General features: G+C 61.0%; 84 protein-coding genes, 1 tRNA gene and 2 pseudogenes. 16 read left to right on the top strand and 71 right to left on the bottom strand.

Annotated elements, in window-relative coordinates; all coding sequences use genetic code 11:
* Window positions 1–407 (top strand): IS3 family transposase (locus HMPREF9463_RS01565; protein ID WP_148334151.1); only part of this gene is annotated, 407 nt, incomplete at its 5' end.
* Between the two features lie 58 nt (window positions 408–465).
* Here the strand turns inward: HMPREF9463_RS01565 and HMPREF9463_RS01560 are convergent.
* The 25 genes from HMPREF9463_RS01560 to HMPREF9463_RS01440 form a co-directional block, all read right to left on the bottom strand.
* Window positions 466–1,047 carry a GNAT family N-acetyltransferase gene (locus HMPREF9463_RS01560; RefSeq protein WP_035136775.1) on the bottom strand — a complete coding sequence of 194 codons (582 nt, stop codon included), beginning with the start codon at window positions 1,045–1,047 and terminating at the stop codon, window positions 466–468.
* Window positions 1,048–1,125: 78 nt separating this feature from the next.
* Entirely contained in the window at window positions 1,126–2,151 is a 1,026-nt protein-coding gene (locus HMPREF9463_RS01555; protein ID WP_035136773.1) for a threonine aldolase family protein, read from the bottom strand.
* A 45-nt stretch (window positions 2,152–2,196) separates the two neighbouring features.
* Window positions 2,197–3,060 (bottom strand): phosphatase PAP2 family protein, encoded by an 864-nt coding sequence (locus HMPREF9463_RS01550; RefSeq protein WP_035136771.1) that lies wholly within the window; start codon window positions 3,058–3,060, stop codon window positions 2,197–2,199.
* Between the two features lie 80 nt (window positions 3,061–3,140).
* On the bottom strand, window positions 3,141–6,773 hold the full coding sequence (gene mfd, locus HMPREF9463_RS01545) for a transcription-repair coupling factor (protein ID WP_035136769.1): 3,633 nt from the start codon (window positions 6,771–6,773) through the stop codon (window positions 3,141–3,143).
* Window positions 6,774–6,930: 157 nt separating this feature from the next.
* Window positions 6,931–7,596: an endonuclease III gene (nth, locus tag HMPREF9463_RS01540; protein WP_035136768.1), complete on the bottom strand. Its 666-nt coding sequence runs from the start codon at window positions 7,594–7,596 to the stop codon at window positions 6,931–6,933.
* A 63-nt stretch (window positions 7,597–7,659) separates the two neighbouring features.
* Window positions 7,660–9,462: an ABC transporter ATP-binding protein gene (locus HMPREF9463_RS01535; RefSeq protein ID WP_035136766.1), complete on the bottom strand. Its 1,803-nt coding sequence runs from the start codon at window positions 9,460–9,462 to the stop codon at window positions 7,660–7,662.
* A 127-nt stretch (window positions 9,463–9,589) separates the two neighbouring features.
* Window positions 9,590–10,945: a DNA recombination protein RmuC gene (locus HMPREF9463_RS01530; RefSeq protein WP_035136765.1), complete on the bottom strand. Its 1,356-nt coding sequence runs from the start codon at window positions 10,943–10,945 to the stop codon at window positions 9,590–9,592.
* A gap of 51 nt (window positions 10,946–10,996) precedes the next feature.
* Window positions 10,997–11,560 carry a hypothetical protein gene (locus HMPREF9463_RS01525; RefSeq protein WP_035136764.1) on the bottom strand — a complete coding sequence of 188 codons (564 nt, stop codon included), beginning with the start codon at window positions 11,558–11,560 and terminating at the stop codon, window positions 10,997–10,999.
* Window positions 11,557–12,087, bottom strand: a complete 531-nt coding sequence (locus tag HMPREF9463_RS01520; protein WP_052043995.1) for a DUF6036 family nucleotidyltransferase — start codon at window positions 12,085–12,087, stop codon at window positions 11,557–11,559. The genes HMPREF9463_RS01525 and HMPREF9463_RS01520 overlap by 4 nt, the downstream gene beginning before the upstream one ends.
* Window positions 12,088–12,210: 123 nt before the next feature.
* The gene (locus HMPREF9463_RS01515; RefSeq protein WP_035136763.1) at window positions 12,211–12,645 is read right to left on the bottom strand and encodes a hypothetical protein; all 435 of its coding nucleotides are present in this window, start codon (window positions 12,643–12,645) and stop codon (window positions 12,211–12,213) included.
* A 435-nt stretch (window positions 12,646–13,080) separates the two neighbouring features.
* A complete protein-coding gene (locus tag HMPREF9463_RS01510) occupies window positions 13,081–13,713 on the bottom strand; it encodes a hypothetical protein (protein WP_035136762.1) in 633 nt (210 codons plus the stop codon).
* Window positions 13,714–13,985: 272 nt separating this feature from the next.
* Window positions 13,986–14,525 (bottom strand): rubrerythrin, encoded by a 540-nt coding sequence (rbr, locus tag HMPREF9463_RS01505; protein ID WP_035136761.1) that lies wholly within the window; start codon window positions 14,523–14,525, stop codon window positions 13,986–13,988.
* A 114-nt stretch (window positions 14,526–14,639) separates the two neighbouring features.
* Complete coding sequence (locus tag HMPREF9463_RS01500; RefSeq protein WP_035136759.1) at window positions 14,640–15,545, bottom strand: HhH-GPD family protein; 906 nt, start codon at window positions 15,543–15,545, stop codon at window positions 14,640–14,642.
* A 21-nt stretch (window positions 15,546–15,566) separates the two neighbouring features.
* A complete protein-coding gene (locus HMPREF9463_RS01495) occupies window positions 15,567–16,052 on the bottom strand; it encodes an RrF2 family transcriptional regulator (RefSeq protein ID WP_035136758.1) in 486 nt (161 codons plus the stop codon).
* 359 nt (window positions 16,053–16,411) lie between these two features.
* Window positions 16,412–16,489, bottom strand: a tRNA-Asp gene (locus tag HMPREF9463_RS01490).
* A gap of 411 nt (window positions 16,490–16,900) precedes the next feature.
* Window positions 16,901–17,368 carry a YfcE family phosphodiesterase gene (locus tag HMPREF9463_RS01485; RefSeq protein ID WP_006235155.1) on the bottom strand — a complete coding sequence of 156 codons (468 nt, stop codon included), beginning with the start codon at window positions 17,366–17,368 and terminating at the stop codon, window positions 16,901–16,903.
* 96 nt (window positions 17,369–17,464) lie between these two features.
* Window positions 17,465–18,181 carry a LytR/AlgR family response regulator transcription factor gene (locus HMPREF9463_RS01480; RefSeq protein ID WP_006235156.1) on the bottom strand — a complete coding sequence of 239 codons (717 nt, stop codon included), beginning with the start codon at window positions 18,179–18,181 and terminating at the stop codon, window positions 17,465–17,467.
* Between the two features lie 72 nt (window positions 18,182–18,253).
* Window positions 18,254–19,597 (bottom strand): histidine kinase, encoded by a 1,344-nt coding sequence (locus HMPREF9463_RS01475; RefSeq protein ID WP_035136757.1) that lies wholly within the window; start codon window positions 19,595–19,597, stop codon window positions 18,254–18,256.
* A complete protein-coding gene (locus tag HMPREF9463_RS01470; protein ID WP_035136756.1) occupies window positions 19,594–20,781 on the bottom strand; it encodes a glycosyltransferase in 1,188 nt (395 codons plus the stop codon). The genes HMPREF9463_RS01475 and HMPREF9463_RS01470 overlap by 4 nt, the downstream gene beginning before the upstream one ends.
* 171 nt (window positions 20,782–20,952) lie before the next feature.
* Complete coding sequence (locus tag HMPREF9463_RS01465; protein WP_035136755.1) at window positions 20,953–22,212, bottom strand: MFS transporter; 1,260 nt, start codon at window positions 22,210–22,212, stop codon at window positions 20,953–20,955.
* A gap of 101 nt (window positions 22,213–22,313) precedes the next feature.
* Window positions 22,314–23,258 carry a zinc dependent phospholipase C family protein gene (locus HMPREF9463_RS01460; protein WP_035136754.1) on the bottom strand — a complete coding sequence of 315 codons (945 nt, stop codon included), beginning with the start codon at window positions 23,256–23,258 and terminating at the stop codon, window positions 22,314–22,316.
* 92 nt (window positions 23,259–23,350) lie between these two features.
* A complete protein-coding gene (locus HMPREF9463_RS01455; protein ID WP_035136752.1) occupies window positions 23,351–24,085 on the bottom strand; it encodes a LytR/AlgR family response regulator transcription factor in 735 nt (244 codons plus the stop codon).
* Window positions 24,086–24,123: 38 nt separating this feature from the next.
* Window positions 24,124–25,515 (bottom strand): sensor histidine kinase, encoded by a 1,392-nt coding sequence (locus tag HMPREF9463_RS01450; RefSeq protein WP_230308398.1) that lies wholly within the window; start codon window positions 25,513–25,515, stop codon window positions 24,124–24,126.
* Window positions 25,516–25,627: 112 nt separating this feature from the next.
* Window positions 25,628–26,905 carry a metal-dependent hydrolase family protein gene (locus tag HMPREF9463_RS01445; protein ID WP_035136749.1) on the bottom strand — a complete coding sequence of 426 codons (1,278 nt, stop codon included), beginning with the start codon at window positions 26,903–26,905 and terminating at the stop codon, window positions 25,628–25,630.
* A 131-nt stretch (window positions 26,906–27,036) separates the two neighbouring features.
* Window positions 27,037–28,488, bottom strand: a complete 1,452-nt coding sequence (locus HMPREF9463_RS01440) for an APC family permease (RefSeq protein ID WP_035136747.1) — start codon at window positions 28,486–28,488, stop codon at window positions 27,037–27,039.
* 354 nt (window positions 28,489–28,842) lie between these two features.
* Here HMPREF9463_RS01440 and HMPREF9463_RS11260 point away from each other — a divergent pair, with 354 nt between their 5' ends.
* Complete coding sequence (locus HMPREF9463_RS11260; RefSeq protein ID WP_232219720.1) at window positions 28,843–29,844, top strand: C39 family peptidase; 1,002 nt, start codon at window positions 28,843–28,845, stop codon at window positions 29,842–29,844.
* Between the two features lie 188 nt (window positions 29,845–30,032).
* Here the strand turns inward: HMPREF9463_RS11260 and arcC are convergent, their stop codons facing one another.
* The 3 genes from arcC to HMPREF9463_RS10325 form a co-directional block, all read right to left on the bottom strand.
* Window positions 30,033–30,995 (bottom strand): carbamate kinase, encoded by a 963-nt coding sequence (gene arcC, locus HMPREF9463_RS01430; RefSeq protein ID WP_006235166.1) that lies wholly within the window; start codon window positions 30,993–30,995, stop codon window positions 30,033–30,035.
* A 654-nt stretch (window positions 30,996–31,649) separates the two neighbouring features.
* A complete protein-coding gene (gene nifJ, locus HMPREF9463_RS01425; RefSeq protein WP_035136745.1) occupies window positions 31,650–35,189 on the bottom strand; it encodes a pyruvate:ferredoxin (flavodoxin) oxidoreductase in 3,540 nt (1,179 codons plus the stop codon).
* Window positions 35,190–35,668: 479 nt separating this feature from the next.
* On the bottom strand, window positions 35,669–36,142 hold the full coding sequence (locus tag HMPREF9463_RS10325) for an FHA domain-containing protein (RefSeq protein WP_052043994.1): 474 nt from the start codon (window positions 36,140–36,142) through the stop codon (window positions 35,669–35,671).
* Window positions 36,143–36,658: 516 nt separating this feature from the next.
* Between HMPREF9463_RS10325 and HMPREF9463_RS01415 the strand changes: the two genes are divergently transcribed.
* From HMPREF9463_RS01415 to HMPREF9463_RS10825, 3 genes are all read left to right on the top strand, one after another.
* On the top strand, window positions 36,659–38,017 hold the full coding sequence (locus HMPREF9463_RS01415) for a radical SAM/SPASM domain-containing protein (protein WP_084591731.1): 1,359 nt from the start codon (window positions 36,659–36,661) through the stop codon (window positions 38,015–38,017).
* Window positions 38,018–38,186: 169 nt separating this feature from the next.
* Window positions 38,187–38,390 carry a hypothetical protein gene (locus tag HMPREF9463_RS10830; RefSeq protein WP_124785779.1) on the top strand — a complete coding sequence of 68 codons (204 nt, stop codon included), beginning with the start codon at window positions 38,187–38,189 and terminating at the stop codon, window positions 38,388–38,390.
* 30 nt (window positions 38,391–38,420) lie between these two features.
* Window positions 38,421–38,600 (top strand): hypothetical protein, encoded by a 180-nt coding sequence (locus HMPREF9463_RS10825; RefSeq protein WP_147324165.1) that lies wholly within the window; start codon window positions 38,421–38,423, stop codon window positions 38,598–38,600.
* 886 nt (window positions 38,601–39,486) lie between these two features.
* Here the strand turns inward: HMPREF9463_RS10825 and HMPREF9463_RS01410 are convergent.
* The 7 genes and pseudogenes from HMPREF9463_RS01410 to HMPREF9463_RS01385 all read right to left on the bottom strand — a co-directional run bounded on the left by HMPREF9463_RS01410 (window position 39,487) and on the right by HMPREF9463_RS01385 (window position 47,269).
* Window positions 39,487–41,115, bottom strand: coding sequence for an ATP-binding cassette domain-containing protein (locus HMPREF9463_RS01410; RefSeq protein WP_198019888.1), 1,629 nt, complete (start codon window positions 41,113–41,115; stop codon window positions 39,487–39,489).
* Window positions 41,116–41,810: 695 nt separating this feature from the next.
* A pseudogene (locus HMPREF9463_RS11530) lies at window positions 41,811–42,077 on the bottom strand (methyltransferase); the annotation flags it as partial.
* Window positions 42,078–42,404: 327 nt separating this feature from the next.
* Window positions 42,405–43,343, bottom strand: coding sequence for an FHA domain-containing protein (locus tag HMPREF9463_RS01405; RefSeq protein WP_022094220.1), 939 nt, complete (start codon window positions 43,341–43,343; stop codon window positions 42,405–42,407).
* Between the two features lie 3 nt (window positions 43,344–43,346).
* Complete coding sequence (locus tag HMPREF9463_RS01400) at window positions 43,347–45,191, bottom strand: serine/threonine protein kinase (RefSeq protein WP_035136740.1); 1,845 nt, start codon at window positions 45,189–45,191, stop codon at window positions 43,347–43,349.
* Window positions 45,188–46,093: a hypothetical protein gene (locus HMPREF9463_RS01395; RefSeq protein WP_035136736.1), complete on the bottom strand. Its 906-nt coding sequence runs from the start codon at window positions 46,091–46,093 to the stop codon at window positions 45,188–45,190. The genes HMPREF9463_RS01400 and HMPREF9463_RS01395 overlap by 4 nt, the downstream gene beginning before the upstream one ends.
* Before the next feature lie 245 nt (window positions 46,094–46,338).
* On the bottom strand, window positions 46,339–46,935 hold the full coding sequence (recR, locus tag HMPREF9463_RS01390) for a recombination mediator RecR (protein ID WP_006235173.1): 597 nt from the start codon (window positions 46,933–46,935) through the stop codon (window positions 46,339–46,341).
* Between the two features lie 13 nt (window positions 46,936–46,948).
* Window positions 46,949–47,269 (bottom strand): YbaB/EbfC family nucleoid-associated protein, encoded by a 321-nt coding sequence (locus HMPREF9463_RS01385; RefSeq protein WP_006235174.1) that lies wholly within the window; start codon window positions 47,267–47,269, stop codon window positions 46,949–46,951.
* A gap of 340 nt (window positions 47,270–47,609) precedes the next feature.
* On the opposite strand from HMPREF9463_RS01385, the gene HMPREF9463_RS01380 reads away from it, so the two are divergent.
* Window positions 47,610–48,083: a hypothetical protein gene (locus tag HMPREF9463_RS01380; RefSeq protein WP_035136735.1), complete on the top strand. Its 474-nt coding sequence runs from the start codon at window positions 47,610–47,612 to the stop codon at window positions 48,081–48,083.
* 21 nt (window positions 48,084–48,104) lie between these two features.
* Here the strand turns inward: HMPREF9463_RS01380 and dnaX are convergent, their stop codons facing one another.
* Entirely contained in the window at window positions 48,105–50,573 is a 2,469-nt protein-coding gene (dnaX, locus tag HMPREF9463_RS01375) for a DNA polymerase III subunit gamma/tau (protein ID WP_035136734.1), read from the bottom strand.
* Window positions 50,574–50,689: 116 nt separating this feature from the next.
* Here dnaX and HMPREF9463_RS01370 point away from each other — a divergent pair, with 116 nt between their 5' ends.
* The 7 genes from HMPREF9463_RS01370 to pknB all read left to right on the top strand — a co-directional run bounded on the left by HMPREF9463_RS01370 (window position 50,690) and on the right by pknB (window position 61,599).
* Window positions 50,690–51,406: a hypothetical protein gene (locus HMPREF9463_RS01370; protein ID WP_035136733.1), complete on the top strand. Its 717-nt coding sequence runs from the start codon at window positions 50,690–50,692 to the stop codon at window positions 51,404–51,406.
* 144 nt (window positions 51,407–51,550) lie between these two features.
* Window positions 51,551–53,404 carry a serine/threonine-protein kinase gene (locus tag HMPREF9463_RS10320; protein WP_052043993.1) on the top strand — a complete coding sequence of 618 codons (1,854 nt, stop codon included), beginning with the start codon at window positions 51,551–51,553 and terminating at the stop codon, window positions 53,402–53,404.
* Window positions 53,401–54,414 carry an FhaA domain-containing protein gene (locus HMPREF9463_RS01360; RefSeq protein ID WP_035136732.1) on the top strand — a complete coding sequence of 338 codons (1,014 nt, stop codon included), beginning with the start codon at window positions 53,401–53,403 and terminating at the stop codon, window positions 54,412–54,414. The genes HMPREF9463_RS10320 and HMPREF9463_RS01360 overlap by 4 nt, the downstream gene beginning before the upstream one ends.
* A 6-nt stretch (window positions 54,415–54,420) precedes the next feature.
* A complete protein-coding gene (locus tag HMPREF9463_RS01355) occupies window positions 54,421–54,837 on the top strand; it encodes an FHA domain-containing protein (RefSeq protein WP_006235180.1) in 417 nt (138 codons plus the stop codon).
* Window positions 54,834–56,633, top strand: coding sequence for a Stp1/IreP family PP2C-type Ser/Thr phosphatase (locus tag HMPREF9463_RS01350; protein ID WP_035136731.1), 1,800 nt, complete (start codon window positions 54,834–54,836; stop codon window positions 56,631–56,633). Before HMPREF9463_RS01355 ends, HMPREF9463_RS01350 begins: the two co-directional genes overlap by 4 nt.
* 16 nt (window positions 56,634–56,649) lie before the next feature.
* A complete protein-coding gene (locus HMPREF9463_RS01345) occupies window positions 56,650–59,520 on the top strand; it encodes an FtsW/RodA/SpoVE family cell cycle protein (RefSeq protein WP_035136730.1) in 2,871 nt (956 codons plus the stop codon).
* 132 nt (window positions 59,521–59,652) lie between these two features.
* Window positions 59,653–61,599 carry a Stk1 family PASTA domain-containing Ser/Thr kinase gene (gene pknB / locus HMPREF9463_RS01340; RefSeq protein WP_035136729.1) on the top strand — a complete coding sequence of 649 codons (1,947 nt, stop codon included), beginning with the start codon at window positions 59,653–59,655 and terminating at the stop codon, window positions 61,597–61,599.
* Between the two features lie 361 nt (window positions 61,600–61,960).
* On the opposite strand, the gene HMPREF9463_RS01335 is transcribed toward pknB, so the two are convergent.
* The 15 genes and pseudogenes from HMPREF9463_RS01335 to HMPREF9463_RS01270 form a co-directional block, all read right to left on the bottom strand.
* A complete protein-coding gene (locus HMPREF9463_RS01335) occupies window positions 61,961–62,989 on the bottom strand; it encodes a GH25 family lysozyme (protein WP_035136728.1) in 1,029 nt (342 codons plus the stop codon).
* A 1-nt stretch (window position 62,990) separates the two neighbouring features.
* The gene (locus HMPREF9463_RS01330) at window positions 62,991–63,641 is read right to left on the bottom strand and encodes a C39 family peptidase (RefSeq protein ID WP_035136727.1); all 651 of its coding nucleotides are present in this window, start codon (window positions 63,639–63,641) and stop codon (window positions 62,991–62,993) included.
* 2 nt (window positions 63,642–63,643) lie between these two features.
* Complete coding sequence (locus HMPREF9463_RS01325; RefSeq protein WP_035136726.1) at window positions 63,644–63,952, bottom strand: hypothetical protein; 309 nt, start codon at window positions 63,950–63,952, stop codon at window positions 63,644–63,646.
* A 2-nt stretch (window positions 63,953–63,954) separates the two neighbouring features.
* The gene (locus HMPREF9463_RS01320; RefSeq protein ID WP_035136725.1) at window positions 63,955–64,368 is read right to left on the bottom strand and encodes a hypothetical protein; all 414 of its coding nucleotides are present in this window, start codon (window positions 64,366–64,368) and stop codon (window positions 63,955–63,957) included.
* Window positions 64,369–64,388: 20 nt separating this feature from the next.
* Entirely contained in the window at window positions 64,389–64,556 is a 168-nt protein-coding gene (locus HMPREF9463_RS01315) for an XkdX family protein (protein ID WP_035136724.1), read from the bottom strand.
* Window positions 64,556–64,882 carry a hypothetical protein gene (locus HMPREF9463_RS01310; protein WP_035136723.1) on the bottom strand — a complete coding sequence of 109 codons (327 nt, stop codon included), beginning with the start codon at window positions 64,880–64,882 and terminating at the stop codon, window positions 64,556–64,558. Before HMPREF9463_RS01310 ends, HMPREF9463_RS01315 begins: the two co-directional genes overlap by 1 nt.
* A 118-nt stretch (window positions 64,883–65,000) precedes the next feature.
* Window positions 65,001–66,233 carry an RNA-directed DNA polymerase gene (locus tag HMPREF9463_RS01305; RefSeq protein WP_232219719.1) on the bottom strand — a complete coding sequence of 411 codons (1,233 nt, stop codon included), beginning with the start codon at window positions 66,231–66,233 and terminating at the stop codon, window positions 65,001–65,003.
* 192 nt (window positions 66,234–66,425) lie between these two features.
* Window positions 66,426–66,563, bottom strand: a pseudogene (locus HMPREF9463_RS11525) (hypothetical protein); the annotation flags it as partial.
* Between the two features lie 34 nt (window positions 66,564–66,597).
* The gene (locus HMPREF9463_RS01300) at window positions 66,598–67,068 is read right to left on the bottom strand and encodes a hypothetical protein (RefSeq protein ID WP_035136722.1); all 471 of its coding nucleotides are present in this window, start codon (window positions 67,066–67,068) and stop codon (window positions 66,598–66,600) included.
* Window positions 67,069–67,172: 104 nt separating this feature from the next.
* Entirely contained in the window at window positions 67,173–68,090 is a 918-nt protein-coding gene (locus HMPREF9463_RS01295; protein WP_035136721.1) for a DUF6273 domain-containing protein, read from the bottom strand.
* A 12-nt stretch (window positions 68,091–68,102) separates the two neighbouring features.
* On the bottom strand, window positions 68,103–68,828 hold the full coding sequence (locus HMPREF9463_RS01290) for a hypothetical protein (protein ID WP_035136720.1): 726 nt from the start codon (window positions 68,826–68,828) through the stop codon (window positions 68,103–68,105).
* Between the two features lie 10 nt (window positions 68,829–68,838).
* Entirely contained in the window at window positions 68,839–69,093 is a 255-nt protein-coding gene (locus tag HMPREF9463_RS01285) for a hypothetical protein (RefSeq protein ID WP_035136719.1), read from the bottom strand.
* Window positions 69,083–70,165 (bottom strand): hypothetical protein, encoded by a 1,083-nt coding sequence (locus HMPREF9463_RS01280; protein WP_035136718.1) that lies wholly within the window; start codon window positions 70,163–70,165, stop codon window positions 69,083–69,085. The genes HMPREF9463_RS01285 and HMPREF9463_RS01280 overlap by 11 nt, the downstream gene beginning before the upstream one ends.
* Window positions 70,158–72,467 carry a fibronectin type III domain-containing protein gene (locus tag HMPREF9463_RS01275; RefSeq protein WP_035136717.1) on the bottom strand — a complete coding sequence of 770 codons (2,310 nt, stop codon included), beginning with the start codon at window positions 72,465–72,467 and terminating at the stop codon, window positions 70,158–70,160. The genes HMPREF9463_RS01280 and HMPREF9463_RS01275 overlap by 8 nt, the downstream gene beginning before the upstream one ends.
* Window positions 72,468–72,469: 2 nt before the next feature.
* On the bottom strand, window positions 72,470–75,067 hold the full coding sequence (locus HMPREF9463_RS01270) for a phage tail protein (RefSeq protein WP_035136716.1): 2,598 nt from the start codon (window positions 75,065–75,067) through the stop codon (window positions 72,470–72,472).
* A 46-nt stretch (window positions 75,068–75,113) separates the two neighbouring features.
* On the opposite strand from HMPREF9463_RS01270, the gene HMPREF9463_RS11025 reads away from it, so the two are divergent.
* Window positions 75,114–75,449 carry a hypothetical protein gene (locus HMPREF9463_RS11025; protein ID WP_198019887.1) on the top strand — a complete coding sequence of 112 codons (336 nt, stop codon included), beginning with the start codon at window positions 75,114–75,116 and terminating at the stop codon, window positions 75,447–75,449.
* Here HMPREF9463_RS11025 and HMPREF9463_RS01260 read toward each other — a convergent pair.
* The 20 genes from HMPREF9463_RS01260 to HMPREF9463_RS01165 all read right to left on the bottom strand — a co-directional run bounded on the left by HMPREF9463_RS01260 (window position 75,446) and on the right by HMPREF9463_RS01165 (window position 87,785).
* Window positions 75,446–75,907 (bottom strand): hypothetical protein, encoded by a 462-nt coding sequence (locus HMPREF9463_RS01260; protein WP_035136713.1) that lies wholly within the window; start codon window positions 75,905–75,907, stop codon window positions 75,446–75,448. The genes HMPREF9463_RS11025 and HMPREF9463_RS01260 overlap by 4 nt on opposite strands.
* An 11-nt stretch (window positions 75,908–75,918) precedes the next feature.
* Entirely contained in the window at window positions 75,919–76,458 is a 540-nt protein-coding gene (locus HMPREF9463_RS01255; protein WP_052043992.1) for a phage major tail protein, TP901-1 family, read from the bottom strand.
* Between the two features lie 16 nt (window positions 76,459–76,474).
* Window positions 76,475–76,894: a DUF5072 family protein gene (locus HMPREF9463_RS01250; RefSeq protein WP_052043991.1), complete on the bottom strand. Its 420-nt coding sequence runs from the start codon at window positions 76,892–76,894 to the stop codon at window positions 76,475–76,477.
* Between the two features lie 9 nt (window positions 76,895–76,903).
* Complete coding sequence (locus tag HMPREF9463_RS01245; protein ID WP_052043990.1) at window positions 76,904–77,269, bottom strand: hypothetical protein; 366 nt, start codon at window positions 77,267–77,269, stop codon at window positions 76,904–76,906.
* Window positions 77,257–77,571 carry a hypothetical protein gene (locus HMPREF9463_RS01240; RefSeq protein ID WP_035136711.1) on the bottom strand — a complete coding sequence of 105 codons (315 nt, stop codon included), beginning with the start codon at window positions 77,569–77,571 and terminating at the stop codon, window positions 77,257–77,259. Before HMPREF9463_RS01240 ends, HMPREF9463_RS01245 begins: the two co-directional genes overlap by 13 nt.
* On the bottom strand, window positions 77,568–77,912 hold the full coding sequence (locus HMPREF9463_RS01235; protein ID WP_052043989.1) for a hypothetical protein: 345 nt from the start codon (window positions 77,910–77,912) through the stop codon (window positions 77,568–77,570). Before HMPREF9463_RS01235 ends, HMPREF9463_RS01240 begins: the two co-directional genes overlap by 4 nt.
* Before the next feature lie 2 nt (window positions 77,913–77,914).
* Window positions 77,915–79,003 (bottom strand): major capsid protein, encoded by a 1,089-nt coding sequence (locus tag HMPREF9463_RS01230; RefSeq protein WP_052043988.1) that lies wholly within the window; start codon window positions 79,001–79,003, stop codon window positions 77,915–77,917.
* Window positions 79,004–79,019: 16 nt separating this feature from the next.
* Window positions 79,020–79,334 (bottom strand): hypothetical protein, encoded by a 315-nt coding sequence (locus HMPREF9463_RS01225; protein ID WP_035136710.1) that lies wholly within the window; start codon window positions 79,332–79,334, stop codon window positions 79,020–79,022.
* A complete protein-coding gene (locus HMPREF9463_RS10315) occupies window positions 79,321–80,022 on the bottom strand; it encodes a DUF4355 domain-containing protein (RefSeq protein WP_052043987.1) in 702 nt (233 codons plus the stop codon). The genes HMPREF9463_RS01225 and HMPREF9463_RS10315 overlap by 14 nt, the downstream gene beginning before the upstream one ends.
* 157 nt (window positions 80,023–80,179) lie before the next feature.
* Window positions 80,180–80,440: a thioredoxin domain-containing protein gene (locus HMPREF9463_RS01215; RefSeq protein ID WP_035136708.1), complete on the bottom strand. Its 261-nt coding sequence runs from the start codon at window positions 80,438–80,440 to the stop codon at window positions 80,180–80,182.
* 92 nt (window positions 80,441–80,532) lie between these two features.
* Window positions 80,533–80,742, bottom strand: a complete 210-nt coding sequence (locus tag HMPREF9463_RS01210; protein ID WP_035136707.1) for a hypothetical protein — start codon at window positions 80,740–80,742, stop codon at window positions 80,533–80,535.
* Window positions 80,739–82,262, bottom strand: coding sequence for a minor capsid protein (locus HMPREF9463_RS01205; RefSeq protein WP_035136706.1), 1,524 nt, complete (start codon window positions 82,260–82,262; stop codon window positions 80,739–80,741). The genes HMPREF9463_RS01210 and HMPREF9463_RS01205 overlap by 4 nt, the downstream gene beginning before the upstream one ends.
* Window positions 82,255–82,686 (bottom strand): hypothetical protein, encoded by a 432-nt coding sequence (locus HMPREF9463_RS01200; RefSeq protein WP_035136705.1) that lies wholly within the window; start codon window positions 82,684–82,686, stop codon window positions 82,255–82,257. Before HMPREF9463_RS01200 ends, HMPREF9463_RS01205 begins: the two co-directional genes overlap by 8 nt.
* Window positions 82,667–84,106, bottom strand: a complete 1,440-nt coding sequence (locus HMPREF9463_RS01195; RefSeq protein ID WP_052043986.1) for a phage portal protein — start codon at window positions 84,104–84,106, stop codon at window positions 82,667–82,669. Before HMPREF9463_RS01195 ends, HMPREF9463_RS01200 begins: the two co-directional genes overlap by 20 nt.
* Before the next feature lies 1 nt (window position 84,107).
* A complete protein-coding gene (locus HMPREF9463_RS01190; protein ID WP_035136704.1) occupies window positions 84,108–85,385 on the bottom strand; it encodes a hypothetical protein in 1,278 nt (425 codons plus the stop codon).
* Window positions 85,369–85,782, bottom strand: a complete 414-nt coding sequence (locus HMPREF9463_RS01185) for a hypothetical protein (protein WP_035136703.1) — start codon at window positions 85,780–85,782, stop codon at window positions 85,369–85,371. The genes HMPREF9463_RS01190 and HMPREF9463_RS01185 overlap by 17 nt, the downstream gene beginning before the upstream one ends.
* A gap of 5 nt (window positions 85,783–85,787) precedes the next feature.
* Window positions 85,788–86,027, bottom strand: a complete 240-nt coding sequence (locus tag HMPREF9463_RS01180) for a hypothetical protein (RefSeq protein WP_035136702.1) — start codon at window positions 86,025–86,027, stop codon at window positions 85,788–85,790.
* Between the two features lie 256 nt (window positions 86,028–86,283).
* Window positions 86,284–86,862, bottom strand: a complete 579-nt coding sequence (locus HMPREF9463_RS01175; protein ID WP_035136700.1) for a hypothetical protein — start codon at window positions 86,860–86,862, stop codon at window positions 86,284–86,286.
* Window positions 86,852–87,562 carry an adenine nucleotide alpha hydrolase family protein gene (locus tag HMPREF9463_RS01170; protein ID WP_148334132.1) on the bottom strand — a complete coding sequence of 237 codons (711 nt, stop codon included), beginning with the start codon at window positions 87,560–87,562 and terminating at the stop codon, window positions 86,852–86,854. The genes HMPREF9463_RS01175 and HMPREF9463_RS01170 overlap by 11 nt, the downstream gene beginning before the upstream one ends.
* The gene (locus HMPREF9463_RS01165) at window positions 87,519–87,785 is read right to left on the bottom strand and encodes a helix-turn-helix domain-containing protein (RefSeq protein ID WP_148334131.1); all 267 of its coding nucleotides are present in this window, start codon (window positions 87,783–87,785) and stop codon (window positions 87,519–87,521) included. The genes HMPREF9463_RS01170 and HMPREF9463_RS01165 overlap by 44 nt, the downstream gene beginning before the upstream one ends.
* A 222-nt stretch (window positions 87,786–88,007) precedes the next feature.
* Here HMPREF9463_RS01165 and HMPREF9463_RS01160 point away from each other — a divergent pair, with 222 nt between their 5' ends.
* Complete coding sequence (locus tag HMPREF9463_RS01160; RefSeq protein WP_035136697.1) at window positions 88,008–88,544, top strand: hypothetical protein; 537 nt, start codon at window positions 88,008–88,010, stop codon at window positions 88,542–88,544.
* 232 nt (window positions 88,545–88,776) lie between these two features.
* A partial coding sequence (locus HMPREF9463_RS01155; protein WP_035136696.1) for a helix-turn-helix domain-containing protein occupies window positions 88,777–89,364 on the top strand: 588 nt, incomplete at its 3' end.

Genomic DNA, 89,364 nt, shown 5'->3' with positions numbered 1-89,364 from the left:
CTGCACGAAGGAGAGTCGTGGCGAGCGACATATCGACCTCGCCGGACCTCGCCCAGCAGCACAGGATGCTCGACCGGCTCCTCGAGGCCCTGCCCGACGGGGCGGCGCCGACCATGCACTCGGACATGGGCTGGCAGTACCAGCACGAGTCCTACGCCTCCAGGCTGGAGGGGGCGGGCATCACCCAGAGCATGTCGCGCAAGGGGAACTGCATCGACAACGCCGCCACCGAGCAGCTCTTCGGCCACGTGAAGGACGAGTTCTACCGCGGCAGGGAGTGGGGCAGCTTCGGGGACTTCAAGCGCGACCTGGAGGAGTACATAGACCATTGGAACACGCGGCGCAGGCAGGTAAGATTGAAGGGCCTGACGCCGGAGGAGTTCCGGAACCGGGCCCTTGCGGCGTAGTCGCTATTTGTTCAGTCCAAGTTTCGGGGCGCAGTTCACAGGCACCTTCGTGGTGGTTTTAGGCGAGGAGGTCGGGGAACCAGGTTGGCTTGGGCTGGTTGGGCGTGCGCTCGGCTAGGACCAGCTCCATCCAACACATGTCGTACCAGCGGCCGAACTTTTGGGCGCAGCGGTCGAAGGCACCCACCAGGCGATATCCCATATGGGCATGGAAATCCTGGCTGTTGTGCGTCAGATACTCGTCGTCCTTGTCGTGCGGCACGGCGATGAGGGCGCACATGTTGGTGATACCCATCGCGATCAGGCATTGCTTAAGCGCGTCATGCAGCTTGCGGCCCAGCCCGCCATGGCGCACATCGCGTGCCAGGTAGATCGACGTCTCGACCGACCAGTCGTATGCCTCGCGGCTGTTGAGCGGGCTCACATAGGCATAGCCCACCGGACGCCCGTCCAGCTCCATCACCAAATACGGATAGCGCTTGAGCGTACGCTCGATGCGCCCGGCGAACTCCTCAACGCTCGGCACCTCGTATTCGCAGGTAATCGCCGTCTGGCGCACATACGGCTCATAGATGGCAAGCAACGCCGGCGCGTCATCGGGCGTCGCCAGGCGAATCGTCGGCTCGGACATCTCGGTCATACAATCCTTCTCCCCCAAAAGCAAAGGCCGCCCTGCGCCAAGCTCAGGCGCAGGGCGGCCCCTCGTCATTACATCAGGCTACAGGACAGCCGCCAACGCGTCGATATCCTCCTGCGTCGTGGCCCAGCTGGTGCAAAAACGCACCACCGTGTGGGTATCGTCGTACTTTTCCCAGTACTCGATCGCCGCATGCTCGCGAATGCGGGCCATGTCCTCGTTGGGCAGAATCACGAACTGCTGGTTGGTCGGCGTCTCCAAGAAGAACTGGTAGCCGCGCTCGTGCAGCACGCGACGAAGCGCCTGCGCGGTCTCGATCGCCTGGCGACCAATCTCAAAATACAGGCCGTCGGTAAAGAGCGCCTCAAACTGCACACCCGTCAGGCGGCCCTTGGCCAGCAACGCACCGTGCTGCTTAATGCGCGGAATGGGGTGCGCCGGGGCGTGCATGCCGCAGAACACCACGGCCTCGCCGCAGAGCGCGCCGCACTTGGTGCCGCCGATGTAGAACACGTCGCACAGCTGCGCCAGCTCGGGCAGGGTGATATCGCACTCATCGGCCGCCAGCGCATAGGCCAGGCGAGCACCGTCCACAAACAGCGGAATCTCGCGCTTCTGGCACACCGCGTGAATCGCCGCGAGCTCGGCCTTGGAGTACAGCGTGCCGTACTCAGTCGATAGGCTCACGTACACGGCGCCCGGGAACACCGTGTGCTCGTAGCTCTCGTTTTCATAGAACACCTGGATATAGTTCTCGAGGTCCTCGGCGTGCATCTTGCCCTCGTAACCGGGGATGGTGAGCACCTTGTGGCCGCCAAACTCGATGGCGCCTGCCTCGTGGCAGGCGACGTGGCCAGTCTCTGCAGCAACGACGCCCTCGTAGGGCGCGAGCAGCATGTCGATCACCGTCGCGTTGGCCTGCGTGCCGCCCACCAGAAAAAACACGTCGGCATCGGGGGCCTGACAGGCCTCGCGGATAAGCTGCTTGGCACGCTCGGTGTGCGTATCGGTACCATAGCCGGGCTGCGGCTCCATATTGGTGTCGACGAGCGCCTGCAGCACTGCCGGATGTGCGCCGTGGGAATAGTCGTTGTTAAACGCGAGCATGGCAATCCTCTCTAGCCGGGCACGGGCCCGATGATTCAAACGGAGCTATTGTACGCCGTTGGGATAGGCAATGCGTGCGGCAAGGCACTCAAGTGCCAGTACCAGGGCAAAACCGCAGCTCACGTCACTCAAAAAGTGCGCGCCGATCACGATGCGCCCAAAGGCGACGAACGCTGCAACAACAACCGCCGCCCAAAAGATCACGCGGCGACGCGAAGGTTTTTCCTTAAAGGCTGCCGCGGGAAGCCCGGCGAGCATAAGGCCGATCGCCGCATGCGCCGTGTGTCCGCTCGCAAACGACTTGAACCCGTCCTTGATCACGCCGGCGGCGATATAGGCCCACTTGTCGGGGTTGCCGATCACCCACCACGGCTGAAAATTGAGCCCCGGCGTGACCTCGATCACGCGCATGCGCGGGCGCGACCACAGTGGCTTGACGATCACGTTGAGGATGATGGCCTGAGCGATCCACACGGCAAGCACCATCAACGCCCAGCGCGTGAGTTCGTCGGGCTCGGTCGTGCGCGTGAGGCGATAGACGATAAGGTTGGCAGCGATGACCAGCACAAACGTCAGCACCAACTGAACGGCAATGAGTTTACCGCCAACCCGCAGGGACGAAACGATCTCGTAGCCGGCCAAGCCAACGTTGACGAGGATGCCGAGCCCGGCGAGCCATTTGCTCCCCCTGGAGTCGGGACGCATCGCGCGTACGAGCATAACGCCCGCGACGCTCGCCGTCAGCTCGAACGGCAGCTCGCCGGCGGCCTCGATAAAGCGGCCGTACATGCTGCCGACGTTGAACAGCGCGCTCGAGATCTGATAATCGAAGAAACTGCCCACGCCCAGACAAAGGCACAGGACAACCGCGATAATGGCAACATCTTTCTTATAGATGTATCCGAACATGCTTTCCTTTCGATGGGCCTGGAATCAACCTGCAACGTGGCGGGACAAAGATGACTTCGTCCCGCCACGTCCCCTACTCGTTAGTCATCATCACTAGCACCCAGCTGTTGCAGCAGCATGAGCGCCGCCGTCACCGGGCCGGTGCCGTCGTTGGCGTCGAGGCCGCGACCCAGGCCGCTGCCCGCGCCGGCGCCCGCCTTGTAGGGTACCGACAGCTTGCGGCTCTTGGGGAAGTTCACCGCGCCATAGCGGGTCTTTAGTTCAAAGGCCACCTTCTTGGGCACGTCGACGCCCAAAAACGTGATGCGGCCGCCGCTGAGCGTGACGCTCTCGAGCCCCAAGCGCTCGCCGCGGATACGAATACGCGCGCGATTGAACAGGTTGAGTCCCGCCAGCGGCAGCTCGCCATGCGCAGCCTCGGTCTCCTCCTGCACCTCATCGATGCTCTCTAGGTCCTCGGCCGCTGCGAGCTTACGGTACACGAGCACGCGCTGATCCACCGCCGGCAGGTACTCCTCGGACAAGAAGTAGTCGGCCGGCAGGTTAATACCCACGCTCGCCGCCTCCACGCCGGCGTCGTCATCGCCGCGCGCCTCAGCCACGGCCTGGCCCAGCATCTGCGTAAACAGGTCAAAGCCCACGCTCGACAGGTTGCCGTGCTGCTCGGCTCCCATAAGCGAGCCGGCGCCGCGAATCTCCAGGTCGCGCATGGCGATGCGCATGCCACTGCCCAGGTCCTGGAACTCGGAAAGTGCGGTCAGGCGCGCCGTCGCCTCCTCGGTGAGCGGCAGCTCGCCCGGGAACATAAAGTACGCGTAGGCCTGCGTGGCAGAGCGGCCCACACGGCCCTTGAGCTGGTAGAGCTGCGCCAGACCCAGGCGCTGCGAGTCCTCGATGATGAGCGTGTTGGCGGTCGCGTTGTCGATGCCGCTCTCCACGATGGTCGTGGCGATGAGCACGTCGATCTTTTTGGTCGCGAACTCGATCATCACGTCCTCGACCTCGCGCGGGCTCATCTTGCCGTGCGCCACACCCACGCGCGCCTCGGGCGCGGCCTCGTGCACGCGCGCCACGGCGTCGTCGATGGTCTTGACGCGGTTGGACACGTAGTACACCTGACCGCCGCGACCCACCTCCAGGCGAATCGCCGCACTCACCACGTCGGGGTCGTACTCCCCCACGTGCACGATCACGGGACGACGCCCGGTCGGCGGTGTGGTGATCAGGCTCATGTCGCGCACGCCGCTCGTGGCCATCTGCATGGTTCGCGGAATCGGCGTGGCCGAAAGCGTGAGCACGTCAATCTGCTCGCGCAGGTTCTTGAGCTGCTCCTTGTGCTGCACGCCAAAGCGCTGTTCCTCGTCGATGATCACCAGGCCCAAGTTCTTTGGGTTCACATCGGCCGAAAGCAAGCGGTGCGTGCCGATGAGCACATCGATCGTGCCCTCGGCAAACGCCTTGAGCGCGCGCTTCTGCTGCGCCGGCGTGCGGAAGCGGCTGAGCACCTCGACCTCGAGGCCAAACGGGGCAAAGCGCTCAAAGAAGGTCTCGTAGTGCTGCTGGGCCAGAATGGTCGTGGGACAGAGCACCATGACTTGGCGGCCGGAGTCCACGCACTTAAACGCCGCGCGCAGGGCAACCTCGGTCTTGCCAAAACCCACGTCGCCGCACAGCAGGCGGTCCATGGGCTTGGGCGCCTCCATATCGGCCTTAATGTCGGCGATGGCCTCCAGCTGGTCGCGCGTCTCGTCGTAGGGAAAGCTCTCCTCCATCTCGATCTGCTCGGGCGTGTCGGGCGGGCAGGCGATACCGGTAATCGACGAGCGGCGCGTATACAGATCGACCAGGTCAAACGCCAGCTTTTTGGCGTTTTTGCGCGCCTTGTTCGTGGCACGCGTCCAGTCGGCGGTGTTGAGCCTGGTCAGGCGCGGTTTGTCACCGTCGGGACCGACGTATCGCGTGATACGGTCGACCTGCTCGAGCGGCACGTAGAGCTTGTCGCCGTCGGCATATTCCAGCAAAAAGTAGTCGCGCTCCTTGCCGCCCACTTCTTGGCGCGCGATCTCGCTAAAGAGTGCGATGCCGTGAGTGGCGTGCACCACGTAGTCGCCCGGCTTAAACGGGAATGTGATCTGCGTAATGTCCACCTTGCGGCGGCTGCGCGCGCGGTTGGCGTCCATGCGGGCGTTGAGGTCGGCAATCGAGAACACGGCCAGGTTGGCATCGGGCACCACCACGCCCTGCGGCAGAGCGGCATCGACAAAGGTCACGCGTCCGCGCGAGATAGTAGGCACGGCGGCGCCGGCGGCTGCCTGGGCGGCACCTGCCTCGAGCGAGCGGGCGTTGAGCGCATCGGCCTTGCGCTCGCGAATTGCAGCATGGGCATCCTGACGGGCAGCACGGTCGGCAGAATCTGCCGCCGCCACGCGCACGCGCTCGCCAATGACGCCGGCGTTTTCGGGCGCCGCGGTCAGCGATTCCTCAAAGGTAATGCCCTCGTCGCCAAAGGTGAGCTCCATCGACTCGCGCGCACCGCGGTCGGGAATGGCAAACACGCAGGCGTAACGCTTGCCCACGACTTCCTGAATGCGCGTCATAAAGCGATTGTCCGAACCCGCGATGGCCGGCTGCTCAATCTTGAGCTCGGCCGTAACCGCACCGCCGGCACGGATGAGGCTTACGTAGTTCAGGCGCTGCTGAGCACCAAAATCGAGCTGCTGGGCACGTACATACAGGCCATCCAGTCGGTCGACCCCCGCCTCGCCGGCACGGGCCTCGATATCCTCGTAGGCACGCAGGCAATCGTCGAACAGCGAGCGCGGCTCGGACAGCACCACGAGCGCCTTGCCGCTCACGTGCGCCAGCGGGCTCACGGTCTGGCCGTACATCACCGGCAAAAAGCGGTCGAGCTCGGGCGTGACGATGCGCGCATCCACCATCTCGAGCAGCGCTGCCAGTTTGCTGTCGTCCTGGCTGGCGCGATAAAGCGCCACATGCATGTTGTGGACGGCCTCGTCGGTAAGCGCCAGCTCACGGCAGGGGAAGATCTCGATGCTGTCCTCGTTGCCGATGGTCTGCCCCGTTGAGCTCACCATGCGACGGATGCGATCGATCTCGTCGCCGAAGAACTCGATGCGCACGGGCGCTTTTTCCTGCGCGGGGAACACCTCGACGGTGTCGCCGTGCACGCGGAACAGACCAGGCGCGTCGGCGGCGCCGGCATTGGTGTAGCCCATGCCCACCAGGCGCTGCGGCACCTCGTCAAAAGGAATCTCCTCGCCCACCGCGAAGGTCGTGGACTCCCAGTAGCGGCTCTCGACTGGCGGCACGCAACGCAGCAACGCGCGGGCCGAGGCGACCATGATGCAGTTGTCACCGCGAACGATGCGTCCCAGGGCCTCGCAGCGCTGGGCAACCACAGCATCGTCGGGCGCCTGCTCGCGCCACGGATAGTCCTTGCGCTCGGGAAAACGGCACACGTGTGCCAGACCCACGTAGGCGGCAAGGCTGCGCGCGGCGCGATCGGCCGCATCCTCGCCGCTCACAATGTAGACCGTCGGGCGCGGACGGCGCGCAAACTGGGCGGCCGCCATAAGCGTGCGACCCGACTGCGACACGGCCAGCGTCACGTCCTCGCCGGCATCGAGTCCGACCTCGACGGTCTGCAGCGCCTCGGCAGTGTAGAGCTGCGCGGCTATACGGTGAATGAGCATGCTGTTCCTCCGGCATCGCAACGCCAAAAGCCCGCCGGGGCAAGCTCGGCGGGTCGTACGTCAAATACATTGCCTGTCATGGTAGCGCATGGAGAGGACTCCGGCTCAAGGGCAAACCCAGCCCCGCAAAAAACGCCAGACGAAGATGCGTTCCGCCCTACCCCGCTACGCGCACGCTGGGGCACAAATCTGCCAGCGGACACTCGTCACACTTGGGCTTGCGGGCATCGCAGATCTCGCGACCAAAGGTGATCCACTGATGGTTGACCGACTCCCAATACTCGTGCGGCAAAATCTTGAGCAGATCCTGCTCGGTCTTGAGCGGCTCCTTGGCATGCGTCTTGGGACTCAGCATCAGGCGGTGCGCAATGCGGTTGACGTGCGTGTCCACCGCAATGCCCTCCACGATGCCATACCCCACGTTGAGCACGATGTTCGCCGTCTTGCGTCCCACGCCCGGCAGCTTCACGAGCTCCTTCATGTCGGCCGGCACCTCGCCGCCATAGTCGGCGACGATCATCTGCGCGGCCTCGACGGCATGCTTGGCTTTGCTCTTGTAGAAGCCGAGTGACTTGATAGTGTCTGCCACGTCAGCCACGCTCGCCCCGGCCATGGCCTCGGGCGTGGGCCACTGGGCAAACAGCCGCGGCGTCACCTTGTTGACCTGTGCATCGGTCGTTTGCGCCGAAAGCAGCACCGCGATCAGCAGGCGGAAGGGATTCTCGTGGTCCAAAAAGCACTCGACCGGGCCATAGCGACGGTTGAGGCGCTCACACACCTCGATGGCGCGCTCGCGCTTGGCGGCATTGGTCTCGCGTGGCATAACGACTCCTCGGCTCAACGGCACAATAAACTTATGGGCACAATTGTCCCACGTCCGAGACGCTTACGCCTCCAAGAATGCGCCGGTCTGACGGCTCCACAGGCTCGCGTACTCGCCACCCGCCTCGACAAGCTGCGCATGCGTGCCGTCCTCGACGATCTCGCCATCGGCCAGCACCACAATGCGGTCGAGCGCCGCCACGGTAGACAGGCGGTGCGCCACCACAATGGAGGTACGTCCACGCATCAGGTTTTCGAGCGCCTCCTGCACCAGCGCCTCGGACTCGCTGTCGAGGGCAGAGGTCGCCTCGTCGAGCACCAGAATCGGCGCGTCGGTTAGGATGGCACGGGCGATGGCCACGCGCTGACGCTGGCCGCCCGAGAGCTTGACGCCGCGCTCGCCCACCATGGTGTCAAAGCCACGAGGCAAGCGGTCGATAAACTCCAGGGCGTTGGCCAGGCGCGCGGCCTCGCGAATCTGTTCATCAGTGGCGTCGGGACGACCGTAGGCAATGTTTTCGCGAATGGAGCGATGGAACAGCAGCGCCTCCTGCGGCACGTAGGCAACCTGGCGGCGCAGGCTCTGCTGCGTGCAGCGCGAGACATCCTGACCGTCCACGAGCACGCAGCCGCCCTGAACATCGTCCAGGCGCAGCAGCAGCTTGGTGAGCGTCGTCTTACCCGAGCCCGATTTGCCCACCAGGCCCACGCGCTGGCCCGCCGCCACATGAAGCGTCAGGTCATCGAACACGCTCTCGCCCGCCGCAGCGTCACGGTACGCAAAGCTCAGGTGCTCAAAATCAATCGCGCCCTCGGTCACTTTGAGCTCAGGGGCGTCCGGGTCGTCTGCCACCAGACGCGGCTCGTCCAGCACGCGCGTCATCTCGGCCGCATCGCCCAAAGCGCGGTTGATGCGCTGCATCATGGAACTCACGTAGTTCAGGCGCATGGTGAGGTTATAGGTATAGGTAAAGATCATGACGAGCGAGCCGGCCGAGATACCAAACCACGCGTTGCCGCCCGCCACGAATACGCTCACCACGGCCATGGTGATGACGATAAGGCCCGAGGTCGTAAAGTTGCGCTGCATCATGGCGTGCATCGAGACCGTCTCGGCATCGCGCGCGGCACGATCAGCGGCGTCGAACAGATCACGTTCAAAGTCCTCGCGCCCGCAGGTCTTGACGGCCAAGATGTTCGTGACCGCGTCGGAGAGCACGCCCGAGAGCTTGTTCTGCGCGGCGGACGTCGCGGCCGAAAGCGGCATGATGCGCTTGTACATAAGCCAGACAAACGCGATGTAGACGACCATGATGCACACCAGGATCATGGTAAACGTCGGCACCACCGGGGCGAGTGCGGCCACGGTACAGATGACCGAGGTGATGGTGGGGATGAGCGAATACACCGTCACGTCCACCAGTCCCGTATAGCCGCTCATAAAACGGCTCGTCTGGCTCACAAGCGATCCGCCAAAGCGGCTGGTATGGAATGTCATGGATTGGTTGGAGAGCGTGTCGAAGCATAGACGCGCCAGGTGATAGTTGCCTGCAATCTCGAGCTTGTAGACGGTGTAGTCCTGTAACTTGGAGAGGATCTGGCCCACCAGGTTAACGAGTACGAGCGCCAGGATATAGGGGCCGAAGACCTCAAACACCTGGTCACCCGCCACGGGACCGGCTTGAACGCGGTCGACAATGAGGGCCATCACATAGGTATTGGCAAACGTCAGCAAAAAGATGTAGCCCGCCGACGAGAATACCGAGAGAAAGACAATCAGCGGCTGCGTGCGCGTGACGCCCCAAAACCGCTGCAGCGTGCGGCGCACGGTGGAGCGACTGAGCGGGCTGGTGCTTCTCTGGGACATGGGCTTCCTTTCGCGTCTGATAGGGCGAAACGCCATTGTTGCACATTGGAGCACGCTTCAGACAAGTGCGATACGAAAAGCGGTGGGGCGCCCGCGTTTGTGCCGGTGCCCCACCGTCTTGTTGCAATTAGTCCTCGTCTTCTTGGTCCGCGAGAAGGCTCGCGGACGTGAGTCCCAAGATCTCATCGGCTTGGTCGGCGTCTTCCAGCGCGTCGATGTCCTTGAGCTTGCGCTCCATGACGTTGGTGCGCGTGGTGATGATGCCCTCGACCGTTTTGCCCGCGGTCTCGATCTGCTGCTGGGCGCGGCGCAGCGCCGCCTGATAGCGCGGCAGCTCGGCCTTGACGGCGGAGAGCACGCGCAGCACGTCGTCGGTACGTTTTTGCAGCCTAAACGTCTGATAGCTCATCTGCAAGCTGTTGAGGATGGCCGCCATGGTGCTGGGACCGGCAACGTTGACGTGATAGTCGCGGCCCAGGGTCTCGATAAGCCCGGGGCGGCTGACGACCTCGGCGTACAGTCCCTCAAACGGAACGAACATAATGCCAAAGTTGGTCGTTGCCGGCACACTCAGGTACTTTTCGCAGATGTCCTTGGCCTCGCGCTTGACCATGGTGTCGAGCGTCTTGCGCGCAGCCGCCACGGTCTCCGCATCGCCCGACTCCTGCGCGTCGAGCAAGTGCTCGTACGCGTCGCCCGGAAACTTGGAGTCAATCGGCAGCAGCACGGGGTCGCCCTCGTCCACCGGCAGCTTGACGGCAAACTCAACACGCTCCGAGGCTCCGGGCCTGGTGGCAACGTTTTCCAGATACTGGTCGGGTGTGAGGATGTCCGTCAGGATCGCACCCAGCTGCACCTCGCCCAAAATACCGCGCGCCTTCACATTGCCCAGCACGCGCTTAAGATCGCCCACGCCGGTGGCGATGGATTGCATGTCGCCCAGGCCCTTGTACACGGCCTCGAGCTGGTCGCTCACCTGCTTAAACGATGCCGACAGGCGATCGTTGAGCGTGCGGGAGAGCTTCTCGTCCACCGTTGCGCGCATCTGATCGAGTTGCACGTTGTTGTCTTTGCGGATAGCACCCAGCTGGGCATCGACCGTCTCGCGCACCTTGTCCAGGCGGTGCTCGATGCCCTCGCGGTTGGCACCGAGCTGTTGGGCCGTCTCGCGGCGCAGGTCATCCATCCGGTCACCAGCTTGCGAAAACTCACGTGCGATGGTCAGGTAACGTTGCTGCTCCACGGCCGCATCTGTCGTCTGCTGCTGCGCGATGGCATTGGCCGTGCGGTGAGTTTCGGCCAGCGCGACGTTCAGGGCATCGAGCGCGTTGTTGGCCTGCTCGAGTGCTGCCAGCGTTTCCGCGCTACTGTCGCCACGCTCCCGCAACTCGGCACGCAGGCTCTTGAGCTGGAGGGCGCAAGCCACAGCAACCCCCACCGCCACCAAGGCGATCGCAACAAGCACAATATCAATAGCAGACATAAACTCCGCCCAACAAACCCAATCGAGCACCAATCAAAACCGCGATCAATCTTACCCCGCCACACGCACCGGGCGCCCGGCGCCTTCTTGGGTGCTTCTCTCTTCCGCATATTCCATAATACGGCGCGCTGTCTTCCTGCTCACCTTTGAGTCATCACCGGCTAAGTATGCGTAAACGTTTCCCTTATTCAGGTGCAGAGCACGGCAGAGGCCATAGCGCGTTTCACCCGATTCCTCCAATGCTTCCAGCGTTTTATTTCTCATCAGGGCGTTCACCCTTCTGTCGACCGTCGGCTTTTCCTTCACCGCTCTATACGCACGCCAAACGTTGGCATAACGATTAGGAAGTTTGTCCTCGGCGCATAGAGATGCCAGGCTACCCGTTTGGGCGTACAAGGACAAAACGCCTCGGTAACCCTCTTCCATCCACAAACCCTCGGATAAGCCCAGAACGTATTCGGCTTTACCCTGTGCCAAAGCGAGCAAAAACAGGGGCTCCGCCACGCGCGGCGCAACCGTCGTCGCTTGCTTAACCAGTTTTCTAAAACTGAGCGACTGCTGTCCGGATAGCTCTCGGCAATAGCCTTTTAAGAATCCCTCAAAGGTCAGATTCAACCGAGCACCTCCTTTTTGTATTGGCTGTATGCGCAGACCATCTCTTGATAACTCCGCTCCGAAGGCGACGACGCCAGCGCCTCGCCCTCGTCGAATATAAGCCGTTCGAGCAGTCCCCAATCAAGTCGGTCGACGAATGCCTGGCTATGAAGATCGACGATGTCGTTCGGGCGGTAGGCATAGAGCTTCATTACCGCCAGGTCCTCCAAGGATGGCGTAAAGTATCTGATAAAACGCGCCCCAATATCCAAGGGGATCAAACGATCTTCGTAATTGAATGGCATCTGATTACAATATGCCACCGCCATACCATTCACCTCGGGGTATCGAGCTATGATCTCGCGGAGGCACCTGTCTGCCTCAAACACATCGATGTCATGTGTAACCGAACGATTCGTCACATCGTTTAGCATGAAGGCGCCTCCTCCCACCAATACAACGCTCGGCCTGTCGTCTCTTGGACCTATTTCCAGCTCTGCCTCTTCGTCAATGCCCAACAGAGTCTGTTCTAAATCCTGCTTATACATAACAAATCCTATTATTATTCATCTTCAATAATACTATTCAGTCGCACGACAGGACCAACAGGATGCAAGAATTCCGCTCGTGGCGATAATCCCTACACCCTAGAAGTCCTAATGTGACAAACGCTAACTCTCCCAGCCGGCGCGGATTGTTGTTATGACATCGCCTAGGCGCTGGCCGAGGGCTGACAGATGTTGGAGCACTTCGCCGGGCGAAGCACCGTTGAGGATGCAGGTGAGCGCATACGACGCCAGAAAGATGGCCGCAAGCCCTAACGGGATGAGCACGATCATCGCCAAGGTGCGCAGGCGCTGGCCCACGCGGCGACGACGCGCACGACGCTTGTCGAACGCGAGCTCCTGCGCATATGAATCTTGCTGTACGGAATAGGCCTCTGGTGCCGATTCGCACCCGGGCACAGCTGCAGGTACAGCAGCGGGCACGACATTTTGCGCAAAGGGCTGGGCTGCCGCCCCTTGCATTTGCATCTCCATGAGTCGTTGCTGCTGACGCAGCATGCGCTCAGCTTGTTGCTGCGGAGTCTCAAGAAACAGGTCCATGTTGGCCTCCAAAGTCGGAGCATTCGACGCTTACGACCAGCATCCCGCACCGCCATGACCGCGACAACGCAATCGCCGGCAATAGCCACAAAGTTTCTTTTGCTCAAAAGCTGTCGAAAAGCTCAACAACTCCCCTACCAGCACTTTCTCTGAGCTTTTTTCGCCAGCAATCTTTTGACCTTCCACCCTTACGCCAACTGACCAAAATCTAACCAAAAGCTTGACGAAAATTGTGGAGACCGGGACCCCTTACAAAAACGTGCCGCCCCAAAAGGGGCGGCACGCTAACTTCTTATCAGTTTTTCAGTAACGAGCATGCGACGACCCAACGCCGGGGCGCAGGGCGGGGAAACCTTTGCCTCGCGCGACCCTGCGAAGCCGTGAGCGAGAGGGAAAGGTTTCCCCGCCCTGCGCTCCGTGGTCGGTGAGGACCGACTACATGCCCGCGAGACCGCGGGCGGCGGTGGCGCACAGAAACGCCAAGGCTAGAATCACGAGCGAGCCCGCAATATCGGCCACCACGCCCGCAAAGCGACGCTCAAACAACCAGCTCTCAAAGTGCGGGGCGACGTTGCGCCAAACACGCCACAGCAAGATGCCCATACCGATGACGCCCGGGATATTGAGCAGTAGGATCTCGGAGCACAAAAGACCGATCAGGTTGCCGGCGACAAAACCAGCGTCGCCCTCGCAGTATTTGCGGTAGACCATATACAGCATGTACGCCACAAACGGCTGCAGGCACGCAGAGATAAACGTAACCACCATCGAGGGGTCCTGAGAAAAGACATCGGTGAGCTTTTCCACGCTCGTGGCATCCTTAGAGGCCAGGAACAGGCCAATGACCACCACAGGTACCACGCCCAAAATGACCTCGACCAGAGTAAACAACTTGGCAGTCAAATCCTCACTAGCCGAATTCAAATGGGGCGCCCACTCAGGATGAGCATGCGCCCCGACCTTCTTGTCCTTCTCAGCACGATCGGCCTTTTTACCCTCGGCAACCCGACGACCAGGATCCTTGCGAGTTCCCGCCGCAGCAACCCGAGCCCGAGACTTCTTACCCATAACCAACACCTCACAAGAGGAAACGAATAGCCAACGCTACCCAGTGTACCCTCTAAGCAACGTCACCGCCCCAACCGGCCCCCACAAAAACGTGCCGCCCCATAAGGGGCGGCACACAAACTTTTTTATCAGCTTTTCTGTAGCGAGCACGCGACGACCCAAAGCGGGCCGGGAGGGCCGGACTACCTTCCCTCAACGCGACCCTGCGAAGCCGTGAGCGAGGAGGGAAGGTAGTCCGGCCCTCCCGGCCCAGCTCACGCTAGCGCCAAGCGCTAGTAGTTCACCACCTGCTCCTCAAAGTACGCCTTCGGGTGGTTACACACCGGGCACACCTCAGGCGCCTCGGCACCAACGTGCAGGTGCCCGCAGTTCAGGCACTTCCACACCTTTACGCCCTCGCGCTCAAACACCTCGCCCGATTCAATGCGCTCAACGAGCTTGTTATAGCGCTCCTCATGGGCCTTCTCGACGGCGGCGACACCGCGGAACTTCTCGGCGATCTCGACAAAGCCCTCCTCCTCGGCGGTCTTGGCGAACTCGTCGTACATCGTGGTCCACTCGTAGTTCTCGCCCGCAGCGGCATCACGCAAGTTGTCCAGGGTGTCGGGAACGGCGCCGTCGTGCAGATACTTAAACCACAGCTTGGCGTGCTCGGACTCGTTGCCCGCCGTCTCGGCAAAGATATTCGAGATCTGAACGTAGCCGTCCTTTTTGGCCTTGGATGCATAGTAGCGATACTTGGTGTGTGCCTGGGACTCACCGGCAAAAGCAGTCTCGAGGTTCTTCTTGGTCTGAGAGTTCTCAAAATCCATAGGTGTACTTCCCTTCAACACGTGCCGCCCATAGGCTTTGAGCGACCTTGTTTTTAGGATGCCCTCAAGCCGCGAATTTAAACCTTACAATCCCGTTCTTCAGATTTGAGCGGGCTACACACTCAACCAGCAATCGCCCTCGGCTCGGCAAAAGCCCTCGCGCTCCAGGTCAGCTAGAATGCCCGCGATCAAGTCGCACTCGACCGGCCCGCGACCGGCTGCCGCTTCCATCTCGTTAACGCCCACCACGGCATCAGCAAGCGTAATCCCCGCCGGCTGCCCATCGCGCGCTGCCAACAACATACGCACGATATGCGCGCGCTTTTGGCGGCGCGAGCCCTCAAACTTGGACTGACGACTATAGCCCGCCGACCGCCTGGACGGATTGGGCAGTGTCTTTTTAAGATACGCGCCGTAATCCAGCAATGCGTAATACCACGCGCGCGGCGTGTCGGCATCGTCTTGAGGCGCGGCAAAGGGCGCGATCTCGTCCGCCGCCGCACCGGGGGCCGCCGGACAGGCAGCTTGGATCAGCGGCACCAGTTCGCGATCGGGAACGGCCGGCACATCGGGAAAGAAATGATGCAAAAAGACCGTGCGCACATTGGTCTCCAAATACACGCCCGGAAGATCGAATGCAAACGAACGGATGCCCTGCGCCGTTGCCGGGCCAATGCCGGGCAGAGCGACCAAGTCACGCGTCTCGCGCGGAAACTCCCCATCCCAGTCCTCTACAACGCACTGTGCAGCCCTGTGAAGCGCCAAGGCGCGGCGATTATAGCCCATCCCCTGCCACGCATCCAAGACATCGGAAGGGACAGCCTGAGCGAGCGCCTGAACAGTCGGAAAGCGATCGAGCCACGCCGGCATACGCGTCTCCACGCGCGGCACCTGCGTCTGCTGCAGCATGACCTCGGAGAGCCAAATGATGTACGGGTCGCGCGTTCGGCGCCACGGAAGGTCGCGATAACGCAAGACCCCTTCCGAACGAATCATCGAACGAAAGGGGTCCTGAATCATAGCTATACTCCTTATGCGGCGCTATTCCTCCCGGCAAGCGTACGCGCAGGCAGCGTACTCGGGAAACGCATCGCGATCGGCGAACTTGGGATCGACAGCCGGAAACTGGCGATGGGCGACGATATCGCCGAGCGAAACGGAATCGAGGTAGTCGCGCATCAACGCCTGGGCTCCGGCCCACAGGGGATGATAGCAGCACGCGCCCATGCGCGCACAGTCACCATCGGGGGCGGTGCAGTCGTTCATAACCATAGGGCCCTGAACGGCCTCGACGACCTGGCGGATAGTGACGTCGTCCGGACTGACCTTGAGACGCATGCCACCGTGGACGCCACGCAGGCTCTCCACAATACCGGCCTGGACCAAACCATGCTGAATCGAACGGGCAAACGAATACGGGACATTGACCTCTTCGGCAGCGGTGCGAACAGAAAGCAAACGCTCCGGATCCTCAGCAAGCATCGCCAGCATACGAAGGGCGTAATCAGTCTTCCTCGATATGTCCATTTTTCCCCTTTCAAGGAATGCGAACAGCTCGAACGAGCTCCGGGGCCGAGCTTGTGTCGAGACGCTAAATGACCGCCAGGACATCCAAATGGTAAATCGGATATCCACTGAGTGCCGCGCTTGGAGCGAAATGCATCAGATGCGGCACACAGTGCAATTTAGTATAACCTAACCCCCTGCCTCGTAGAACAGGTGTTGCGCAACAAAGCTGTTGTTCAGACAAATATACTTATTAGATTTTACTTGCGTTCCCGAAGGCGCGGGGATTCTGGGCGAAGATGCACCAGGGCGATCGTTCTATCGAAACAAAGTGCATCTAACGCAAAAAGCCACGTCCGAAGACGTGGCTTTAATTGCGTTGGCGGGAAGTACGGGGCTCGAACCCGCGACCTCCGACGTGACAGGCCGGCGCTCTAACCAAACTGAGCTAACTCCCCAGGCAGACGTTCGCGTTTGTTTCCGCTCGCGTGCGCTGCGGGGATTAGTATACACAGAAGTCTGTCCGCCGCGCAACAACTTTTTTGAAAAAATTTTTCGGTCCCTCCGGGAGGGTCTCCGGGGCCGGCTGGCGCGGGTTTAGTTTGCTGCTCTACAGTCCTGCGCAAGACGGAAAGCACATTAAGTGCTTTCCTTTGCGTGCGGAACTCGCGACAAACTTAACCCGCGCCAGCCGGCCCCGGAGACCCTCCCTGCCGTCACTTTGTTCGAGCCGTTGTTGTTGCTCGCCGCTTCGCGGCTCGGCGGCCCCGTTCTCCGCGGCGGGGTTGGTCTGATGGATCTTGTTGAAGCTCGGCCATTGGCTCAAATGGAAACGGGGGACGCATCTGCATCCCCCGTTTTTGTTGTGATTACTCTAGGTCAATAAACTTAGTGCTTAGGATCTTGCCGTCTTTTACTAGCATTCTGGCCATGGTGGGGCCTCGGGTGCCTCTGGGGTAGCTGGCGCTGCCCGGGTTGAGGACTAAGCAACGGCCCACTTGGGCTTCTTTGGTTACGTGGGTGTGGCCGTTGATGGCTACGTCTACGGATCCCACCGGAAGGTCTTCGCGGTAGTGGGCTACGGCGAATTTGAGGCCTTCGTAGGTAAAAAGCGCAAGACGGTCTACATCGGGGCCGTAGTCGCGGTAGTAATCGTTGTTACCCAGTACGGCCCGCACGGGGGCGATGGTGCATAGGTGCTCGTAGTCCATCTCTGACGTGAGGTCGCCGGCGTGGATGATCAGGTCTGCGCCCTCAAGCTCATCCAGGAGCGCAGGCGAAAGATAGCCGTGGGTGTCCGAGATGATGTCGATGCGCTTGGCGCTTGCACTGTTCATGGGATCCCTTCCGCAAAAAACGATTCGGCAGATACATACAAAAAAGGCCCCACGGCTCCGCAGACGATGGGTCTACAGGGCTGCGGGGCCAGTGTGCTAGAGACTCAGAGCCTTCTTGAGCGGCACGACGCGGCGACGCGAAACCGGAACGCGTTCGTCGACGCCCGTAATGCCCAGCTGGATGGCACCCGAGGGCACCGTCTCCACATCCGTGACGCACGCCAAGTTGACGATATAGCGGCGGTGAACACGGAAGAAGCCAAAGTCGCAGAGCTTGGCCTCAAACTGCGCCAGCGAGGTCGTCGACAAAAAGCGATCATCGACGGTATAGATGCAGGAGTAATCGTCCTTGGCCATGATAAAGCGAATATCGTCCACGGGAATGAGCACCTTGCGGCCGCCCTTTTCCACCGGGATACGCTCGATGGTCACCTTGCTGTCCGTAACCGGCTTGGCGCGTTGCATGACCTTCTCGATCGCGCGATCCAAGCGAGCTTCTTCGACCGGCTTCATCAGATAATCGACGGCATCCACGTCGAATGCCTCGACCGCATGGTCACTATACGCAGTCACAAACACGATCGCCGGCGGATTTTTGAGCTTATGCAGCGCCTCGGCAAGTTGCAGGCCCGAGGCACCGGGCATCGAGATATCGAGAAACACGACATCCACGCGACTTTCCATAAGCATCTCGATGGCGGAGCGGACGCTCGACGCCTCCGTGATCGTGCCGATCTTGCCCGTTTGCTCGAGCAGGAAGCGAAGCTCCGAGCGAGCCGGCGCCTCATCATCCACAATCATCGCACGCAGCATAGGGATAAAACCTTTCGTCAACTAACTACGCCGGGCATCCGTCGCATGACGTTGAACCCGTAGCCTTTTATTTTACTCTTGAATGTCAAAGATACTCTCTGACAAATCAAGATGAAGGAGCACTGTGGTGCCCTTGCCCGGCGCCGATTCGACACGCGTATAGGAGTGCGGCCCATAAAAGCGATGGATGCGCTCCGAAATATTGTGCATGGCCACACCGGCGCCGCCACCCTGGGGAGAGCTGGCATCGGGACGGGCAGAGCGCTCGTCAAACAGTCTGGCGGCGGTACCCTCATCCATGCCCACGCCATTATCGGCCACGGCAATCAAGATTGCATCCTCGCCGTCTTGGTGAACGGTCACGTCGATCCTCAGGGCGTCGTCATCGCCCATACCATGACGCACGGCGTTCTCGACAATCGGCTGGATCACGAACGCCGGCACCAGCGTATCTTCCACGTCCTCAGACACATCGAACGTCGCAAGCACGCGGTCCTCGCCAAAGCGGGCCTTCTCAAAGGTAAGGTAGCGCTTGGTCTGCGCGACCTCGCGCGAGACCGGAATAAGCGATCCCGAGTTGTCGAGCGTGGCACGATAGAACGATGAGAACTCACGAAGCAGCTCGCGGGCCCGCAGCGGGTCGGTGCGCGTAAACGATGCAATGGTGTTCAGCGTGTTGAACAGGAAGTGCGGGTTAATCTGCGCTTGCAGTGCACGCACCTCGGCGCGCGCCGTGAGTTCCTTTTGCACCTCGAGCTCGTGGATGGCGAGCTGTGTGGACAAGATCTCGGCAAAGCCCGAGGCAAGCGCGTACTGGGTACGGTCGACGGCGCGCGGGGTCTTGTAGTAGAACTTGAGCGTGCCGACGGTACGATCGCCCACCTTGATGGGGGCGATAATGCCGGCGGGGACTTGGTTGTGTGAGCCGTCCGAGCCCACGACATCCACCATACGGTTGAACGACTGCACGATGCCATGTTCGATAACGTAGCGTGTGGCAAGCGTGTGGATGGGAGAATCTGGCAGCAGTTTTTCCTCAAACTCGCCCGCGCAGGCAAGCACGTTGTCCTCGTCGGTGATGGCCACCGTCATGGCGCGCGTCTCGGGCAAAATGCGCCGGCACACCAAACGCGCCGACTCCTGCGTCAGACCGCCCTTAATGTCCTCGAGCATGGCCGAGGCCACCGAGAGCGTCTCCTCGGTGTACTGGGAGCGCACCGAATCGGGATTGAGCGTCAAAACGATAAAGATGCACAGAAAGATGCACAGCAGCGCGCAGGCAATCACCGTGGCGATCGGCTCGATACCGGTCACCAAGGCAAAAATAAAGTACGCCAGCACGCAAATGGCGCAGGCAACGGCAATGATGCGAAAGATTGATATTGAACTATCGCGCTGGGCGCGGCGGTCGATCATTCGGCCCCCTCCAGGATACTGATCAGTTGTGCGTCACGCCAAAGCCCGTCCATGATCTTGGGCCAAAAGCTCTGGAAACGCAGGTAGCTTGCAGCGTTTTGGCGCGCATAGGCCTTTGCCTCGCCGATACCATGGCGCCAAATGCGCAGGTAGCCCTCATGCTCACGGGTAAACACGCTGCGGACCATAGCGGTCTTGCGCACGCGGTCGTCGAGCTCGCGCGAAATCCACGGGCCCGGGTAGGGCATGAGTGATGCCGCCGTAACGGGAATGAGCTCCTTTTGATGCGCGGCGAATGTCAACTTGGCCCGTTCGTAGTACCAACGGTATACATCCTGCATAAAGCGCGGTGAGCGCTTTTCGGACTCCGGAGGCAGATGGCGCACGGTCCACTCGTTATCGAACCACACGTCGTAGCCAAACATGCGCATGTTAAAGAGGTAATCCAAGTCCTCGCCGCGGGTGATAAACGGGTCAAAGGCCACACGCGTAAAGGCGCGGGCGTGCAGGGCCATCAGGCCGCCGCACACGTAGTTGGAGCGCGAGATGCGAGTGCCCGAGAGCGCCTTTTTCATCCAACGGTTGAACTCGATGCGCTTGGTCCACCAACGATGGCAGATGCCCGCCTTGTCCGTGGGAGCCAGCGGCGAGCCGTCGCGATCGTAGAAATAGCCGCTCTTGACCAAGATCGGCAAGCCCTGACGTGTCTGCTGCCCCAACGCATAGGTCGCGCGCTTCATAAAGTCGGCGTCGATGACAGTCTCATCGTCATCCAAAAAGATAACCGCGTCATGCCCCAGCACAGCGGCACAGGCTAGCCCCATGTTGCGGATGGCACCGTAGCCTCGCAGGCTCACGCACTCGCCCGAACCCTTGGGCGCGATCTGAGCAACCCGGTCTGCGATGCGCGAGGCCTGGGTGTTGGTGACAACGGTGACCTTGAGCGTGGGATGCGCGTCGACAATCTCGCGCACGCGCAGCGACACATCGGCTGTGGCAGAAACGGGACAGACCACCAAAAGGATGATGCGCGGGATGTCACGTACCTGCTCAAGCGAGGCCAGGCAGCGGTCGAGTTCGGGATTGTCGGCGTTGAGTCGCGTCGAATGGTCATAGGTGCCAGGGGCGTTTGCGCAAGCGTCATCGCCCGCCCAATACGTTGGAATCACGACTGTGGCGTTCATGCCTTACCCTCCCTGCAACACAAAAACGGGACGCCGCCAAACACAGGCGACGCCCCGCGACCTAGCTGATTCCATCATACCCACTTGGGCAAATCATTGCTCGCAAGTCGCAATGTTTATTGCGGATAACCCCAAAAGAGTACCGTGGACAGGCACAATAGCCGCTCGCTCCTATGCGGCATGCTCTGCCGCCCGAGTCATGCGGGACAGGCGGACCAGCAGCATAAAGCCAACGACCAGCAGCACACCAATGGAAAGGACGCCCAGCGACGGGTTGCCGGTCAGCGAGGTGACGACCGACACCAGGAAGGTGCCCATAACGCTTGCATAACGACCGAAGATGTCAAAGAAGCCGTAGTACTCGTTGGATTTTTCCTTAGGGATAATGCGGCCAAAGTAGCTACGGCTGAGCGCCTGCACGCCGCCCTGGAACAGGCCGACCATAATGGCAAGCACCCAAAACTCAAAGGCGGTCTTTAGGAAGAACGCGGCGAACAGCACAATGCCCATATAGGCGGCGACTGCCACCAAGATCATGTTGAGCGTGCCCACGCGGCCGGCGAGCTTGCCGTAGATGATGGCGGACGGAAAGGCCACGAACTGCGTAACGAGCAGCGCCAGGACCAACTGGGTCGAATCGATGCCCAAGGCCGATCCGTAGCTGGTTGCCATGGAAATGACCGTGTGCACACCGTCGATATAGAAGAAGAACGCGATCATGTAGACCAGCACGGTCTTGTTGTGGGCGATCTCGCGCATGGTGTGTCCGACCTCGGAGAACACACCGCCCACGATGTGGCCGATAGTGTCCTCGGGACCGCGCTCGCGACCGTACTTTTGCTTATAGGTGCGAATGAGCGGCAGGGTAAAGACGAGCCACCAGGCACCAGTGATGATAAACGACAGACGCGTTGCCAGCATGGTAGGGACGCCAAGAGCGGGGCCACCCATGATGAGCGCCAGGCAGATGACGAACGGCACGGTGGAACCGATGTAGCCCCAGGCATAGCCCGAGCTGGACACGGCGTCCATGCGCTCGTCGGTGGTAATGTCGGGCAGCATGGCGTCGTAGAACGTCATAGAAGAGTTAAGGCCGATGGTGCACAGCACGTACACGGTCAAAAATGCCATGGCGGACATTGGGATAGCCTGCGCCAAGCAAAGCACCAGGCCCGTGAGGAAGAAGCCCAAGAAGAACTTGATCTTGTTGCCGGCGTAGTCGGCAAGCGCGCCCAGAATGGGCATGAGCATGGCGATGACCAGCGAGGCGATCGTCTGCGCATTGCCCCAAGCGACCACCAGGTCGGCCGAGGAAGCGCCGGTATTGATGGCGTTAAAGTAAATGGGCACCACCGAGGTATTGAGCAGCACGAGGGCCGAATTGCCCACATCATACATAACCCAGTTACGCTCGAGCTTGGTGTATTTCATGGACAGGGACCCTTCGTATTCGCCCGATATGCAGTTAGTTCATCGTACCCCAATTGTCCAGAACCGCCGGTAAGGATTCGGCAAAGGGGCACGCACGGGCCCTATTCCTCGCGGTCGAACTCCTCATCGGCATTGAGCACGCGACCGCTGTAGTTGACGTGACTGGTCACGGCATCCATGTCACCGGTCTCGATAAAACGTGCGACCGTGCACTCGTAATCGACCAGCGCGCGATCAAAGACCTCGGGGAAACTCTCGTTCGAGACCTCGTCGGTAAAGGGATTCTTCCATGTCAGATGACCCAGGTTACCGGTGCGCTCGGGCAGCTCCGTCGTCACGCGATGGGCAAGGCCGTCGAGCAGCGAGTAGTCGTGCACCAAGCCCTCAACCAGCGAGATCGCGCGCGTCTTTACGGAGCCGGCCGGCTCAATCGCGCGGTAAAGTCGCTGCATATTGGCAACGGCAGCACCGTACTCCCCCGCCGGAATGTCAATGCCGTACACGCGTCCGGCAACATAGCTCATCAGCACGCCGGCCACGCGATTGATGCGATCGGTGGTGACGATCTCGCCCGCCGGCGGGTAATCGTCGACCGTAGCGCCGGCGCGTTTAAGCTGCAGCATCAGTACATCCAGGTCGCTCTCGATCACGGCATGAACCTGACTGCTCGAATCCTCAAGCTCTGAATCGGACTCCACGATGCCAAACTGCTGCTCATAGACAAAAGGATGGGCGTTGCGGTCGAGCACGTAATGAGACAGCAGGCCCAGCGCAAAGGCGCGACCCAAGCTGGCGTCGCGCGGCAGCAGATGCGACACGCCGTCGCGCAGGCACGCGAACTGGCGAGACATGCGCGACCGATGCATGACCTGCGCCAGCAGCGTGCAGTCGGAAACACGCGGTGTCAGAATGTGAAAGAAAAACGGGTCGGGGCCTTGGTTGCCCAAGATAAAGGCAATGCGCTCTTCATCGGACGTGATGACGCCCTGCGGAAGACGGTCGATGCTTTCCTCGCCAAACAGATGATGGGTGATAAGCGCGGGCATAATGATCCTTTCGATTTCATTCGATGCCACCCATTATGCCCACCGCGCGCCCATGCCAAACCTGCGATGGTAAACGACGACACGCAAGCCTCTTACGCAAGCCCCAGGTGCGACTTGACCTCGGCGGCACGACGACGGGACACCGGCACCGTCGAGCTCACGCGGTCGAGCCTGAGCTCCATCAACCCCGTGGAGCCGATCTCAACACTGTGCACGTCTTCCAAATTGACCAGATAGCTGCGATGAACGCGAATAAAGCCCTCGGAGTCCAAGCGACGCTCGAGCGAAGAGATCGACTCATTGATCAGGTACGTTCCCTCGGCGCAGATGGCGTTGCAAAAATCGGCGCGCGCCTCAAAGTAGCAGACGTCTGCGGCGGGAATGAACACCTTTTTGCCCCCGCGGTCCACCGTCAGACGCAAAGGCTGGCGCGGAGCATGGATAACACGACGGGCACCCAAGGCTGCCTCGATCTTGTCGAGTGCCTTTGACAGGCGTGCGTCCTCGACCGGCTTGACGACATAGTCGACAGCATCGAGGTTATACGCATCGGCGGCAAACTCGGCAAACGCCGTCACAAACACCACGACCGGCGGCGTCTTTAGGTTCTGCAGCGTCTCGGCAAGCTCAATTCCCGAGCGACCGGGCATGGTAATGTCTAAAAACAACACGTCGGGCTTGTTCGACAGAATCGACTCCACGGCTTCGGTGACATTGCCCGCCTCGGCAATCTGACCCACACGCGTATCCTTTTCCAACAGATAGCGTAGCTCAGCCCTAATGGGAGGCTCGTCATCAACCACCAAGATGTTCCAGCCTTCGGACATATGTGCTTCCCCTCTTTTTCTCTCAATCCAACCGCGTGCTACGCCGTCAACGGCGCCGGCTCATGCGGCTCGCCGTTCAGCTCGACGATGACCTGCGTTCCCACGCCCTCCTGAGACTTCACGCGCATGCCGGAATCTTCTCCGTAAAAGAAATGGATGCGCTGAAGCACGTTGAAGAGCGCCAGGCCGCAACCTCGCTTGACGGAGCCGTCGGCGGTAATGCTCTCGGGCTCCTCTCGGCGATGTTGCTCAAACAGATGCGCGCAGACCTCTTCGCTCATACCGATGCCATCGTCCTCGACGATGATCTCCAAACCGTCATCGGTCTCGAAAGCCCTAACATGAATAGAAAGCGGCTCGGTCTCGCGCTGCGCGTGCTTGATGCAGTTTTCGAGCAACGGCTGCAAGATAAACGGCGGCACCAGGCTGTCGCGCACCTCAAAGTCGATATCGACCGAGACGCGCAGACGGCCGTCGCCATAACGAGCCTGCATAAGATTGATATAGCGAGTGCCCTGTTCCACCTCGTGCTCGAGCGTTGTGAGGGTATCGGAATCAGAAAGCGTCTGACGGTAGTAATTGGAAAAGTCGATCAGCAGCGACCTGGCCTTGTCCGGCTCGGTACGCACGAGCGACACGATGGTGCTGATGGTGTTAAACAGAAAATGAGGATCGACCTGCGATTGCAAGGCGCGCAGCTCCACGCGGGCCGTAAGCTCGTCCTGGCGCTCGAGCTCAAAGCTCGCAAGCTGCGTGGAAATGAGGTCGGCAAAGCCCGAGGCAAGCGCCGTCTGGCGCATATCGATGCTGCTCAGACGGGGATAATACAGCTCGAGCGTGCCCACGCAATGCCCGCGCACGGTAAGCGGTGCGACAATACCGGCGCGCAGGCGCGGAAAGTAGCCACCTGTCTCGGTCGAAGCATCGCGCGAGAACACGCTTTGCTCACCGCTGTTGATCACGTTGAGCGTAGTCCGCAGCACCACCGGGGTGCCCGCGGGGCATTTTGCCGAGTCCTCGCCCCAGCTTGCCAACACCTGCTTGCCGTCGGTAAAGCAGATGGCAGAGGCGATAGTTTCGGACAGGATGATCTTAGAGGCGCCCAGGGCAGCTTCGGGCGTAAGGCCGCGCGACGTGTAGGCGAATATTTTTGAAGCGATGGCGAGCGTGCGGTCGGTTGCGCTCGATGTGAGGTCGTCGGGAACGACAAAGACGTACGAGAAGAAGAAGCACAGCATGACCAAGCCGGCAATGACGACAACGGCCGGAACGGGATTGGGATTATCGGTTAGATCCCAGATGAGCAGCAGGATAAGCAGCGGAACGACAATACCGAGCAAGATGGCTTGAACCACATGCTGAGCGGTACGAAAGACCTTGGTAGAGTTGTAGCTCTTGCCCAGAATCAGCCTATTGAGATCCACCGTCATCTCCTTCTTACCGACGCACCCCATAGCAATAAAGAGGGCCGCAAGCGACCCTCTCCATTGCATTATGCAATCAAATACTGTGTTTTACATCAAGCCATCGATGAACGGTAGCTTAGGCGCTGTACTTGTTTGCCTCGCCGAAGGTGCCGCCCTCGACAATCCAGCCGTCCTTCATGATGACGTCCATGTTGTCGGTGTTGAGCACGTGGATGTCGGCGGCGACGTCACCGTTGACGACCAGCAGGTCGGCGCACTTGCCGGCCTCGATGGAACCGGTCTCGTCCTCGATGTGGCACATCTTGGCACCGTTGAGGGTGGCACAGGTGATGGTCTCGACCGGGGTGAAGCCGATCTTGTCGACGAACTCGTACATCTCCTCGATGGAGCAGGTGCCGTACGGGGTAACGAAGGAGAAGGAGTCGGAGCCGATCGTCATGACGACGCCGCGCTTCTTGGCCTCGCGCAGGCAGTCGTAGTTGCGCTGCAGCTCCTTCTCAACCAGGATGCCCTCGTACTTGTCGTGCAACTCGGGGACGTAGACGGGCGGATAGGTGGCGTACCAGGTGGGCAGGAAGGCGATCGTCGGGGTGAAGAAGGTGCCCTGCTCGGCCATGAGGTCCATGGTGCGCTCATCGATATCGAAGCCGTGGATCAGCTGCTCGCAGCCAAAGCGAACGGAATCGTAGGCAGCGGCGTGGTTGTTGTAGCAGTGGCTCCACACGGGGATGCCGACCATCTTTGCCTCTTCGACCACGGCCTGAATCTCCTCGGAGCAGTAGTGCTGGTCGCGGCCGGAGTCCCAGCGCCAGATGCCGCCACCGGTAGCCCAGATCTTGATGGCATCGGGGTTCTCGCGCAGGCGACGACGGACGGCCTTACGCAGATCCCAAGGACCGTCGACCTGATCGCCCCAGGGGTGCGATTCCTTGTTGAGCTCCTGGCTGCAGTGGTGGGAGTCGCCGTGGCCGGCAACGCGGCAGAAGCCAAGGCCGGTGGCCAGAACGCGCGGGCCCTTGAAGACGCCCTTGTCGATGCAGTCACGGATCTGGATACCAAAGCGGCCGATCTCGCAGACGGTGGTGAGGCCGTGGGTGAGGCAGTCGTAGGCCTGCTTGACGGCGACGGCCTGCTTCTCGAGGAGCGGCTGCATGACCCAGTCGGTGTCATCATCGGTCAAGTTGCCCGAGAAGTGCAGGTGGGTGTCGATCAGGCCGGGAAGGACGGTCTTGCCGGCGGCGTCGATGACCTCAACGCCCTCGGGAAGGTCCTGCATGGCGCCGGCGTACTCGATCTTGCCGTTGTCGTCGACGAGAACGAGGGAGTTCTCGACCGGCTCGGCACCGGTACCGTCGATGAGCTTGCCGCCAACGATTGCATACTTAGTGGACATGGTTCCTCCTTATGGATCCATATAGTGGGCGAGGCCGTGTTGGGTTAAGGCCTCACAAAGCTACCCAAGTGGCGCCGGGTTCGGTGCGCGGAAGAGAGGGTCCCGCGCACCCGATCCGCCCCGGCTCGGCGTTACTTTTTGCGGGAATTGGTGAAAGCCATGAGGGCCAGGCCAATAGCCAACCAGCCGATCACGATGCTCCACTCCACCATGTTGAGGGAGGCGGGAGAGAACGGAATCACGAGCAGGCCGATGATGATGGCGCAGGCACCGATGGCGAGGCAGATACCAAACTTGCCGCCGGGCACCTCGTAGGGACGAGGCAGGTCGGGCTCGGTGAAGCGCATGCGCAGGCAAGCGAGGGCGACCATGCCGCAGGAGAAGATGAAGGCGAGAGCCGACACGTTGGTCAGAGGGATGAGCATGTTCTTGCCCAAAAACGGTCCGACGACGGTGATGACGCCCAGAACGACGCAGGCAAGCTTGGGAGCGCCGGACTTGGGGTCGACCTCGGCGAACTGCTCGGGCAGTTGGCCCTTGCGGCCCATGGCGAGCATGATGCGGCTCGTGGCGCCGTAGAAGGAGTTCATCGGGCCCATGGGTCCAAGCGTGGCGATGACGAGCATGGCCAGGTACAGGAGCATGTTGATGCCCTTGAGGCAGGCGAGCGCGGGAACCGGGCTCTTAACAAACTCATGCCAGTCGAGGATGGTGCCGAACGAGTAGATGCAGACCATGTAGAAGCCGCCTGCGGCCAGCAGGGCCAGGGAGATGATCTTGCCGAACTTGTTCCAGTTGAGGCCCTCGGCTGCTTCCTCAGCCTGCTGAGGAATGGTGTCGAAACCGGCGTAGAAGAACGGAGTCAGAACCAAGACCGACACGATGCCGGCGAACAGGCTGGTGCTCTCGGTAGCGGCCTTGCCGCCGCCAGCGCCGGTGACCTGGGAGAACACGGGCATGGCATTGTCAGGCGAGCCGGTGAACAGCGAGACGCCCATGGCGAGCAGCATGCCGCAGAGCAGGGCCTTGGTCAGGAAGGCCTGGAGCTTGGCGGCCGAGCTGGCGCCGCGGAAGTTGAGGAAGATGACGTAGACTGCAAAGCCGAGCGCGATCAGCGTCGGGAACAGGTAGACGTCGGCCCCCAGGATGGTGTAGAGCTTGACGGCGCGCAGCCACTCAAGACCGGGTAGGCTGCCGAACATCTCGGACACGAGGGTCGAAATGGCGATGGCCTCCCACGGGCACAGGATGCCGTTGCCCAGGGCCAAAAGCCATCCGGTGATGTAGCTCAGTGTACGGCCAAAGCTACGATCGACATACTCGACGATGCCGCCCGAGATGGGGATAGCAGCCGTGAGCTCACCGAAAACAGCTCCGACGGGCACGAGGAAGATTGCACCCAAGAGGAATGCGATCATAGCGGGAACGGGACCGCCGCCCACGACCATCCAGTCGCCGACCTGCAGAACCCAACCGGTACCGATAATGGCACCAAAGCCGATGGTGAAGAAGTTCCAGAGCGAGAGCGTTTTCTTCATGCCGCCGTTATCCTCGACTGCAACTTCTGCGTTCTTGTCCGCCATTGTTCCCCTCCTTTCCTTTTTGACGCCCTTGGCGTCACCCCTTGCGCGGTCCGTTTTGCCGCGCGCTTTTATTCCATGGCTTTAAGATACGGCCTTGGCGCAGCAGCGCCGCTCGCAGCTCGACCGAAGGCAGAACTGCAAAACGAGCGGCACCGTTTTTGGGACGAACGGCGGGAGACGTCATTCGTCTTGGACGCTTTCATCTTGTCTGCTTTTGAAGACCTGTTGCCGTGACGCTTGGCGCGCGGCGCGGCAACGTTCATACCATTTGTCAGGCTTTTGGCGCACATACCCATGTGTCGTGCATCTTTTTATGTAGGATAGACAAGTTACACATGAGGCAAGGTGATTCGAATGGCATACGGATACAATGACGGCGACCAACGGCCACAAAGCGTGCGCCTTGCCGGCCGCACCACGCCAACGCCCAGAAGCACCTCCGACAACGACAACCCGCAGCGCCCCCAAGAGCAGCCCGGGGCTTCTTCGCGGCAGCAAAGCCGTACCGTGCAGCAGTCAGACCGCGTGAGCACGAGCACACGCCAACGTCAGACCGACACATCGCAGCCACGCCGCTACGATCGCCGTAAGACCGACTACTACGTCAAGCGTTCCTTTTCGCGACCTCAACGCGATCGCGGCAATTCCTCCCCTCACCCCGCGTCGCACACCACAAGCCACGCGCTTCCGGCCCGCCGCCTACGCCTTGCGCTTTGCTCCATCGCCGCCTGCCTCGTCTTTGTGTTTTCGGGATCCTGTATCTCCCACGGATCAGCCGGTCTTGAGCCCACTGCCGAGGACAAGCTGCTTAAAGCTCCCGTCGCGCCCGGTTACTCCTTTGCGTTCTCGACCCCACGCTCGCAATGGCAGGCCGGCACCATGCCCCACATCTACCAAATTGACCCCGCATGGTCGGAGCTGCCCTATGCCGGTGGCACTATTCGCGAAAACGCTTGCGGTCCCACCTGCCTCACCATGGTCTATATCTTTAAGACCGGCCATACCGATAAGACGCCGGTCGATATATGCGCGCTGGCCGAAGCCGGCAACTACGCCCCCACTGGTGCCACCGAGTGGTCGTTTATGACAGGCGGTGCGTGGCAGCTGGGGCTCAACGGAACACAGCTCTATAACGATCGCGAATCGATTACCCAAGCACTTCGCTCGGGTGCGCCCGTCATCGCCGCAGTGCGCCCCGGTACGTTTACCAACGTAGGCCACTACATCGTGCTCTACGGCATCGACGATGCCAACCAAATTGGCGTCTACGACCCCAACTCGGCCAGCCGCAGCGCCCGCCGCTGGGGCGTCGTAGAGGTCCTCAACGAAGTCGAAGCCATGTGGGCCTACTACTAGTCATTGAGGACAGACTTAAATGAGTGGTCATTAGGGACGCTCTTGTTTGACTAGTCATTTAAGAACGTCCCTAATGACTAGGTGAATAGCAAAAGCCCCGCAGCCGGAGCGGGCTGCGGGGCTCATGAAGAGAGGCTAGTTTGTAGGCGCTTTGCCTGGCGCCCACGAGAGAGGCAACAGAGTAGAGACTACTCGTGGATGCGGGTACCGGAGAGACCGGCCATGGTCTCGGCAGCCTTGTCCAGAGCGCCGATGATGCAGGTGCGGCCCTTGCGGGAACGGGCGAACTTGATGGCAGCGCGGACCTTGGGCTCCATGGAACCCTTGCCGAACTGGCCCTCGTCGGCCAGGCGCTCGGCCTCGTCGGCGGTGAGGTCCTCGAGCTCCTCCTGGTTGGGCTTGCCAAAGTTGATGGCGACATGCTCAACGGCGGTCAGCAGGAACAGGACGTCGGCGTCGCAGTCCTCGGCCAGCAGCTCGCCGCCCAGGTCCTTGTCGATGACGGCGGGAACGCCCTTGTAGCAGCCCTTGTTCTCGTAGTCGCGGACAACGGGGATGCCGCCGCCACCGCAGGCGATGACGATGAACTCGTTGTCGAGCAGGTTGAGGATGGAGTCGGCCTCGACGATCTTCTTGGGATCGGGGGAAGCGACGACGCGACGCCAGCCGCGGCCGGAATCCTCGACGAAGACCTTGGAGGGATCCTCGGCCATGAACTCCTTGGCCTGCTCCTCGGTGTAGAAGGGGCCGATCGGCTTGGTCGGGTTCTTGAACGCGGGATCATCGGGATCGCACTCGATCTGGGTGACGACGGTGGCGGCGTGCCAACGCTTATAGCGCTTGTGCATCTCGCGGCCGATGCCCTGCTGCAGGTGATAACCAATGTAGCCCTGGGACATGGCGCCGCACTCGGGCAGCGGCATCTCGGGGGTACCGATGGCATCGTGGGCAGCGGCGAAGGCGTTCTGGATCATGCCGACCTGCGGGCCGTTGCCGTGGGTGATGATGATCTCGTTGCCCTGCTCGATGAGGCCGAGGAGAGCGTGGGCGGTGTTGCTCACGGCCTCGATCTGCTCGACGGGGTTGTTGCCGAGGGCGTTGCCGCCAAGGGCGACGACAATACGATCGGGCTTGCCAAGAGGCTTAGACATTGCTGGAATCCTTTCTGTAAAAGGCCTACAACCCATTAATAACCCGCGTCCGTGCGATACGCGAGTTTATTAAGGTTTATATTCTCTTTATCGCTCATTTTATTCATTTTGAAAATAGCAGAACGGTGAACGGTCGGTTTTGTCCGCTCAGCGTACAGAACCCCAGCTCAGACATATCTACGCCATTTACGTGCAACTTTATTTAAATGCAGCGAGGATTATGTCGGATTATGCAAACTACATCTCTGCTAAACACAAAACGGACAGCGCAATATCTTACTCGCACTATACGAGATTCTATGCACTTATAAGTTGAGTATGCACCCCTGCAAAAACAAGGGGCTTTTCATCCAGCATAAGGAATAAAGAAAAGCTCCGAAAAGGCGGCAACAGCCAAGTCCCCCATCTATCTCCAAAGTGGCACGAGGTTTCGCGGCAAAGTCGCGAAACAGCGAAGGGGACAAAAGCCCCCCACAACCACGTCCTTCATCCGCCATCACATCCGAGGACGTAGTCGTAGCAGGATCTGAGGACTGACCTTCGCGGACGCTCCGCAGGACGAAAGAACCCCCGCCGCACGTAGTGCGCAGCGGGGGTTCTTTCATGTCCGAGGACGTCCGCGAAGGTCAGTCCTCAGATCCTGCGGTGGGAGACCTAGGCCTCGTTGTACACCGTCTTGAGCTTCAGCAGGTGAGCGTAGCGGTCCATAGCGGCCTGCTCGTTCTCCTTGAAGAGCTCCTCGGCGCGCTCGGGGAAGGAACGCGTCAGCGAAGCGTAACGGGCCTCGTTCATCAGGAACTCCTGATAACCGCCCGCGGGCTCCTTGGAATCGAGCGAGAACTTCTTGCCGGCAGCAGCCTCGGGGTTGAAGCGGAAGAGGTTCCAGTAACCGCACTCGACAGCCTTCTTCATCTCGGCCTGGCAGTTCTGCATGCCACCCTTCTTGATGGAGTGCATCTCGCAGGGGCTGTAGCCGATGATGAGGGACGGACCGTCGTAGGCCTCGGCCTCGTGGATGGCCTTGAGGGTCTGAGCCGGGTTGGCGCCCATGGCGACCTGCGCCACGTAGACGTAGCCGTAGCTCATGGCGATCTCGGCCAGGGACTTCTTCTTGGTCACCTTACCGGCAGCGGCGAACTGAGCGACCTGACCCAGGTTCGAGGCCTTGGAGGCCTGACCGCCGGTGTTGGAGTAGACCTCGGTGTCGAAGACGAAGACGTTGACGTTGTGGCCGGAAGCCAGGACGTGGTCCAGGCCACCGAAGCCGATGTCATAGGCCCAGCCGTCGCCGCCGAAGATCCAGAAGGACTTCTTGGTGAGGTAAGCCTTGTCGGCGAGGATCGCCTTGGAAGCGTCGCAGCCGCACTTCTCGAGCTCGGCAACGTAGGCAGCGGCAGCGGCCTTGGAGGCCTCGGCGTCGTTGACGGAGTCGATCCAAGCCTGGCCGGCGGCCTTGAGCTCATCGGACGGACCATCGGCAGCGATGATGTCCTGGGTAGCGGCGATCAGCTTCTTCTGGACGGCCTCGTAACCGACGGCCATGCCCAGACCGTGCTCGGCATTGTCCTCGAACAGGGAGTTGTTCCACGCCGGGCCGTGACCGTCCTTGTCCTTGCAGTAAGGAGCGGTGGCAGCGGGGTTGCCCCAAATGGAGGAGCAGCCGGTGGCGTTGGAAATGAACATGCGGTCGCCGGCGACCTGGGTCACCAGACGTGCATAGGCGGTCTCGGCGCAGCCGGCGCAGGAGCCGGAGAACTCCAGGTAGGGCTGCTTAAACTGGCTGCCCTTGACGTTGGCCGCGATGAGCTCCTTCTTCTCGGAGACGTTCTCGACCATATAGTCCCAAACGGGCTGCTGGTCCATCTCCTGCTCGGTGGGAACCATCTCGAGGGCGCCCTTGGGGCAAACCTTGACGCAGTTGGTGCAACCCATGCAGTCGAGCGGGGACACAGCCATGGTGAACTTCATGCCCTTGGCCTTGGGGCCCATGGCGTCGAGCGTGCGGGTAGCCTCGGGCGCGGCGGCAGCCTCGTCCTCGGTCATCGCGAACGGACGGATGGTGGCATGCGGGCACACGTAGGCGCACTGGTTGCACTGGATGCACTTGGTCTCATCCCAGTGGGGAACGACCACGGCGACGCCGCGCTTCTCGTATGCGGAGGCGCCCAGCTCAAACTGGCCGTCGGCGCAATCGACGAAGGCGGAAACAGGCAGGCTGTCGCCGTCCATGCGATCGATGGGCTCGAGCAGGTTCTTGACCTGCTGGGCGATAGCGGACTTGGTCTCCTCGGAGAGCTCGACGGGAGCGACATCCTCGGCGGTAGCCCAGTCGGCCGGAACCTCGAACTTACGGAAAGCGGTAGCGCCGGCATCGATGGCCTTGTGGTTGGCGTCGACGATGGCCTGGCCCTTCTTCATGTAGGACTTGGTAGCCGCGTCCTTCATGTACTGCAGGGCGTCCTCGGCGGGCAGGACCTTGGCCAGCGCGAAGAAGGCGGACTGGAGCACCGTGTTGGTGCGCTTGCCCATGCCGACCTTGGCGGCCAGGTCGATAGCGTCAATCAGGTAAACGTTGACGTTGTTGTTCGCGATGTAGCGCTTGGCCACGGCGGGCATGTGCTCGGCGAACTCCTCGTCGCTCCACTGGCAGTTGACCAGGAAGGTGCCGCCCGGCTTGACGTCGCGGACCATCTTGAAGCCCTTAACGATGTAGCTGGGGTTATGGCAGGCGACAAAGTCGGCCTTGGTCACGTAGTACGGCGAGCGAATCGGGGAATCACCAAAGCGCAGGTGCGAGACGGTGACGCCGCCGGTCTTCTTGGAGTCGTACTGGAAGTAGGCCTGGACGTACTTGTCGGTGTGGTCGCCGATGATCTTAATCGAGTTCTTGTTGGCGCCGACGGTACCGTCGCCACCCAGACCCCAGAACTTGCACTCGATGGTGCCGGGGGCTGCGGTGTTGGGCGCATCCTCGGCCTCGGGCAGGCTCAGGTTGGTCACGTCATCGACGATGCCGATGGTGAACTCGCGCTTGGGCTCGTCCTTCTTGAGCTCCTCGAAGACAGCGAACGCGGACGCGGGAGGCGTGTCCTTGCTGCCCAGGCCGTAACGGCCGCCGACGACCTTGATGCCCGTCTTGCCGGCCTCGTAGAGAGCGGAGACGACGTCCTGGTAGAGCGGCTCGCCGATGGAACCCGGCTCCTTGGTGCGGTCCATAACTGCAATCTTCTTGACGGTCTCGGGGAGAACGTCGACAAAGTGCTTGATGGAGAACGGACGGAACAGGCGGACCTTGACCAGGCCGACCTTCTCGCCGTGAGCGTTGAGGTAGTCGATGACTTCCTCGAGCACGTCGCAGAAGGAGCCCATGCACACGACGACACGATCGGCATCGGGAGCGCCGTAGTAGTTGAATAGGCCGTAATCGGTGCCGAGCTTCTCGTTGATCTTCTTCATGTAGCCCTCGACGACGGCGGGAAGCTCGTCGTAGACCTTGTTGCAGGCCTCGCGGTTCTGGAAGAAGATGTCACCGTTCTCGTGGCTGCCGCGGGTGTGCGGGTGCTCAGGGTTGAGCGCGTGGTCGCGGAAAGCCTGGACGGCGTCCATGTCGCACATCTCGGCAAGATCCTTGTAGTCCCACATGGCGACCTTCTGGATCTCGTGGCTAGTGCGGAAGCCGTCGAAGAAGTTAAGGAACGGGGTCTTGCCCTCGATGGCGGCAAGGTGAGCCACCGGCGAGAGATCCATGACCTCCTGGACGTTGCCCTCGGCGAGCATGGCGAAGCCGGTCTGGCGACAGGCCATGACGTCGGAGTGATCACCGAAGATGTTCAGGGCGTGCGAAGCGACGCAACGCGCGGAGACGTGGAAAACGCCCGGGAGCTGCTCTCCTGCGATCTTGTACATGTTCGGGATCATCAGGAGCAGACCCTGAGAAGCCGTGTAGGTGGTGGTCAGAGCACCGGCACCCAGCGAACCGTGAACGGTACCGGCTGCACCTGCCTCGGACTCCATCTCGACGACCTTGACCGGGGTGCCGAAGATGTTCTTGCGACCCTGGGCCGCCCACTGGTCGACATGGTCGGCCATCGGGCTGGACGGCGTAATGGGATAAATTCCCGCTACCTCGGTGTACGCATACGAAACATATGCGGCCGCCTCGTTGCCGTCCATAGACTTAAACTTACGCGCCATATACCCCTCTCCTCTCATATAGGTATACAGGCCCCGGCGATCGCCGGGATATTGGCGTGATGGGATTTTCGTTGTTGCTTCCAATCATCTGGCAGGCGGACTCAGCAGCAGGTACATGGCGTGGAGAGAAGGCATGCCGAGGCGAGGAGGGCTGCACGCGCTCCACAGGCCCAGCTACCCGTCTTGCACATGACCGAGCGCCGCAAAGGCCGCATGCCGGATGCTCCCGGGCACGCCCCGGCGATGGGAAGCGCCCGCAACGGAAATCCGCATGCGGGTTTATTGTACCCCGCCGTCAAGCCATATTTCGGCGAATATAGGTGGCCGGTAAAGGTTTACCTCGGGTGACTATTGTGCGCCCGGCACCGACGGACACAGTCCCCTGGAACCCCACAGCAGTTGCGGTGAAATAGGGACTGTTTTTGCTGTTAACGGCCTTAATCAGTCCCTATTTCACCGCAACTCATTGAGGGGATGAGTTAGAGGGCGCCGAGGAGGATGGCGTAGGTGGTGGATTCGCCGAGTTTGAGCTCGTCACCGGGGCTGAGCCGGGCGGAGCGGCCGGGCTCTACTTGAATACACACACTCGTGACCCCGTTTACCACCACGGTGCCGTTAGTGGACGACAGGTCCTCGACAAACCATGCGCCAGACTCGTCGCACCAGATATGGGCATGGCGGGCCGAGACGTCGTCGGTGATGCCGCCCTCCCCCGTTGCCAGCGCGCCGATCTCAACGCCTTCCTCACTCGGCTGAATCCAGCGCGGGACGCTCACCACGTAGCCGTTTTGCACGCACAGCAGTCCCAGCGGATGCGCCGGCGCGACCTCGTGCTCGCCCGCGACCGAAGATGTGCTCAGCGAGCGCGGCGTCGACGTGTCGCCGCCACGGGTCGCATGAGCGCGGCGGCTCGCCCGACTTGGAACTAAGGCGGGCGTGAGAGCAAACGGCATAGGGAACGAATCTTGCGGATGTACTCCTCGACGTCAGGCAGGTAAGCCCCACGAAGTCACCGGGGAGGCCCAAGCGGCCCGGCACCACTTCCAGATTCTGACCAGGGCGAGTCGTTCGCCGGTGGCTGAAGGCTCGCTCCCACCCAAAAGGGGAGATTCGCGTTGTTCCCCAATCGCTCTCGCATCTTTCATTTTGCTCGAGGTGGGCTATAAAAACTTTCCTGGTGAAAGGCGGCGATTGGTTTCCTTTCTTTCTAGAGGAGCGCGCCTGTAATCTGTTTTCATCCTAAATCAAGTTAAGATCGGACCTTCCAGAGGCAAGTCGACTCAAACTGCGAGGCTCCATGTTGGAATAAAGAGCGCTGTCGAAGTGCCAACAACACAAAGCTTGCCAGTCTCAAATAGAACCTTTTGGGAGTCCGATTGGGCCGCACACCGAATCCCCGCTGGTGGTTTTTTATAGCTGCGCAACAATAAACAAGGTTAGTGCCAGTCCAGCATGAAATTGAGGAACGTATGCATTTTTTCTCAGTAAGTGATCGTCGTTACTGCTTCGATGAGGTCACTCGCAATTGCTTTCAGGTTGACCAAGCATCAGAAGATGCGCTTCGCATATTTGAAGCATCGGGAAGAACGGTCAACTCGAAGTTGCTAACAAAGTCACTTGCTGCGAAAGGCTACGACCAAACGACCATAGCAGAACTTGAAGACGACATTGATGAGTATAAACGATTGTCTGAGCGGACTTTCTTAACAAAAGACACGCCTCGAAAACTTAGATCCATCGAACTCCACGTTTCACATGCATGCAACCTTGGTTGTAGTTACTGTTTTGCCGGTAAAGGAGATTATGGAACGTCTCCTCTGCTGATGACAGACGAGATAGCCTTCAAGGCGGTCGACTACCTCGTCGCAAGTTCATCGGAAAACGAAACGCTTGCGATCGTCTTTTTTGGTGGGGAACCCATGATTAACGAGCCGCTGATATGGAAAACGGTCGACTATTCAAAAAGAATATACCCCAATAGAAACTTTACCTATTCTATTACGACCAACGGAACGCTTTTGAATGACACTGCTGTGAATTCTTTCAAGGAGCACGGGTTTTCTGTTCTGATTAGTCTCGATGGTACAGGATGCAAGCACGATGCATCGCGCCCGTACAAGACGGGAGGCGGCTCTTTCTCCGATATCGACAAAAACGTTCGTCGTTTTTCCGAGTCGTTCCCCTTCGGCGCAAGAGCGACCTTAACAAATAATAACTGTAACCTTGTTGAAGACTATCTTCAGTTTAAAGAGATGGGCTTCAGAAGGATTTACTTCTCGCCCGTGAGCTCATTCGATGAGAATATCAAACTCGACGAACACTCATTAAACAAAATCAGGGCGGGCCTAATAGATTTGGCGGATCAATATCTCAAACAGATTGATCAAGGGGAAAAGCCCTTGTTTAGAACATTGAAAACTGCAGTTGATTTGATTATGAGCAACAGGATCGCCTTTGTCGGATGCGGGGCTGGCAGGCGTTTTATTTCCGTGACTCCCGAAGGGGACGTATACCCCTGTCACAGGTTTGTCGGGATGATGCGATTCAAAATGGGCAACATCGTCACCGGAATTGACGAAACTAGGTATATTGAAAACTGGAGTCAGGGTGTCGAAAAAAGAATTGACTGTACGGACTGTTGGGCTCGGTCTTTCTGTGGTGGGGGCTGTAGCTGGGAGGCTGCAGACGAGCACGGCTACTTGCCCAAGAGTCTACACCCTGCATCATGTGAATATAGAAAAATGTGCTACGAGATGGCTTTTGACCTTATTTCCCGCCACTCATCTTCGCAGGAGAAAAATCAACGAGAAGCTACTGTATCGGAATAAGCGGTTCAGCGCATTGCTGTCACCATTGTGGAGGTGTTCGTTCTTCTGATTACCGTCTGCGAAGCTTATTGCTACGTTCGCCGAAACCATTCTAGAAATATGGTGAACTAGACATCTTGGTTTGTTATACACAATATTGAGGTTTTTCTGCACTCAAAGGGAGGTAGTCGTGAAGCATATTCATCCGATTAATCCAGGAAGTGGCGACGAGGCAGGCGTGAAGCCGATGTCTTTTGACTGCCTCTTGGGCATTACTGACATCTGTACTGTTTATGATAAAGCAGATGGCTGTGGTGCATACGATTACTGCGACTATGACATGGATGGCGGCAGCATCTGCGTTGTAGATCACTGTGGCATTGATCAAACGTAGTCTCTAATTGGATTAAGGTGAGGAGCTGTTATGAAGCATATCCATCCTGTTGGTTCAAATGAACATCCTCCCGTTGAGCCTTGTTGTCTTGGAGTTGATATATGCAATTTTTACGACATCGCCGAGTGCCCTGTTGCGGATTGGTGCTATGTCGATAAAGAATCAAGCTGTGTTTTGCCAGCAGATTGGTGCGATCCAGTTGACGAGTAGTTTTGTGGCTAGGAACTATTTGGTCCAATTCAGAATAAGATGGGAACAAATACCAAAATCTCGTGTCTGGGAGGAGTTATGCCATTATTGCAAGGTCTCGTTGGATTAGCCTTTATACTTGCGTTATATCTGGCACCTTTTTTAATTCTATTCTTCATTATCCGACTCTTTCTTCGGAGAAAATAGGAGTGTCACGCAAACATTAGCGTAGCTTTCTTCCAATATGAGCCGAGCATTGGCAAGTGGAATAAGAAGCCCGACCGTTCGCCACATGAAAGTGATCGGACGGGCTTCTCTATTTAACCCGGGCCGCCACCCATAGCGGCTTTCCAAGCGTATTCTCAGTGCAAAGCAATCGTCAGTTTAATCCTATGCGCTGATACCGCATTTCATTTGTTCGGCTCGAATTCTACGGCCTGGCAACCCTCGCACTCTCCGGCAAATGGATTGAACGCGAAGGCAGAGATGATGTGTGCGTGGACATCGAGGCTGCTGTAGGCAACATACTGGGACATGGACCCCCGCTGCGCGTGGTATGCGGCCCGGCATATTCATTGCCGTCCAACCCCGTGTAGTTGCAGCAAAGGGTGGAACCTCAATGCTCAGCTCATGTTGTCCGTGGGACACGAGAATCGTAAGTACACTTTGGTGCGATTCTCACGCTGATACTGAGCCACCTGGAATAAGATACGTCGCGACAACACTTCGCTTCACCTCTGTCTCGACAAGATGACGTAGACTAAAGTTTCCTTTAGTAAGAGAACGAGAACTATATCTGAAAGCGTTGCGATGGCGTGAAGGCACCGAGTCCGAACCGCCTGAATGCTACGTGCATCTGCATCGCCTTTTTGTTATCTCTGCCAGTTGGGTAGCACTACACTTGTCATCATTTACCCTGGTACATGCTGCCTAAATCCACTACCCCTTCTACCGCGCCGACCATCTCGTCATCGTGAGAGACAACGATGATCAGCTGGCTTTGCTTGTTGCGCTTAACATAGGCCGCAAGCTCGGCGCGGCTTACAGCGTCTAACCCAGTCGTGGGCTCGTCGAGTACCAAAACTGACGACTTGCGTGAAATCGCCGACCATAAGTACACTCGGCGCAGCTCACCGCCCGAAAGCGCGGAGCAACGTTTCCCGAGCAACTCCTTCACGCTGTTTTCCAGCGAAAGTAGGCCATCTACACCCCGGTGATAGGAAGAAAAGGGCGTGTCGAAATACTCTAACAGCTCTTTCACCGTTTCGTCCGGCGCGAAGCACGACTGTGGGCAGCACGATATCTCTCTCGCACGTATGTAATCCAAGTCGCATTCTTCGATTGGCACGCCGTTGTATTTTACTTTGCCTTTCGATGAGTATAGCCCGAGTATCAAGTAAAGAAGTGACGTCTTGCCTCTTCCGTTTTCCCCAACTATGCAATATGTACCAGGACCGGAAAACTTGAAAGAAAACCCGCCGAGGACCTCTCGGACAGATCCGTCTGGAAGGGCAACCGAGAATTCCAAATCAGATACCGAAATGTCATTTATTTCATCGAGTTTAGCTAAATCGGTCCGATTCCACCCCGATCTCTCCTTTTCTCTCGTCGCGATAGCCGTCCTATCCCATGATGCTTTGGCATCTTGATAGGATTTGAACAATGACATCATACTTTTCAAAGTCTTAAAGAGAACCGCGAAGTATGTACCGATGATAGTGTACTCGCCTATTGACATAGTTCCGTTAATGATTCGTACTCCGGAAACAACAAGTATCACCGCTTGAAACAACGCTGCGAAAAGACCATCGAGCGATGTCAGAGAATATGATAGCTTTCCGGAGCGCAAAACTTTGGGAAAATAGCTCTTAAACCCAGCGTCGAGCGCTTGTTCGCTCTTGCCGTACGAAGATGTCAGTTGAATGTTGAGAATCTGATTAAGCTGCGATGCAATTGCGGCGTAAAAGGCGCTGTCCGCCTCTTTCTTCTCATACGTGACCCTATACAAAAGTTTCCTCAACCCAGTAATTACACAGAAATACACGATGAGGAGAATGATGGAAAACACCGCGAGAGTTGAATCAATTGACCATATGATAAGCAATACGATGGGAATGGCTACAATGGACAGCGGCGCACTGATAAAATTCGCCAAAACGAAGGATGAGACCACGCTGGAGTCGGAAATAATCCGTTGCGTTGTATAGGCTGGATCGATGGTCCGACTCACCAAGTAATCGTCTCTTTCAAAACGCAAGACGGCCTCCCTGAGAAGATCAAAGGAAAGTCTCGTGGTTATGCGAATGGAAAGTGTTCCTGCAAAATAAGTAAAGAGGGTGGAGAAAACTCCTATTGACGCAACCAGGAGCGCGAAGAGTACGGCGTCTCTTTCGCTGCGGTTACCGAGAAGAAAATCTAAGAATTTCCCGTTCACGTATGGCATGGCATAGGAGAGAGCGGTTCCAATCACCGTGATAGCAATGAAGACGAAAGCCCCTTTTGCTCTGATGAACCTCGAGAGAACGCATCGAATCAAGGAAGGCCCCAATCTACCCGCCACAAAACATCAATCACTGATACCTTACACCTCAACACAACAGGAGCGAAGATTTGCCAATGAGACTGCTTTAAGATTGCCTTGGGCCAATACGATCTCAAGCTCTTCCTACAAAAGAGTCGGAATCGGACATCTCCTCCGACGAACCTGGCAATCGGGCGGTTGAAATATCTTTTTCAACCGCCCGATTGCCACAATAGATTTGAGCATCCGCCCACAAACGTCCGCGTTTTATACCCATCAAATCCTTTGCCTTTTGTCGTCTAGACTAGAAAAATCGCTCGAAATAACGCAACCGGCCTGCTCGCTTGAAGAAACCTAAGCCCGTAACGTAGATGTGCAAACTTCCGAAACGCCTTGCGCGGCATAGTGCGTATAAACTTCGTCAACCGCCTCAGAAATATCTGAGTATCGCGCCGGGTCAAAAGCATACGATGTCGCAGCTATACCCTGCACCCATTCGGAACGCGGATTAATTGAATAGCCACACAGCATCATCATACATGCATCTAGACCTGATTTCCCAAGTATCCGACGTATTGATGAGAGCATCGCGGGTCGCCCCTGCACCATCGTCGTCACCCCTATTAGCAGTATTTACCGTTTTTCTCTAAATGCGTATCGCCACCCTTAAGAATACGAAGTGTTTTATCCAGACCCGATTGTCCTCCATCTCAAACGAAGGGATAAGGAATCTCATCCGGAATCGGCAGTAACGGAGGATTCACAACGACAAGCGAAAAACATGAGTCATCTCTCAGAGGGGAGTAAAGGCTCCCCTCAAGCACCCTAGTTTCGTCATCCAAAGAGTTGATGGCAGTGTTTTTCTTACAAAGGTCGACAACAAAAGGGTTGATTTCTACAGATGTTACATCCATGCCACAGTTGGTAAGTATCAGGCCCTGTATTCTGGGGCCAGAACACAAATCGAGAGCCTTCCGTGCGCTCTGCGGTGTAAGGCGCCAATCTCAGCAAATCTGTCCCACAATACTGCGCTGAAGAACAAGACGGAACCCCTGAGCCAAACTCCCCTATACCTTATTAAGGCTAAGACAGGCAAGTTCACGCACCCGGCATATTCCAGAATAACATCCTATTGTTTTAGATGCTCTACAAGCATGAACAGCCGCGAATCGGAAAGATCTTCTAGTTTCGCCCCGACTGACCGCCAAGGGCCAAAATGGCCCCTCCATCCCCGGGCGACTGGCTCTGGCGCGCCGAGGAGTGTCCCCAAGTGCCGGCAGAAAAGGAACGTCCCTATCTGCCGGCTAGAGGGCACCGAAGAGAATGGCGTAGGTAGTGGATTCGCCGAGCTTGAGCTCGTCGCCGGGATTGAGCTGGGCGGAACGGCCGGGCTCGACCTGAATGCAGACGCGCGTGGCCCCGTTTACCACCACGGTTCCGTTGGTGGACGACAAGTCCTCGACATGCCAGATATTTTGAGCATCGCACCAGATATGGGCATGGCGGGCCGAGACATCGTCGCCGACGTCGGTAATATCGCCCTCACCAGTGGCCAGCGCGCCAATCTCAACACCCTGCTCACTCGGCTGAATCCAGCGCGGGGCGCTCACGACAAAACTGTTTTGTACGCGCAGCAAGCCCAAGGGGTGCGCCGGGGCGGGTTCGCGTTCGCCCGCGGTCATCGACATGCCAAGCGAACGCGGCGTGGATGTGCCTCCGCCACAGGTCGCGTGCGCGTAGTCGATGGCATAGTTCACCGAGGACCGCACATCCGCCGAACAACCGACGGCGACAAACAGCACCAGCACGGCCTCGGCGCGCTCGGCGGGCATGAGTTCCGCCGCCTGGGACAGGCGATCGAGCGCGTTGCGATAGAGATTCGTGTCCTGGTGGCACTCTTCGAGCGCGCGTACCATCGGTTCACCTGCAGGACCGCACACCATATTGATCACAGCCGTGGAGTCCATGGGATTGCGCTGGCGCAGGGCCAGTTGCGACATAATACGCGCAGCCGAGGTACCGTATTCGGCAAAGTAGCGCTGCTGAAGCGTGCCGACCGGCGCGCGAACGATAAAGCGGGAAACCCAAGAGCGATCGGCGGCTCGGCTCTGCGGGCTGCGGCCGTCGGCGAGCGGACGGGACGAAAGCACCAAGCCGCACAGCTCGATATGGCTCAGATGCGCCGCGCGCTTAAAGATGTCAAACATGGCCCCGCATGGGGTGAGCTCAACTTGAGATGCCATGACCTAGGCCTCCTTGGTCGTAGAAATAGAATCGGACGATACTTCAACAGGTCCGCCAAAAGTACGGGCAGCTGCGGCTCCACCGGCAAGCGGAGTCGCCATCTGGGCTTTTGTGCGTCGCGGTGCCGAAACGGGAAGTTCAAAGGCAAAGCCCATCGCAAGCAAAAACCACGTAAGCGTATAGGTTGCAACCAGAGCGGCAACAAGGCCGCCCATCACGGCGCGTTGGGAAAATACACTACATGCAGCCACAACCAGCACCGGAACCTCGCAGGCAGAAAGCGCAAGCACACCCTGCAGGAAGCCCGAGCGCCGATCGCGCGCAAGTGCCCCCGCGGCAACGCCGGCTATGTCTGGCAGCGCCAACGCCAGTGCGGCAATAATACCCGGTAGCGACCCAGACCACACGAGCGATCCCAAAGTCGCCGTCACGCGAGCGCCCGACGCCAGCAGCGCGGCCGAAACCACGACCACAGCCCAAACCACGCCACAGACGACCGTCGCGCCGACCATCAGCGCGCGACGAACCGCGCGGCCAGACGCATCCATGGGGCACGGCGTGAGCGGCTCGCCGCGGAGCGAACGACCGACATTTTGCGCATAGTGGTCACAAAACGCCGAGAGCGCCGCCTCGACCGCCGCCGGCTCGGGACGATCTTTTTGATGGCTGGACAGACAGGCCATCACCACGTCGAACAGCTGGGCATCGACAAACGCCAGCGCATCACGTAGCTCTTCGGAATCCGGCTCAAGCCCTAGCTGCTGGGCCTGCTCGGCCGCGGCGAGCGCCACATCGGGCTCACGACGAAGCAGCTGAGTCAAATCACAACCGGGCGCATGGGCACCAATGGGATAGTCGGGCCGCGTGTCCATCTTGAGACGGTAGGGGCTCGCGATGTCGCGCGTCTTTTTGCGCGAACCCGAGGTGCCCGAAGTGCTCGGCGCGGCTTCGTATGGCGCGACGCCGGCAATGAGCTCGTAAACCGTGCTTGCCGCGGCATAGACGTCAATCGCCGGCGACATACGCAAAGCGCGCAGATCGGGAATATCGTCGGTGAGCATCTCGGGTGGGGCATAGGCAACCGTCGCGCGACGCAGCGTGGCATAGCGCTCCGTAAACGACGCCTTGCCGCCGGTACCGGCCACGGCCGACGCAGGCTCGAGCGCCAGCGACGAGCCAAAGTCGATCAGGCACAGGTCAAAGGTGCCCTCGGCAAGCTGCCGGTCAAGCGGTAGACGCGCCGTACGCACCATAATATTAGCGGGCGAGATATCGCGATGGACAAAGCCCTCACCCACCAGGCTCATACGGCAGAGCAGATCAAACAGGTCGCGACCCAGACGCGCCGCCACAAGCGGCGACAGGCGTCCGGCATCGTCCACGGCGAGTCGCGAACGCAAGCGGGCAAGCGTCTCGCCCTCGACCCATTCCATGACAATTGCAGGCACACCGTCGACCTCGCCCCAGCCATAGAGGCGGGGAAAGCCCTTAAGACCCGAAAGGGCGCGATGGCATTCGTATTCCTCCCGAAACGCCGCCTTGAACTTGGCGACCAGCGCCTCGTGAGCTGCATCGTCGTCAAACTCATCGCGCGTCGGCAAGATGAGCTGCTTGAGTGCCACGGCCTCGCCTTGGGCGTTGACGGCACGCGTCACGCGGCCGATACCGCCACGGCGCATGGTGGCTTCGTCGGCAAACAGCATCGTAAAACGACGCAGATAGGCAGGCAGTTCGTCCTGACCGAGCGCAATGGCCGGCTCAAACCCGTCGACACGCGCCAGGCGCAGGCCGACCATGGAATCGCGACCGAGCGATTGTGGTGTGGTGGATGCAAGATCGGTCATCATAGGGCAAGCGCCGCCACGTTATTGTTGAAGTTACCGAGTGCGACGTCATCATCGCCGTAATGGCCGACCCATTGACATAGGTTGGTGTAACAGCCCCACAGATTGGCATACTGCTGATACCACTTTGACCGGGGCGAGAATGTCTGACGACCGAACTCGGCTCGAATGACAAACATCTCCCCGACCAGGCTGTCGCACGGCCTGGGATCTCCCGTAGAGTTATAGGTCGAGACCACGTCATTGGCACGAGAAACGTAGCCGTCGAGCATGTTGTACTTGGTCACAAGCCAACTGTGAATGCTCTCTTCCTCAGCAGCGGAAAGGCCACCGGAGTTTGCATCGTTGTCAGTGTTGCCGCCCGTCGAGCCGCCATTTCCAGACCCTCCGGTAGAGGAGCCCGACCCAGAGCCGCCGCTCGAACTCGACGAATTCGAGCCGGAGCCAGAAGTATCCGAGCTACCGGGCTTTCCGGACTGCTGGGCGTCCTGCTCCTTCTGCTGCTCGACCTTATTCACCGTTGCCGCCACGCTATTGTTGGACAACCGATCGATGATCTTGGTGTTGGTGAGCACGATGGTTTTGCCATTGGCAAGCGTGACTTCGTTGTCCGGGGCCTCGGCGCCGTCCGCATCGTCGGTGCCAAACACAATATGCGCGACCACACTTGCCCAAGCATATCCAGTCGTGGTACCCAGATCACTTTTGACCTCATGCCCCACGCGCGGTTCGCGTGCGGCATGCGCCTGCATCATGGACGGCACGGTCATGCCATAGGCAGAAACGCCAGCTATGACCAGCACCAGCGAGCAAGACAGCAGTGCGTACGCCCGCGGCGCCAAGCCCAGTCGGCGCCGCATGCGCACCGCGGCGCCGCGCTTTGTCTGAGTGCCACCGGGCCGCATGCGTTCTCCTCCAACAAAAACACGCCGCTTGGGAGCGGCGCATTCATTCAAATCCATATTTGAGTGTATCAGCGAACCCAAAAGGTTGCGCAACGAATGGGCAAATTAAGGATGCGAGCGGAAGCATCCATGCGATAAGCGGATACGAAGCATCTTTGTTGCACAACAAACTCACAGTCGCACGGGGAAATTATGACTACCCCGTGCGTCGCGAGGAAAACATACGGCAGGAGCAGGCTCGCCACCTAAATCGCGCGACGGGCCTCGATGGCGCGCCCAAGCGTAAGCTCGTCGGCATACTCCAGGTCGCCGCCCACGGGAAGGCCGCTTGCCAGACGCGATACCTCGACGCCCAGCGGCTTGATAGTGCGGGCCAGGTAGCTCGCCGTGGTCTCGCCCTCAATATTGGGGTTGGTGGCGATGATGACCTCGTGGATGTCCTCGTGGCCCAAGCGTGCCAGCAGCTCGCGGATGTGCAACTGCTCGGGACCAATCTTGTCCATGGGGCTGATCACACCGCCCAATACGTGGTAGAGGCCGTGGTAGCTGCCCGTGCGCTCGATCGCCTGGACGTCGCGCGGCTCGCCCACAACGCAAATGCGAGTGGTGTCGCGCATCGGGTCCTGGCAGATGGAGCACTCATCGGCCGTGGCGTAGTTAAAGCAACGACTGCAAAAGTGGACCTCCTGCTTGACCTCCAGGATGGCCTCGGCCAGGCGGCGGGCCTCCTCGGCATCGGCCTCGAGCAGGTAATAGGCGATGCGCTGGGCCGACTTGGGACCAATGCCCGGCAGACGGCCCAGCTCATCGAGCAGTTTTTGCAGACTGTGATTCGCACTCATATATATGCGTGTCTTAGAACGGCATGCCCGGGATGTTGAGGCCGCCGGTGATGGCGCCCATCTGCTTGTTGGCGAGCTCGTTGACGCCGCGGACGGCCTCGTTGACGGCAGCCATGATCATGTCCTGCAGCATATCGACGTCCTCGGGATCGAGAGCATCGGGGTCGATGGTGAGGTTGACGAGCTCCATCTCGCCGTTGACGGTCACCTTGACCATACCGCCGCCGGCAGAGGCGTCGACGGTCTGGGACTTGAGGTTCTCCTGCGCGGCGGCAAGCTGCTCCTGCATCTTGCGAGCCTGCTTCATCATCTGCTGCATGTTCATACCGGCCATGATGGCTCCTTTACGTGCGGCCGCGCGACAAGCTGCAAGGGCAGCCGGAGCACGGCGGGACTTTCAAACTCAAAAATCGTACCACGGCGCGGGGCAAGCAAGCGGGGCGGACGTGTTCCCTCAGTCGATATACATGTCCTGGAGTGCAAGCCGCGCCCAAAGATTATGCAAAGTTGAATAATTCGCATCTGCATAATATTGAAAGCTAAATCTTGTAGAGCCGGAATCCGGCATTATCTGCATCCAGCTAGATAACAAAATGCCGAACCGCTGCTCGAGGCGGCGCTCATGATGGCAGGGTATAATTTGATTGTCACAGACAGCAATTTGGAGGTGCCCCATGAATGCCCCCGACGTGCTCCAAAACATCCGCTCAAAACACCCCGTTGCATATGTGGTTCTCTATCTCTTTGTCGGCTGGGCATTACTGGTTATCATCACCCATGCTATAGCCTTTGGAGCAGAACTACTGATAGCCAGCTCGGACCAGCCCGTCGTCAAATGGGAGACGACCGATGAGTGCACCGACGGAACCCGAACCGTCTACTACAACAGCCCGTCCCTCTATCAAGAGTTCAAGGTCAAGATAAAGGACTTCAAGATTGTCGATGCCGAGCTAGGCGTTTATTTGGCAATCGGAGCAACCATTAACGCCGAGCAAGTCGAGTACACGGACAGCCATGCGACGTATCGTATCGACCTCAGCATCCTAGGCCGACCGTCACGCACCTGTCTGCTCGAATGCGACATACGCGGCACCACACTACACATGTCCGAAATACAGATGCGCCCGGACAAGGGGTCCTCTTCTTGAGCAGTATACCCGCCTGCGCAGCTACTCCACCGGCTTGAAGATGGTGGCCTGACCGAAGACGCTGCGGATGAGGTCTTTGGCCTCGTCCTCGGTCTGCGGGATGCTTGGGGCTGCGCCCTGATGGCCGAAGGGACTGCCCGCGCCGGGGTTGGACTCCCAGGGAGCTGCAGGAGCGTCCTCCTCTTTGGGGGCAGTTGCAGCGGGCTTGGGCGCGGACGCCGTGGCCGGCACGTCGAACGGGGGCAGATCGTCCCCGCCTGCATCGGCGGCAAAACCGGCGACCATGGCATCGTCGTAGGGCACCTGCTCGGATTCCCACGGTGCAGACTGCGCGGACGGCTGAGCCTTGGGAGCGGACGCGCGCTCGGGCGCGCGGGGCGCGGGCTCAGTCGGGAGCTTGCCCGTGGCGGGAGCGCCGGCAGGGTTGTCCGAGCGCAGCCAGGGGGCCTTGCCCAGGTCGGATGACTTGGGCGCAGGCGCAGCGGCAGGCTTGGGCGTGGGGACCGAAGCAGCCGATTTGGCCGCGGCTGGCTTAGGCGCCGACGGGGTCGATGCCGCTACCGGTGCTGCTTGCTGCTGCGGCGCGCTGGCGCTCGAGAATGCAGGGGCCGCCGAGGACACGGGTTGCGGGTCCGCAGATGCCGCAGCCCGTGCAGATGGAGAATGCTCCTCATGTTGAGGAGCCGGCGTGCCACCTCCATCCAGGACGTAGTCGACGGTGCGACGACCGAAGACCGCGCAGACCGTCGGCAGAACCACCGACTGCGTATCGGCGCGACCGAGCATCTTAATGGCAAAAGTCGAACCCGCGGGGAACGAGACCGTGAGCTTGGAGCCGTCGTCGGCCGTGGCGCGGGCGTTGAGCAAAAGCCCTGCGTAGGAGGCCTGACGAGCCTTGACGCGCTCGACGACCTCGGCCCATTTGCGCTGGAGCTCGCCGGCGTCCTCAACCGCGGGGGTCTCGGCAGCACCGGCGGCGGCAACCTGGGCGGCGTTGTTGGGCTTGGACACCGACACGGTCGATGCAGCAGGCGCGGAAGCCGGAGCCGCAACGGGCTGACGTGCAGGCGTTACAGGTCTGGGCGCCGGCGCAGGAGCCGCGGACTTGGTCGCAGGCTGGGCAGCCGGAACAGCAGCGCCGCGGTCCCAAGGCATACCGCCCTGGCGCGCGGACGTAGCAGCGGGGGCAGCGGATGCCGCCGGAGCGGCAGCACGAGCGCCCGAAATGAGCGTCGGCTGTTGGGCAGCAGCGGGTACGGATGCTGCAGGCGCGGCGGCCTGAGCAGCAGCCACGCTCGCCGGCACGGCGCCGTTGGCAATCATGGCCTCCAGGCGTGCCACGCGCTCGGCCAATGCCTCAATCGTTAAATCGGCCTCGGGACGCGCCAGACGCGTGCAGGCAATCTCGAGCACCAGGCGCACGTCGCTCGCGCCCCTCATCTCCAGTGCGGCATCGTCGAGCACCGTCAGCACGCGGGCCAGGCGGTCGGCAGGATGCTCGCCAAAGGCAGCGGCCTCGGCAGCAAGCGCCTCGGCCTGCTCGGAGCCGCCCTCAAACAGCTCGGCACGGGCACCGGCAACGCAGGCAACGTACACGTCGCGCACATGCGCCACCAGGTCGCGCGTCAGCTCCAGCAGGTCATTGCCCTCCTCGACCTGCGCACGGATCAGTCCATAGAGCTCGGCAACATCGCGATCGGCAATGGCGCGGGAAAACTCGCCCAGAATCTGGTCCGAAACCTCGCCCAAAAGCGAGCGGGCGTCGTCCGCATGCACAGAACCGTTGCCAAAGACGCTCAGCTGCTCCAGCGTGGAAAGCGCGTCGCGCATACCGCCCTTGGCATGGCGCGCCACAATGGCGAGTGCCTCGTCGTCGTAATCGAAGCCCTCCTGCTCGCACACGTAAGACAGGCGATGCTCGATATCCTCGTTGCCGATGCGGTGGAAATCGAAGCGCTGGCAGCGTGAGAGAATGGTCTCCAGAATCTTTTGCGGGTCGGTGGTGCACAGCACAAAGATCACGTGTGCCGGCGGCTCCTCAAGCGTCTTGAGCAGCGCGTTGAACGCCGCCGTCGTGAGCATGTGGACCTCGTCGATGATATAAATCTTGTACTTGCCGCGCACTGGGGCAAAGTTGACGGAGTTGATGATCTCCTCGCGCACGTTGTCCACGCCGGTACGGCTTGCGGCATCGAGCTCGTAGACATCGGGGTGGTTACCCTCGGCAATGAGCTCGCACTCCTCGCAAGTACCGTCGGGCATGCAGCCGCTTGCACCCTCGGCGCGCGCCGCCTCGGCATTGCGGCACAGCAGCGCCTTGGCCAGAATGCGCGCCATGGTGGTCTTGCCCGTGCCGCGCGGTCCGCAGAACAGGTAGGCGTGGGACAGGCGCCCCTCGGTGATGGCGTGCTCGAGCGTCGAGACGATATGCTGCTGGCCCACCACGGAGTCAAAGGTGAGCGGGCGATACTTTCGGTACAACGATTCCATGGGTGCTCCCCCGGGTATACTGAGTCTTGTTGCCGCGGCGGCCATGCGGTCGCACGGCATACTGCATTCCATAATAACCCGTACGGCGAGCCCGCCGCGATAGGAGTCCAAAGAGCATGGCAGACGCAGAGAGCAACCTCGTTCCCTCCGAAGCAGCCGACCAGGTCGAGGTCGCGCTCGAGGAGCAGGCCGCAGCCGATGACGGCATCCTGTACCTCAACGAGTACCAGTACGAAAACGACCTGGTCACCGACTTCGCCCGCCTGGTCGCCTCGCCCAGGCGTCGCGGCTCGCTGTATGTCGCCGCGGCAGTTGCCGCGCTCATCGGCATCGGCATGCTGGTGGCCGGCGGCAGCTGGATCAAGTTCGGCGTCGTGTTGATCGTGTTCGGCGCCTTTTTGGCCTGGTGGAGCAAGAACCTGCACCACACGCTCGCCCGCGACTTTATCGACGCCGTCGAGGCCGACGAGTCCATGGGTGGCCGCTATCGCCGCGTCGCCGCCAACGAGGACGGCCTGATGGTTTGGGGCAAGAGCGGCAAGTCGCAGTTCTTCCCGTTTGACAAGCTCGACCACGTACTCGACGGCGAGCGCATCTTTGTGGCCATGTTCGCCGACCAGGGCGTGACGATCCCCAAGGACACCTTCGTCCGTGGCGATGCCGAGCAGTTCGGTCCCTTCCTCAAGGCCCGCATCAACAAAAAACTCCGCATCGAGACCAAGAAGAAGAAAATGAAGGCCGAGAAGGCCGCCGCCGAGGCCAAGCAGGGCGACAAGCCCCAGGACAACAAGGGCAAGCAGCGCAAGCAGAAGAAGAACAAGAAGAAGCGCTAAGGCCAAGCCAGACGGGCAGCCTCGCATCCCGCTATCCTCCCCATGCACCCGAGCGTGCTACACTAGCAGCATCTATGCCACCGCGAACGGCTCGGCCCCGCGCCCGCCGCTCGCAAACGAACTTTAAACGCACGAGGGTTGGCCATGCCGCTTTTCTCGCAACATACCGCCCGGTTCTCGCCGGACGTTCCTTTGGAGGGCACCAGCTCTCGCGAGCTGCTCAAGCGGTACCAGCCGCTCGAGACACTTGCGACCGGCGGTTTTGGCTCCATCGAGATCTGCCGCGACACGCATCTGCGCCGCCGCGTCGCCATTAAGCGCATCCCCCTTATCAACGGTGCCGGCATGCCCGCCAGCGACATCATGGATGTCCTGCGCGAGGCGCACACTGCCGCTATGCTTCAACATCCCAACATCGTGCAGGTCATCGACTTTACGCACGACACAGCCTATGCCTACCTGGTTATGGAATATGTCGATGGCATGTCGCTGGCCGAGTTTTTGCATCGCGTGGACGGCCACTCACTTACCTTTGACGAGGCCGCGGCCATTGCCGATGCCCTGGGCCAGGCGCTCACCTTCGCCCACAGTAATGGCGTACTCCACCTGGACATTAAGCCCGCCAACGTGCTCATCGACCACTCGGGCAATGTAAAGCTCACCGACTTTGGCATGGCGCGACTGTCGTCCGCCGGTGGCTTTGGCGGTTCGCGCGGCGGCACCATCGGCTACATGCCGCCCGAGCAGCTCGATATCGAGACCGGCACGGTCGACGAACGCGCTGATGTCTTTGCCCTTGCCTGTGTGATCTACGAGGGCCTGTGCGGCAGCGCTCCCTTTATGGCGGCCACGCCCGCCGACTCGCTCGGCCGCATCATCGGCGGCGCCACCTATCCCAGCGAGCTGATACCACACTTTCCCCCGGGAGCCGAGGCCGCGCTCATGAGCGCGCTCTCCCCCATGCCGCAGGACCGCCCCAACAGCATCGAGGCATTTTGCGACCAGCTCCTTGCCAGTCTGGGCAGCGTGCGCGAAGGCCGTCGCAGCCTGGAGCAAATGGTTGGCGAGCTTTCGGATGACGAGCAGGAGCTCGACGATATCGAGCCGTCGCACTACGAGGACGACGCCATCGAGATCGACCCCGCACTCGGCTGGGCGGGCACGCGCTGGAGCCATGCGCGCGACTACACCATGCGCGCTATCTCGGCGCTAACGTGCGGTACCTTTAGCTTTTTGCTGATGCAAACGGCCGGGGTCGCGGCGCTTCCCGGCCTGGTCATTGCGGCCATCGCGATCGGAGCGGCGGCTGGCCTGGCCCCCCAGATCGGCTCGGCCATCTCGGCTGTGGGCTTTTTGGTACTCATGGCCAACACCACCATGCAGGCGCAGGGCATCCTGTCGATACTGCCCGTCGCGGTGATCTTTGCCGCCGCCATGTCCGGTTGGTGGATCGCTTGGGGTCGTACCGAGGCTGCCGCGAGCTCCGCGCTCACCTGTGCACTCGCGCTTGGCTGTCTGACCGGCAATACCTTCCTGGCAGCTGGGGTCGCCGCCGGCGTCGCTTCATTTTGGCTCGGCCCGGCAAGCGCCGCCGCGGCAACGGGCATGGGCGCGCTTTTTGCCCGTCTGGCCACGGTCGCGCTTTCAGCCGGAGGCGTGCTGGGGCTCGGTAACGTTGCCGCAGCGCTGGGAGATCCGCTCCTTTGGACTGCCTTTGTGCTGGTCGCGGCAACTGCCGCAGCATCATCCGCGCTGCTCAATGCCCATGCCAAGCGTGCCGACCAGGGCTCAAACCTTGCCGCAATCGCCGCCATCGCTGTCACCGGCATCGGCTGCGCAGCGGCGTCCTGTCTTGCACACCATATGGAAATTGCCAGCCTTGCAGCCGCGGTCGTCGCCAAGGCGGCGGTTGCGGGAACCCTATCCTCTATAATCGTTGGGATATGCCTATATTTGCTCGGATACCAAAGAACCTATACGGAGAGTGATCTTTCGTGAACTTCCTGAACATCTTCGAGGACCACGTGGCCGGCATCTTCGGTGCCACCCGTGCCCCGTTCTCCTTTAAGAAGCTTGCTAAGCAGGCCGCTCGCGACATGGAGGATCAGACTCTGGTGATTAACGGCGTCAACACGGCGCCGGCACTCTATACCATCCTTATCGCCGCCGACGACGATCCCATGCTCGCCCCGTTCTACCCCGAGCTTTCGCGCGAGGTCCGCGAGTTCGTGAAGGCGCAGGCCGAAAAGCGCCGCTATGTCTTTGTCGGCGAGCCCCTCGTGCGCTTTATGATCGATCCGCAGCTGCGCGCCGGCAAGTTCTCGGTCTTTGCCGAGAACGTCGATGCCCCCACGCTCGGCCGCCTGTACGAAGAAGAGCGCGCCTATCAAAACGGCCTGGGCCAGAACAACTCCGCGGCAAGCCGTGCCGCCAGCGCCCCGCGCGCCGGCCAGCAGCAGTTTGCTGCCCCGCAGCAGCAGCGCCCCGCCGCCATGCCCCAGCAGCAGCCGACGCCTCGCGCCGCCGCTCCCGACCCGCTTGCCGTGGCAGACCCCTTCGCGCCTAGCGTCCCCGACCCCGCCGCCGCACCCATCCCGGTGCCGCAGACCGTCTCGCGCGACGCGCTTGCCGGCATGGGCGGAGCCGCCGCGACCGGTGCCGCCGTGGGCCTAGGCGCCGCAGCCGGCATCGCCTCCAACATGGCGAGCACTCGCGCCCCGCAGCGCCCGCTCGCCCAGCTCGTCGACGTCGTGAGCGGCGAGAGCCATAGCATCACCTCCGCACAGGTGACCATCGGTCGCGAGCGCTCAGTTTCCGACATTGCCCTGCGCGACCCCAACGTGTCGCGCCGCCACGCCCAGCTCACCTTTACGGGCTCGGATTGGTCGATCGAGGACCTCAATTCCACCAACGGCACGCTCGTCAACAACCGCCGCATTACGCGCTGCCCGCTGCGCAACGGCGATCTGCTGACGTTTGGCCTGAGTACCTTTGAATTTAGGGGATAGTCGCTTATGAACATCGATATCGTCCTTTTTGCAGGCCGCATCGTCTTGGTCGCCCTGCTCTATATCTTCCTGTTCGCCGTCATGAAGACCGGCGTGGGACTTGTGCGCGGGCAGCGCCGCGACTCGGCTATCTGGACGATTGATGTGGACAAGGGTCCGCGCGGTATCCGCGGCATCCACGTAGACATGCTCGGCCCCGTCATCGTCGGTCGCTCGCCATCTTCGGACATCTGCATCAATGAACCGTTCGTCTCGGCCTCGCATGCGCGCTTTTCGCTGCAGGGCCCGGCGCTCATCATCGAGGACCTCAACTCGCTTAACGGCACGCTCGTCAACGGCCGCCAGCTCGTGGAGCCCGCGACGCTGCGCGAGGGCGACGAAGTCCAGATTGGCGATGTGGTCATGAAGGTGAACCGTCGATGATCGACGAGGAGAACAAGTCCGCAACTATGACCGAGGCACCGGCTGCCGCCACAGCTGCGCCGGCCCACGCCGCTCCGGCGGGCTCCGCACCCGTGGAACCCGAGGACACTGTGTTCTCCCTGCCTCTTTCGCATGTAACGCATGATATTTCGGATCTCGCCGATAACGAGGACGAAGAGGATGCCGTAGCGGCGCCCATCGGCGCACATGCTGCGGAACAGCCCACAGCGCCCGAAGCAACCCCGGTGCCGGCTCACTTTGCAGAGCCCGTCGCCGCGGCAATCAACGAGAGCGCTGCGGTGTTTGCGGCACCCGAGCCCGCCGCGCCGGCGTTTCCCATAGCCCCGGTATCCGAGGTTGCGCCCGCGTCTGCGCCGGCGCCCGAGCCTATAGACGTCAGCCCGCAAGACGACGAGTCGACCGCCCGCGTTTCCGAGGAGCCCGACTCCCCGGACACCGGTGATTCCGAATCAAACGCCGAGACCGACACCGTCTCTCCCGGTGACACCGCCGAGATCGACGTTGCTGCCGTTGAGGCCAAGCTCAAAGACCCCGGCTCGACCATGAGCTTTGAGCCCCTGACCGAGGAGCGCATCGAGACCGACTCGACCTATGATGCCGGTACCACCACGCAACTCATGTGGGGCGCCCGCTCCGACGTTGGCTGTGTGCGCCCGCACAATGAGGATTCCTACCTGGTGCAGTCGCCGCTCTTTTGCGTATGCGACGGCATGGGTGGTCACGCCGCCGGCGAGGTGGCCTCTTCTATCGCTGTCGAGACTATAGCCAAGACGGCCCCACAGTCCGCCGACGCAGCACGCCTGGCCGCAGCCGTCGAGGCAGCCAACGCCGCCGTAATCGAGGCGGCCCTGAACGGCCTGGGCAAGCCTGGCATGGGCTGCACAGCCACTTGCGCCTATATCGAAAACGACACGCTCGCCATCGCCCACGTGGGCGACTCGCGCGCCTACCTGCTCCACGAGGGCACGCTCATCCGCGTGACCCGCGACCACTCCTATGTGGAAGAACTCGTGGACGCCGGCGAAATCACGGCAGACGAGGCTCGCGTCCACCCCAACCGTTCGGTCATCACCCGCGCGCTGGGCTCGGACCCCGCTATGTATGCCGACCACTTCACTCTGCATATCGAGGAAGGTGACCGTCTGATCCTGTGCTCCGACGGCCTTTCGAGCATGATTCCCGATAGCGATATCGAGAACATCGCCACGCAGTCCTCAACCGCGCAAATCTGCGTCGACAACCTAGTGGACGCGGCGCTTGCCGCCGGCGGCCACGACAACGTGACCGTAGTAGTCGTTGACCTGGTTGACGATGGCGTCATGCGCGAGGCGCAACGCGTGCGTCGCCGCAACGTTACTATCGCCGCCATCCTGGCCCTCGTCTTTGTGCTGGCAGCTGGCATCTGGGCCTACACGGGTGTCACCGGCTCGTACTACCTGGGTACCTACCAGGGCAATGTCGCCGTCTGGCGCGGCCTGCCCGGCAAGCCACTCGGACTCAAGCTCCACTGGCTCGAAAGCGAAACCAGCATCAAGCTATCCGACCTGCCCGAAGACACGCAAAACCGCCTCAAGGCGGGTATTCCGCAAACAAGTGTCGACGATGCGCAGGACACGATATCCAAGTACCGCCACCAGATCGACGAGGAGCAGACCCGCCAGGTGATCGACGCGCAAACGATTCGCGACAACACCAATCAGGGATCGACCTCCGAATCAGATTCCGAGAAAACCGCCGAACAGTCCGCCGAGGCCGAAGCCTCCGATAAGAATTAGAAAGGGAGTGCCGCTTATGAGTCGCCGCAACACCGAGCTGCTCTTGCTCATCGCCTCGGCGTTCCCCGTCATCCTGCTGTATGCGATGTACGTCCTCACCGCGGGCGCTGCCATCTCCTTTGAGACGCTCGCCGTACCGATCGGCCTCTTTGCCGCCTTTGCCGCGGCCCACATTGCCGTGCGCATCTTGGCGCCCGGTGCCGACCCCGCCATCCTGCCCATCGTATTTATACTTTCGGGCATCGGCATCACGTTCGTGACGCGTCTCGCCCCCGCTCTCGCCATCTCACAGCTCATCATCCTGTTTGTCTCGGTGGCGCTCATGGTGGGAACGCTTGCACTAGTCAAAAACCTCGACGTGGTCATGCGCTACAAGTACACCTTTGGCATCATCGGCATCATCCTGCTGATGCTGCCTATCTTTATCGGCACCACGATCTCGGGCTCCAAGCTGTGGATTCGCATCGCGGGCTTTACCATCCAGCCCGGCGAGTTCGCCAAGGTCTTTATCGTGCTGTTCCTGGCCGGGTACCTGGCCGAGAACCGCGAGCTGCTCTCCATCTCCAACCGCAAGATCTTGGGCTTTAAGATCCCTCGCCTGCGACTGCTACTGCCGTTGTTTGCCGTGTGGGGTGTGTGCCTGCTCGTCGTCGTCTTCGAACGCGACCTGGGTTCGGCCGTGCTGTTCTACACCATCTTCTTGCTGATGCTCTACGTTGCCACGGGGCGCTTTTCGTATGTCGTTATCGGCCTTGCGCTCTTAGCCGTTGGAGCCGTGGGCGCCTACAAGTTCCTGTCGCACGTTCAGGTGCGTTTCCAGGTTTGGGTCGATCCGTTTAAGGACGCCCAGGGTCAGGGCTACCAGATCGTCCAGTCGCTCTTCTCGCTTGCCGATGGCGGTCTGGTCGGTGTTGGCATCGGCAACGGCATGGCCAACAACATCCCTGTCGTCGAGTCCGACTTTATCTTCTCGGCTATCGGCGAGGAGATGGGCCTTTTGGGCGGCGGCGCCGTGCTCATCCTGTTTATGCTCTTTGCCGTGCGTGGCCTCACCACGGCTGCCCGCGCTAAATCCGACCTCGCCGCCTTTAGTGCCACAGGCCTTACGGCCGCCATCAGCTTCCAGGCCTTCTTGATCGTTGGCGGCGTAACCCGCCTGATCCCGCTGACCGGCGTCACCCTGCCCTTTATGAGCCAGGGCGGCTCCTCTCTGCTGGCGAGCTTTATCATCGTCGCGCTCCTGCTGCGCGCCGGTGACGAGGCGACCGGACGCGAGGCCGAGCTTACCGGCACCGGCACCATGGCCGCCATCACCGATGATCAGGTCGCATCTGCCGCCGCCCCGACGGGCACGCGCTTTGCCACCTCGTCTTCCTACGGCAGCGGCAGCCATTCCGTCGGCTCGCGCATGCGCCGTCGCCTGCTCGACACGCCTGAATCCGGTGTGCTCGGCCGCGTTGCTCTTGCCAACCGTCTAACCCGCGCGGTGCTCGCCTTTACGGCGCTGTTCGCCATCCTTATCGGCAACCTCACCTATGTCCAGGTCATTAAGGCCAAGGACTATCAGGACATGCCGACCAACAACCACACCATCGCCCGCTCCAAGTACATCCAGCGCGGCTCCATCATCACGTCCGACGGCGTGACGCTGGCCGAGTCGCTGCAGCAGGAGGACGGCACCTACGTACGCTCCTACCCCAACGGTAACCTGGCAGCTCACGTGGTTGGCTACGTGAGCCAGCAGTATGGCACCACCGCCATCGAGAGCGTCATGAACGACACGCTCACCGGTTCTAAGGACTACTCCAGCTGGAACAATGCCATCGCGTCGCTCGCGGGCCAGACCCAGCCGGGCAACACCGCCAAGCTCACCATCGACTCGCGCATCCAGACGGCTGCTGAGCAGGCACTCAAGGGCTTTAAGGGCGCTGTAGTGGTCATCGACCCGCGTACCGGCGCGGTGCTCGCATGTGCCAGCTCGCCCACCTACGACAACACCAACATCGATGCCCTGCTGCAGACGGGCGGCGGCGAGGACGGCTCCATGTACAATCGCGCCATGGACGCGCTGTACACGCCGGGCTCCACGTTTAAGGTCGTTACGCTTTCCGCGGCACTCGAGACCGGTACCGCCAGCCTGACCAGCACCTACCAGGCGCCCGGCTCCATGGATATCGGCAACGCACCGGTCACCAACTATGCCAACGAGAGCTACGGCACCATCAGCCTGCAGCAGGCCTTTGCCGTGTCCTCCAACGTCGTCTTTGGCCAGGTGGCAAACGAAGTTGGCGCAAACACGCTCGTACAGTTTGCCAACGCCTTTGGCTACGGCCAAAAGCTCGGCCAGGACCTGACCTCCGCGGCCTCCATCATGGCCGACCCGTCGCTCATGACCGAGTGGGAGACTGCCTGGGCCGGCGCCGGCCAGCCTGTCGGCATGGACCACACGCCCGGCCCGCAGACCACCGTCATGCAAAACGCCGTGATTGCCGCCGCCATCGCTAACAGTGGCGTGGTCATGGACCCGTACTTTGTAGCCCAGGTACTCGCCCCGGACGGAACCGTGGTAAAGACCACGCAGTCCCGCTCGCTGGGGCAGGCCGTCAGCTCCGCCACGGCCGACCAGGTCAAGCAGGCCATGCTTGCCGTCGTCCAGTCCGGCACCGGCACCGATGCCCAGATCCCCGGCGTCAAGGTCGCCGGCAAGACCGGCTCGGCCGAGACCGGCGGCACCAACGTCAACTCGATGTTCGTTGGCTTTGCACCTTACGATTCACCCACGGTCGCCATCTCGGTGGCCTTGGAGGATTACGACAAGCATGACGTCAAGGCCGCCAAGATCGCCGGTATCGTCCTGACCGCGGCGCTTGCCGCACAGGGAGCGTGATGCCCATGATCGAATCGGACACCCGAGGCGCGCCGCGGCCTAAGAGTTAGCGGCAACGCGCCACACGGCCCCAGCGGCCACATCGTAGGTACTACACACATCGTTGAGCGAATAGTTATGTTAGGAGCAGGAATGGAACAGAGGGTCCTCGGGGGAAGATACCTCCTCAAGGATAAGGTGGGAACAGGCGGCATGGCGACCGTCTACCGTGCACAGGACCAGGTCCTCGACCGCACGGTAGCCGTCAAGATCATGCTGCCGCAGTATGCTGGCGACGCAACCTTCGCCGCACGCTTTAAGCAGGAGGCCCAGGCAGCAGCCGGTCTCTCCTCCCCCTATATCGTGGGCGTCTACGATTGGGGCAAGGACGGCGACACCTATTACATCGTCATGGAGTACCTGCGCGGCACCGACCTTAAGAGCGGCATCAAGAGCCACGGCGCCCTCGACCCCAAGAAGGTCGCCCAGATCGGCTCGCAGATCAGCTCTGCGCTTTCGGTCGCCCACAAGCACGAGATCATCCACCGCGACATTAAGCCGCAGAACATCATGGTGCTGCCCGACGGCAACATCAAGGTGATGGACTTTGGCATCGCGCGCGCCAAGAACAGCCACCTCACGCAAGACAACAACGTGCTGGGAACCGCCCACTACGTCAGCCCCGAGCAGACCCGCGGTCAGGACCTCGGCCCCACCTCGGATATCTACTCGCTGGGCGTCGTGATGTACGAGTGCGCCACCGGCCGCGTTCCCTTTGACGGTGACGACGCCATCTCGGTCGCACTCAAGCAAGTCAACGAGTTGCCTATTCCGCCGAGCCAGATCAACTCCGGTGTCGACGCCGACCTTGAGCGCATCATCCTCAAGTGCATGGAGAAGGACCCGGCAAACCGCTTCCAGACCGCCGACGAGCTTCGTCAGGTGCTCAACAGCTACCTGTCGGGCCGTGCCGTCAACGTCTCGGAGCCCACGCGCATCATCGGTGCCCCCGGTGAGCTGGGCGCCACCAAGACTCGCGAGCTTTCCGATCAGACGCGCGCCATGGTGCGTCCCGTCTCGGGCGTGAGCGGCCAGAATACCGCCCGTAGCTCGGTTTCGGGCTCCACCGGCTCCTACGAGGTCGAAAAGCCCAAATCCAACAAGAACAAGATCATCGCCGCCGTGGTGGCAGCCGTTGCCGTCATCGGCATCGTGGTGGCCTTTGCCACAGGACTCTTTGGCGGCGAGCAGGTCACCGTGCCCGATGTGCTGGGCAAGGACCAGCAGACTGCCGTCGAGCTGATCAAGGAAGCCGGCCTGGAGGTCGGCACCGTCGACCAGAGCTACAACGACGACGTCGACGAGGGCAAGGTTGCCGAGCAGACCCCCAACGGTAACGCCAAGAAGACCAAGGGCACCAAGGTGAACCTGGTAATCTCCAAGGGCCCCAAGCCCTCCGAAAAGGTTGAGGTTCCCAAACTTGTCGGCCTGACCAAGGACCAAGCAGAAGCCGCACTGGCAAGCGTTGGCCTGAAGGGCAACGCCTCCGAGGAGGCCAACGAGGCTGATGAGGGCCAGGTCTTTGAGCAGGGCACCGAAGCCGGTAAGGAAGTCGCGAAGGGCACGACCATCTCGTACAAGGTCTCGAGCGGCCCGGATACCACGTCCGTCCCCGACCTGACCGACATGACCGAGGCCCAGGCGCGCAACGCCCTCGATATGGCAGGCTTTGGTGTCGACGTGAGCTACCAGGAGAACGACTCGGTTACCGAGGGCACCGTGATCAGCTGGAACCCCAGCGGCAAGCAGAAGCCCGGCGCCACGATTACCGTCGTCATCGCCAAGAAGTCCGGCAAGGCCACCGTCCCGGGCAACCTGTACGGCAAGAGCATTTCCGCCGCCGTTACCGCGCTCAACAACGCCGGTTTCTATAACATTGGCTTCTGTGACCAGAACGGCAATCCCGTAAGCGGTAACGAGGATGCCACCGTTACGGGCGTCTCCCCCACTGGAAAGCAGTCCACCGACAGCACGATTACGCTGACGGTCGCACTTTCTGGCTCCACCTCGGGTGACGATTCCGGCACGACGACTAACTAGTCGACAACCCATCACCTGCAGCGGCTATGGCCGCAAACATATTCGCTCAGAAGCGCCCGCTTGCTCCCCCAGCAAGCGGGCGCTTCGTTTTTGACATGGCATTGAACCAGAAGAACCCGGCACCGTAGCGGTACCGGGCTCGATATTCCTCTGGTGCCCCCGGGCGGATTCGAAAACTCCCCCGCGGGGAAATGAGTGACGCGGGTGTCGACGGCTCGAATCCGCCGACGGCCCCCACAAACCAAAAACGGCGCCGCTCTCGCGACGCCGTCATAATCTTCTGGTGCACCGTTTGCGCATCTCCTCGAACCGAGGTGTGCGCAATCGGCACGATTATCTTCGTTAGGATACCACGAGCGGCCTAGGAAACAACCAGGCGCATGCCGGGATAGATCAGATTCGGGTTTGAGATGCCGTTCTTGGCGGCGAGATCCTGATAGGTCGTGCCGTACTTTGAGGCGATTCCGGAAAGGGTGTCGCCGCTTTGCACCACGTACACCTGCTCGGTTTCGGCCTGCCCGTTGATGACCGCCATAACCTCGTCGTAGCGCGGCCCCAAAACAGCCTTGCGGCGGCTGCCGTTGCCGTAATCGCCCGCCCAGGTCTCAGCGGCCAGATCCTCGGCGGATGCCGTGAGAATGTGGTTCACGAGCGACTGCACCTCCTGGTAGCGGTCGCCCAGCGCGTGCTTGCGGTCGTCGCCGTCTCCGAGCTCGCCAGCGAGCACCTTCGCCGCGAGGTCTGCTGCAGGCGTCTCGTCGATGCCGTGGATAAGCGAGTCGGGATCGCCGTTGGAGCCGCCCACCATGGCCTCCCACTCCGCGCGGGAGATATAGCACTTGTTGATGTCGAGGTTGCCCGCCCAGCCGTCCAAGCGCCCGCAAGAGGAGTACTGGCGGATGGCGCAATCGTAAGCGCCCTCGTGCCACGGCGCGTCCTGGTAGCCAGTGGGATTCATGTCGGCGTACTGCGCCACCCACGTCTTAGCATCGGTGAGGCCCCACGGGAACACGCTCTTGGATGCGTAGATACCGATGCGATCCACGCTCACGCCAAGAAGCTCGGCCAAACGCTCTGCCATGGCCTTGAGGTAGGACGTGTCGCCCCATGCCTTGTTGCCCCGCTCCTCCCAGTCGATGAAGAACGCGGCCTTGCCGACGTAGCCCTTGCAGCGCTCATAGAAGTACTCGGCCTCCGCCTCGGCATCACCTCCGTTGACGTAGTGGTACACGCCGACGAGCTTGCCAAGACCGATCGCCTGCTGGATTTGGCGGTCGCAGTCGGGCGACACGTAGCGCGTGCCCTCGGTAGCCTTGCAGATAACGAAGTCGAACGGGACAGCCGCGAGGTTGATGCCGTTCTGCCAATTGCTGATGTCTATTCCGTTCATTCTATTCAGCGCTCCCTATCGCTATGAAATAAGCCCAATCAACTTGTTCGTACTGCTCGCGGCTCAGCCTCACCACGCCCTCGTAGGGGTCGTGGAAGGTCGCCGCCTCGCCGTCCCATCCGCAAAGCAGGACGATGTGCCCGCCGTAGTTCTTGCCGCCTTCGCGGAGCTGGCCAGTTAGGCTGCAAAACACCATCCAGCCGTCAGCCGCCTCGTCCAAGGCGTCATCGGCGTTGTCGTGGATAGGCGTGTAGCCCAAAGCCTGGTCGTTCGCGTTCATCCAACGGCAGAACTTTTCCATGTCGTTCACGCCGTCCGTGAGGCACGATTCGCCAACGAAGCCCAGCATCTGCGCAGGCGTGCATGCCTGTCCGTAGAGCCATTCCCACGCCATGGCCGCGCACGTGAGGCCGCAGCCGGCAGCAGCCAGGTCTTCGCCCGCATACGAAAGCCCGCCCCAGCGCTCGTCTGCTTGGAGGTAGACGGGCACCTCGGCGGGCTTGTCGAGCGGCTTGTCGTAGATGACGGGCAAAGGCTCTTCCTTCGGCACCTTCGGCACGTTAGAGGCTATAAGCGCCACGTCGGCGAAGGCGGCGAGCAAAGCAAGCAGCGAGATGGCGGCGGCGATGCGCACGAGGCGCTTGCCGCCCATTCCTAGTCGTCCTTCTTCGGAGTGCCCATGGCAAGCAGCGCGTCGAGCCACTTGTCTGTCACGCCGACCGCCTTGAAGGCTGCATATGCCACCTGCACGCCGCCTACCGCGGCGAAGATGGACGTAACCCACGCCGTGGGGTCAGTCGGCATACCCCCGGCCATGGCCGTCAATGCGCCGCACAGCGCCGATACTGCGATGGCCGTCCAGCGGGCGACATTGCCGGTCATCGCCTTCGTCTTGATAGCCTGCACGATATAGGGCACCACGAGGACGGTCAGCACCGTGAGTCCTGCCTGTATATCAGTCATCTTTATCTCCCTGTCTCCTTGTTGTACATGAGGTCGACTCGGTCGTAGATATGGTCGACCTTCTCGGCCATGCCCTGGCTACGCGCCTGGCTGTGGACCAAGTCCGCGTGGAGGACGTCATTTGACGCGACAACCGACTCCATGAGCGTTTTCATTCCTTCAATCAGGGTGTTGCTGCGCTCCATCTGGGCGGCGATGCGCCCCTCCATTTGGGACCGCTCGCGGTCGCGCTGCGCCCTCTCGTCGACTTCGGCCTGCTTGCGCTCCTCGCGCTTCAGGTCGAGCTCGCCCTTCCGCTGGTTTTGGCGTTTGTACTCCTCAAGAAATTGTCTCCCGAAGTAGAACGCAACGAGCGTCAGGAGCACGCCGCCAAGCCAAGCCGGTCCGTAAGGCGCAAAAAGCTTGAGCACTTCCATCCTGGGCGCCCTCCTTCCGCCTATTCGGCCGTGTACTCCTCGCCGGTGATTTCCTTGTACTCGTCGGCGGTGATCCATTTGCACTCGACAGCCTTGTAGACGCGCGCCTTGCTCCAAAGGTCTTTGTCGTAGTACTTCTTGACCTTCGCGAAGTGCTTGGAATGCTCAACGGTTTTCTTCGTAGCCATTACTGGTCACCTCCCACGGTCATGAGCAGGTAGTCGATGTTCGCCGTGTTGGTCTCGGTCTGCGTCGGCTGGGACGCCTGCTCGCGCATCTGTTCGAGCAGCGCCGGGAGGTCGGGCACCTCGCCGTTGGCGTAGGCGGCGAGCGCGGAGGTGTAGGCGAGCTTTCGCGCCTTCCGCTCCACGTACTCGTCATCGTCGATAACGCCCGCGTCGTGCGCCGCGTCGGGGTCGCCGATCTGCGACAGCAAGTCGCGCAGGGCGTTGACCTCGGCCAGGGTGCCGTCTCGAAGCTCGTCGGGGCGCGGCATGTCTTCCTCAGTGTCCATGCGGACTCCTTCCTTATCGGGGAATGTGCCGCCATCGTATTAGCGCCGTGAGATTGCCTGGCCGTTTGGGCGGGCGCGAAGAAAGAAGGCGCGCCGCAGCACGCCTTCGCTGTCTTGGTTATTTCGTTTTCGACCCGTCTAGGCCGCCGTTTTGAGTTGCCGCCCTTCCGCTATGGCGAGGGCGTTCCGCCCGAATCGTCTCTCGGGCTTGATTGCATTGAGCAACCCCCCCCCCCGCGAGATTTTCGAACAGGCTGCGGTACAGCGCGTCCATGGCCAGCACGCTGCGGTGCGCGTCCAAGTGAGCCATGCCGCCGCGCCAGCTCTGGTAGCTCTGCTGCACCTGCTCGGGCGTCATGACCCCCTCGGCCACCATGCGGGCCATCTTCTTCAGCTTGCGTCGCTCGCGCGTGATGGAGTCGCGGCACGGCTTCATGACGATGCGGCCCGTTTCGGTGTAGAAGATGCGCTTCTTCAGCCACGTGAAGCCGCGCGTCAGCTTCACCACGCGGGTCTTGCGCGGGTTCAGCGCGATGCCGAGCTTCGCGCACTCGTGCTCTATCAGCAGAAGGCACACTTGCAGGTACTCCTTGGACTCGTGGATCAGGTAGAAGTCATCCATGTAGCGCCCGTAGGCCTCGGGGCGCAGCATCTCGGCCACGTAGTGGTCGATGCGGTTGGGGTGCGCCACCGCGCATATCTGGTTTGGCTCGCTGCCCAGGCCCAGGCCGACCTCGCCCTGCGCGTCTATCAGGCGGTGCTCAAGGGCGACCACGCGCGGGTCGAGCAGCGCGTCGGCCACCTGCCGCTTGACCGGCTCGTGGGCAATGCGCGCGAAGTAGTCGGAGAAGTCGCCCAGCAGTATGTAGCCCTCGCGCCCATGCCGCCGCCAGTGGTCGGCCAGGTGGCGCTTGAGCAGCTTAAGGGCGTAGTCGGTGCCGCGCCCCTTGATGTTGGCGGAGTTCGCGGATACGAGCGTGGGGACTATCGCGGGCACGAGGGCGTTCTGGGACAGCGACTTCTGCACCACGCGCTCGGGGAAGTGCACTGCACTGATGTGGCGCAGCTTGCCGCGCTCCCACAGGTCGAAGCGGATGAAACCCCGGCATATGTCGCGGCCCTCCAAAAGGTCTTGGCGCGATTTCACGGCGTTTCGCAGGTAGTCCTTCATGTACCGCTGCGTCGAGGCCTTCCACATGACGCCACGCGCGGCCTGCTTGGAGGCCTTGCACAGGCTGTTGAGGTCGGCCACCGTCTCAAGGGTGCACGCCTTGACGCGCTCGGCCTTTGCCTTGGCCCGCTTCTCCTCGCGGCGCTTCCGGCGCGCCGCCCGCCTTTGCTCGGAGTTCACAGAAGGCACCCCGCACGGCTTGCAATGTGGCTCTGACAGCCGCTTGAGGTATGGCCATGAAACGCGGCGAAGCCACGGAGCGCCGCGCCATGCAAGCAGCGTCCGGCCACCCTCGCGGGGTGCGTATTTACGGGCGCATGCCCGACGGTCGCGCCTTCCTTCCTCTCCGCGCTCTGCTTTCGGCCCTGGGGCCTACTCGGTCTGGCAGTAAGGGAATCCGGGGCGGGGGCGAACCCAGACGCCCGTCGCCGAGTAGTAGTTGGCATGGCCGTTGTTGTTGACGTAGCACACGTTGGACGACGAGCCACCCATGACGGAACGCAACCACCAATTGTACCGATAAACAAGGCGCGACCGCCGTCCATTATAGCGAACGCAGGCGCTCTAGCTCGGCCTCGGCCTCGGCTATGCGCTCCTCGGTGGACTTCTTGCCCGTCACGCGCACGTTCTTGCGCGCGCCCTTCAGCAGCCTGATCTCCTCCTCGACCATGGCCGCCAGCTCCTCGAAGCGGTTGGCGTTCACGGGCAGGCCGATATCCATGAGGCACTGCATGTCCAGCATCAGCTGCTCGCAGTCAGCTATGGCCAGCGTCAGGTAGCGTTTCCTCTCCAGCGCGTTGAACGAGGTGTTGGGGTAGAAGCAGTCGGCGCGGTTGACGTTGTACACGATGCTGCGCGCCGTCTCCACGGTCGGCACCGCATTCAGCAGCCGGTAGGCCTTCGGGACCACGGAGGACGACGCCATCAGCTTGTTGACCTCCACGCGGATGGCGATGGCCTGCGTGAAGAACTTGTACTCGGACACCTCGCGGTTGCGCTGGTAGACGCCGCTCACGTGCACCTCCTGGGAATAGCGGCGAAAAAAACGGCCCGCTTCGCGGGCAGGAGGCGACCGCGCAAGGCGGTCGCCTAAAAGCAGAGTATAGAGCACTCGGCTGGCTAGCCGACGAGGAAGCCGGGGCGGGGGCGAACCCAGACGCCCGTCGCCGAGTAGCAGGAGGCATGGCCGTAGTGGCTGACGCAGCACACGCTGGACGACGAGCCACCCATGACGGAACGCAACCACCAAGGGTACCGAGTTCCGTTGATTCGGTGCGCGGTGTCCCTGAACAGGTCCCACTGGCAGTCGAAGCCGACGCTGTAGCCCTTGGTGCCCCACACTGGGCAGCCGTACACCTCCATCTCGGACAGCGAGAACACCTTGCCGATATCCTGCCAGCTCCACGAGTTGGAGTCGTTGAGCGCGCCGCTGGCGCTGTACCGCTCCTCAAGCAGGACGCGCTGGGTCAGCAGGTACTTGGTCAGCCCCTCGGGCAGGCACGCCTCGAAGGCCGTCTCCCACGCCTTGAGGTTGCTGTTGGGGTAGGGGCATTTCTGGTCGGCGGTGCCCTGGTTCGTGTTGGTCGTGTTCCACATCAGGAAGCTGTCGTTGGCCACGCCGGTGACGGTCTTGGCCACGGCGACGGGCGCGGACGCGATGAACGCGATGTGGTGGCCCTTGGCGCTGTCGCCGCACTGGTAGTACGGGTCGAAGTGCGCAAGCAGGAAGCGCACGGACTGCTGGGCCGCCACGTTTGACGCGCTCACGAGCGGCACGTCGATGTAGTCGCCCACGCGCATGCCGCTGAAGTTCGCGGCCTGCACGCGCTTGTGCAGCGCGTCGTAGATGGTGGCGGAGCCGGAGACCTCGCCCGCGAGAAGCGTTGCGAGCGACTGGCCCGGGTACTTGCCGATCAGGCCCTGTCGGTTGTACTCGGCGTTGTTGAGAGCCGTGGTGGCGTTGGTGCGGGCCAGTGAGTCGATGATCTCGTGGCTCACCCCGTTCACGTTAAAGCGCTCGGCGTTTACGTTTGCCATTCGTTTTCCTTTCTATGCGAGCACGATGGTCGTGCCGGATACCGTGCAGGAGGAACCGAGTTTTACGGTTCCGTCCTCGAACGTTGCCTTTGAAGACGGCGCGTACACCGTGCCGTCCATGAACACGAACTTGCCGCTCGACTCAGCGAGCATGTTTGCCAGGATCGCGTTCTGCTCGCGCAGCGCCGCGATGTCCGAATCGCCCGCGCTTCCTTGCGCAACGGAGTTGGCGATCTGCAACGCCTGGTTGGCCGCCGCGTCAGCACGCGATGCCGCGCCGTTTGCCGCCGAGGTCGCGTTGCTCGATGCCTGTTGGTCGGCGATATGCTCGTCATGGCGCTGGCTTTCGGCCTTTTTGCGTTCGATCTCGGCGTTCGATCGGCTCGTCTCGTTGTTCTGGCGCGTGGTTTCGGCATTCTTTCGCGCAGTTTCGTTGTCTTGACGTGTTGTCTCGGCGTTCTTGCGCGACGTCTCGGCGTTCTTGCGCGACGTCTCGTTGTTGCCGCGCTCGGTCTCAGCCGTTTTCCGAGCGTTCTCGTTGGACACGCGCGTTTTCTCGGCCGTTTCAGCGCTTTCCGTCATGGTCTTGCAGTTGGCGGCTGCTGTCTTTGCCTCTTCCGCCGCCTCCACGGCAAGCGTTGACTCGATGCGGTAAATAGAGCCGTCAGTCGTTCTCACGCGGTCGATGTTGCCGTTCTCGTTGAGGACAAACGCCGCGATCTGCGTTTCGTCTGCCATCGCACCTCCTCTACTTCGCGATGATTCCGGTTACTATGGCCTGCGGCCCGATCGTCTCGACAATGCAGCGGTCGCCCGCCTTGGCGCTTGAACAGCCAGTGGTCATCGGTAGACCGGAAAGCGTGGCCCCCGACATCGAGACGGTAACCTTCGCGTCGGATATCGATTTGACCGTGGCGAAGCCCATGGAATGGCCCGAGCCGCCTTTCGGCGTGAAAAGCTCGGCGAGCATGTCGCCCGCGTTGCTTATGTCGTTAACGTTCAAAGCGTCTCATCTCCAATTCCATCGGGCATCCTCCCACGAGGGTGAGAGTCTGCTTCCTGATTGCGAAGTTCCCGCTGATACCCTCGCTTGGCCAGCGCACGTCGATAGCGTCGGAAATGCCGACGGGCGCGTAGATGTGTGTGGCCGTTAGGCGGTGGATAGCCGATTGCTCTGTGGCAAGCAGGCTTTGCGCCTCGGCATTCGCGTTTGCCTGCCGCTCGGCTGCTGTGCTTCCGTGAGGAAGCTCGCTTCGCGTGTAGGAAACCGCCTTGCGCCAGCCACGGCGCACGGTCGAGTACTCGCTGTTCGGGTCGGAGTCGATGGCGGTGCCGCGTATGCTCTCGTCGCTCGTCGAGTAGTCGATATGGACGACGTTCGCTACCTTCGACTTGTCGAACTCCTCGGTGCCGTCGTCCACGAAGCGTGCGCCCTTGCCCTCTTCCATGACCATGGTTGGCGCTCGCTTGTCGGGCTCGATGTACTTCCGCAGCAGCACTCGGCCCAGCGGGTCGCATGAAGCGGAGCTGAACCCAGCCGCCGCGAGAAGCGCGTTGACAGCCTTTAGGCGGGTTCGGTAGTTGCTCTCTCCGTTTCCGATCGCTCCGACCACCCACGCCGTCGTGAGCTTGAAGTCCGATTGGTCGGCGATCACCTCAAGGCCGGCCTCGCGCAGCAGCTTCGCCGCATAGTCAACGGCGTTCGTGCCGGCGGGAACCGATCTCGGCTGGTCGAACTCGTCCTCGTCAACTTCGGCCAATCGCCCGGAAAGGTCTGCCTCGGCCAGCGCCTGGCCGATCGGGCGCTTCGGCGTTGACACGAGGAAGGTTCCAAGAGGCTCAAGGTGAATAGAGCCATCTGGGAACGCTGCCTCAAGGTACACGCGCAAAAGGTCGCTCCCGAGGTCTAGCGCGCCCTTGTAGCTGACCTTGCCCGTCTCGTAGTTGGTATCCAGGTTGCGCTCGATCGTCCCGCCGTTGCAGATGTTCCTAAGCCGCTCGACGTCTAGGTTCGTCTTGCGGTCTACGCGCATGTAGCGGTAGGACGATGCGAAGCGCTTCTTCCAATCAGGCATTGTTCGGCTCCTCGAATACGTCGTGCTCTATCTTCACGGATGCCGACCAAAGCCCAGGCGCTTTGAGCGATTCGCTGAACGTCATCGCTCCGAAGGCGCGCTCGCCAGCGAGGCCGCGCCACCAGCCCTGCCATTGGCTCTTCATGGCGCGTCGGAAGGCGTCGTGGCCGTCGCGGCGGAAAAGGCACGAGGCGGATGTGGCAAGGTCGCACTCGTCGAGCGGGTACGACATCGGAAGCCCGCCGTTCTCCCCGCCGTCGGCGAAGTGGTAGCTCTTGTAGCTGCGCGCCGCAGACGTGGAGTAGCCCGCATCAAGCTCCATCTTGATGAGCGTTGACGCATCCTGCCCGAAATTGAGCGCCATGCAGCTCGCAAGCAGCTTCGCGTCGATCTCGGCATACGCAGACGTTCCGTTCGCGGCCGTGCCTGTTGCGCGGTACTTCATGTCCGCATTGAGCGGCGGAACGCGGTCGATCGTCTCCTGGGCATCGAGCAGGCCGCTTGCCAGCGTGCTTGAATCATCGTCGTAGATTCGCTCGACGATGAAGCTCTCGCACTTCGCTGCGCTGCCAAGCACAAGCTCGTGGCCATCGCACGTGATCGTTCCCAACATGGGAAGCTCGTTGTTGTCCTCGTCGTAGGTCATCGGGCCGATAAACGTCGTTTCCTCGACGTTGTAGGCTGAAACGCCGTTCTCGACCTTCACGTGGCATGTAAGGTCGTCGCCGTAGGAAACGGTGACCACCGGCGTCGCAGGTTCCGCCCAATGCGTCCTGAATCGGCGCGTGGCGGTTTTCGACAACCCGGAGCCGCCGACGACCACAAGCGTGAGCATGTAGTCGATGCCGTTTTTGATGGTCGCGTAGCTGCCGAACTGCACGGGCTGCAAGCTCGTGACGTCTGCGGTGGCGACAACTGCGCCGCCGACCTCGGCAAGGGAAAGCGTTGCCTGGGCGATGCCCGTCTCGTCGGACGCGGCCACGCTTACGGTGAGCGGAACCTGGTCGATCAGGATGCCATCGGTGGCGGGCGATGCCACCCAGCACTGCGGGTAGTCGGCGACGACGATCGCCACATATCCAGACCATGCGCCCCAATCGGCATGGAGGCCCTTGGTGCGCACGCGCGCCTTCCAGTTGCCTTTCGCGAGCGCCACGGATGCGCTTTTGGCGGTCGTGTACGACTTGGTGATCGTCTCTGGGCCGCTGAACTCGATCTGCGCGGCGGTCTGTGCCGAGCCGTCCTGATGGTTGGGCACCCATGCCACGCTTGCCGCTGTTCCGGTCGGCACGACGGAGCTTGCGGTCACCTTCGGGGCGAGCGGCGGCGTGATCGTCGTGACGGAGTTCGATTTGACCCACGAGGAGGCAAGGCTTCCGCGCTTGGCCCTGACCCCGTATACGACCGTTCCCGCAGGAGCGGCCTTGTCGTGCAGGTCGAGCCAAGCGGGGTCTTCACCCTCGGTGCTGGCCGTTATGGACGACCATGTGCTGCCGCCGTCCGTCGAGCGCTGGATGTCCCATGCGGCTGCATATGTCCAAGCACCGTAGACGCGAAGCGTTACTTCGGTGGCGCCCGCCTTAACGGCCTCCACGCGCGATGGCGCGGAGGGCGTGGTGTAGGCAGTTCCGCAGGACACGTGCGTGGAATTGCCGCCAGGGCCGTGGGCGCAAAGGCGGTACTCGTATTTATGGCCCGGCTTCGTGGAGTTGTCGGTGTAGTTGGTCACGTCCCACGACACGTCGGCAATATTGACCCATGAGCCGTCGTCGGTGCGTCGATCGACGTACACGCCAGCCCAAGGGTATGCGCCGTCCATGCCCGTGTAATCGACGTCCCACGTGATCTTGTGCGAGGTGTCGGAAACGCGAGCAAGCTTCGGATTCCTGGGCGGATGCGGCTGCGAGTACCCGCGCTGGGGAATCCAAGCGTACTCCGTTGCCCAGGCGTCGCCGCCCGCGCTGCCGTAGTAGTTGTTGTACGTCTTGCCGTAGACGTGGATCTGCACGGAGCAGTTCCAGCCGCTGGCTCCGCGCCCGACGTCCACGGTGAAGGTCACGGCGTCGCGCGTGGCCCAGTTGCCGTAGTTGTTGAGCAGCACGTCGCGCGACCTGTAGGTGACGCCGTTGACGATTACGTCATAGTGCGTGCCGTACTGCGCGGCGTACTTGTCTTCGAGCGCGGCGGTGACTGTGATGCGCGAGGTGGTGTCATTGACGGTGTTCACCGCATCGACCGAGATGTAGCCGCAATACCAGCGGTTGAGCCCCGCGATCTGGATCTCTCTTGTATAGGTTCCCACGTCTACCTCCTCGCCGTGGAAGAGCGGCGTGCGGCGGATACCAGCACGTCGATGGCGTTAGCCACCGCGATGTCTGCGTCTGCCGTGTTGCCGTCGATGGTCATGTAATAGGTGTCGCCGCCGGCCACCGCTCCGACTGCGGCTGCGGCTCCGGTCTCGTAGGTGACATCAGGCCCGCCGAACGACATGCTCAGCTCGTCGGCGAAGCCCGAAACGGTGTCCTTCACGCCCTCGAAGCGCTTCTTGAGGCCCGTTTCGAGCGACTGCATGATCCAGCCGCCGTTGGGGATCAGGAGCCTCAAGTCCTTGCGCTTCGGGCCTTTCAGGCTCGCGATCGTTCCGGCGATGCCGGACACGAAGTCGTAGACGCCGCCGATGGTCGACTTGATGCCGTTGAGCAGGCCACTCACGATGGAGCTGCCGGCGCTGTAGAGCAGTGAGCCGAGGTTGCCGAGTGCGCCGACGATGCGCCCGGGGATCGAGGAAACGAAGCTCACCACGGAGTTGATGCCGCTCGAAACGCCGTTGGTGATCCCGCTCCAAGCGTTGTTGAGGATGCTCTGCACGGTGCTCCATGCCGAGTTCCAAAGGCCCTGCACGGTCGAGAGGCCGCTTGAGATGAACGACTTGACGTTGTTTATGCCGCCCTGCACGACGGACTTGATCGTGTTCCAGAGGTTCGCCACCCAATCGCCGATCGCCGACCAGATGGAATCCCAGACGCTTTGGATCAGCGCAAGGCCGTTCGTGATGACCGCCTGGATGAACACGACACCGCCGTTGACGATGTTCTCGATGATGATCCATACGCTCGAAGCGAGCGCCTGGATGCCGTTCCACACGCTGCCCCAGTCCTGGTTGATGATGCCGAGGACAATCGTCACGATTGCCTGGATGGCGTTCATCGCCGCCGTGACGATTGCAGAGATGTACGGCCAGACGGCATCGATAACGGCCTGGATGGCGGCCATGGTTGAGCTGAAGATCTCGACCATGACGGGCAGAACCGTGCTGATTATCGTCTGGATCACCGTCAGAACGCCGGTGATGACCTCTTGGATAACGGGCATGTTGGCCGTTATGAGGTCGGTAACCTGCTGGATAATCGGGCAGAGCGTCGTCGTTATCACGAGCGCGATCTGGCCCACCGCGTCGATGATCGTGCTGATGATCGGCACGAGTCCCGAAACAATGGTGGCGATCACAGGGGCCACCGCAGCCACCAGGCCGCCAAGTGCGAGCGCGAAGCTGTTCACAACGATAACGGCGGCGGCAAAGAGACCTTGGAGCGGTTCGGCAAGCCCGGTGAGCGACTGGAACGCGGGGGCAAGCGATGACGCGATGCTGGATGCTATGCCGATGATTTGGTTTCGGAACGCCTCGTTGGTGGCCATGCTGTAAGCGAAGATCGCCGCAAATGCAGTGATAGCGGCAACGGCAACGGCGGCAGGTGCGCTCAGCGCCGCAAAGCCTGTGGCAACACCCTTAATTGCAGGAATGATCCCGCCCGTGAGCGAGTTCGCCAAAGCGCCGAGAACGGGGATCTGGCCGATAAGCCCGCCGAGGGATACGGCAGCGAGCGCCGCAAGAGCAGCAGCGGCAACTTGTCCGCCCGTGCCGAGTTGCGACAAGTCTACGCCCTTGATCTTCTCGGCCAGCCCGTCGAGGAACGTGCAAAGCTTCTCGACTGCTCCGCCGGTGCGCGTGAGGTTGCCCTGGGCATCGTAGGTGACGCCCAGGAATTCGCCGAAAGCCGTGGAAAGCGGCTTGAGGGCCGCGCGGCACGAGTTGAGAACCCCGCGGATGGAGTTGAACACGGGGATGGCGGAGTCCTTGAGCGGGGTCATCCAGTCCTGGCCGATCTTGGAAAGCGCCGCCTTCATGTTCGCCATGGAGCCGGTGAACGACTCGTTGGCTGCTTTTGCGGAATCGCCGAAAGACGCGTACATGGCGTCGGAGAACGTCTGGAAGTCGATCTTGCCGGCTGTGACCATGGCGGAGACCTCGTCGGAGGACTTGCTGAGATAGGTGGACAGCACGGAGATCGCGTTGATGCCTCGATCGGTGAACTGGGCCACCTGCTCGCCCGAGAGCTTGCCGTTGGCGGCAACCTTTGCCCAGATCGACGAGAGGTCGCCGAGGTCTTGAGAGAACGTTGCGGCTGTGCCGACGCAGCCGTTGAGGGCCTTTTCCATGTCGGAGCCTGCCGCGACGCCGGAAGCCGCCAGCTGCGCCGCAGCCGTCGCTGCTGTGTCGAAGCCGAAGGCGGTGCCGTCTACGGAATCTTGGATCGTCTGGTAGAAGTCGCCCCATTCGAGCTTCATGCCCTTGAACATGGCCTGCGCCTTCTCGATGTTGAGAGCGCGGCTCATGCCGCCGGTCGCGGCTAGCGTTGTGACGCCTGCGGTCACCGTGCCGATCGCGGTGGCGATGGACTTTCCGACGCTGCCGAAGCTTGTAGCGAAGAAGCCCGCCACCTGCGAGCCTACGGACTTGGCGGTGTCCTTGAGGCCGCTCAATTTGGATGCGGACTTGTCGAGGCCGCCGTCCATGTTGGAGCCGTCGTAGGTTCCCTTTGCGGATAGAACGTAATCAGCCATTCGGTTTCGCACCTCCCCATGGCGTCCAAGGCGGGTTCTTGCGGTATTGCTCCTTCAGAGCGTCGATCTCGGCGTGGGTGAAGTCCGTCTCGCGGAACTCGCCGTTGCGCTTCTGCCAGAGCTTGTAGGTCTTCTTGGAAAGGCAGTTGGCTACGGCGACCTGAACCGCATCCTTGAGCAGGTTGGAGTCGCGAACCGTCGCGGTCTCAAGCTCCTTGCGCACGAACATGAGCTGGACGGGCGTGTGCTGGGCGTACTGCTCGTAGTCCCAGCCGAGACGCGCGGCGAAGAACGCGAAATCGGCCTCCCTGTGGAACAGGGCGGCGTCTTCGGCATCCTCGCCGCGCTTTTGAACGGTCTTGAAGTACTCGAAGCCCGTTAGGCGAGTGAGAGCGCGTTCTGTGCGCCCATGAATAAAAAAGCGCAGTCGCGCTGAAGGGCCAGCATCACGGCCTGGTACACGGCGGGGTAGCCGTTGGCCTCGATCAGCTTGTTAACAATCTCCTCGCCCTTGTTCGGGATGAAGTAGCCGCCGCCCACGAGCTTCAGACCGTAGCCGGCAATGGCGGAAAGCTCCTTGAACGTGAACATGCCGTCGTTCTTGTAGAAAGAGGCGATGATGGGCGTGTGGCGTTCCTCGTAGAGGTCGATGCGCTTTCGCGTGAAGGCGATCTCGCACTCGCGCCCCTTGACGGTGAACGTTGCGCGCTCCATCTCTTCGATGTCCTGCTCAAGCTCTCCCTTGAACTCCTCCTTGACGGAATCTTCGAGGGCGTCTTCCAGCTCCTCGTCGGACTCGTTGCCCTCGATGAACTCGTCGAAATCCTTCTCTTCTGCCATTCGTGTGCTCCTTAGTCGTTGGTGACGGTCACGGTCGCTGCGGTGATCTGGTCTTCGGTCGCGGTCTCGTAGAGCCACGGCTTGCCGGAGCCTTGGAACTCCATGGAATAGGTGGTGTTGTCGTCGTTCGGCGCCTCGAAGGTGTCGGAGGTGACAATCGCCAGGCCCATGCGCAGGGGGACGTACTTGGTGTTCGCGGTTGAGCGGATGCGCTTGCAGATCTTCAGGCAGAGGTAGGTGCCGTCGGCGAGCGCCTTGGCGACCATCTTCGTGGCCTCGTCGTCGGGCGAGTAGAGGCCGTCGATGGACGCGTCCCAGTCCTTGTTGCTGGCGAAGCGCAGCTTCCAACCGCCGATGGCGTCGTCTTTGGTGGCCGCCTCGGTGGTGTCCTGGTTGAGGTTGAAGGAAAGCCCCTGCTGTCCCGCCACGGCCAGAAGGTTCGCGCCCGTGCTGTCTGTCACGAGCGCCACGATGTCGTTGCCGTTGAGCGCCTTTGCGGTGGCGGAGTCGAAGTCGCACCCAACGAGCTTGTTGTCGGTAACGGAAGCCATTGCGGCCCCTTTCTCGTTATTTGACGCGGAGGCCGTAGCAAACGCGGAAGGTTACCCCCACGATCGCGTGCCCCTCGTCGGTTTCGTCTTTCTTGAGCGTCTGCACGCCGTCGAAGGTCGTGCGGTATAGGGAGAACGGTTCGGGCAGCTCGAACCCATCCGCAAGCGCCTGCTCAAGGCGCTGGATCATGCCGAGAACCTTTGCGTTGCTGTACGGGCGCACAGGCTCGCTTATGCAGTGAACCCATACGCTGATCGCGTCGATGTACATGGTCTTGGTGTTCTCTGGCTGCGTGTTCTGAAGCTCCACGCTGTATAGCGGAGAAGCCCTGTTTTCGGGGCTGTCGTAGCATTTCGTGCCGGTGCCCTGCTCGATCGCGTCAATGAGGCAACCGAGAAACACGGCCAGGCTTAGGCGCTGCACTGCTCGCGGCATCGTTCCTCCTTAGAGCTTCTTCAGCTGGTCGATCAGGTCTTGCTTGAAAATCGGGCGCTGCGTGTCCACGTTCCGCTTGAGGAACCGCTGGCCCTGCACGTAACCGCCGTTCACGGTTCGGTGGCCGTACTCGACGTGCGGCGCATAGCTCTTCGTGTAGCCAACGGTGTCTCCCGAGTGGCCTAGCGACATGCGCAGCTCGCCGTGCGGCCCGCCCGGCCTGGTCTTCTCGGTCGATACGGGCGTTCCGCCGTCGGCTTTGCCACGGTTGAAGATCTGGGCCATGTTCTTCGTGATGACCGCATCGAAGCGCACGGAGGAAAGCCGCTTCAGCTTTCCCGCGAGGTCGTTCACGTCTTGGATCACAAAACCCATGGCTTGAACCCCTTCACGGTGAGGACGGTCGTATCGCCGTCCGCTGATACGTTCGCCAGCTCGTAGGCGTGGCCCTTCACCTCGACCGCGCACATTCCGCCGAAGTCTGCTGCGGGCCTCTTGGTGAGCAGTGAGCGGGTAACGCCGTCGTAGGCGTTGCCCGCGTTGTCTGCCTTGACCTTGTGCCACGGGCCTACGCGAACGAAGAAGTCGAAGGCGGACACCTCGGAGCACACGGGGTTGTGCAGCTCGTCGGTGCCCGTTTGCTCGCGCTTGATCGCAGCCGCCCTGTACCACCTCATCGCCGCGCCCCCATGAACTTGATGCCCTTGGGATGGCACGCATCGCGCAGGGCCTCGATGTCGGCGGAATAGGCGGACAGCACGTCGTCAACGAAGGAGTTCGACATGCTGCCGCCGTCCGATGCAGATTCGGAGGTGCTGCCCTCGTAGCCGCGCAGGCGCAGGGCCTTGATCGCCGCATCCACGGCGATCGACTCGGCGAGGCGCGGCAGCTCGGCCACCTTGAGACGGATGCACAGGCGGTCTGATACCGTCGCGATCATCTCCTCGATAACGGCGTCTGCCGGCACTGCCTCGTCTTCCAGGTAACGCGCCTTTACGCGGTCTGCGAGGGATGCCATGGCTAGCCCTCTACCGGGCGATCGCCATTTTCGAGCGCCTGCTCGGAGGTCGTGTCGATGGTGGCGATGATGTGGCCGTAGACGTTGGGAAGCACGGGGATGAACAGGCCGGAGGCCTTAGTCCACGTGGCAACCGGGTCTTGGGTGTCCCAGCGAACGCAGGTGACGTACTGCTCCTGGCGCTTCTCGTCGAACGCGCCGCCCTGCTCAAGCTCCTCGGGGGTTACGCCCCAAAGGCCGGTGCCAACGGAGCCGTCGTAACCGACGGAGCACATGACGAATTTGTCCTCGGGGAAGAAGCGGCCCTGGGTAACCTTCATGGAGTCGGCGGCGGTGTCGATCACGCCGTAGCGCTCCTCGTCGATGTTCAGCGTGAGGCCGTTGAACTGCTGCGCGAGCAGGTTGTTGACCTGCGCGAGGCTCGGCAGGATGCCGGCACCGTTGATGCCGAAGATCGCCTTCTGCACGGCTGCGTTGCGCTGGATAAGGGAGAACACCTTCTTGGAGGTGATTGCGACGGTGGGGGTCTGGCCCTTGCCGTTGGCGATGGTCACCCATTTGTCGATGTCGCCGATGATGTCGGCGTCGGCGACGGCCCACTTGGTGGCTACCTTCTGGTCGCTGGGGACGCCGAAATCGACCTCCATCGAGACGTTGTTCTCGTTGATGGTCATCTTGCCCGTGGAAAGGGCCTCCATCTTGGCCTTCTCGACGCGGGCGACGACGGACTCTGCCATGCGGGCAACGTCGTCGAAGCAGTAGCGGCGCACGGAGTCCATCTGCATGTCGAGGCCGCGCGTGACGAGGCGCAGGCGCTCGGTGAGGTTGATCTTCTCCTTGATGAGCAGCTGCTCGGTGACGACGCGCTCGAACGGAACGCGGGAGGCGATGTGCGCCTCGGTGTCGAAGCCGTGGATCATTGCCACGGTGGGAAGGTTGCCGTTCTCCACGATGCGGGAGTACTCGGCCTCGATGTACTGGGTCTTTTGATCCGGGAACAGTCGGGAGCCGAGGTAGTTTCGCTGGACGTTGAAGCCCTGCGAGAAGTCGAGCATGTCGCGCTCGGTGATGAGCTCGGAAATGGGACGCATCTAAGCTGCTCCTTTCTTACACGAGGTAGAGGCCTGCGGCGGCGAAGTCCGCCTTCTTGGCCTTGGCCTCGGTGGATACCTTGTCGGCCTTGAGTCGGCCCTGGAAGATCACGGCGACGGGGCACTTGTCGGTGTCCGTCATGTCGTAGTCCTCAAGGAACACGCCGAACTCGTCGGTGCCGGTGAACAGCGCACCGGCCTTGATGATCTTGCGACCGTCTACCTCCTTGGCCATGGCCTGGGTAGCGGTTCGCGTCTTAGCGACGATGCCCACCTCGGAATCGAGGATGCTTTCGGACTCGCCGTAGGTGAACGCCTTATTGAGCGGCATCTTTCTTTCCTCCGTTCATTCGGTTGCTGTATGCGGCTGCGAAGCTCGCGCCGAAGGATTGGGGCTTGCCCTCGCTGCCCGTCTTGGGCGGTTCGCGCTTGAGCACTTCCTGCACTGCGGCGTCTACCGCCTTGGGGAAAAGCTCCTTGACCTTGGAGATCGCGGCGTTGGTGTCGTCCGCCTTCTCCGTCACGAACATGGAAAGAAGCTCGTCGCCGAGGTCGATGCCAGCGGCCTTCAGCTCGGCGCGTGCAACGCCCATCTGCTCGGACAGGTTGATGCGGCGCTCAAGCGCCGCCTTCTCGGCGTTGGCTTTCTTGAGCGCGTACTGCGCACGCTGCAAGTCGTTCATGCCAGCAAGCTTCTCGGCCTCGCTGCGCTGGTCGTCTGCCTCCTGCTTGATCTGCTCGCGGATTTGCTTCTCGATCTGCGCACGCTCGCGCGAGATGCGCTTCTTCACGATCTCGTCCACGTCGGCGTCGGTGTAGGTCTTGCCTTTCGGCTTTGGCTTGCCTTCCTCGCCATCGTGGCCTTCGGCTTCACCTTGCTGGCCGTCGCTGGGGTCTGCGCCGTCGGTTCCGGTCCCATCGGCCGCGCCTCCTGCACCCTCGTCTCCGCCTTGCTGCGGCGGTGTGAGGTTTCCGCCAGCTACGCCGGCGAACTTCTGTCGGTTTCCGTCCTTTGCCATGCTTCGCACCCTCCATAAGGTTTCTCGTGGCTCATGCCTGCACGTTTTCCGTAGCTTTTAGCGGGTTCCACGCCTGCCCGAACCGTGGCTTTTATCGACTTCAACGCTCGGTCGGTCTTTGACCATGCGAGTGTCCTTCATGCGTGAGATTCGCTAGTCAGGCGGGTTCCAGGATGTCCTCAAGGCGCTCAAGCGTTGGCATCTCAAGCAGGCGCATGACCTCGCGCCCGCCGTCGGTGACGACCACCATGGGAACGCGGGTGATGCGTTCGGCGTTGTTCAGCCTCTCCATGAAGCCGTCCCATGCCCGGTGAACCCTCACGCGCCCCGGGTACTCCTCGGACAGCGGCTCTATGACAGCACGGCGGTACGCCTCGCATGACGGGCACCCAGCGCGGGTGATGTATTCGATCTCCATGGCTCCTCCTTGACGCAAAAGAAAAGGCCCCCGTGTTGGGGGCCTTGATTGTGCCGTTGAGGTGAGATGTCTATTCGGTTTTCGCCTGATTGTTATCGGTGCAGCGCCTTGTCGCGCTTTCTTATGATTGTCTCGGCCTCTTTCTGGCCGATTTCGTCCAGCCATAGGTCGCCGCTTTGTGTTCCGAACACCTCGGTGTCGAACACCCAGCGCCCGAGCGTGAAGTCGTAGGTTTCGCATACCTGCTGCTCCGCGTCGAAGCGTGACACGCGCCTGCGGGAGTCGTCTGTGTAGTAGATCATCTGCGAACCTCCTCGATGTTCGGCGGCGTCTTGATCCTGGCGGCGTTGTCGGCCATCTCGCGGCGAAGCTCCCACTTGCGCTCAAGCGGGGTGTCCTCAAGCCGCTCCTCCTCGTAGAGCGCGTGGTTGCGCTCCTTCACGTCGAGGCTCTGCTTCGTGTGGAACTGAAGCTCGAACTTGAAGCCGTCGGGCGTCTCGAACTGCGTGTTGACGCCACGGTAGGCGCTTGCCGCGTCACCTAGCGTGTTCTTGACCTTGATTACAGTATAGCCTGCCTTCTCAAGCGCCTGCCTGATGCGCGCGAACTCGTCAGCAAACGACTCCACGGGCAGCACGTAGGTGTAGCGCAGCACATCGTTTATGCCATCGGATGCATCCTTCTCGCTCACGTCGAGCTTGTGCGAGTCCGTTCGGATCTTCCGCGCCAACGACTGCTGGCCCTTGAGCCTGAAATCAAGTCCCGCCAGCGTCGAGCCGGCGCGTTGAAGCGATTCGAGCAGGGACGTGGTGGCAGGTTCTCGAACCATGGCATTTGATCGCAGCGTCATGGCGTGGGTCGCCGAATCTCCGCCGCGCTTTGCAACGTAATCGTCGATCCACTTGTCCCAGTCGGCAACCTCAAGGGTGTACGAGCAGCGGCACCACGGGTGCATCGGCGGGAAGTTCGTGCCCGGCATGCGCTCGGAGAACTTCGCCGGGTGCTGCTTCTGGTAGGACTCAAGCTCGCGGCACACCTCGCAGGCCCTGCCGTCGTGGATGCACGACAGCGCATAGCTGTCGAACTCCGACTCGTGCACGCGTGCCTGCGCCTCGTTGAAAAGGTACGTTCCCTCTGTGTACACAAGGCGCATGGCGGTCTTCGCGCCGCTGTGGTTGAGCCTCTGGCGAAGCTCGCGCGAAATCTCGTCGTACGAGACGCCGCGTGCGATCAGCTTTGAGAAGTCGTCGTTGAGGTAGCTCGCCAGCTTCTCGCGGTTCGCCCAGATGTTGGCCGAGAAGTCTCCGCCCGCCGCCCAGGCAGCTCCAACCGTCGCACGCACGACCTCGGAGTCGTAGCGGTAGAACTCCTTGCCAAAGCCAAGCTCCTCGGCTGCGATGTTGGCGGCACGCCGCGCCTGCTCCTCGAAGTGCCTGCGGAACTCCTCCTGCTCGATCGCACCGATCTCAAGCTGCTGCAAGCGTATCTGCATCTGGATGGCCTCAAGCTCGTTCAGGCGGTAGATGCTCTCGCGCACCGGCATGAGGTCGGCGTACTGCGGGTACTTCTTGGCGAACTCGTCCATGCGCTCCATGAGCAGCGTGCGGTCTTCCGCGCTGATTGATTGCAGCAGGCGGCGGTACTCGATCACCTTGCCCTCGCCGTACTTGGCGTAGTAGGCCGCGATCATGCGGTCGAGCTTCGCCGCCTCGGATGCGTAGACCTTGGAAAGCCGCTTTGATAGATCGGCCTCGTCCTTGGTCAGCTGCTGCAAGAACTCGTCGCGCCTCTCGCGCCAGTATTCGTCGCTCGGCTTACTCATTGGAAAGCAACAGCTCGATGATCTTGTCCTTGGTGGCGTTCTTCGGGATCTTCACGCCGCTGTTGCGGGCAAGCTCGCGCAGGTCGTTGAGCTTCATGCTGCCAAGCTCGCCGCTGTCCTCTGCCGGCTGCTCCTTGGCTTCGATTTCGCCTGGCTGCTCGGCAGGCGTGACGGCATCCATTTCCTGCTGCGGTTCCTTTGGCACTGTCTCGGGCTGCTTGATGCTGTAGGTTGTCATATCGACTAGGCCGTAGATGCTCACGAGGTCTTCGCGCACGTATCCGCCCATCGTCAGCTCGACCCAGCCGTCGGCGACGGACTCCACCCGCGCCGCCGACATGTTTCCCATGGTGCCGATGATCTCGCCGCCCGGCTCCTCGCGGATGGCAAGCTGCTTGCCTCGGCTATAGGTCGCTACCTTCATCGTTGGTTCCTTCCTCTTGGTTGGTCTCGATCGTTCGGTTGGTTGGATAGCCATCGCTTACCGCGTTGGCCTTCTCCTCCTGCTCGTCTCGCTTGCGCTGCATCTCGGCTTTGGGATCGCTCACACAGGAGAGCACGGAAAGCTGCGTTTCCTCGGACACGATGCCCGAGAGCTGCCCAGCAACCGATGCCTCGCTCTGCAAGTCGTCGGGCATATTGCGGTGCATGGTCACATCGACCATCTGCCAATCGTCGCCGCTGAAGCCCTGGCTCAACGGATAGGCGGCTAGGAGCTTCAGGCGCTCCTGCACGCCGCGCTTGAACTTGCGGTCTTTCTTGCGGGCGAGGTTGCTCATGGGCATCATGCGCATCTTGAGCGCTATGCCAGAGGCGGTGACGAAGCTGTCGGAAGTGATGTCGGGCACCATCGCCATCTTGAAGATCAGCTGCTCAAGGCGGTTGATAAGGTTCTCCTGCACGGAGTCGGCGTTGGGCTTCGCCAGGAACACCACGTCAAGGCCCTCCAAGGACTCGCCGAAGAGGTTGATCACCTTGTTCTCGCGGATGTTCACCAGCTCGTCATCGGTAAGCTCTTTGCCCTTGACCACGAGGTAGCAGTCGCTGAAGTACTCCACGTCGTTCGCCTTCTCGGAAAGCACGGCGTTGTACTGCTCGACCATGGAAAGCACGCCCTCGTAGAGGCCGCGCCCCTTGGTGTTCTGACGGAAGTCGACGGCGGGCACACTGCCGAAGCTGTGGCTCTCGGCCTCGCCGAACTCCAAGCCGGCATCGCCGCGCCTGAACGGCACTACCTCATGGGCATCGGAATAGCTGCCCTTGATAGCGCCGTCGTCGCCGTAGAACCAGCGGACGAAGAACATGGGGCGCTTCAGCACGGAATCGTCGTAGACCATGAACGAAGTGAGCGGAGACACCGCGATGGATCGCGGCAAGCCCTCGTCGTCTTGGTACAGCATCTCGTAGGCATGGCCGAACTTCGACGCCATCTCCGACAATTCAGCGTCCACGTCCTCCTGGAAGTTTCTCGCCGTATAGTCGGCGATGAACGCCTCCACGGCCTTCTTGCGCCCGTCGTCCTCGCCCTTGACCGAAAGCGTCATGGGCACGCCGATGTAGTAGCCCTCGAACGTGTCCGTGATGGTGTAGCAGAAGTCGGCAGACAGGCGGTTGTTCGGCTTGTAGCCGGGCTTCTTGCGCCATGATCGGTCGAAGATCGCGTAGTGCGTGTCGTACACCTTGTCCAGGTACTCGTAGCGCGGCTTGTGGTCTTGCTCGAACTCGTCAACCAGGCGCTGAAGCAGCTCCTCGGTCATCTCGGTTCCAGCGGGCAGGCGGAAGTCGTCGGTGGACGGCTCTCGCTGCATCTGGTCGTAGTAGAAGGAATGGAACTCGTGGCTCAAATCAGATACCTCCCTTGAAGGTCTTTATGCCGGGTCGGTTCTCCCATTGCCTGATCGCGGACGCCAGGGAGTCGGGCATGTCGTCGTGCGCGGCGTTCTCGTTGTAGTCGAGCACCTGGTTCAGCGCCTCTGCGTCAAGCGGGTACTCGTCGCAGTCAAGGAACCGCACGTTCGCCCACTCGCTGCGAAGGTGCGTGCTGATCTTCAGGTACTTGTTCTCCTTCTCCTGGTATCCCACGCACGGCCTGCCGCGCTTTAGGATGCCCTTGCGCAGGTACCCCTTGTCGGCGTTCATCTCGCAGTGGATCGAGCCGATGCGCAGCGCCTTGCAAATCCCGATGATCTCGTCCAGGCAGTCGTCCACGTGCTTGTGCCACATGCGGATGAGGCAGTACCAGATGCCGCCCCTGTTGCATATGGCCGTGAAGGCCGTGAAGTCCGCGCCCCCGTAGCTCGCGTCGATGTGGCCTATGCCGTCTCGCAGAAGCTCAGGCTCCTTGAAGAACTTGGCGTTGGTGAACATGGCGTCCTCGTCGGCGATGTGCTTCAGCTCGTAGTTCGCCGCGAACAGGGACGGCGACATGCTGGCCCGCACCTGCTCGATCTCCTCGCGGCTCATGAGGCCCGTCTGCCAGCAGTCCCAGCGGCGGATGTTCGGCATCAGCTGGAACGCGTCGTCCTTGTGCCACGGCGTGCCCGTGCTGAAGATGCGCCCGCCACGGTTTCGGATGTTCTGCAACTCCTGGTAGATCAGCTTGATGCGCTCGCGCTCCGCCGCCGACACGCGATCCTTCACGTTCACGATGTCGTCTGTGAACACGCGGTCTGCGTGCTTGCCGGTCAGTGACCCTCCGCATCCCAGGCCTAGCAGCTGCGGAGCGCCAGACACGCCCTGCTTGAGGTTGGTGGATACGGACGACTGCGTGGCCCTCGTAAGCTCAAGCTCCACGCCGTAGAGCATGCGCACGATGCCGCGGAAGTAGTCGGTTTGCAGCACGTTTGCCGTGGCCGCCATGACCTCCGCCACGTCGTCGTCCGTCTTGCGCAGGAACATGGATCGCAGGCCGGGGAACAGCACGATGATAAACGCGAACGAGATGCCTAGGCACGTGGTCTTGAAGCTGCCACGGTGCGCCTGGATCGTTTCGTCGTCGGTACCGAAAACCATGTCCTTGATCCACTCGTTGTGCAAAGACGTCAGCTTGTCGAATCCGAGGCGCACGGCGATGTCAACGGGGCAGTCGTACACCAGGTCGATAAGGTCAGCCCTTGTCGGCATTGCGCTTCGCCTCGATGAGCTTGCCGATCTCGTCGCAAGCGGCCCCGATGTCGGCGGATACCTCGATTTGCTCCACGGGCTTCTCGCCTGCGGTGTCGCGCAGGAACTGGATGGCAGCTATATCGCCGCGCATCGCCTTCTTGGCGACCTTGAGGATCGAGATCTCGGAAACCGTGAGCTTGCGGTCGGGGTAGTCCTCGAAGCTCAGGCCCTCCAAGTCATCCAGCTGCGCGTCCGTTCCCTCGAACGGCATGTGCAGCACGATCTTGGCTATCTCCTGCATCTGCTTCTTCTCGCGGCGCTTCTTCGCAGCCGCCTTGCCGGCCTTCGATGCTGCGGCCTTGCGCTGCTCTGCGGTCTGATCCCTCTTGGGCTTGATGAGGTTCTGGTCGTTCACGGCGATCAGTCCTCGAACGTGAGGCCCATGAAGGCCAGGCGCTTGTGAAGCTCGGCCAGCGCCCCGAAGTCGTTGGAGCCGTAGACGAGGGCGTGGACGATGGCCGTGTCCATGACGTACTGCCGCTGGCGGTCGTCCCAATGGTCGCTGCAACGGTTTGAGCGCCACGCCTCGAACCACTCGACGGTCTCCTTGGGCCAGTCTGTGTCTTCGGGCAGCGTCGGCTTGTCCTTCTTCGCGGCCATTTCAGCTCCTCTCTATCGGTTGTCGTTTTCAGATGGAAAGGGCGCAACGGCTAGCGCTGCGCCCGGGTGCCCCCTCTAGTAGGAGGAGCGGCCAGAAGAGCTGCCACGGCTGCGGCTGAACGCAGAGCGGACTCGGTTGGCGATGTTGCCTGCTGCGGCACGGATGCGACCGAACATGCCTGCCTCCTCTCGTTTTCGGGAACAAAAAAGGCGACCCGTAGGTCGCCTTAGATTCTCCTATGCGCGTGAGATTGGCCTATTCGCCCATGGCCCCAAGGATCTTCGAGCCGTCCATGTACAGGTCGCCGTACTTGGCAAGCGCGTACTCCCTGATGAAGCTTTCAAGGTCGTCTGAATCGCGGAACACGCACACAACGTGGTAGACGCTGCTCCAAACGTTCTCGTAGTAGGGCTTCACCTCAATCGCCTGGAATGCCTTGAGGATTGCGTTCGCCTCGGCGAAGCTGTCGGCTTCGAGGTCACCCGTGGGCTCGATCCCGGCAAGCGGGTTCGGCACGGGTGTGCCCTTCTGCTCCTTGGGCTTGAACTGCCGCTTATTCTGCAAGCCGATTCGCTCGGTGAACACGGGGCGGATGACGTCGCCGTAAGTCCAGCCGTCCTCGTCGGCCTTTACCAGGTCGGCGAACTTGTCCCTATCGGCCTGGTCATGGAAGCAGAAGCAGATCCAGAAGCCGGAATCGACGGCCATCTGGAAGCGCTTCTCCTCGCGCTTCTCGCGGTCTCGGTACTCCTTCTGGTGATCGGTGAGCTGCGCTGCCTCAACGGCCTTCTTCTCGGCCTTCGCCTTCTGCGGCTTCTCGAACTTAAAGCCCATAGTGCGCCCACCTCTTCTCGTCGGCCTCGATGAACGGGTACCACTGCTTGACCACCTCGAAGTCCTTCGGGCGCTTCTCGCGCAGCGGCTTCATGAATCGCATGTCCAATCCGTCGAAGCTTCGCCCGAACAACTCGTAATCAGGCGGCAGGCCGATTCCGCGCCTATCGATCGCCGCCATCACTTCAGATTTCGTCCAGTCGGCAACCACCGACGCCTTGCGCGTGGTGAGCTTCATGAGGCCGTGCTTGGTGAGGCTCGCGCGGCGGTAGGGGTTGTCGCAGGCGCGAACGCCATCGCAGAACCACGTGTCCTCTGGAAGCCCGAGGTCTTCCAGGATGAACGGGCGCATGTCGTCGTAGCCGAACACGGGCATGTTCGCCGCTTCGATCACGTCGCAATGCTCGGGGCTTTGGAACACGCAGTTGTTGAGCGTCCTCGACCACCTGGGATGCGGGTACTGGTGGATCTTCACGCCGAAAACGCCCTCGATCGTCTTCACGTTGTGCTCGACCATCGGAAGGCCTGGGATGGACCAGTAGTAGATGGGCACTACCTCGATACCCTCGTCCTCAAGCGCGATCCACGCTGCCAGCGAGTCCTTGCCAAGCGAGCAGGACAGCACGACGGGCCGTCCCTCCTCCTTGAGCTTGCGCCTAACCTCGGCGCTTGTTGGCTGGCCCTTGATTATCGTCGGCATCGTCACTCCTCTCGGTTATCTCTATCGGCTCTCCCGAGCCGTCGAGCACGAGCTTAAAGCCCATGTGAGAAGCCATCTCGGCCAGGCCGGACGCTCCGAGGTCGGAACCTTGCTTGAGCGTGTTCCCGATGTAGTTGCGGCTCTTGCCCATCGCCTTGGAAAGCGCGTACATGCTCATGCCCGAGCGGTCGAGCATTTCCCTAAGCGCCTCTGTTGGTGTCATTCACCCTCCCTTCAGATCTGATCACTATTGCACATGATTATAGCACAGTAGCTAAAGTGCTAGCACATTTATTATTGTGTGCATATTGTGTGGCCCAGTAGCTATTGTGCAATTCTCACTTATGCACAGTAACTATTGTGCAATACTATCAACTGTCAGCAGGGGCCACAGAGGCCACCAGGAAGCCGACAGGCACCTATAAAACCGAAGAGAGGATGCAGCATGGCAGGGAAGCAAGAGAGCTTGGATCTGATGGTAGGTGGTCAGCTGGTAAGCAACCACACGATCTTGGCCATTGTAGAGGGCATGAGAGCACGAGGCTACTTCAGGAAAGGCCCCCAGGGCCGAAAGGATGGCCTAGAGCTTGCAACAGCCCTGAAGCTTGTCAACGAGTACATGGCCTACCCAGACCTTGGCAGGTACACAGTGGAGGCCACGAAGCACAGGCCAATACAGGAGATCCCCAGGGCAGATTACGAGCCGGTGGAGATCATGAGGGCTTGCGACAACTATCTGGCCCAGATCACCGAGGCATTCAAGGCCAACAGCGACGAGGAGGCCATTATTTACATGGTGAAGGATCTGCGAAAGCAGGTCATAGCCGATGGCATCGAGTCAGGGGCCTTAAAGGTCAGGAAGTACTTCGGGAAGCATGGCTTCTACTACATGGACGATCAAGGCAAATGGCAGAGTGCCAAGGTCATTGATTGGAACATTGGCGAGGTTAACCCCATCAGACCGGCAGAGCAGGCGGCCTAGGGCAAGCAGGAGGCCCCGAGAAGGGGCCTCCCACGACAACACACAGGAGATCATAACATGCAGAAGCTACTCACGAAAGAGCTACAGAAGAAGCTCCCGCCCCTTTACTCACAGCCTTGATTATCAACTTCATCCGAACACTTCCCACATTCATCCGCACATGTGCGGATGAATGTGGGAACCCGATACCCTGAGGGCCGGACCGGCCGGCCCCGGGAGATCGGAGGACGGCATGTCCGGAAAGAAGAATAGGGGCTCCGCGAGGGCGGTCCCGAGGGCCTACGGAAGGCTCACGAGGCACGAGCGGGACACGGTCCAGAGGATGCTGGAGCGCGGGGCGTCGTGCAGGGAGATCGCGAGGGAGCTGGGCAGGTCGCCCTCGACGGTGAGCGCCGAGGTGGCGTCGCACAGGTTCGTGACGGCGCCGAAGCCCAGGCGCGGCGAGCGCGTGGACGCCTCCGCCGACCTGTCGGCGGCCTGCCCGCGCCTGGCCGCGTGGCCGCGATGCTGCAACGGCTGCGGCCGGTACCGCGCGATCGGCTGCAAGCGCCGCCCCCACGTCTTCTACGAGGCCCGGGCCGCGCAGCTGTGCGCCGACTCGGTCCTCGTCTCGTCCAGGCGCGGGATAGACGCCGACGAGCCCGCCGCGGCGGCCAGGCTGGAGGCGATAAGGGACTGCCTGCGCCGGGGGCTCTCGCCCGAGCAGATGGCGGCGCGCAACGGCGGCCCGGTGGACCTGTCGCCGTCGACCATCTACCGCTGGGTCTCGGCGGGCTACGACGGCATGACCAACATGGAGCTCAGGCGCAAGGTCGGCTAC

It is taken from the genome of Collinsella sp. 4_8_47FAA (assembly GCF_000763055.1).
In the GTDB taxonomy this organism is placed as follows: domain Bacteria; phylum Actinomycetota; class Coriobacteriia; order Coriobacteriales; family Coriobacteriaceae; genus Collinsella.
Note: the sequence above shows the minus strand (reverse complement) of the source record. Positions and strands in the feature narration are given on the sequence as shown.

What these genes read in the sequence shown, in the direction of transcription:
- HMPREF9463_RS01405 (WP_022094220.1), bottom strand. Translation starts at nt 43,343, where the DNA reads ATGGCATCTCAAGTTGAGCTCACCCCATGCGGGGCCATGTTTGACATC.
- HMPREF9463_RS01345 (WP_035136730.1), top strand. Translation starts at nt 56,650, where the DNA reads ATGAGTCGCCGCAACACCGAGCTGCTCTTGCTCATCGCCTCGGCGTTC.
- nifJ (WP_035136745.1), bottom strand. Translation starts at nt 35,189, where the DNA reads ATGGCGCGTAAGTTTAAGTCTATGGACGGCAACGAGGCGGCCGCATAT.
- rbr (WP_035136761.1), bottom strand. Translation starts at nt 14,525, where the DNA reads ATGGATTTTGAGAACTCTCAGACCAAGAAGAACCTCGAGACTGCTTTT.
- HMPREF9463_RS01270 (WP_035136716.1), bottom strand. Translation starts at nt 75,067, where the DNA reads ATGGCTGATTACGTTCTATCCGCAAAGGGAACCTACGACGGCTCCAAC.
- HMPREF9463_RS01170 (WP_148334132.1), bottom strand. Translation starts at nt 87,562, where the DNA reads ATGCCGACGATAATCAAGGGCCAGCCAACAAGCGCCGAGGTTAGGCGC.
- HMPREF9463_RS01260 (WP_035136713.1), bottom strand. Translation starts at nt 75,907, where the DNA reads ATGGCAGAAGAGAAGGATTTCGACGAGTTCATCGAGGGCAACGAGTCC.
- dnaX (WP_035136734.1), bottom strand. Translation starts at nt 50,573, where the DNA reads ATGGAATCGTTGTACCGAAAGTATCGCCCGCTCACCTTTGACTCCGTG.
- HMPREF9463_RS01160 (WP_035136697.1), top strand. Translation starts at nt 88,008, where the DNA reads ATGGCAGGGAAGCAAGAGAGCTTGGATCTGATGGTAGGTGGTCAGCTG.
- HMPREF9463_RS01240 (WP_035136711.1), bottom strand. Translation starts at nt 77,571, where the DNA reads ATGAGGTGGTACAGGGCGGCTGCGATCAAGCGCGAGCAAACGGGCACC.
- HMPREF9463_RS01440 (WP_035136747.1), bottom strand. Translation starts at nt 28,488, where the DNA reads ATGGCGGACAAGAACGCAGAAGTTGCAGTCGAGGATAACGGCGGCATG.
- HMPREF9463_RS10320 (WP_052043993.1), top strand. Translation starts at nt 51,551, where the DNA reads ATGCCGCTTTTCTCGCAACATACCGCCCGGTTCTCGCCGGACGTTCCT.
- HMPREF9463_RS01515 (WP_035136763.1), bottom strand. Translation starts at nt 12,645, where the DNA reads ATGGACCTGTTTCTTGAGACTCCGCAGCAACAAGCTGAGCGCATGCTG.
- HMPREF9463_RS01415 (WP_084591731.1), top strand. Translation starts at nt 36,659, where the DNA reads ATGCATTTTTTCTCAGTAAGTGATCGTCGTTACTGCTTCGATGAGGTC.
- HMPREF9463_RS01555 (WP_035136773.1), bottom strand. Translation starts at nt 2,151, where the DNA reads ATGCTCGCGTTTAACAACGACTATTCCCACGGCGCACATCCGGCAGTG.
- HMPREF9463_RS01475 (WP_035136757.1), bottom strand. Translation starts at nt 19,597, where the DNA reads ATGATCGACCGCCGCGCCCAGCGCGATAGTTCAATATCAATCTTTCGC.
- HMPREF9463_RS01470 (WP_035136756.1), bottom strand. Translation starts at nt 20,781, where the DNA reads ATGAACGCCACAGTCGTGATTCCAACGTATTGGGCGGGCGATGACGCT.
- HMPREF9463_RS01400 (WP_035136740.1), bottom strand. Translation starts at nt 45,191, where the DNA reads ATGATGACCGATCTTGCATCCACCACACCACAATCGCTCGGTCGCGAT.
- HMPREF9463_RS01450 (WP_230308398.1), bottom strand. Translation starts at nt 25,515, where the DNA reads ATGACGGTGGATCTCAATAGGCTGATTCTGGGCAAGAGCTACAACTCT.
- HMPREF9463_RS01530 (WP_035136765.1), bottom strand. Translation starts at nt 10,945, where the DNA reads ATGTCTGCTATTGATATTGTGCTTGTTGCGATCGCCTTGGTGGCGGTG.
- HMPREF9463_RS01370 (WP_035136733.1), top strand. Translation starts at nt 50,690, where the DNA reads ATGGCAGACGCAGAGAGCAACCTCGTTCCCTCCGAAGCAGCCGACCAG.
- HMPREF9463_RS01380 (WP_035136735.1), top strand. Translation starts at nt 47,610, where the DNA reads ATGAATGCCCCCGACGTGCTCCAAAACATCCGCTCAAAACACCCCGTT.
- HMPREF9463_RS01445 (WP_035136749.1), bottom strand. Translation starts at nt 26,905, where the DNA reads ATGTCCACTAAGTATGCAATCGTTGGCGGCAAGCTCATCGACGGTACC.
- HMPREF9463_RS01330 (WP_035136727.1), bottom strand. Translation starts at nt 63,641, where the DNA reads ATGGGCGGCAAGCGCCTCGTGCGCATCGCCGCCGCCATCTCGCTGCTT.
- recR (WP_006235173.1), bottom strand. Translation starts at nt 46,935, where the DNA reads ATGAGTGCGAATCACAGTCTGCAAAAACTGCTCGATGAGCTGGGCCGT.
- HMPREF9463_RS01325 (WP_035136726.1), bottom strand. Translation starts at nt 63,952, where the DNA reads ATGACTGATATACAGGCAGGACTCACGGTGCTGACCGTCCTCGTGGTG.
- HMPREF9463_RS10825 (WP_147324165.1), top strand. Translation starts at nt 38,421, where the DNA reads ATGAAGCATATCCATCCTGTTGGTTCAAATGAACATCCTCCCGTTGAG.
- HMPREF9463_RS01290 (WP_035136720.1), bottom strand. Translation starts at nt 68,828, where the DNA reads ATGGCAGACGAAACGCAGATCGCGGCGTTTGTCCTCAACGAGAACGGC.
- HMPREF9463_RS10325 (WP_052043994.1), bottom strand. Translation starts at nt 36,142, where the DNA reads ATGCCGTTTGCTCTCACGCCCGCCTTAGTTCCAAGTCGGGCGAGCCGC.
- HMPREF9463_RS01180 (WP_035136702.1), bottom strand. Translation starts at nt 86,027, where the DNA reads ATGGCCGCGAAGAAGGACAAGCCGACGCTGCCCGAAGACACAGACTGG.
- HMPREF9463_RS01255 (WP_052043992.1), bottom strand. Translation starts at nt 76,458, where the DNA reads ATGGCTTCCGTTACCGACAACAAGCTCGTTGGGTGCGACTTCGACTCC.
- pknB (WP_035136729.1), top strand. Translation starts at nt 59,653, where the DNA reads ATGGAACAGAGGGTCCTCGGGGGAAGATACCTCCTCAAGGATAAGGTG.
- HMPREF9463_RS01395 (WP_035136736.1), bottom strand. Translation starts at nt 46,093, where the DNA reads ATGCGGCCCGGTGGCACTCAGACAAAGCGCGGCGCCGCGGTGCGCATG.
- HMPREF9463_RS01385 (WP_006235174.1), bottom strand. Translation starts at nt 47,269, where the DNA reads ATGGCCGGTATGAACATGCAGCAGATGATGAAGCAGGCTCGCAAGATG.
- HMPREF9463_RS01225 (WP_035136710.1), bottom strand. Translation starts at nt 79,334, where the DNA reads ATGCCGCTCAATAAGGCGTTCACCTACGGCGAGTCCGAAAGCATCCTC.
- HMPREF9463_RS01310 (WP_035136723.1), bottom strand. Translation starts at nt 64,882, where the DNA reads ATGGACACTGAGGAAGACATGCCGCGCCCCGACGAGCTTCGAGACGGC.
- HMPREF9463_RS01165 (WP_148334131.1), bottom strand. Translation starts at nt 87,785, where the DNA reads ATGACACCAACAGAGGCGCTTAGGGAAATGCTCGACCGCTCGGGCATG.
- HMPREF9463_RS01535 (WP_035136766.1), bottom strand. Translation starts at nt 9,462, where the DNA reads ATGTCCCAGAGAAGCACCAGCCCGCTCAGTCGCTCCACCGTGCGCCGC.
- HMPREF9463_RS11260 (WP_232219720.1), top strand. Translation starts at nt 28,843, where the DNA reads ATGGCATACGGATACAATGACGGCGACCAACGGCCACAAAGCGTGCGC.
- HMPREF9463_RS01520 (WP_052043995.1), bottom strand. Translation starts at nt 12,087, where the DNA reads ATGTATAAGCAGGATTTAGAACAGACTCTGTTGGGCATTGACGAAGAG.
- HMPREF9463_RS01250 (WP_052043991.1), bottom strand. Translation starts at nt 76,894, where the DNA reads ATGCCGCGAGCAGTGCAGCGCCTAAGCCTGGCCGTGTTTCTCGGTTGC.
- HMPREF9463_RS10315 (WP_052043987.1), bottom strand. Translation starts at nt 80,022, where the DNA reads ATGGCAAAGGACGGAAACCGACAGAAGTTCGCCGGCGTAGCTGGCGGA.
- nth (WP_035136768.1), bottom strand. Translation starts at nt 7,596, where the DNA reads ATGCCACGCGAGACCAATGCCGCCAAGCGCGAGCGCGCCATCGAGGTG.
- HMPREF9463_RS01455 (WP_035136752.1), bottom strand. Translation starts at nt 24,085, where the DNA reads ATGTCCGAAGGCTGGAACATCTTGGTGGTTGATGACGAGCCTCCCATT.
- HMPREF9463_RS01550 (WP_035136771.1), bottom strand. Translation starts at nt 3,060, where the DNA reads ATGTTCGGATACATCTATAAGAAAGATGTTGCCATTATCGCGGTTGTC.
- HMPREF9463_RS01320 (WP_035136725.1), bottom strand. Translation starts at nt 64,368, where the DNA reads ATGGAAGTGCTCAAGCTTTTTGCGCCTTACGGACCGGCTTGGCTTGGC.
- HMPREF9463_RS01355 (WP_006235180.1), top strand. Translation starts at nt 54,421, where the DNA reads ATGAACATCGATATCGTCCTTTTTGCAGGCCGCATCGTCTTGGTCGCC.
- HMPREF9463_RS01200 (WP_035136705.1), bottom strand. Translation starts at nt 82,686, where the DNA reads ATGAAGGTAGCGACCTATAGCCGAGGCAAGCAGCTTGCCATCCGCGAG.
- HMPREF9463_RS01480 (WP_006235156.1), bottom strand. Translation starts at nt 18,181, where the DNA reads ATGCTGCGTGCGATGATTGTGGATGATGAGGCGCCGGCTCGCTCGGAG.
- HMPREF9463_RS01465 (WP_035136755.1), bottom strand. Translation starts at nt 22,212, where the DNA reads ATGAAATACACCAAGCTCGAGCGTAACTGGGTTATGTATGATGTGGGC.
- HMPREF9463_RS01315 (WP_035136724.1), bottom strand. Translation starts at nt 64,556, where the DNA reads ATGGCTACGAAGAAAACCGTTGAGCATTCCAAGCACTTCGCGAAGGTC.
- HMPREF9463_RS01510 (WP_035136762.1), bottom strand. Translation starts at nt 13,713, where the DNA reads ATGGGTAAGAAGTCTCGGGCTCGGGTTGCTGCGGCGGGAACTCGCAAG.
- HMPREF9463_RS01215 (WP_035136708.1), bottom strand. Translation starts at nt 80,440, where the DNA reads ATGGAGATCGAATACATCACCCGCGCTGGGTGCCCGTCATGCGAGGCG.
- HMPREF9463_RS01230 (WP_052043988.1), bottom strand. Translation starts at nt 79,003, where the DNA reads ATGCGTCCCATTTCCGAGCTCATCACCGAGCGCGACATGCTCGACTTC.
- mfd (WP_035136769.1), bottom strand. Translation starts at nt 6,773, where the DNA reads ATGCTCATTCACCGTATAGCCGCGCAGCTCTACACTGCCGAGGCGCTG.
- HMPREF9463_RS01190 (WP_035136704.1), bottom strand. Translation starts at nt 85,385, where the DNA reads ATGCCGACAAGGGCTGACCTTATCGACCTGGTGTACGACTGCCCCGTT.
- HMPREF9463_RS01560 (WP_035136775.1), bottom strand. Translation starts at nt 1,047, where the DNA reads ATGACCGAGATGTCCGAGCCGACGATTCGCCTGGCGACGCCCGATGAC.
- HMPREF9463_RS01280 (WP_035136718.1), bottom strand. Translation starts at nt 70,165, where the DNA reads ATGCCTGATTGGAAGAAGCGCTTCGCATCGTCCTACCGCTACATGCGC.
- HMPREF9463_RS01460 (WP_035136754.1), bottom strand. Translation starts at nt 23,258, where the DNA reads ATGCCCGCGCTTATCACCCATCATCTGTTTGGCGAGGAAAGCATCGAC.
- HMPREF9463_RS01485 (WP_006235155.1), bottom strand. Translation starts at nt 17,368, where the DNA reads ATGAACAGTGCAAGCGCCAAGCGCATCGACATCATCTCGGACACCCAC.
- HMPREF9463_RS01175 (WP_035136700.1), bottom strand. Translation starts at nt 86,862, where the DNA reads ATGGGCTTTAAGTTCGAGAAGCCGCAGAAGGCGAAGGCCGAGAAGAAG.
- HMPREF9463_RS01210 (WP_035136707.1), bottom strand. Translation starts at nt 80,742, where the DNA reads ATGATCTACTACACAGACGACTCCCGCAGGCGCGTGTCACGCTTCGAC.
- arcC (WP_006235166.1), bottom strand. Translation starts at nt 30,995, where the DNA reads ATGTCTAAGCCTCTTGGCAAGCCCGATCGTATTGTCGTCGCCCTTGGC.
- HMPREF9463_RS01350 (WP_035136731.1), top strand. Translation starts at nt 54,834, where the DNA reads ATGATCGACGAGGAGAACAAGTCCGCAACTATGACCGAGGCACCGGCT.
- HMPREF9463_RS01500 (WP_035136759.1), bottom strand. Translation starts at nt 15,545, where the DNA reads ATGATTCAGGACCCCTTTCGTTCGATGATTCGTTCGGAAGGGGTCTTG.
- HMPREF9463_RS01295 (WP_035136721.1), bottom strand. Translation starts at nt 68,090, where the DNA reads ATGGCAAACGTAAACGCCGAGCGCTTTAACGTGAACGGGGTGAGCCAC.
- HMPREF9463_RS01245 (WP_052043990.1), bottom strand. Translation starts at nt 77,269, where the DNA reads ATGGGTTTTGTGATCCAAGACGTGAACGACCTCGCGGGAAAGCTGAAG.
- HMPREF9463_RS01335 (WP_035136728.1), bottom strand. Translation starts at nt 62,989, where the DNA reads ATGAACGGAATAGACATCAGCAATTGGCAGAACGGCATCAACCTCGCG.
- HMPREF9463_RS01235 (WP_052043989.1), bottom strand. Translation starts at nt 77,912, where the DNA reads ATGGCATCCCTCGCAGACCGCGTAAAGGCGCGTTACCTGGAAGACGAG.
- HMPREF9463_RS01495 (WP_035136758.1), bottom strand. Translation starts at nt 16,052, where the DNA reads ATGGACATATCGAGGAAGACTGATTACGCCCTTCGTATGCTGGCGATG.
- HMPREF9463_RS01205 (WP_035136706.1), bottom strand. Translation starts at nt 82,262, where the DNA reads ATGAGTAAGCCGAGCGACGAATACTGGCGCGAGAGGCGCGACGAGTTC.